Origin of the sequence: Uliginosibacterium sp. 31-12 (genome assembly GCF_030548425.1) — a bacterium.
Taxonomy (GTDB): domain Bacteria; phylum Pseudomonadota; class Gammaproteobacteria; order Burkholderiales; family Rhodocyclaceae; genus Uliginosibacterium; species Uliginosibacterium aquaticum.
Map to the genome: position 1 here is coordinate 1 of NZ_JAUOOA010000009.1, position 110264 is coordinate 110264.

The window sequence follows — 110264 nt, forward strand, 5'->3', positions numbered from 1 at the left end:
GAGCGCGGCCAAGTGCTGTGCAAGCCGGGTTCGATCAAGCCGCACACCCACTTCACGGGCGAAGTGTACGTGCTGTCGAAGGACGAAGGTGGTCGTCACACCCCGTTCTTCAACAACTACCGTCCGCAGTTCTACTTCCGTACCACCGATGTGACGGGCGCAATCTCGCTGCCGGAAGGTGTGGAAATGGTGATGCCGGGTGACAACATCCAGATGACCGTGAAGCTGATTGCTCCGATCGCCATGGAAGAAGGTCTGCGCTTCGCAATCCGCGAAGGTGGCCGTACCGTTGGCGCCGGCGTCGTCGCCAAGATCATCGAGTAATTCATGTTTGAGCGGCGCGCCTGAGTGGCGCGCCGTTTGTTCTTTGTGCTCTTTATCGCTCTTTTGGAAACATCATGGCAAATCAAAAAATCCGCATCCGTCTGAAGGCATTTGACTATCGTCTGATCGATCAGTCCGCCCAGGAAATCGTTGAAACAGCCAAGCGCACTGGCGCTGTGGTTCGTGGCCCGGTTCCCATGCCGACCAAGATTGAGCGCTTTGACATCCTGCGCTCGCCGCACGTGAACAAGTCTTCGCGTGACCAGTTCGAAATCCGTACCCATCTGCGCTTGATGGATATCATCGACCCGACCGACAAGACGGTTGACGCGCTGATGAAGCTGGATCTGCCGGCTGGCGTGGATGTTGAAATCAAGCTGCAATAACACTGCTGCTTGCGTAGTCGATCTGTTCTGAGTTAAACTCCCGCGCTTCGCGTTCAAATGGGCGCGTGAGTTTTCATTGCAGCACCAATTGCGATCCAGTCAATCGAAACTGGATCATAGGAGAAAAAACATGAGTCTAGGCCTTGTCGGTCGCAAGGTCGGCATGACTCGCATTTTTGCTGAGGACGGTGCTTCCGTTCCGGTGACAGTGCTTGACGTGTCGAACAATCGCGTGACCCAGATCAAGACCCCTGAGGTGGATGGTTATTCCGCTATTCAGGTTGCCTTTGGTGAGCGCCGCGCAAGCCGCGTAACCAAGGCGCTCGCCGGTCATATGGCTAAGGCGGGTGTTGAGGCGGGTAGCGTTATGCGCGAATTCCGTCTTTCCGCTGAGCAGATTGCCAGCTACAAGGCGGGTGATGTGATCAGCGTTGAAATCTTTGCTGTGGGTCAAAAGGTCGATGTTGTCGGCACTTCCATTGGTAAGGGTTTTGCTGGCGCCATCAAGCGTCACAACTTCAGCTCCCAGCGTGCGTCGCACGGCAACTCAGTCAGCCACAACGCTCCGGGTTCGATCGGTATGGCGCAAGATCCGGGGCGCGTTTTCCCGGGTAAGCGCATGGCTGGTCATCTGGGTGCGGCTAAGTCGACCGTCCAGAATCTGGAAGTGGTGCGTGTGGATGTCGAGCGTGGTCTGCTGCTCATCAAGGGCGCAGTTCCGGGGCATGATGGCGGAGACGTGATTGTGCGTCCGGCTGTCAAGGCTAACTGATCGGGGGCGTCATGGAACTCAAGCTGGTTAATGATCAGGGCCAGGCTTCCGCTACGGTGCAGGCTTCGGACGCGGTGTTTGCCCGCGAATACAACGAAGCGCTAGTGCATCAGCTGGTTGTGGCCTATCAAGCGAATGCCCGTTCTGGCAATCGCGCTCAAAAGGATCGTGGTGAAGTTAGGCACACTACGCACAAGCCTTTCAAGCAAAAGGGTACGGGTAATGCTCGTGCCGGTATGTCGTCTTCGCCGTTGTGGCGTGGTGGTGGTCGGATTTTCCCGAATCGCCCGGATGAAAACTTTACTCAGAAGGTGAACCGCAAGCAGTTCCGCGCAGGTATCGCATCGATCCTGTCGCAACTGGTTCGCGAGGATCGTTTGGTGGTGGTTGAGAGCTTCTCTGTTGATGCTCCCAAGACGCGTCTGCTGGCCCAGAAGCTCAAGGGCTTCGGTGCTGAGTCTGCGCTGGTCATTACTGACGAAATCGATGAAAACCTGTGGCTGTCTTCGCGCAACCTGCATAACGTGCTGGTGCTCGAAGCTCACGAAGCTGACCCGGTGTCGCTGGTGCGCTATCCGCGCGTTATCGTGACGCGCGCTGCGGTCGCCAAGATCGAGGAGATGTGGCAATGAGCTATAGCCAGGAACGACTCCTGCAGGTGCTGCTCGCCCCGCAGATTTCCGAGAAGGCGACCTCGGTTGCTGAAAAGCACGAGCAAGTGGTTTTCCGTGTGGCATCGGATGCCACCAAGCCGGAAATCAAGGCCGCTGTTGAGCTGCTCTTTAAGGTTCAGGTGGATTCCGTACAGGTTCTGAACGTTAAGGGTAAGGTAAAGCGCTTTGGCCGTTCGATCGGTCAGCGCAAGGGCTGGAAGAAGGCGTTTGTCTGCCTGAAGCCGGGCCAGGAGATCAATTTCGTTGAGGGAGGGGCCGCATAATGTTGGTCAAGGTCAAACCCACCTCTGCGGGTCGCCGCGGTCTGGTCAAGGTGGTGAATCCTGGTCTTCACAAGGGCAAGCCGTTGGCTAGCCTGGTGGAAAGCCAGTCGAAGAACGCCGGTCGCAATAACAATGGTCGCGTTACTGTTCGCCATCAGGGCGGCGGTCACAAGCAACACTACCGTTTGGTTGACTTCAAGCGCAACAAGGACGGCATTCCGGCCAAGGTTGAGCGTATTGAATACGATCCGAACCGTACTGCCAATATTGCTTTGCTGTGTTATGCAGATGGCGAGCGTCGTTACATCATCGCCCCGAAGGGCTTGGTGGTTGGTCAGGAAATCCTGAGCGGCTCCGAGGCTCCGATCAAGGCGGGTAACACTCTGCCGATTCGCAATATCCCGGTTGGTAGCACGATCCACTGCGTTGAAATGCTGCCTGGCAAGGGGGCTCAACTGGCTCGCGCTGCTGGTACTTCGGTTCAGCTGTTGGCTCGCGAAGGTATCTATGCTCAGCTGCGCCTGCGTTCCGGTGAAATCCGCCGCGTGCACATCGAGTGTCGCGCGACCATCGGCGAAGTGGGTAACGAAGAGAACAACCTGCGCAAGATCGGTAAGGCTGGTGCTCAGCGTTGGCGTGGTATTCGCCCGACCGTTCGCGGTACGGCGATGAACCCGGTGGATCACCCGCACGGTGGTGGTGAAGGCAAGACCGGCGAAGGCCGCGTGCCTGTCAGCCCGTGGGGTACTCCTGCCAAGGGCTATCGTACGCGTAACAATAAGCGTACTGACAGCATGATCGTTCAGCGTCGTCACAAGCGATAAGAGGTAGTCATGGCACGTTCCATTAAAAAAGGGCCGTTTGTAGACGACCATCTGATCAAGAAGGTTGAAGCTGCAGCGAATTCCACCGACAAGCGTCCGATCAAGACCTGGTCGCGTCGCTCGACGATTCTGCCCGAGTTCATCGGTCTGACCATCGCGGTGCATAACGGCAAGCAACATATTCCGGTGTTTGTGACTGAAAACATGGTCGGTCACAAACTTGGCGAGTTCGCGCTGACGCGTACCTTCAAGGGTCACGCCGCCAGCAAGAAGGCTAAGAGGTAAGGGGGGATCATGGAAACCAATGCAAGTTTGCGCGGTGTCCGCCTCTCCGCCCAGAAGGGTCGCCTTGTGGCTGACCTGGTTCGCGGCAAGCCGGTGGATCAAGCGCTGAACATTCTGACTTTCTGCCCGAAGAAGGGTGCTGGCATCATCAAAAAGGTGCTCGAGTCCGCTATTGCGAACGCCGAGCACAATGATGGTGCTGACATTGATTCGCTGAAGGTTACGACGATTCACGTGGAAAAAGGTATGTCCCTCAAGCGTTTCACTGCCCGTGCTAAGGGCCGTGGTAACCGCATCGAGAAGCAGACCTGCCACATCTACCTGTCTGTTGGGGAATAAGGGGAGCACATGGGACAGAAAATCCACCCGACCGGTTTCCGCCTTGCGGTAACCCGGAACTGGAGCTCTCGCTGGTTCGCCAACAGCAAGAGTTTCGCGACGATGCTTCACGAAGACATCAAGGTTCGTGAGCATCTGAAGAAGAAGCTGGCGCACGCCTCTGTTGGTCGTGTGTTGATCGAGCGTCCGGCAAAGAATGCCCGCATCACCGTTTACAGCGCCCGTCCGGGTGTTGTGATTGGTAAGAAGGGTGAGGACATTGAGCAGCTGAAGGCTGATCTGCAGAAGATCATGGGCGTGCCTGTGCATGTCAATATCGAAGAGATTCGCAAGCCCGAGACGGATGCTCAGCTGATTGCTGATTCGATTGCTCAACAGCTCGAAAAGCGCATCATGTTCCGCCGCGCCATGAAGCGTGCGATGCAAAACGCCATGCGTCTGGGTGCTCAAGGCATCAAGATCATGAGCTCGGGTCGTCTGAACGGCGCCGAAATTGCCCGTACCGAGTGGTATCGCGAAGGCCGCGTGCCGCTGCATACCCTGCGTGCCGATATCGATTATGGCTTCTCTGAAGCCAGCACGACCTACGGCATTATCGGTATCAAGGTCTGGGTTTATAAGGGTGAAATGGTTGGCAAGGGCGAACAGCCGGCCGTCGTTGAAGCCAATGAAAATGAAGGTCGCAAGGCCCGTCGTCCCGCACGTAACGAAGGTGATGCCAAGCCGGCAGCCCGTCGTCCCGCTGCGCGCAAGACAGGCGCTGTGAAGAACGCAGGAGCTAGCGATGCTGCAGCCGAATAGAAGGAAGTACCGTAAGGAGCAGAAGGGTCGCAACACGGGTGTTGCTACCCGTGGCGCCAAAGTCAGCTTCGGCGAGTACGGCCTGAAGGCCATCGGCCGTGGTCGACTGACGGCTCGTCAAATCGAGTCTGCTCGTCGTGCCATGACCCGTCACATCAAGCGTGGCGGCCGTATCTGGATCCGTATTTTCCCGGACAAACCCATCTCCAAGAAGCCTGCCGAAGTTCGTATGGGTAACGGCAAGGGTAATCCGGAGTATTGGGTTGCCGAGATTCAACCGGGTAAGGTGCTGTACGAGATGGATGGTGTGGACGAGACTCTGGCTCGTGAAGCTTTCCGCCTGGCAGCTGCCAAGCTTCCGATTGAGACCGCGTTTGTTACGCGGCTTGTGGGGTAAGAAGAATGAAAGCCAATGAGTTGCGCTCCAAGGGCGCTACCGAGCTTCAGGATGAGCTGATCGCGCTGCTCAAGGAGCAGTTCTCCCTGCGCATGCAGATCGCTACGCAGCAGCTGAACAACACGTCCCAGTTGGGGCGTGTGCGTCGCGATATCGCTCGCGTTCGTACAATCCTGCGTGAAAAGGCGGTGGCGTAATGAGTGAGCAGAAACAAGTAGTGCGCCGTACGCTGAGCGGCCGTGTCGTGAGCGATAAGATGGACAAGACCGTTACCGTCTTGGTCGAGCGTCGCGTCAAGCATCCGCTCTACGGCAAGGTGATGGTGCAATCCAAGAAGTATCATGCTGACGTTGCTAACGACGTTGCCGCCGAAGGCGACCTGGTTGAGATTGAGGAGTGCGCTCCGATTTCCAAAACTAAAGCATGGCGTGTGACGCGAGTGCTTGAAAAAGCCCAAGGCTAATTCAAGTTTTTTTCGCAAAACACTTGCATCCAGATCTCGAGCTAAGCTAGAATGCTTGGCTCGACTTCCTGCTAACCGCAGGGCCTTTTTCCCGGACGGGATCCAAGACTGAACGCCTTTGGTGTTCAAGTTGGATGGAGTAAAAAAATGATCCAAATGCAGACGATTCTTGACGTCGCCGACAACACGGGTGCGCGCGCAGTTATGTGCATCAAGGTGTTGGGTGGTTCCAAGCGCCGCTATGCCGGCGTTGGCGACATCATCAAGGTGAGTATCAAGGACGCAGCCCCGCGTGGCCGCGTGAAGAAGGGCGACGTCTATAACGCCGTGGTGGTTCGTACTGCCAAGGGTGTTCGTCGCAACGATGGTTCGTTGATTAAGTTTGACAAGAATGCAGCTGTGCTGCTGAACGCCAAGCTCGAGCCGATCGGTACGCGTATTTTCGGGCCGGTGACGCGTGAGTTGCGTACCGAGCGTTTCATGAAGATTGTTTCGCTGGCCCCTGAGGTCCTCTAAGGAGCGAAGATGAACAAGATTCGCAAAGGGGACGAAGTTATCGTCCTGGCGGGCAAAGACAAAGGCAAGCGCGGCACTGTGGTGCGTTGCGTAGATGCTGAGCGGGTGTTGGTTGAGGGTGTGAATCGCGTCAAGAAGCACACCAAGCCGAATCCGGTGAAGGGTCAGGTTGGCGGTATCGTCGAAAAAGAGATGCCGATCCAAATTTCCAATGTGGCGCTGTTTAATCCGGCGACGCAAAAGGCTGACCGTGTTGGCTTTAAGATCGAAGATGGCAAGAAGCTTCGTATCTTCAAGTCCAGCGGTGCTGTGGTCGGAGCGTAAGGAACTGTCATGGCTCGTCTTCAAGAATTCTATAAATCTGAAGTGGTGGCTCAGTTGGGTCAGCGCTTTGGCTACAAGTCCATCATGGAAGTGCCGCGCATCACTAAAATCACTCTGAATATGGGGGTGGGTGAGGCTGTGGGCGACAAGAAGGTTTTGGATCATGCTGTGGGTGATATGACCAAGATTGCTGGTCAGCGTCCGGTGGTGACCAAGGCCAAAAAGTCGATCGCGGGTTTCAAGATTCGTGATGGTTATCCGATTGGCTGCATGGTTACCCTGCGTGGTCCGCGCATGTTCGAATTCCTGGATCGTTTGATTACTGTGGCTATGCCGCGTATTCGTGACTTCCGTGGCATCGTTGGCAAGGGTTTCGATGGTCGTGGCAACTACAATCTTGGTGTGAAAGAGCAGATTATTTTCCCCGAGATCGAGTACGACAAGATCGACGCACTTCGCGGTATGAACATCAGCATTACCACGACCGCCAAGACGGACGAAGAGGCGCGTGCGCTTCTCGTGGCGTTCAAATTCCCGTTCAAGAACTGAGGCTGACATGGCTAAACTGGCTCTTATCAACCGCGAAGACAAGCGTCGCAAGACGGTAGAGAAGTTCGCTGCCAAGCGCGCTGCTCTGCAAGCGGTGATTGAAGACGCGTCGCGTTCCGACGAGGAGCGCATGGAAGCGCGTCTGAAACTGCAGAAGCTGCCGCGTAATGCCAGCCCGAGCCGTCTTCGCAATCGTTGCGAACTGACTGGGCGTCCCCGTGGTGTGTTCCGTAAATTTGGTCTGTGCCGTAATAAGCTGCGTGAAGTGGCTTTCAAGGGCGAAGTGCCCGGCATGACCAAGGCTAGCTGGTAAGGAGATCGAGATGAGTATGTCTGATCCGGTCGCCGATATGCTGACGCGCATTCGTAATGCTCAGCAAGCTCAGAAGGGTGCTGTTTCCATGCCCTCCTCGAAGCTGAAAGTTGCGATCGCCCAAGTGTTGAAGGACGAAGGTTATATCGAGGATTTCGTGGTTCGCGGCGAAGCTGCTTCGCGTGAGCTTACCATTGGACTCAAGTATTACGCTGGTCGCCCTGTTATCGAGCGCATCGAGCGTGTGAGCAAGCCTGGTTTGCGCGTGTACCGCGGTTGCGATGAGCTGCCGAAGGTCATGAACGGTCTGGGTGTGGCTATCGTTTCCACCCCTGCTGGCGTGATGACTGATCGTCGTGCGCGTGCCGGCAAGGTTGGCGGCGAAGTTCTGTGCCTCGTGGCTTAAGGAGGAACGGAAATGTCGCGCGTAGCCAAGAATCCGATCGCATTGCCTGCTGGCGTTGAACTGACGCTGGCCTCCGGCGAAGTGACTGTCAAGGGCCCTCTGGGGTCGCTCAAGCAGCGTCTGCATCCGTCTGTCAGCCTTGTGCGTGATGGTGGTGTGGTCACGGTTGCTGCTGTTGAAGGCGCCGTGAATGCTGGCGCCATGTCGGGTACTACCCGCGCTCTGCTCAACAACATGGTTGTGGGTGTGAGCAAGGGTTTCGAGCGTAAGCTCACTTTGGTTGGCGTGGGCTATCGTGCCCAGGCTCAAGGTGACAAGCTGAACCTGACGCTGGGTTTCTCCCATCCGGTGGTGCATCAGATGCCTGCTGGAGTGAAGGTTGAGACCCCGACCCAGACGGAAATCGTCATTAAGGGTGTCGATAAGCAACAGGTTGGTCAGGTGGCCGCTGAAGTTCGCGCTTACCGCGCTCCTGAGCCCTACAAGGGCAAGGGTGTGCGCTACGCCGACGAGGTGGTAAGCCTGAAGGAAACCAAGAAGAAGTAAAGGCGGACGAATATGAACAAGAAAGAAGCGCGTTTGCGCAGGGCTCGCAAAACTCGGGCCCGCATCGCGGAGCAAAAAGTCGCTCGACTGACTGTGTTCCGTTCGAACTGCCACATTTATGCGCAAATCATCTCCGGTTGCGGTTCGCGCGTGCTGGCTGCTGCTTCCACTGTCGAAGCTTCCGTGAAGGGCGAGCAGCCCAACGGTGGCAACGTGAGTGCAGCCGTGGTCGTCGGCAAGTTGATTGCCGAGCGCGCAGTTGCAGCAGGTATCCAGTCGGTAGCGTTCGATCGCGCCGGCTACCAGTATCACGGTCGCGTCAAGGCTCTTGCCGAGGCTGCCCGTGAAAATGGTCTCCAGTTCTGAGCGAGAGAGTCATGGCTAAGCAACAGACGAAAAAGGTTCAGGCTCAGGAAGAGCGTGACGATGGCCTGCGCGAGAAGATGGTGTCGGTCAATCGCGTGACCAAGGTTGTGAAGGGCGGTCGTATTCTTGGCTTCGCCGCTCTGACCGTGGTTGGCGACGGCGACGGTGGTATCGGCATGGGCAAGGGCAAGTCCCGCGAAGTGCCGGTGGCCGTGCAGAAGGCCATGAACGAAGCCCGCGCCAAGATGGCCAAGGTTTCGCTCCGCAACGGCACTCTACAGCACTCGGTGGTTGGCAAGCACGGCGCAGCTGTTGTGCTGATGCAACCGGCCCCGAGCGGTACGGGCATCATTGCTGGTGGCGCAATGCGCGCTGTCTTCGAGGTGATGGGCGTTACCGACGTGATCTGCAAGTGCCTGGGCTCCACCAATCCGTACAACGTTGTGCGCGCTACGCTGAATGGCCTCTTTGCCACCAGCACTGCCGCTGAAATTGCCGCCAAGCGTGGCAAGCGCGTTGAAGAAATTCTGGGGTAATCATGGCTGACAAGAAAATTCGCGTCACGCTCATCAAGAGCTTGATCGGCACGAAGCAGCCGCACCGCGCCACTGTACGTGGCCTCGGTCTGCGTCGTATCAATCACACCGTGGAACTTGAAGATACGCCCGCTGTACGCGGCATGATCAACAAGGTTTCCTACCTGGTTAAGAGCGAGGGGTAATCATGGAACTCAATAAGTTGCAACCCGCTGAGGGTTCCAAGAAGGCTCGTCGTCGCGTTGGTCGTGGTATAGGTAGCGGCTTGGGCAAAACTTGTGGCCGTGGTCACAAAGGCCAGAAATCTCGCGCGGGCGGTTTTCACAAAGTCGGTTTCGAAGGCGGCCAGATGCCTATGCAGCGTCGCCTGCCGAAGCGTGGCTTCGTGTCGCTGACGGCTTCGCGTAACGTTGAAGTGCGTCTGAGTGAGCTCGCTGCGCTGCCGATTGATGATATCGATTTGCTGTCGCTGAAGCAGGCTGGCATTGTGGCAATCGAAGCATTGTCTGCAAAGGTGATCCTTTCAGGTTCCATCGAGCGCAAGGTTACTCTGCGTGGCGTTGGTGCCACCAAGGGTGCGCGCGCTGCGATTGAAGCTGCTGGCGGTTCGGTCGCTGAGTAATCACGGGACGGGATAGCTACGTGGCCACTCAATCGCCAGTGCTGGGCAAGTCGGGAAAGTTCGCCGATCTGAAGCGTCGTCTGTGGTTCCTTCTGGGGGCTCTGGTGGTGTATCGCGTCGGTGCGCATATTCCCGTCCCCGGAATTGATCCGGTCGAACTCGCCAAGTTGTTTGAAACCCAGAAAAACGGGATTCTTGGTGTCTTCAACCTGTTTTCCGGCGGCGCGTTATCTCGTTTTACGATCTTTGCGCTGGGCATCATGCCTTACATTTCCGCGTCCATCATCATGCAGTTGATGGCGATTGCGTCGCCTCAGCTCGAGGCGCTGAAAAAGGAAGGTGAGGCAGGGCGTCGTAAGATTACGCAGTACACCCGCTACGGAACCGTCGCATTGGCGATTTTCCAGTCCGTCGGTATTTCGATGATGCTGGAGCAGCAGCCGAATCTGGTTATTGATCCAGGTTTGTTGTTCCGTCTCACCGCGGTTTCGACCCTGGTGACTGGCACGATGTTCATGATGTGGCTGGGTGAGCAGATTACTGAGCGTGGTATCGGCAATGGCATCTCGATTCTGATTTTTGCTGGTATAGCGTCGGGCTTGCCGACTTCAATTGGCGGCTTGCTGGAATTGGTTCGCACAGGGGCACTGCATTCGGTCTGGGCGCTGTTCATCTGTGTGCTGGTTGTGCTGGTTACAGCTTTCGTTGTTTATGTCGAACGCGGTCAGCGCAAGATTTTGGTGAATTACGCCAAACGCCAGGTTGGTAACAAGATTTATGGTGGTCAGAGTTCGCATCTCCCGTTGAAGCTGAACATGTCGGGTGTGATACCGCCGATCTTCGCGTCGTCGATCATTCTGTTCCCGGCTACTGCAGCCCAGTGGTTTGGATCTTCTGACAGCATGCGCTGGCTCAAGGATATTGCAGCGACCCTTTCACCGGGGCAGCCTATTTACATCCTGTTGTACTGCGCAGCAATTGTGTTCTTCTGCTTCTTCTATACTGCGCTGGTCTTTAATTCGAAAGAGACTGCCGACAATCTGAAGAAGAGTGGTGCTTTCGTTCCAGGGATTCGTCCTGGTGAGCAGACTGCTCGTTACATTGACAAGATCCTGATGCGTCTGACGCTGATTGGTGCTGCTTATGTGACGCTTGTTTGCTTGCTGCCTGAATTCTTGATTTTGAAGTGGCAGGTGCCGTTCTACTTCGGTGGAACGTCGCTGCTGATCATTGTGGTGGTGACGATGGATTTTATGGCTCAAGTTCAGGCCTACGTCATGTCCCACCAGTACGAAAGCCTCCTTAAAAAGGCGAATTTCAAGGGTAGTCCAGGATTGCCCCGGTAAATAGCGTCATGTCGAAGGAAGATGCCATCGAGTTCCAGGGCGAAGTCATCGAAACTTTGCCCAACGCAACTTTCAGGGTGAAACTGGAAAATGGTCATATCGTCCTGGGCCATATTTCAGGAAAGATGCGGATGCACTATATCCGTATCCTCCCTGGCGACAAGGTCACCGTACAGCTGACGCCGTACGACCTGAGCAAGGGACGTATCACATTCCGCTCGAAGTAAGACGGAACGGTTATTAGGAGTAAGAAATGAGAGTACAAGCTTCTGTTAAGCGGATCTGCCGCAAGTGCAAGATCATCCGTCGCAAGGGCGTGGTTCGCGTTATCTGTGAAGATCCGCGTCACAAACAGCGTCAGGGTTGATTTTGAGCCCCGTTTTCTTTAAACTTATGCGTTTCGCTTTTCCGCGATAAAAGGGTAAGTTCATGGCCCGTATTGCTGGTGTCAATATTCCGAATCACAAGCACGCCGAGATCGCGCTGACTGCCATTTATGGCATCGGCCGTAACCGTGCCCAGAAGATCTGTGATGCTGCAGGTGTTACCCGCAGCGCCAAGATGAAAGACCTTACCGAAGAGCAGATGGATCGTCTGCGCGAAGAGGTAGGCAAGTTCACCGTAGAGGGTGATCTTCGCCGCGAGGTCACCATGAATATCAAGCGTCTTATGGACCTTGGTTGCTATCGTGGTGTTCGTCATCGTCGTGGTTTGCCGGTTCGCGGTCAGCGTACCCGCACCAATGCTCGTACCCGCAAGGGCCCGCGCAAGACGATGGCTGGCAAGAAGTAATCTGGGGTAGATCATGGCAAAGACCGTTGCGAAGATTCGCAAAAAAGTAAAAAAGAACGTTGCTGAAGGGATTGCGCATATCCATGCATCCTTCAACAACACCATCGTGACGATCACTGATCGTCAAGGCAACGCACTGTCGTGGGCGACCTCTGGCGGTGCTGGCTTCAAGGGCTCCCGCAAGAGCACGCCTTTTGCTGCCCAGGTGGCTGCTGAGGCTGCTGGCAAGGCAGCTCAAGAGTGCGGTGTGAAGAATCTGGAAGTGCGCATCAAGGGGCCGGGTCCGGGTCGTGAGTCTGCAGTGCGGGCATTGAACGCGCTGGGCCTCAAGATCACGTCGATTACCGACATTACCCCTGTGCCGCATAACGGTTGCCGTCCGCCGAAGCGTCGCCGCATCTAATTAGGAGCAAAAGAACGTGGCTCGCAATCTCGATCCGAAGTGCCGTCAGTGCCGCCGTGAAGGTGAAAAGCTGTTCCTGAAGGCCGAAAAATGTTTTACCGACAAGTGTGCAATCGAACGTCGTTCGTATGCGCCGGGTCAGCATGGTCAGAAGTCTGGCCAGCGTTTGTCTGGTTATGGCCAGCAACTGCGTGAAAAGCAGAAGATCCGTCGCATCTACGGTGTGCTTGAGCGCCAGTTCCGCAAGGTTTATGCCGAAGCTGATCGCCGCAAGGGACAGACCGGTGAAAACATGCTGCAGTTGCTCGAAGGCCGTCTGGATGCTGTTGCCTACCGCATGGGTTTTGGCGGTTCGCGCGCTGAAGCTCGTCAGGTTGTGCGTCACAACGGTGTGCTGGTTAACGGTAAGCGTGTGAATATCCCGTCCTACACCATGCGTCCCGGTGACGTGGTTCAGCTGACCGATGCCGCCCGTGCCCATCTGCGCACCAAGGCTGCACTCGAGGCTGCTGAAGGCCGTGGCTTCCCGGAGTGGCTCGAAGTGGATGCTAAGGCTGCCAAGGGCACCTTTAAGGCTTTCCCGCAGCGCGCCGAACTGCCTTCGACCATCAATGAAAGCCTGGTTGTCGAACTCTACTCGCGTTAATGCGGGCTCAAGCAGTTCATAACTGACAAGGATAGGACATGCAGAGTAATAGCCTCCTGAAACCCCGCATCATCGATGTGCAGAGCATCTCCCCGGTTCATGCCGTTGTGGTGATGGAGCCCTTCGAGCGTGGTTACGGGCATACCCTTGGTAACGCGCTGCGCCGCATCCTGCTCTCTTCGTTGCCGGGTTACGCCCCGACAGAAGTCTCCATCGATGGCGTGCTCCATGAGTACTCCACGCTGGATGGCGTGCGCGAAGACGTGGTCGACATCCTGCTTAATTTGAAGGGTGTCGTGCTGAAGCTGCATAACCGTGCTGAAGTGACGCTGCGTCTTTCCAAGTCCGGCGAAGGCGTGGTGAAGGCCAGCGATATCGAAGTCAGCCATGACGTCGAAATCATCAACCCGGATCATGTGATTGCTCACTTGGCTCCGGGCGGCAAGCTGGATATGCAGATCAAGGTCGAGCAAGGCCGCGGCTACGTGCCGGGTAATGTGCGTCCGCTCAATGGCGACAACAAGGTGATCGGCCGCATCGTTCTGGACGCATCGTTCAGTCCGGTTCGCCGTGTCAGCTATCAGGTCGAAAGCGCTCGCGTCGAGCAGCGCACCGATCTGGACCGTCTGGTGATCGATATCGAGACCAACGGCGCTGTGGATCCGGAAGAGTCGATCCGGTTTGCTGCTCGCGTGCTGATGGATCAGCTGTCCGTGTTTGCTGATCTGGAAGGTACTCCGGTTGCCAAGGAAGAAGCCAAGGCTCCTCAGATCGATCCGATCCTGATGCGCCCGGTTGATGACCTTGAACTGACGGTTCGTTCCGCCAATTGCCTCAAGGCTGAAAACATTTACTACATCGGCGATCTCATTCAGCGTACTGAAACTGAGCTGCTCAAGACCCCGAATCTGGGTCGCAAGTCGCTCAACGAGATCAAGGATGTGCTCGCTTCGCGTGGTCTCACGCTGGGCATGAAACTGGAAAACTGGCCGCCGGCCGGTCTTGAAAAGACCGCCTGAGCTGCAAGCAATAGGGAATAACGAAAATGCGTCACGGTAACGGCCTCCGCAAGCTCAACCGCACCAGCGCCCACCGCAAGGCTCTGCTGCAAAACCTTTCGAACGCGCTGCTGCGTCACGAAGTGATCAAGACCACTTTGCCCAAAGCAAAGGAACTTCGTCGCGTGGTGGAGCCGCTGATCACCCTCGGCAAGACTCCGTCTCTCGCCAATCACCGCTTGGCGTTTGCCCGCCTGCGTGATCGCGAAATGGTGCTGAAGGTGTTCAACGAACTGGGCCCGCGTTTCGCCAGCCGTAACGGTGGCTATCTGCGCATCCTGAAGTGCGGCTTCCGCGTCGGTGACAATGCACCGATGGCTTACGTCGAACTGCTGGATCGTCCGGAAGGTTCCGAGGCTGTTGCCGCTGAGTAATCAGCTTCGCCAGTTTCATCGAAAAGCCCGCTCTTGAGCGGGCTTTTTGTTTGTGGTGCACTGAATATTCTTTGCGATAGAGCTTGTGCTTGTCTTGGGGGCTGTTGCGTGAGGCGGCTAATTTGCCTGTCTGGCGCTGGCTAGGGAGCAATGCTGGAGCCGCACTTTCGGCAGAAAGCGCGGCTCCCCGTCTCAGCGCAATAATGGGGCCAGATAGTGGCCGGTATGGCTATCTGGGTGAGCGGCGACGATTTCTGGCGTGCCGGAGACCAGGATCCGGCCGCCGCCAGCACCACCTTCCGGGCCCAGGTCGACCAGCCAGTCAGCCGTCTTGATCACATCCAGGTTGTGTTCGATCACGACGATGGTATTGCCTTGCTCGCGCAGGCGGGTAAGTACCTTCAGCAGCAGTTCGATGTCGTGGAAGTGCAGGCCGGTGGTGGGTTCGTCTAGGATGTAGAGCGTGCGCCCGGTGTCGCGCTTGGAGAGCTCGAGTGCGAGTTTTACCCGCTGAGCCTCACCCCCGGAGAGCGTGGTCGCACTCTGACCAAGGCGGATGTAGCCGAGGCCAACTTCCATCAAGGTGTCGAGCTTGCGAGCCACGGTTGGGACGGCATCAAAGAAGCGCTGGGCTTCTTCTACTGTCATTCCGAGGACTTCGGCAATATTGCGCCCCTTGTAGCGGACTTCGAGGGTTTCGCGGTTGTAGCGCTTGCCGTGGCACACGTCGCAGGGCACGAATACGTCTGGCAGGAAGTGCATTTCGACGCGCAACATGCCGTCGCCCTGACAGGCTTCGCAGCGCCCACCCTTGACGTTGAAAGAGAATCGGCCGGCGCCGTAACCGCGCGCGCGGGACTCCGGCACGCCTGCGAAGAGTTCGCGGATCGGGGTGAGCAGACCGGTGTAGGTGGCTGGGTTGGAGCGTGGAGTGCGCCCGATCGGAGCCTGATCCACGCTGATGATCTTGTCGAATTGCTCGAGGCCTTCAATCGATCGATAGGGCGCTGCTTCGATTGAACTGCCGTGAATTTCGCGCGCGACGATTGCGTAGAGTGTGTCGTTGATCAGGGTCGACTTGCCCGAGCCGGATACGCCCGTTACACAGGTCATCAGGCCGACCGGGATTTCCAGTGTGACGTCCTTGAGGTTGTTGCCTGTGGCGCCCTCCAGACGCACAAGGCGTGTGGGGTCTGGCTGGAGTCGCTTCCTCGGAACCTCTATGCCGCGTCGTCCAGAAAGAAAGGCGCCGGTGATCGAGGCTTCAGCTGCGATGATATCGGCCGGGCTGCCGTGGGCGATGACTTCACCACCGTGCTCTCCGGCACCCAGACCCATGTCGACTACATGGTCGGCCATCCGGATGGCGTCTTCGTCGTGTTCGACAACGATGACGGTGTTGCCGATATCACGCAGGCGGCGTAGGGTGCCCAGGAGGCGATCGTTGTCGCGCTGGTGCAGGCCGATCGAGGGCTCATCCAACACATACATGACGCCGGTGAGTCCGGAGCCAATCTGCGAAGCGAGGCGGATACGCTGGGCTTCGCCGCCTGAAAGTGTGTCGGCCGAGCGGTTCAGGCTCAGGTAGTCCAGCCCGACGTCGATGAGGAACTGCAGGCGGGAGGCCACTTCACGCATGACCTTGTCGGCGACCTGGGCCTTGTTGCCTGCGAGTTTGGTTGTGGCGAAGTAGTGCTGACAGTCGCGGATCGAAAGGGCCCCTATTTCCGGCAGTGAACGGGTGCCAATGCGCACATAGCGTGCCTCTTTGCGCAGGCGGCTACCGGCGCAATCCGGGCAGGGGCGGGTCGAGCGGAATTTGCCGAGCTCTTCGCGCACGACGACCGAGTCTGTTTCTCGGAAGCGCCGCTCCAGATTTGGCAGGATGCCCTCGAAGCTGTGCTCCTTGCTGACCATGCGGCCCGATTCCGAGAGGTACTTGAACGGGATCTTGCGACTCCCTGAGCCGTGAAGCACCACTTCGCGGATCTCCGCGGGCAACTCATTGAAAGCGGTGTCCGTATCGAATTCGTAGAATGCCGCGAGGCTTTGCAGCATCTGAAAGTAAAACTGGTTGCGCCGATCCCAGCCGCGAATGGCCCCCGAAGCCAGCGAGAGCTCGGGATGAGCGACAACGCGGGCAGGGTCGAAGAAGTCGTGGTTGCCGAGGCCGTCGCAGCTCGGGCAAGCACCAACCGGATTGTTGAAGGAGAACAGTCGAGGTTCCAGTTCCTGCACCGCGAAGCCGCAGACGGGGCAGGCGTAGCGCGCCGAGAACGGGTGCTCCCGGCCGCTCTCCATCTCAATGGCGATGGCACGTCCTTCGGCATGTGCCAGGGCGGTTTCGAAACTTTCGGCAAGGCGCTGACGCGAATCTGGGCGGATCTTGATGCGATCCACCACCAGATCGATGCTGTGCTTGCTCGTTTTGGAGAGTGGCGGCACCGAGTCGATCTCGCAGATCTGGCCGTTGACGCGCAGGCGTACAAAGCCCTGAGCACGCAGTTCGGCAACCAGCTCTTCGTGGCTGCCCTTGCGTTCGGTGATCAGCGGGGCGGCGATCATCAGCGGCGTGCCTTCAGGCAAGGCCAATACGTGATCAACCATCTGCGACACGGTCTGCGCCTCGAGCGGCAGTTCGTGATCAGGGCAGTGCGGCGTGCCGGCACGGGCGTAGAGCAGGCGCAGGTAGTCGTGGATCTCGGTGACGGTGCCGACCGTCGAGCGCGGGTTATGGCTGGTGGCCTTCTGTTCGATGGAGATGGCTGGCGAAAGGCCTTCGATGAGATCGACGTCCGGCTTTTCCATCAGCTGCAGGAACTGGCGTGCGTAGGCTGACAGGCTTTCCACGTAGCGCCGCTGGCCTTCCGCATAGAGCGTGTCGAAGGCCAGCGAGCTCTTGCCGGAGCCAGACAGGCCGGTAATCACGGTGAGTTTGTTACGCGGGATGTCGAGACTGATGTTCTTCAGGTTGTGGGTACGTGCCCCACGGATCTGGATCCATTCCATAGCCTGTGCCGCCAGCAAGAAAACCAACCAATATACGGGGCGGACCCTGCCCGGCCAAGTGTTTTCGCGCTGTGGCGGGTGAGGATGTGTGGCGGGAGCCTTACGTAAAGTTCTCGCTCAGGGTAGGATCGCTGGCTGTCACGCGCTCAGTGCCGCGCGGCAGAACAGACCCGAATCGGCGCCGAATGAATCGTGAATGCGGCGCCGCAACTTTATCGAAGGAGTAATCGCATGGCCTCAGTCAACAAAGTCATCATCGTCGGCAATCTGGGCAAGGACCCGGAAACGCGTTATGCCCCGAGCGGTGATGCTTTCTGCACCATTACCGTTGCCACGACGGATACCTGGAAGGACAAGCAGACCGGCGAGAAGAAGGAAGCCACCGAGTGGCACCGCGTGGTGTTCAACGGCCGCCTCGCCGAGATCGCCGGCCAGTATCTGAAGAAGGGCCGCCCGGTGTATATCGAAGGTAGCCTGCGCACCCGTAAGTGGACCAACAAGGAAGGTGTGGAGCAATACACCACCGAGATCCGCGCCGACCAGATGCAGATGCTCGGTTCGCGTGAAGATGGCGGTGCTTCCCGTGGCGGAAACGATTATGACCAGCGCGGTGGTGACGACTTCCAGCAGGCGCCACGCGCTCGTCCGGCGGCTGCGCCGGCGGCCCGTCCGGCGCCGGCAGCAGCGCCTGCGGCGGGTGGCTTTGGCGATTTCGACGACGATATCCCGTTCTGAGAACGCCTTTAAGTGAGCCCGAAGCCCCGCCTAAACAATTGTTTAGGCGGGGCTTTTGATTTTCTATGGACATGTTCATGGAACTCTCTTGCGCATTTAGCACTCAATGAGGCAGAGTGCTAACATTGAGTTGGGCGAAATGCCCGCTGAAGATTTGTGGAGGTGACAGGTATGACGCAAGCGCTGGCTTTTCCGGTTCCGAACGCTCTGGGCAACATCGACCAGTACGTGCAGGCCGTCAATCGCTACCCGCTGCTGACCGAGGAGCAGGAACACGCCTTGGCTCTGCGCCTGAAGGAAGAGAACGATCTGGACGCCGCGCGCCAACTGGTGCTGTCGCATCTGCGTTTGGTGGTGTCCATTGCCCGCAATTACCTCGGTTACGGTCTGCCGCATGCGGATCTGATCCAGGAAGGCAACATTGGCCTGATGAAGGCGGTGAAGCGTTTCGATCCGGAGCGTGGGGTGCGGCTGGTGTCTTTTGCCATGCACTGGATCAAGGCCGAGATCCACGAATACATCGTCAAGAACTGGCGTCTGGTGAAGATTGCGACCACCAAGGCCCAGCGCAAGCTGTTCTTCAACCTGCGCAGCATGCGCGGTGACAGTGCTTCACTGAGTCCTGAGGATGTACGCGGTATTGCGAGCAAGCTGGGCGTGAAGCCGGAAGAAGTGATCGAGATGGAAACGCGCTTTGCCGGTGGCGAAGTAGCGATTGATCGCGGTTCGGATGACGACGACGAGCGCATGGCGCCGATCGACTGGCTGGCAGACGAATCGGCCGAGCCGGTGGAAGTGCTGGCTACTGCGCAGAGCGAGCGCCTGGCAGACGAAGGCCTGAAGGGCGCACTGGCAAGCCTGGACGAGCGCAGCCGCGCCATCGTGCAGCGCCGCTGGCTGGTGGAGGATGATCCGGCCACCCTGCATGAGCTGGCCGCTGAGTACGGCGTGTCAGCCGAGCGGATCCGCCAGATCGAGGCCAAAGCCATGCAGAAGATGCGACTGGCCTTGTCGGCATGAAAAACTGACGTCCAGCACAACGCCCGGCTCTTGCGAGACCGGGCGTTTTGTTTTGGGGCTGCGGGTTCAGAGTGGCAGGGTGTCGAAGATCGCGTAGTGGTTACGCAGCCAGGTCTTGACGCGCTGGCGCTCCATCATGCCCAGCACGGCATCGCCCTCACGGTTGTTGATGGCAGCCCAGAAGCTCGCATTCTGCCGATCGATTTTGTTCATGCTGGCTTCGTGCAATTCGCTCAGCGTGATCAGCTTCCCGCCCAGCTCCAGTGCCCGGCTGAGGGCTGCGGACTTTTCCAACAGTGAAAAGTCTGTGCCGCGACCTTCGTTCTTCACCACGAAGTAGTTGGGGCCCTGGCCATAGGTGTCGAGCAGGCGATCGAGCAAGTCCGTGGAGTCCTTGCCCGAATCGGCGAGGTGCCAGAAATTGACCGTCACACCCATCTCGGCCAGCAAGGACAGCAGATCAGAATCCTTGATCCAGCGCGCCAGCGGGGCCGCGGTTTGGGCGGCCAGATCGACGATGACACTGTTTTGTTGTCCGTCGGCCGTTTGTGCTTCCAGGCTGTTGGCGATCAGGTCCAGGCCTGCATAGCTGTCGACGATCACCGGCGCAGCATAGTCCGCATAGAAGCGGGTGAAGGAGGTGTGCGAGCGATCGGTATCGAAGCCAGTAAAGGCTTGGCCGCGATCTATGAAGTATTGGGCCAGCAGGCGGGCGGTGACAGACTTGCCGACGCCGCCTTTTTCGCCGCCGATAAAATTGAGAGAGCTCATGGAGTGATTCCGGGTCGTGTTGAGGTAATCGGAGGCTTGCCCGAATGATTAGCAATAAATACGCCCGGGCTCTACTCACGACATGCTCACTGGGCCACATTGCGTGGCCGTGACTCGCCGGAAGTTTCTTGCAGGCTCAGGAGGAGACTAGTCCCAGCGCGTCTTCCAGGGCGCCGAGAAAGGCCCGGGTGCGTGCCGGCAGCAGGCGGCGCCCGGGCATGACCGCCCAGACTGTCATGCTCGGCAGTTTCCAGTCGGGCAGTACACGCAGCAGCAGGCCATTCGCAACCGCGTCGGCGACGAAGCGTTCGGAGAGTGCAGCGACGCCCAGACCGTGCGAGGCCAGCAAGCGCATCAGGCTCACCGAGTTGGCGGCCAGTGGCCCGCTGGGCAAGTCCTCCCACACCTCCTGGTCGCGTGTGAGTCGCCAGCGCTGGGCTTCACCGTTGCTGCCGACCAGTTGCAGAGCGGTGTGGCGCATCAGCTCGTCTGGCCGGGTGGGGGTGCCGAAGCGCTTCAGATAAGCCGGGCTGGCGTAGAGGCCGCTTTCCAGGGTGCACAGCCGGCGCGCCACCAGGGTGGCGTCATCCGGCAGGCGGGCGGCCACGCGCAGCGCGAGATCGAACTGCTCGCCGATCAGATCGACCCGGCGCGGCGAAAGATCCAGCTCCAGCTTGACCTCGGGATAACTCGCAGCGAACTGCAGGAACAGCGGGCCGAGAATCCATTCGCCGAAGTCGGCTGGCATCGACACGCGCAGGCGCCCGCGAACGGCCGTCTGGCGGTGCAGGGCGTAGGCGCTGACTGCGTCAGCCTCTTCCTGCAGGCGGCGAGCGTGTTCAAGGATGCCCAGGCCGAACTCGGTAATCAGCAGGCGGCGTGTGCTGCGGGTGAGCAGGCGTTCGCCCAGGCGCGTTTCCAGCGCCGCAATCCGGCGCGAGACGGTGGACTTGGGCAGGCCGCTGCGCTCGGCAGCAGCGGAGAAGCTGCCGGCTTCCATGACGCGGGCGAAGAGCAGCAAGTCGTTGGCGTCCAGGTCCATGCAGCCTCCTATTGTTCCAATGGTGGAACAATGCTATCCGTTTTGAAGGCTTCCGGTGCTTGAGCTGCAGGAATAAAGTGGCGTCACTCCCTCCCCCTAACCCCAAGGAGAAACACCATGAACATCCTGCAAATCAACTCCAGCGTCCGCGGCGACGCTTCGGCTTCCACCCGTCTGGCCAACAGCATCGTGAGCCGCCTGCGTGCGCTCGATCCCTCGGCCAGCCTCACCGTGCGCGAAGCCGGCTCCCAGCCGATTCTGGATGAGGCTGCACTGGGCGCCATCTTCACCCCGGCTGAAGCACGTACGCCTGAGCAGGCTGCGCGTGCGGCGATTGATTTTGCGGCGATTGCGGAAGTGCAGGCTGCCGATGTGATCGTGATTGGCGTTCCGATGTACAACTTCGGCGTGCCGGTTCAACTGAAGGCCTGGATCGATGCGATCGCCAAAGCTGGCGTGACTTTCCAGTACACCGCCAACGGCCCGGAAGGCCTGCTCAAGGGCAAGAAGGTGTATCTGGCGCTGGCACGTGGTGGCCTCTACCGCGACACCCCGGCTGATTCGCAGACCCCGTATCTGAAGAGCGTGCTGGGCTTCCTCGGTTTGAACGACGTGAGCCTCATTCACGCCGAAGGCCTGTCGATGGGCGAAGAGGCGGCCGCCAAGGCTTTTGCCGAGGCCGAAGCGGAAATCGCAGCACTGACGGTGTAAGCATGGCGGCCGGTGGCCGCCTGCTCGATTTGCGCAGACCCGCGAGGCTGTGCGGCCAGGCGCCGCATGGCCTCGATTCATCAAGGAGTGCCTCATGAGCCAAGTCCCGCAAGTTTCTGCCCTCACTCCCGCCGCTTCGCGAGGCGTGGAGCGCCTGGTGGCCGGGCGTGCCACCTCGGATGGGGCAGGGGTCAAGCTGACCCGCGTCCTGACCCAGGATCTGCAGCGGCGTCTCGACCCCTTCCTGATGCTCGACGCTTTCCGCAACGAGAATCCGGATGACTACATCGGTGGTTTTCCCGATCATCCGCACCGCGGCTTCGAAACCGTCACCTACATGCTTGCCGGTCGCATGCGTCATCACGACAGTGCCGGCAATGCCGGCCTGCTGGGCCCTGGTGGTGCGCAGTGGATGACGGCGGGTTCCGGCCTGATCCACTCCGAACTTCCCGAGCAGGAAGAGGGCCTCATGGAAGGCTTTCAGCTGTGGGTGAATCTGCCGGCGAAGAACAAGATGATTGCGCCTTATTACCGTGACATCCCGAGCGAAGCCATCCCCGAATTCACCACGCCAGAGGGCGTGACGGTGCGCGTGATTGCTGGCGAGAGCCAGGACACGGCCGGGGCGGTACAGCGTCCGGACACCGCGCCGCTGTACCTGGATGTGCATCTGCCTGCCGGCACGCGCTTTGCGCAGGCCATTCCGGCCGGACACAACGCCTTTCTGTACACCTATCGTGGCGAAGTGACGGTAGCCGGGCGTGCGGTCGCCGATCGGTTCATGGCTATTCTGGCTAATGACGGCGCAGCCGGGGTCGTCATCGAGGCGGCTCAGGATGCGCGTGTGATCCTGGTGGCCGGGGCTCCGCTGAATGAGCCGATCGCGCAGTACGGCCCCTTCGTGATGAACACAGGCGAAGAAATCCAGCAGACCCTGAGGGATTATCGCGACGGCTTTTTCGAGGCGGCGCACGTCAAGTCCATCTGAAACAGGGGCTTGCACGGAGCTTCAAGTTCAGCCGGGGCCACGCCGTTAATTAACGGAGTGGCCTTGGGGTTTCAGGCCGACATGATTTTGATCATGAGTGGATTCTGAACGAGGAGCGCAGCATGAATTTGACGATTTCAAAGCGCCTGTGGGCAATGATCATTGCCTCCGCGCTGGCCTTGCTGGTGGTGGGGGGCGCGGGACTGGTCACGATCTCCCGATTGGTAGCAGCGGTTGACGAGGTCAACAACAATTCGATTCCCAGCTTAGGTGTCATTGATGATGCCGAGCTTTCCTTGCTGCGGGTGCGGCTGGGCATCACTCAGCACGTGATGGCGCTGGACGAGACGCGCCGGGCCGCGATCGAGAAGTCGATTGCCGCAGCGCGCGCCGATTGGAATGCGCATCTGAAAATGTATGCGAATGAGCTTGTCAGCAACGATGAAGATCGCAGGCTGCTGGATGCCGTACAAAACGCTCTGAAGCTCTACGAGACCGAGCTGGACAAAGTCCTCGATTTCTCACGTCAGAACCGGACCGACGAAGCTTTTGCGGCTTTGGGGGGCGTATTGGCTCCCGCAGGCGAAACGGCGATCAAGGCTTTGGAGGATATGGCCAGCTTCAACGAACAGAATGCCAAGGCAGCAGGAGAGGCGGCAGGGCGCTTGGGCCACACGGGGCTGGCGGTGTCGGCGGGGGTGGCCGTGCTGGCGATCATCGTGATCGGAGGCATGGGTTTCATGCTGGTAAAAAGCATCGGCGGTGCTCTGCAGGCTGTACAGGGCACGGTTTCGCGGATCCAGCGTGATCTGGATTTCACCCTGCGGATTCCGGTTCGCAGTCGTGATGAACTGGGCTTGACCTCTGAAGCGCTCAACCAGTTGCTGGTCACCATGCAGACCAATCTCAAGAGCATTGCTCAGGGGGTTCGTTCGGTGGCTGCGGCTTCCAATCGCATGGCCTCAACTTCCGATCAGGTTGCACATGCCTCGCAGGAGCAGAGTTCGGCGGCTTCAGCGATGGCGGCGGCGATGGAGGAAATGACGGTCAGCATCACCCATGTGAGCGATAGGGCCGGCGAAGCGAATGAGCTCTCGAAAGAGTCGGGTCGGCTGGCCTCATCAGGCGAAACGGTGATCACCCAGACCGTGGCGGACATCAACGAGATTGCCGGCAGCGTGGATCAGGCTTCGGGGAGTATTCGCGAACTGGGCGAGCAGACCGACCGGATTTCCTCGGTGGTTGGCGTGATCCGCGAAGTGGCGGACCAGACCAATCTGCTGGCATTGAATGCAGCGATCGAGGCCGCACGTGCCGGTGAGCAGGGGCGTGGCTTTGCGGTGGTGGCTGACGAGGTGCGCAAGCTGGCCGAGCGTACGGCGCAATCAACTCAGGAGATCTCGGCCATGGTCGAATCCGTGCGTCATGGCGCGCGCGCTGCGGTTGAGCGCATGGAGCAGGCCGTGGAGAAGGTCAGCAGTGGCGTAGGCCGGGCTCAGGGCGCCAGCGAATCGATTCGCCATATCGGCGAAGCCAACCGCAATGCGGTACAGATGGTGACGGAGATCAGTGACGCCATCCGTGAGCAGGGGACGACCAGTACCAGCATCGCGCAGCAGGTCGAGCGGATTGCCCAGATGGCAGAGGAGTCCAGCTCTGCGGCCATTGAAGGCGCGGGTTCAGCACGCGAACTGGATCGGCTGGCCGAGTCCATGCAGAGCGTGGTGGCGACTTACCGTTTGTAAGTGGCAGGCGTCGCCCGCATTGTCGGGCGCCAGATGACAAGGGCTGGGTGAGGCGGGATGGCTTGTGCAGCTCGTCATCCCCGCGAAGGCGGGAGGTCAGAGACTTCTCGCCTGTGTCTTGCTATGTCTCTGGATTCCCGCCTTCGCGGGGATGACGAATTTCCTTCTCGTTACTGCGTGATGCGGCCCTTGGCTCGTGCGCTGCAAGTGTTGTGGGCGCGGTGCTACGCGGCCTTTGCGATGTGCGATGCTTGCCTCGCTTCCATGCAAGGCCGCTTGCAGCGGATGCGGCGCCTAGGTTTCGTCGTCTTCGGCGCCGGAGCCGGCCACGGCACGCCCGAGCCGATCGTGCACCGCATCCCAGGCGCTGTCATCCGGCAGGTTTTCGACGAGAATCTCGCGCGCGCCAGCGGCATCCAGGGCACGCAGGTTGGCGTAGAGATCATGGGCGTAGCCCTCTGCGTCAAAGGGCGCGTCGATGCTCATGGCGTAACGGCCGGGGTCGCTCTCACCGGCGTGGCTGAGTATTGCGCAGTCGGCCGATGCTGCGGCGATTTCTTCGCGCGAGGCCAGGCGCATCGGTGTGCGTGGCGCGTAGTGGGCGGCGAGCGCACCGGATACGCGGGGTGCCGTTTCCGTTTCCGACTTCAGCCGCACCGGGCGGCCGATGACCGCAGCCATGGCCGCGCGGCTGATCATGCCGGGTCGCAATATCACCGGCTCGCCGCGTGAGAGATCGAGAATGGTCGATTCGATTCCTACATCACAGGCGCCGCCTTCCAGGATCATCGCCACGGATTCGCCCAGTTCTTCCTGCACGTGTTGCGCAGTGGTCGGGCTGATGCGGCCGAAACGGTTGGCTGAGGGCGCCGCCACGCCGCCGCCGAAGGCGCGCAAAAGCGCCAGTGCCACCGGATGATCCGGCACGCGCAGGCCGACCGTGTCCTGCCCGCCAGTGACCACTTCGGAGACGTCTGCCTCCTTTTTCAGGATCAGGGTCAGCGGGCCCGGCCAGAAGGCGCGCGCCAGCGCGATGGCTTCCCTGGGGATCTCGCGGGCCCAGTCGGTGAGTTGCTCGCGGTCGGCCAGATGCACGATCAGCGGGTGATCGGCCGGGCGGCCCTTGGCAGCGAAGATCTGGCGCACCGCGTCGGGGTTGGCGGCATCGGCCCCGAGGCCGTAGACCGTTTCGGTGGGCAGGGCCACGAGCTTGCCGGCACGCAGCAGTTCGGCGGCGCGGGCGATGTTGTCCGGCGTGTCAGCGCAGATCATTTCAACTCTTGTGCAAAAAAAGCGAGTACGCGCTGCTGGGCGTCTTCGCGGGCTTCGGGGTTCGGCGCGGTGGTGGTGCCCTGGCCGGGATTCACGCCATTCGGCACATCCTTGCGGACGCGTTTCTGCGTCAGTGCCGGGTTGTCGAAGTCGTGATAAGTGTCGGGGTAAGTCACGATCTGCATGGCCTCCCCGCGTGCCGTCACGGCCGCCGCCAATACCTTGCAGGGGGCCGCAGGCGTCCAGTCGTCGGCCTCACCGATGAGCAGCAGCAGTGGAGCATAGGGCTTGAAGGCTTCGGCTTTTTTCGCTTTGCTGCTGCAGCCAGGATAGAAGGACACGGCCGCTGCAAAGCCGCTGCCGGCTCGGGGCGCGTGCGTGATGGTGTCGAGCGTCACGCCCCCGCCGTGAGACCAGCCCAGCAGGCCGATGCGCTGGCCATCCACATCGCTGCGGCCGCGCAGATACGCGAGGGCGGCATAGGCGTCGCCGCGTCGGTCGGCTTCCTTGAGGCTGCGCTCGGAGAATTTCTGCGTGCACAACTCCTTGATGCCGCGCGCGCCCAGGCTGTCCAGCATCAGGGCGAGATAGCCGTGGGCGGCGAGAAACTCGCCCCACATCCGGTGCCGCGCGTTGAGCGTGCCATCCTTGGCGTAGGCGCCACCGCAACCGTGCAGCATGACCACCGCCGGGTGCGGGCCGGGGCTTGCCGGCTGGAACACAAAGCCGGCAAGCGGCGCAGGGGCAGACGATAAGCCAGCCGTGGGCAGGGTGACCGGTACTGGCGCGGTGGCCTGTGCCGGGCTGCTCAGGAGCTCCAGCGTCAGCCACAGGCCTGCCAGCGCCGCGCGCACCTCACTCGTCCTTGATGCCGACGGCGGCGCGGGCGGCCAGCGCGACGGCCAGCGCCTTGGCCGGATCGGCGTCGAGTACCGTGAAGTGGCCCATCTTGCGGCCTGGGCGGGCGTGGTGCTTGCCGTAGAGGTGCAGCTTCAGGTTGGGCACGGCGTAGAGCTTCGACCAGTCCGGCTCGCGATAGGCGCCGTGCGCATCGGGGCCCGGCTGGCTGGCGTCATACCAGATGTCGCCCAAGAGGTTCACCATCACCGCAGCCGAGTGTGCGCGTGCATCGCCCAGTGGCAGGCCGCACAGGGCACGTACCTGTTGCTCGTACTGGCTGGTGACGCAGGCGTCCACCGTGTAGTGGCCGCTGTTGTGCGGGCGTGGCGCCATCTCGTTTACATACAGCTCGCCGTGGGAAACGAAGAACTCCACGCCGAGGGTGCCGATGTAACCGAGCTTGGCGGCGATGTGTTCGGCGATTTCTTGCGCGCTGTCACGTTGGCAGGCCGAGCTGCGCGCCGGCGCGATGGACACGTCGAGAATGCCATTCGTGTGCTGGTTCTCGGCGACCGGAAAACACTTGCTGCGGCCACTCTCGTCGCGCGCCAGCACCACGGAAACCTCGTAATCGAGCTTGAGCATTTGCTCCAGCACGCAAGGCTCGTTCTTGAAACCGTGGAAGGCGGCGATGGCTTCTTCACGGCTCGTAACACGTGCCTGGCCCTTGCCGTCGTAACCGAAGCGGGCGACCTTCAGGATGCCGGGGAAGAGCTCGGCGCCGGCCACTTCCAGATCGGCCACGCTGTTGATCGCGGCGAAGGCTGCGTGCGGAAAGCCGTTGGCGCGCAGAAAGCTCTTCTCGGCAACGCGGTTCTGGCAGATGCCGACGGCATCGGCATTGGGGCGCACCGGGATGAACTTGGCAAGGTATTCGAGGGTGCCGGCTGGCACGTTCTCGAACTCGGTGGTCACCGCAGCGCAGCCGGCGGCGAACTGGTCAAGCGCCGCGAAATCGTCGTACTCCGCGCACAGATGGCGGTCGGCGGCCTTGCCGGCCGGGCTGTTGGGGTCCGGGTCGAGTACCCAGACCTTGTAGCCCAGTTCGTGGGCGGCGAGCACGAAGAAGCGGCCGAGCTGGCCGCCGCCGAGCATGCCCAGGGTGGCGGGGGGCAGGATCATCGTGCTCACGCGATGTCGTCCAGTTTCATGTCCAGCACGCTCTGGGTCTGGCGTGCGCGGAAGGCATCGAGCTGCGCGGCGATTTGCGGATTCTCGTTGGCCAGCATGGCCACTGCGAAGAGGCCGGCATTGGCCGCGCCGGCTTCACCGATGGCGAAGGTGGCCACCGGGATGCCCTTGGGCATCTGCACGATGGAGTGCAGCGAATCGACGCCCGAAAGCGCTTTGCTTTGCACCGGTACGCCCAGCACCGGCACGCTGGTCTTCGCGGCCAGCATGCCGGGCAGGTGGGCAGCGCCGCCGGCACCGGCGATGATGGCCTTGAGACCGCGGCCACGCGCGGCTTCGGCGTACTCGAACATCAGGTCCGGGGTGCGGTGGGCAGACACCACACGGGCTTCATAGGGGATGCCGAATTCCTTGAGGACTTTGGCGGCAGCCTGCATGGTGGGCCAATCGGAGTTGGAGCCCATGACGATGCCGATAACAGGAGTCTGTTCGCTCATTGTGCGTTCTTTGCTTCAAGGGCGCGCTGGGCCGACTCCACGGTGTTGGCCAGCAGCATGGTGATGGTCATCGGACCAACGCCGCCAGGCACCGGGGTGATCAGTGAGGCCACTTCACGAGCTGTGTCGAACTCCACATCGCCGCACAGCTTGCCGGCGTTGGGGCCTTCGGTGAGGCGGTTGATGCCCACGTCGATCACCACCGCGCCGGGCTTGATCATGTCGCCCTTGAGGAAGTTCGGGCGGCCCACGGCGGCGACCACGATGTCGGCACGTTTTGTGTGGAAAGCCAGATCCTTGGTCTGCGAGTGGCACACGGTGACGGTGGCGCCGCGTGAGAGCAGCATCACCGCCATCGGCTTGCCGACGATGTTGGAGCGGCCGATGACGACGGCTTCCGCGCCCTTGATCTGGACGTTTTCGGAGTCCAGCATCTTCATCACGCCCCAGGGCGTGCACGGGTAGAAGCTCTTGCGGCCTTGCAGCAGCAGGCCGAAGTTCTCGGCATGGAAACCATCCACGTCTTTTTCCGGCGAGATGGCTTCGAGCACCTTGTCTTCGTCAAACTGCTTGGGCAGCGGCAGTTGCACCAGGATGCCGTGCACCGAGGCGTCGGCATTGAGTTCGGCAATCTTGGCGAAGACTTCTTCCGGAGCCACGTCGGCCGGGTATTCGAACTTGAGCGAACGGATGCCAGCCTTTTCGCAGCCGGCCACCTTGTTGCGCACATACACGGCCGAGGCCGGGTCGCCGCCGACGAGGATCACGGCGAGGCTGGGCTGCACGCCCTGGGCAGTGAGTTCAGCGGCGCGCTGGGCGATTTCACCGCGCACTTGCGCCGAGAGAGCGACGCCATCGATGTTGCGAGCAGTCATGGTGGGCCTAAGCTTTTGAAAAACCGGCAATTATAGCGCCGAGGTGGAGTTCGCGGAATGTGCCGGGGCGGATCCGGGGCGTGATTTTCTGCAACAAGGCCTTGGCAGGATTCATGCGCTGCTTTGGTGCCATGCAGCATGCCGGGTTGGATGTGTGCCCGTGCTTGGTGCCGGCACTGTGTGCAAAGGCCTGCAATTCCCATGAATAGGGCATTGCACGCTAATTGCTAAGATCTCTCAGCCCCGATCCCAACAGAAAGAAACCGATGTCGATCCATGTTGCGCTGAATCACGTCACGCATTACCGCTACGACAAGCCGATCAGCCTTGGCCCGCAGATCGTGCGTTTGCGCCCGGCGCCGCATTCGCGCACGCGGGTGTTGTCGTATTCGCTGCGGGTGACCCCCGAGGGCCACTTCATCAACTGGCAGCAGGATCCGCAATCGAACTATCTGGCGCGCCTGGTGTTCCCGGAGAAAACCCGTGAGTTCCGCGTCGAGGTGGATCTGGTCGTCGAGATGGCGGTGCTGAACCCCTTTGATTTCTTCCTCGAGCCCGAGGCAATGGCCTATCCCTTTGCCTACAACCCAGGCCTCGAGACCGAGCTGGCGCCCTATCTACTCAAACTGCCACTCGAAAAACGCTTCAAGACGCTGCTGGACTCGGTGCCGCGCGAGAAGACGCCAACCATCGATTTTCTCGTTGCGCTGAACCAGCGTCTGCAGAGTGACATCAAGTATCTGGTGCGCATGGAGCCCGGCGTGCAGACACCGGAAGAGACGCTGGCGAAGGCTTCTGGCTCCTGTCGTGACTCGGCCTGGTTGCTGGTGCAGCTCTTGCGCCACCTGGGCCTTGCCGCGCGTTTTGTGTCCGGCTACCTGATCCAGCTGAAGCCGGATGTGAAGTCGCTCGATGGGCCTTCCGGCACGGAAGTGGACTTCACCGACCTGCATGCCTGGTGCGAGGTTTATCTGCCCGGTGCGGGCTGGATCGGTTTTGACCCGACCTCGGGCCTGCTCGCCGGAGAGGGCCACATCCCGCTGGCCTGCTCGCCGGAGCCTTCGTCCGCCGCGCCGATCGAGGGCGGACTGGAAAAGTGCAAGGTCGAGTTCGAGCACCACATGCGCGTCGATCGCATCTGGGAAGCGCCGCGAGTGACCAAGCCTTATACCGAGGATGAGTGGGCGGCCATCGTTGCGCTGGGCGAGCGCATCGACGACGATCTGCTGGCCCATGACGTGCGCCTCACCCAGGGCGGCGAGCCGACCTTCGTGTCGGTGGATGACCGTGATGGCGCCGAGTGGAATACCGATGCGATGGGCCCGACCAAGCGTGGCCTGTCTGCCGAGCTGCTGGCCAAGCTGAAGGCGAAGTACGCGCCGCATGGGTTGCAGCACTTTGGCCAGGGCAAGTGGTATCCGGGTGAGCAGCTCCCGCGCTGGTCGCTGAACCTTTACTGGCGCAAGGATGGTGAGCCGCTGTGGACCAATCCGGCACTGTTTGCCGATGAGCAGCAAGACCACGCCGTCACTGACGCTCAGGCGGGCGACTTCCTGCGCGGTGTGGCCGAGCGGCTCGGGCTGGCGCCGAAGTTCGCTTTCCCGGCCTTCGAAGATGTCTGGTACTACCTGTGGCGTGAGCGCAAGCTGCCAGCCAACGTCGATCCCTTCGATGCGCGTCTGGAGGATCCGCTCGAGCGTGAGCGCCTGCGCAAGGTATTCAGCCAGGGCCTGGACAAGACGGTGGGTTGGGTGCTGCCGATCGCGCGCAACTCGGCCGGTACACACTGGCAGAGCGGGCCGTGGTTCCTGCGCGATGAGCGCTGCTACCTGATCCCCGGTGATTCACCGCTGGGTTATCGCCTGCCGCTGGATGGCCAGCCGTGGACCCGTGCGGCGGATTATCCCTGGCTGCACCAGTCTGACCCCTTGCAACGCCAGCCTCCCTTGCCCTCGTATGCTGCCCTGCGCCATCAGGAACTGGTGCGGCGCGAGATTGCTCCGGTCGGTCTGGCCGGTGCCGGCGGGCGCGGCAATGGTGACGCGGCCTGCGAGCGCCACCCGGAGGCCTTCGAGTCTGCCGGCTGGGTCACCCGCACCGCCATGTGCGCCCAGCCACGCGAGGGCAAGCTCTATCTCTTCATGCCGCCCACCGCCTTGCTGGAGGATTATCTGGAAGTGGTGGCCGCCATCGAAGCCACTGCCGAGGCGATGCAGTTGCCGGTGGTGCTGGAGGGGTACGAGCCGCCCAGGGATGCCCGTCTGCAGGTGCTGCGGGTGACGCCGGATCCGGGCGTGATCGAGGTCAATGTGCATCCGGTGGCCTCCTGGGGCGAGCTGGTCGAGCAGACCACCCATCTCTATGACGCGGCCCACCACACCCGCCTGTCTACCGAAAAGTTCATGCTTGATGGGCGCCACACCGGCACCGGCGGCGGCAATCACTTTGTGCTGGGCGGTGCCACGCCGGCCGATTCGCCCTTCTTGCGGCGGCCGGATCTGCTCGCCAGCATGGTGAGCTACTGGCACAACCATCCCTCCCTGTCCTACCTGTTCTCGGGCCTGTTCATCGGCCCGACCAGCCAGGCCCCGCGTGTCGATGAGGCACGTAACGATTCGGTCTATGAGATCGAGGTGGCGCTGCAGGAGATGCGTCGCCAGAGTGCGCAATTCGGGAACTGCCCGCCGTGGCTGATCGACCGCTTGATGCGCAATCTGCTCATTGACGTGACGGGCAATACCCACCGGGCTGAGTTCTGCATCGACAAGCTGTACTCGCCAGACGGCTCTGCCGGCCGCCTCGGCCTGCTCGAAATGCGTGGTTTCGAGATGCCGCCGCATGCCGAGATGAGTCTCGCCCAGCAACTTCTGATGCGCGCGCTGCTGTCGCGTTTCTGGCAGCAGCCCTATGAGCCGTCGCGCCTGAAGCGCTGGGGGACCGAGCTGCACGATCGATTCATGCTGCCGCACTTTGTGGAAGACGATTTCCGGGATGTGATCGAAGAGCTGCAGGATTTCGGCTACCCGCTGGAGGCGCATTGGTTTGCGCCCCATCTGGAGTTCCGCTTTCCGAAAATCGGCGATTTCGTCGCCAAGAACGTAGAGGTCGAGCTGCGCCTCGCACTGGAGCCCTGGCATGTGATGGGCGAGGAGGGTGGTGCCGGCGGCACGGTTCGCTTTGTTGATTCCTCGGTCGAGCGTCTGCAGGTGAAGGTGCGCGGCTGGGGGGATGAGCGTCATGTGCTGACTTGTAATGGCCGCGCGGTGCCCTTGCAGCCCACCGGTACGGTTGGCGAGTTCGTGGGCGGGGTGCGCTATCGTGCCTGGCAGCCACCCTCCTGCCTGCACCCGACGATTGCGCCGCATGTGCCGCTCAGCTTCGATCTGGTGGATGGCTGGATGCAGCGCTCGCTGGGAGGCTGTCAGTACCACGTGGCCCATCCGGGCGGACGCAATTACGCCACCTTCCCGGTCAATGCCTACGAGGCCGAGGCGCGGCGCTTGGCACGCTTCTTCCGCTTTGGCCATACTCCGGGGCGGATCGCGCCTGCGCTGGAAGAGCGCAACCCGGACTTCCCCTTCACGCTCGATTTACGCAAATGAGGCATCACTGAGCAGCCCGCCACGGGCATCCGTCAGCGCAGCCGGCACGCGCGCCAGTCGTGTCCGGCCGCCCCTGCTGGTGGCCGTGGCACTCTACAATGCCGGGACGCCCTCAATAACAAGAAATCCTCATGCCCCGACAATTCCTCGCCGAGTATCCGGACGATAGCGCCCGTTTCGACGAAATGTTCTCCGCGCCCGGCGTGCCGCGCGCGCATTACGCTGCGCTCTATCAGCGCCTGCTGGGGCAAACCGCGCCGCAGTTGCGCGAGCTGTTCAACGATACCGATCGCCAGATTCGCGACAACGGGGTGACCTACAACGTCTATGACGACGAGGAAGGTAGCGGTCGCCCTTGGGCTATGGACCCCTTGCCGTTGATCATCCCGGCGGACGAGTGGGCCGGGATCGAGCGTGGCGTACAGCAGCGCGCACGCCTCTTCAACTGCATCCTGGCCGACCTGTATGGCCCGCAGCAGCTGTTCCACGAAGGGCGCCTGCCGCCTGCGCTGGTGCTGGGCCACCCCGGCTTCCAGCGCCCTGCGCATGGCATCCAGCCGCCGGGCGGGGTTTTCCTTCACATTCTGGCGGTGGATCTGGCGCGCTCGCCGGACGGGCAGTGGTGGGTCGTCAATGACCGTAGCCAGTCACCCTCGGGCATGGGCTACGCACTGGAAAACCGCATCATCACCGCGCGCCTGCTCCCCGAATTGTTCCGCGAGCTGCGCGTGACGCGCCTGGCCAGTTTCTTCGCTGCCCTGCGCGACTCCATCGCCAGCTATGCGCCGCATGACAATGGCCTGGTCAATACGGTGGTGCTGACGCCCGGGCCTTACAACGAAACCTATTTTGAACACGCTTACCTTGCGCGCTATCTCGGCTTTCCGCTTGTCGAGGGGCAGGATCTCACCGTGCGCGATGGCTGTGTGTGGCTCAAGACCCTGTCTGGCTTGCGCCGCGTCCACGCCATCATCCGCCGCATGGATGACGATTTCTGTGACCCACTTGAGCTGCGCGCCGATTCAGCCTTGGGTGTGCCGGGGCTGATGGATGTGGTGCGCAGAGGCAATGTGCTGTTGGCCAATGGCATCGGCGCCAGCGTGATCGAAACCGGGGCGCTGGCGGGTTTTCTGCCGGGTCTTAGCCAGCACCTGCTGGGCGAGGAGCTGGCCATGCCTGGGGTGGCCACCTGGTGGTGCGGCGAAACCTCGGCGATGGAAGATGCGCTGGAGAAAGTCGATCACCTTGTCTTCAAGAGCGCTGTGCCGCATCCGCAGGGGCGGCGCATCGAGCCGGTGTTCGGCGAGGATCTGGATGAGGACGGGCGTGCCCGCCTGGCTGCCCGCGTGCGTGCCAATCCGCGCGATTATTACGCCCAGGAACTGGTCTCGATCTCGCGTGCGCCGCTGCTCGATCGCAGCCACGGCCGCAAACTGTTGGCTCGCCCGGTGGGCCTGCGCGTGTTTGCGGTGGCCACGCCAGAGGGCTATATGGTGATGCCGGGTGGCCTGGCCCGTAGCGCCAGTGATCATGACACGCGCATCCTTTCGAACCAGCGTGGCGGCGGCAGCAAGGACGTATGGGTGTGCGGCGAGACGGCCGGTGCGCCCATCTCGCTGCTGCGCCGGCCGGTCGAAGCGGCCGATCTGGTGCGCAGCGGCGCCGGCCTTTCCAGCCGGGTGGTGGAAAATCTATTCTGGTTCGGCCGCTACTCCGAGCGCTGCGACAATCTCGCGCGCTATCTGCGCGTGGCACTTACCCGCGTGACCGACAACGTCGACAACCCCGGTGAGTGGAAGGCGCTCGCCGCGCTGGGCAAATCCATCGGTGTGCTGCCGGCAGACTGCAAGGAGAGCGAAGCCGTGCGCCCCTTGCTGCGCGCCACCTTCGATTCCCAGCACCACGGCGGGCTGGCCTCGCATATCCTGCATCTGTCGCGCACCGGCTTCCAGTTGCGTGAGCGCCTGTCTTCCGACAACTGGCGTACCCTCAATGCGCTGGCCCAGAAGATCGGCACGAAGCCGCATGAGCGGGTTGGAATCTTCGAGGCATTGGCGCAGATCGATGAATACATCACCAGCTTCATGACCCTGGCTGGCTTTGCGCTTGATGGCATGACGCGTGACCATGGCTGGCGCTTTCTCTCGCTGGGCCGGCGTATCGAGCGTTTGCAGTTCCAGACCGAAGCCATCGAGGCGGCGATGAAGATGGGCGTCAAGGGCAACCCGGAATGGCTGCTCGACGTGTCGGATTCCATCGTGACCTATCGCTCGCGCTACATGGCGCGCCCCGAGTGGATTGCGGTGTTGGATCTCCTGATCGCGGACGACACCAACCCGCGCGGCATCGTATTCCAGACCGCCGGCCTGTGCGATTACGTGGAGCGCCTCAACGCCTCGCTTGGCGACATGCCGGATAGCGGCCTGGATGCTCTGCACCGGCGCCTGCTGGCACTGGATCCGGGGTTGGACTTCCATCCCGGCTCACGCGCCCTGGGCGAGGCCATGGTCACCCTGCGCGCGGCCTCGGCCAGCCTCTCCGACCAGATCAGCCAGCACTATTTCAGTCATGCCGAAGAGCAGGCGAGGGTGATCGCATGAGTGAACATGAAGCCGAAGCGCCGATCCGCTACCACGTCATCCACGAAACGCTGTATCGCTATGCCGCGCCGGTGAGCCTGTCGCAGCATTTGCTGCACATGGTGCCGCGCGAATGTGCGTTCCAGCATGTCGAACAGAATCTGCTTGAGGTGACGCCCAGCGCCAATCGCTGTGAGCCGCTGATTGACTGGTTTGGCAATCCCGGCAGCTGGCTGGCGCTGCGCCAGCCGCATAGCATGCTGCGCCTGATTGCGGCCAGCACGGTGGAGGTTTCCCCACGCCCGCAGTGCTGGCGCGAAGTCCCGGGGCGGCCCTGGGACGAAGTAGCGGCGATGCTCTCGGCCTTCCCATCCATTGCGCCGCTGGATGCGCAGGAATGCGCGCTGGCCTCGGTGCAGGTGCCGCTGCTGGAGGAAGTGCGCGAATGGGCGCTGGCCAGTTTTACGCCGGGGCGCCCCTTGCTGGAGGCCTGCCGCCACCTGATGGGGCGTATTCACAAGGAGTTCGAGTTCGACGCCAAGGCCAGCACGGTCGCTACGCCGGTGGCCGAAACCTTCCACAAGCGCCGTGGCGTGTGCCAGGACTTCGCCCAGCTGATGCTCTGTGCATTGCGCTCTCTGGGCCTGTCAGCACGCTACATGAGCGGTTACATCCTGACTCACCCAGCGCCGGGCAAGCCGCGCCTGATCGGAGCCGACGCTTCGCATGCCTGGATTGCGGTGTGGTGCCCCGACAATGACTGGGTGGGCTTTGACCCGACCAACAACCTGCAGCCGCATCTGGAGCATGTGATCCTCGGCTGGGGGCGCGACTTCAACGATGTGAGCCCGATGCGCGGGGTCATTCTCGGTGGCGCCTCCCATGAGGTGGAAGTGCAGGTCACCATGATGCCGGCCGAGACGCGCGATTTCGATGCCTTGCTGGGCGAGGTGCGCGGGCGCTCGCTGAAGAAGAAGGCGGCGGAGTAGGTCAGAAAAGCCGCAGGCGCCTTCCGACTGGGCGGCGTGGTGAGCCGTTATATTGTTGGCGTGCGTTGCGCTTTTCCGACCTACGCAGACCTACGCCGGCTTGCGCAGGCGCGGGTCGAGGTCGAAGCTGGCTGGGTTGCGGTAGTCATTGAGCATTACGCGCACGCCGCCTTGCAATGCCGGCCCTGACCCGGGCCCGGGCGGCGGGGTGGCGGCGAGTTCAGCGGCGAAGCGCGCCGAACTGTCGCGTGGCTGGTAGCCGATGCGTTCGGCATCGTCGCCGCGCCACCAGCACCCTGGGTTGTCGGACACGCCATATACCACGGCGCAGCCTGGTGCATCGGCCAGCAGCGCACAGCGCACCAGTTCGACAAAATCTCCCGGGCTCAGCCAAACCGCCATGCCGCGCATATCGGATGGGCGCTCCCGACAGGCTCCGATCCGCAGGCACACTGATTCGAGCCCATGACGATCGTGGTAGTAGGAGGCCAGCAGCTCGCCGTAGCCCTTGCTCACGGCATACAGGCTATCCGGGCGCATCGGCATGGAGGGGCTCACTGTTTCGCCGCAGGGATAGAAGCCGGTGACGTGATTGGAGCTGGCGAGTATGACTCGACTCAGACCCACTGCCAGCGCTGCATCGTAGAGGTTGTACTGGCCCACGATGTTGGCGGGCAACAGGGTGTCGAAATCGCGTTCGAGCGGAATACCGCCCATATGCACCACCATCTGGGCGCCGTGCAGCAAGCGACCTAGTGCAGCGCGATCAGCGAGATCGCATGGTTGGAGGGTTTCATTGCCCGTGGGGGCCTCAGTCAGGGGAACGATGTCGCTGAGAACCAGCTCGTCGCACAGCGCACGTAGTGGTGCTCGCAGCAGGCGACCTAGGCGCCCGGCAGCGCCGGTGAGCACGATGCGCCCGAAGGGGCGCGGGTTTGCAGCAAGAGTGGCTGTCTTCAGCATGATGGCAGGGGGCGGGACTGGGGCCGCCGCAGGAGGTTGTGTGGAGTTTGTGCTGCAGGGCATGACAATCCGTCCCCGGGCGGGACAGCACCGTGCTGGATGCGCAGTGGCGATAGCCCGGGCACGGCAGGTGTGTTGGTAGACTCTGCAAATGGATGTGGCAGGGCGGGCGAATGTCGGCAGGGTGGACCGCTTGATGCTTGAGATTCATGTGGCCACTCCGGCCCTGCAAGGAGAACATCATGCTGATCGAACGTGACATGAGCGAATTTTCCTGGTCGCACGAAGAGCCGCAGGAAGACGCCAGCCCGGCTGCGCTGGCTGCTGTACCGGAGCCGCTTGCAGCCCTGCTGGCGCTGCAGTTGCTGACGGTGACGCCACCGGCCTGAGTGCTTCGGCCCTACTGCATGTAGCGGGCTTCGAACTCCGCCAGCAGCTTGCCATCCGCGTCCAGCAAACTCAGCTTCTGGCCGCTCACGCGCCAGCTGTTGACCTTGCCGAGGGCGGCAAGGAAGGCCTGTTCGGGGCCACCGTCGGCTACGCAGGCCATCATGGTGGCAGCCACCTTGCTGAATTTCAGCTGCCTGTCTTCAAGGCTGTAGGCACCCATGAAGCGATTGCAACCGGCAAAGCCACTGACGCCGGGCTCGGCCTTGTCGTTCAGCACGAAATAGGCTTCGCGGGTGCCTTCATGGCTCACGACGGCCTCGCCGTTGAGGCTGAGCAGTTTCCAGTAGGTATTGACCAGACTGGCGTCTGAGGGCACGGCTGCAGGCTGGCTGCGGGCCACGCGCTTGAGCAGCAGCTCCACCGTGTCGGCATGGCCACGGGTGAGGACCGGCGCAATCGTGTCGGTGGTGAATAGCAGTTGGCCATCAAGCGTGATGCGCGCGCGCACCGTATAGCTGTGAGCGGGATTGAGGCGGCTCGGGTCGTAACGGATGGAAAAACGGAAAGGGGGCTGGCCAGCGGGGTCCAGCTTGCTGCTGCCCAGCAGTTCAGCGGGTGCGCCGACGCGGGAAATATCTTCCAGCGTGGCTTCAAAGATCGCATTGGGTGGCAGGGCGATGCGCTCGCGGTAGGTGGCGCTGCCGCTGAGGCTGGCTTCCGCCGCATGGGTACTGACGGAAAAAAGGCTGCCAATGAGCAGCAGGGCGCCGGTCAATCGGCGCGAACATGAATTCAGCATGCGAGGACTCCTGTGCGAGGGAATGCAGATTGTATGACTCCCTCTGCCGCAGAAGTTCCATCGCGCCCGTGAGCCTGTAGGGCCCAGCGCGTACGTGCGTTGGTTCAGGCAGCGTGCACCGAGACGCGTACTTCCTCATGGCCGCCGCCGTGGTGAGCCGCACGCATCGGGCAGGCGTCGAGGTAATCGCGGCCCACCGCCAGACGGATCTGGCGACCGCTGGCGAGCTGGGCGCGGCGTGCATCGAAACTGACCCAGCCGCCCTCCTGCTCCAGCCATACATCGGCCCAGGCGTACTCGCCAACGCGCTCGCCGAGCTGGTAACCGCTCACGAAGCGAGCCGGCAGGCCGATCGAGCGGCAGGCGGCAAGGAGGATATGTACCTGGTCCGGCAGGGTGGCGGCGCCGCGCGTGAAACTGCTCTCGGCACCCCGCACCGCTTCGCCGCCGGAGGGGGCCGGCAGGAGTTGCTCGCGCAGGGCCTGCAGCAGGGTCAGCACGTCGTCGATATCCTGCGGTGGCTGGCTGAGGTGTTTGTGAGCCAGTGCGGCCAGGGCCGCTCCGGGAGTCGTGAGCTGGGTGCTGGCAAGATAGATCTGCGGGGCCAACGGGCTTTGCTCGAGGCCGATCAGGGCCGGACTGCTGTCCGGCACGTCGACCACGCCGGTGACGACGATGCGCACGTTTTCATGCGGTTCGGTCAGGGTCAGCAGATGGGTAGTGTTGCCCCAGGCATCGACGCTGCGGCTGCTGCGCACCGGGGTGTTGACCTGCCATTGCGCGACGCGCACACCGGCTTCCTCTCGTGGGGTGATGCGCAACTGGCGGATGCTGTAACTGGCAGGGCTGTCAAAGTGGCAGCGGGTTTCGTGGCGGATGGTGTACTGCATCGTCAAAACCTCCTGTTTTTTGCAGGAGCGGTCTCCGGCCGCTCCTGGTGCGTCACGCTGTCACGGGCATCAGGAAATCGGTCGCGATGCGGTTGCCGACGTCATTGATGCGGGTAATGAATTTCGTCAGGTACTGATGCAGGCCACCTTCGAGTACGTCTTCAATGCGCCCGTAGCGCAGGCTGGCAGCGAGCTCGCCGGCACGGCGCTGCGTTTCCTGCGAGCGGGTGTTGGCCACCTGCTCGAGGAAAACCAGCATTTCGTCAGTGCAATAGGCCAGCGAGCGCGGCATGTCGTTTCTCAAGACGAGCAACTCGGCCACACGCGAGGGCGTGATCTGGTCGCGATAGACCTTGCGGTAGATCTCGAAGGCTGACACCGAGTGCAGCAGCGCGCTCCATTGGTAGTACTCGCCGGCATCGTCGCGGCGCGGGGCTTCTGCAATGAAGTTGTACTTCACGTCGAGAATGCGGGCGGTGTTGTCGGCGCGTTCGATGAAGGTGCCCAGACGCAGGAAGCAGTTGGCTTCGTCGCGCATCATGGTGGCGAAACTCACGCCGCGGAACTGGTGCGAGCGCAGCTTCACCCACTCGAAGAAGGCGTCCAGCTCATCGGCGCCCATCTGGCCGATGTCATAGCTCTGCAGGCTGAGCCAGGTGGCATTGATGGTTTCCCATAGCTCGGAAGTCAGGGTGCCGCGTACGGCATGGGCATTCTCGCGGGCGCTGCGCAGGCAGGAGTAGATGCTGCCGGGATTGTTGCGGTCGAGGGCCATGAAGTGCACGACTTCGGCCGGCACCAGCTTCTCGCCATGGGTGTTGAAGTAGCTCTCCAGCACACCCACGGAATCAAGGGTTTCGCGCCACAGGCGCTCGACTTCGCGTTCGCTCTGCGGCAGCAGTTGCATGCGGTTGTTCACGTCCAGCATGCGGGCGAGGTTTTCGGCGCGCTCGATGTAGCGGGCCATCCAGTACAGGTGATCGGCGGTGCGGCTGAGCATGCTCATTGTTCTCCCTCAGTTTTCCATCACCCAGGTGTCTTTCGTGCCCCCGCCTTGCGAGGAGTTCACGACCAGCGAGCCTTCCTTCAATGCCACGCGGGTGAGGCCGCCGGGCACGAAACGCACTTCGTTGCCAGAGAGCACGAAGGGGCGCAGATCGATGTGGCGCGGCGCAATGCCGGCATCCACGAAGGTTGGGCAGGTGGACAGCGACAGGGTGGGTTGGGCGATGTATTTCTCGGGCGAGGCGAGGATGCGCAGGCGGAAGTCCTCGATCTCGGCCTTGGTGGAGGCCGGGCCGACCAGCATGCCGTAGCCGCCAGCGCCATGGACTTCCTTCACCACCAGTTCGGGCAGGTGTTCGAGGGTGTAGGCGAGATCCTCGGGCTTCCTGAGCATGTAGGTGGGCACATTGTTGAGAATGGGCTCTTCACCGAGGTAGAAGCGCACCATCTCGCCAACATACGGGTAGATCGATTTGTCATCGGCCACGCCGGTGCCGACGGCATTTGAGATCGTTACGTTGCCGGCGCGGTAGGCGGAGAGGATGCCGGGTACGCCAAGCATCGAATCCGGCCGGAAGGCGAGCGGATCGAGGAAGTCGTCATCGATGCGGCGGTAGATCACGTCAACGCGTTGCGGCCCCTGCGTGGTGCGCATGAAAACCTGCTCGTCGCGCACGAAGAGATCCTGCCCCTCGACCAGCTCGACGCCCATCTGCTGGGCGAGGAAGGCGTGCTCGAAGTAGGCGCTGTTGAAGCTGCCCGGGGTGAGTACCACCACCACCGGGTCGAGCACGCCTTTGGGCGCCACGGCACGCAGGGTGTCGAGCAAGAGATCCGGGTAGTGTTCGACCGGGGCGACGCGATTCCTGGCGAAGAGTTCGGGGAAGAGCCGCATCATCATCTTGCGGTTCTCGACCATGTAGGAGACGCCGGAGGGCACGCGCAGATTGTCTTCCAGCACGTAGAACTCACCGGCGCCGGCACGCACGATATCCACCCCGGCAATCGCCGCGTAGATGTTGTTGGGCACGTCCACGCCCTGCATCTCGGGGCGGTACTGGGCATTGGAGATGACCTGCTCGGCCGGGATGCGTCCGGCCTTGAGGATTTCCTGGCCGTGGTAGATGTCGTGAATGAAGGCGTTGAGTGCTTTGACGCGCTGGCGCAGGCCGTCGGCGAGGGCCAGCCATTCGTGCGAAGGGATGATGCGCGGGATCACGTCGAAGGGGATCAGGCGCTCGGCGCCCGCCTCATCGCCATACACTGCAAAGGTGATGCCGGAGCGGCGGAACAGTGCATCGGCTTCCTGGCGCTTGCGCGTCATGCGTTCCGCACTCATCCCGTCGAACCAGTCCACATAGCCCTGGTAGTGCGTGCGCAGCTCTCCACTGGCGCTGTTCATTTCATCGTAAAACCGGGCTTGCGCCGGGCTTGCTTGGGTTTGAGCCTGAATCGGGGCCACGCGTGTCTCCTGCTGGAGCTGTTATGTCGGCACCATTGCCATTGCGAGAAGCGTGCCATGCGTGCAAAGCGCCTGTTTGCGTAAGCAGACATATAGCCATGAGCCAGATTGGTGCATGCAATCCGGGCCGTGTTCAGGCTGGTGCGTTGCAGCATGCCGGAGTGTGCCCAGAGGGTGTTGCGGCGTTGTGAAGCCCGGCCGGTGCTACTGAGCGGGAGCGTGGCGGGTTGATGGCCGCGTTCGCCTGCGGTGTCGTTGCTGCGGTGAGAAAACCGCGCTGCCGGCGAGGCTGTTGTACCCCGTAGGGAGGAGCTTGCCGTCTGGCGCGCGGGGCGGTTCATGCAGGTAAGTCCTGCTTGAAGAGATCTATCACTTTGGATTAGGGTGGCCAGTCGAATTGGCGGGATCCTGCAGCACCCGCATCAACCCTCACGCGAGTCTGAAATGATGCTCAATGCTGCCAGCGACACCGATCTGCGCAAACGCCTGCTCGATGAAGCGCCACGCGCTTTTGCACCCAACCCTGCCGGGGTGCCCAGCTTGCCGGATCGCGAGGCCTTCCTGCGGCGCCTCGACATGTCGATCCGGATGGCCGAGCGCCAGCGCTCCAGTTTCGCCGTCATGCTGCTGGACCTCGGCCCCACCGAAGATCCGCTCTCCGGCCTGGCTGCCGCGGCCGCCGCACTGCGCATCACGGTACGCCTGACAGACACCGTGGCTTGGCTGGAAGGGCGCCAGTTCGCTGTGCTGCTGAATGTGGCCAATGAAGAAGGCGCGACGCGTGTCGGCGGCAAGATTTTCGAGGCCCTGAGCGAGGCGCTGGGCGAGGCCGCCGGGCGCGAGGTGCGCGCCGGCATGGCGCTCTACCCCGGCCATGGCAAGAGCGGCGATCAACTGCTGCGGGTGGTAAATAGCGCTTTGTATCAGGCCAGCCGTGGCCGCAAAGGCATCGTCATGGCGGTGCTGGCCGAGGGGGTGTTACCCGAGGTGCGCGAAACGCTGGGGCAGCGCTTTGGCATGGCCATCGAGCAGAACGAGTTCGTACTGTGCTTCCTGCCGGTGGTGAACCTCGTGAGTGGTTTGCCGGTGGGGGTCGAGGCGCTGGCGCGTTGGCGCCATCCTGATCTGGGTCTGTTGCCGCCGGCAGAATTCATGCATCTGGCCACCAATGAGTCGGCCCTTGAAGGCCTCAGCCTGCGCCTGCTCGATCAGGCCTTGCTGCAGATCCGCAACTGGCGTGAGCGGGGCGTGGCACTCAGTCTGTCCTTGAACTTTGCGCCGGTTCTGCTGGCGCGCGAGGGCCTCGATCAGCTGATTCTGGCCCGCCTGCAGGCGCAGGGTCTGTCGCCGGAATGCCTGACGTTGGAGCTGCGGGACGAAGGCTTGGCGGTGCTACCGGCCAGCGCGCTGCGCGTGCTCTTCAGCCTGGCCTCGGCGGGCGTGTGTCTGACGATCGATGATTTTGGGCGCGGTAACGGCTCCCTGCTGGCGCTGCGGGATCTGCCGGTGCAGGAATTCAAGATCGATGCAGCGTTCGTGAGCAAGGTCTGCCACAGCGAAGCGGATGCCGCCATTGTCGCGACCCTGGTCAGCCTTGGGCGGCGCCTGGGCAAAACGGTGATCGCCAAGGGAATCGAAACCGAAGAGGTACGCCAGAAACTGCGCAGCCTAGGCTGCGAATATGGCCAGGGCTTCTGTTTCGCCCAGGCCTTGCCGGCTCAGGAGCTGGAGGACTGGCGCGATCAGCGCATGGCCGCGGACGGTGCGCGCCAGACCGTGATCTGAGCGGGACGAGCCAGGCTCGACCGCGCTATGCTGCAGGAAATACTTGCGAGGATTGCATGAAATTTCCAGCCCATGGTTCGGCGCATATTCACAGGGAAGGGCAGTTCTTGATCGCCGAAATCGGCGGTCCCTGGAATGCCGAGCTGATTCATTACTACCGCGAGCTGATGGCCGAACAGGTGCCGGCCGTGGCCGCGCAAGGCCCGTGGGGGCTGATCCTCGAAATCCGCGGTGCAGCGCTGTGTCCGCCCGAGGCAGTGGAGGGCATCCGGCGCGGAGTCGTGGAGCATGCCAGCAATTGGCGGCGGATCTGCACGGCCTATGTAATTGCCCCGGATGTTGAAGGCTATGGCGTGACCGATCGCGTCTGGCGTGGCATTTACGCCGGCATCATGCCTTTCGATATTTTTGAACACATGGCGGACGCCCGCGAGTGGACCCAGCGTCATCTGGATGCACCGCCGCCCGCATGAAAAGTCTGCTTGCCTCTGGTGCAAGGGCACGCGGCTGAGGGCCGCCAGGCGACGCTCAGCGCATACCGCCCGACTAGTGCTTGCGTCAGATTGGCGAGATGGCCGGGTCGGATCTCGAGAAGACTGACGACCGTTTCCTGCGCTACGTTGCCTTGCGGCTGGAGTAGTCCGCAAGCGCTAGTCCACGGAGGCCTGCGTGGCTTGCTTGGCTTGGCGGGCACTGAGGATTTCGCCCAGGTTCAGTTCGATCCAGTCGGCCAGCGCCTCGACCCGCTGGCCGACCTCCAGCCCCAGCGGGGTGAGGCGGTATTCCACATGTGGTGGCACCACCGGGTAGGCGATCCGGTCGACGAAGCCATCTCCTTCGAGCGATTGCAGGGTCTGCGCCAGCATCTTTTCGCTGATGCCGCGTACTTTGCGGCGCAGCTCGCTGAAGCGGTGGGTGCCGCCCAGCAGGGCGACCAGCAACAGCACGCCCCAGCGGCTGGTCACATGATTGAGCACTTCGCGCGAAGGACACAGATCGGCGAACACGTCGCCGCGTTGCATGGCCTCGGCGAGCCGGCCGCCCGCGCTGGCTGGCAATGGATCCTGTTGGCGCATCTTGAACTTACCTTTCTGTGCGTACTTACAAATAGTTAGTGTGTTGGCTATTCTGCCGCTTCCCCTCAACAAAAGGAAGTAAAGATCATGATTGCCATTACCGGAGCCTCCGGCCAGCTTGGCCGCCTCGTCATCGAATCCCTGCTGGGCAAGCTGCCGGCCGGCCAGATCGTCGCGCTGGTGCGTGATCCGGCCAAGGTGGCGGATTTCGCTGCGCGCGGCGTGGTGGTACGCCAGGCTGATTACACCCGCCCGGAAAGCTTGCTGCCGGCGCTGAGCGGCGTGGAGCGACTGCTGCTGATTTCCGGCAATGAGATCGGTCAGCGTGTGCCGCAGCACCGCGCCGTGATCGAAGCCGCCAAACAGGCCGGCATCCAGTTGCTGGCCTATACCAGCATCCTGCACGCGGATGTGTCGCCGCTGCCACTGGCCTCCGAGCACAAGGAAACCGAAGCCCTGATCCGCCATTCCGGCCTGCCTTATGCGTTCCTGCGCAATGGTTGGTACACCGAGAACTATCTCGCCAGCGCGCCGGCGGCGATCGAGCATGGGGTGCTGCTGGGCTGCGCCGGTGAGGGCCGGATTGCTTCCGCCGCGCGTGTCGACTATGCAGAGGCGGCAGCGGAAGTGCTGACGCGTGAGCATCAGGCCGGCCGTATCTATGAACTGGCGGGGGATGAGGCTTATACCCTGGGCCAGCTGGCGGCCGAGCTGGCGCGGCAGTCGGACAAGCCGGTGGTGTATCTGAATCAGTCCGAGGCGGATTTCAAGGCTGCGCTGACCGGCTTTGGTTTGCCCGAGGGGCTGGCCCAGTTGCTTGCCGAATCGGATACCGGCGCCTCGCGCAATGGCCTGTTCGATGCGGGCAAGCAGCTGAGTCGGCTGATCGGCCGGCCGACCACGGCCTGGACCGAGCAGGTCAAGGCGCTCGTGCGCTGAAGACCGGACCTCCCCAGCCCTGCCCTCCAGGACGGGGGGCGGAGAAATGGAGAAGGCCGGCCTCAGCCGGCCATGTGACCAGATCCTTTCTTCAGCCATGCCTCGCATGGCCTCCGCCGGGGTTCAGGTGCTGAAGCGCGCTGCCGCCGTGTTCAGCTCGGTGGCGAGCGCGGCGAGCTGGCGGGCTGTATCGCTGGCGCTGCGGACGGCGGAGTCCGAGTCCTCCACCATGCGGGCGATGCGCTCCACATTGGTGGCAATGCTGTTGCTGGCTGCGGTTTGCTCCGAAGTCGCGTGCGCCACATCGTGGATCTTGGCCAAGGTCTCGCCGGTTTCGCGGTTGATGCCGTCGAGTGCCTCGGCTGCTTCAGTTGCAAGCGTCACGCCCTTCTCGACCAGAGGGCGCACGGTGTTCATGCTGTGCACCACAGAGTCAGTGTCAGCCTGCACCGCCGCGATAGTCTGGGTGATTTCGGCTGTGGCCTTGGTGGTGCGCTCGGCCAGTTTGCGCACCTCATCGGCCACTACGGCAAAGCCGCGCCCCTGCTCACCGGCGCGGGCGGCTTCGATGGCGGCATTGAGGGCCAGCAGATTGGTCTGCTCGGCGATTTCCTTGATAGTGTTGGCGATGCCGTCGATCTGCCGCGTGCGATCCGCCAGACCAACGATCTTGTCCGAGGCGTCGGCCACGGTCCCTGACACTGCATGGATCGCTTCGGCGGCGGCCGCTACACGCTGGCTACCGCTCGCCGCCAGCTCGGCCGAGCGGCCGGAGCTGCGTTCGGTTTCGTGAGCGCTGTCTGCGATCTGCCCCACGCTGACGGTCATTTCCTCGATGGCGGCGGCGGTGGCGGCGGTCGCTTCAGAAGAGTGACCGGAGGACTCACGGATCACATCCATGCGTGAAGCGATGTCATTGGCCGCCGAGTTCAGCGACTGGGCGCTGTGCTTGATGCTGGCGATCATGCTTTGCAGATTGGTCTGCATGCTTTTGAGCGCATTGAGCAGGCTGCCCTCATGGCTGTCTGGCAGATGTTGCCCAAGGTGGCCGGTCGCGATCTGGTTGGCCGCGGCGGTAGCCATGTCCGGTTCGCCACCAAGTTGGCGGTAAATGTTGCGCGCCATCACGACGGCCAGGCTGGCACTGACCGCAATGATGACCAGGCCCGCCAGCAGCAGCAGCAGGGCGTAGTGCCGGAAGGCCGCATCAATATCGTCCATGAAGAAGCCGGTGCCCACTGTCCAGCTCCACGGTGCGAAGCGTGTGACGCCATTCAGCTTGGGTAGCTGTGCTGCCTTGCTGTCGCTGCCCGGGCGGGTGGTGTAGATAGTGACGAAAGCGGGGTCTGCTTTGGTGAGCGCATCACGGTAGACCTCTACCGTGGTGCGGCCATCAGGAACCTTGGAGCCGAGATCCACCTTGCCGATCCGGTCTGTTTTGACGTGTGCCACGAGCACATTCTCGTCTGTACGCGCGAACACATAGTCATTTTCGTGCTTGAGACCCTGCAGGGCCTGGCTGGCGCGGGCCTGTGCTTCCTCGCGCGAAAGCTTGCCGCTGGTTTCCATCTCATGAAAGTGCTTGAGGATCCCAACCGACAGGTTGAGCAGGGTGCGTGTCTGGTTCTCGCGCTCTGTAGCCATGGTGCTGCGGATGATCTGCAAGGCGATGCCTGCGATCAGGAGCAACCCGATGAGGGCGCTGCCGATGATCAGTACCAGTCTGCTGGAGAGTTTCATGATGTATTCCTGGGCGACGGTTCGGGGGCGTGGGCCAAAAGTAGACCTCTCTGCCTGTTAGCGTCGCAAACAGCGTGAAACTTAAGCGCTACCACCCTTTTTAGGGTTTTTCCATTACATCCCAAGCATGCGAGCGAGGCTGTTGTCTTCGGCCTCGGGCTGAACGCAGACATTGGCTTCGAGCGTGCGCAGGTGCTCATCCATCAGTTTGACTGCGCGTTCCGCATCGCCCTTTTCGATGTAATCCACCACGCGGGCATGCTCATCGTGCTCGCAGGCGGCGTTGCCCGGCGGTTCGTAGAGCGCCACGATCAGTGAGCAGCGCGAGACGAGTTCCATAAGGTATTGCTGCAGGATGGTGTTGCCGGCCACTTCGGCCAGACGCAGGTGAAAGGCACTCGCCAGCCGGGCCCATTCCGGCTGGGCAAATCGGTGCATGGCTTCGTGCTCCTGCTTGAGCTGGGCACGCAGGCTGGCGATGTCGGCCCGGCTGGCCGTGCTGGCGGCCAGTCGCACGATGCAGGCTTCGAGATAGCGCCGTGCCTCGAAGATCTGGCGGGTTTCCTCGGGGCTCGGTGCGGCCACCACCGCGCCGCGATTCACGCGCAACTCGACGATGTGGTCATGTGCAAGCTTCTGCAGCACCTTGCGCACGGTGGCGCGGCTGACGTCGAAGAGTTCGCACAGCGAGGCCTCGGGCAGCTTGGTGCCGGGCTTGAGGCGCTGGGTCATGACACTCTCGAAAACCGTGTTGTAGATGCGGGTCTCGATATCGTCTCCCGGCTTGAGGCCAGGCAGTTCGGTCACGGGCAGGGCGGTTTTGCTGCGGGAGCTTCGGGTGGCCATATTGAGTGATTGGATTGTCGACAATCCGGCTGTGTCTGATTGAACAAGCATGCCACAGCTCTGTGTCGCAGAGCGTGTGGCGTCTTGCTCAGGCGGCCAGTTGCTGGTGGATCTGGCGTGCCAGGCGGATCAGGGCCAAGTCGCTGCCGGCCGGCCCGAGCAGGGAAATGCCGATCGGCAGGCCGGCCGCACTGCGTAGCGGAATGCTTACCTGGGGCAGCCCGGCGAGGCCGGCGATGCAGCCGATGCGCAGGGTGCGCAGGCGGATTTCGTCGATCTCGGCGCCGCCTGCCGTGCGCAGCGGCGCTACGCTGGCAGCTGAGGGCAGGAGGGCGATGCCGTCTGTGCCGAGGCTGGCGCGCACCCTGGCGCGGATCGCGGCACGCTGGGCGAAGGCTTCCTCGGCCTGATCCTGGCTGACGCTGGCGGCCTGCTGCCAACGTGCGGCGATGGCCGGGGCGAAGTCCGGTGCATGCCGGCTGATCCAGTCTCCATGGCTCATCCAGCCTTCGAAAGCGCCGGCCGTGACATAGGTCTGGCGCCAGTGCTCGAGGCTCTGCGGGGCGGCGATGTCCAGCGTTTCGGTGCTGGTGCAGAAGTCGGCCAGGGCGCTGCGGACGGCCTGCAGGGCCGGCGCGAAGGCGGCGTCGGCCAGACTGCAGGCGTCGCGCAGCACGAGCAGGCGAGCTGCAGAGAAGGTGCTGGGGGGCAGCAGTACCTGGCCGACGCGCTCGAAAGTGCCCGCGTCGTGCGCGAACCAGGTGGCGGTATCGAAACCCGGATGCAGCGGTACCAGGCCGTCGCGCGAGAGCAGGCCGTGGGTGGTGCGCAGGCCCCACACGCCGCAGTAGCTGGCCGGCACGCGGGTGGAGCCGCCGGTGTCGGTGCCCAGCGCGAAGTCCACCAGTTGCGCGGCCACCGCCGCCACCGAGCCGCTCGAAGAGCCGCCGGGGATGCGCTCGGGGGCGGCGCTGTTGACCGGCATGCCGTAGTGGATGTTGTCGCCGTGGATGCTGTAGGCCAGCTCGTCGGTCAATGTCTTGCCATGCAGGGTGGCACCGGCCCCCAGCAACCGGGTGATCAGCGGACTATGCTGTTCGGGTACTGGGTGGGTGGCCAGCCACTGCGGATTGCCGGCGCCGGTGGGATGGCCGGCCACGTCGAAGACATCCTTGGCGGCGAAGCTGAGGCCGTCGAGGGGGCCACTGGCGGTGGGCGGCAGGCTGAACTTGCCGTGCGGCACCCAGGCGCCGATGCTGTCTTCGAAGGGGAGGGGGGCTGGAGTCGTCATGAGTGTTTGCAAGGAAGTTGATGTGAAGACCGTCATGCCTGAGCCGGCAGGAATCCAGCGTCTTTCGACGCGGTTCGCGAGTTCGAAGGAAGTGCAAAGTTCCTGGGCTCCTGCCTGCGCAGGAGCGACGGGTTTGTGGCGGTGGTTGCGCGCATTGGACTCAGGCCGGGAACAACTCATCCACATGGCGGCAGATCGCGCCGGGCGTGGTGAGCCAGATTTCGCCCGCATCGCGGGCGGCGGCGATGCGCTGCAGGGCGCGCCGCAGATGGCGCAGGCGGTAGGGCTGGCCGACGATGTAAGGGTGCAGTGCGATGCCCATCACCAGCGGCTGGCGCTGTGCCTGCGCCTGCATCTCGTCGAAGTTGTCGATGATTAGGTTGGCGAAGTCCTTGCCGTCCATCTGCCGTGCCATGATCATCGGAATGTCATTCACTTCCTGTGGATAGGGGATGGCCCATAGCCTTTTTCCGCTGCGTGTCGTCATCGCCACCGGCTGATCGTCGTGACACCAGTTGAGCGTGTACTGGTAGCCGGTCTCTGTCAGCAGATCGGGCGTGGCGCGGCTCTCCGAAATCCACGGCGAGAGCCAGCCGGCGGGCGCCGCGCCGCTGCACTGCGCCATGCGGGCGCGGCAGGCGGCGAGCAGGGCGGCCTCGCCGACTTCATCGAGTTCGCCCTGGCGCATGGCGTTGCTGTGGCCGTGGCCGATCAGCTCATCGCCGCGTGCGGCGAAGGCCGCCACCAGCTCCGGGCAGTGATCGTAGAGCGCGGTATTGATCAGTGCGCCGGTGGGCAGGGCCAGCGCCTCGAAGAGTTCCAGGCAGCGCCAGGCGCCGACGCGGTTGCCGTATTCGCGCCAGCTGTAGTTGAGTACGTCGGGCTGCGGCGAGACCGGGCCGATGCAGGCGCCCAGCCCCTCGCCGAAGGCGAAGTGCTCGAGGTTGAAGCCGATGTAGACCGCCAGCCTGGCGCCGTTCGGCCAGCGGTAGTCCGGCCGCTGCGTGATTGCCTGATAGCGGAAGCGGCCGCTGTCCGGCAGGGGGGGCAGCATGGGGTGCGTCATGCGCCGGCTCCCATCGGCGAGGGCCAGGCCTGGGCGAGGCCGGCGCGCACCAGCAGCCACTCGGCGCTGTCGTTCCACACCTGCATCTCGACGATCTTGCCCTGGCTCACCACATAGCGATCGACATAGCGATTGCCCTCGAAGGGCGTGCCATCCGGCCAGGCGCCGTAGAGCGTGCCGATGTTGTAGACGATGGCCTCGTCCGCCGTGGCGCCGGCCACCACGTCGGTACGCTCGAAGCGCTTTTTGACCCAAGCGTAGCGGCCCGCATTGAAGGCGCTGCAGTCGGCCGGCTCCTGCATTTCGCGGCCGCCGGTGAAGCGGATGCGCAGGTCCGGCGCGGTGAAGGCGCGCGCGCCCTCCGGGTCCGGAATCATGATGATGCGCAGGAATTCTTCGACCAGCTCGCCGGCCTGACGGCCGATCTCTGCGGAGGGCTGGATGCCCGGTTTTGAAGCGGAATTCATGTTCGATCTCCATTTTTTGCACTGAATCTGTGCAGCTAATCGCCAATCAGGCGCTTGGTGGAGTGTGAGCATGTGTCGTGCCAGATTGTCGACAATCGCGTTTATGTTGTGTTTTCAATGTTTGTTGCTGATTGGCCGCAATGGGCACGCTTCCTGCATTCGATGTCGGCGAGGCCCGCAGGCCTGCCCATGTCCCGATCACAGGAGAATCTTCATGACCCGCATCACCCGACGTAGCGTTCTGACCGCCGCCCTGGCCGCGGCCGGCTGTTTCATGTTGCCGCTGGCCCACGCCGCCGACCCGATCAAGATTGGTCTGGTGACGGCCTTGTCCGGTCAGTCCGCGCTGGCCGGCGAGGCCATCACGCGTGGCATGACGGTCGCCATCGAGGAAATCAACGCCAAGGGCGGCCTGCTCGGCGGGCGCAAGATCGAACTGGTGCGCCGCGATGACGAAGGCAACCCGGCCAAGGGCGTGACCGCGGCGCGCGAGCTGATCTACAAGGAGAAGGTGGCGGTGCTGTTCGGCGGCCTGGATACGCCGGTGTCGGTAGCCATCGTGCAGATGGCCAACCAGGAGAAGGTGCCCTTCATGGGGCCGTGGGCCGCCGGCACGCCGATCACCCAGAACGGCGCCAAGCCGAATTTCGCCTTCCGCGTATCGGCGGTGGACGAGATCGTCGATCGCGGCATGCTGGCCTATGCGCAGAAGACCTTCAAGGCGAGCAAGCCCGGCATGATCCTGGTGAACAACGCCTGGGGCGAATCCAACGAGAAGGGCCTCAATGCCGCCCTGGCGGCCAAGGGCATGAAGGCGGTGGGCAGCGAGAAGTTCGAGGCCAATGATGTGGACGTGGTGCCGCAGCTCACGCGCCTCAAGGCCGCCGGCGCCGACGTGCTGTTCATGGTCGGCAACGTGGGCCCCTCGGCGCAGGTCGTGAAATCGCTCGACCGCATGGGCTGGAAGGTGCCGGTGGTGTCGCACTGGGGCCCGGCCGGTGGCCGCTTCACCGAGCTGGCCGGACCGAACGCCAAGAACGTGCACTTCGTGCAGACCTACAGCTTCTTCGGCAAGCAGAACCCGGTCGGCGAGCGCCTGATCAAGACCCTGATGGCCAAGTACCCGGACATCAAGGGCGTGGATGACATTACCCCGGCAGTGGGCGTAGCGAATGCCTACGACGGCATGCAGCTGGCCGCACAGGCAATCACCAAGGCCGGCTCCACCGAGGGCGACGCGGTACGCCAGGGCTTCTACAAGATCGACCGCTACGAAGGCCTGATCAAGACCTATGTGAAGCCCTTCTCGCCCGAAGTGCATGACGCGCTGACGGAGAACGACTACGTGTGGGCCTATTTCATTGATGACTTCATCCTGCCGGTCGGCATGACGAAAAAATAAGCGTCTGGCCGTCGTTCCTGCCATGGCGGGAACGACGGCTTTTCTGACCGCCCCAACAATCACTTCGCAAGGCAGCCGATGCTTCTCCTCTCCGCCCTCATCTCCGGCCTCGGCCTGGGTGCCATGTATGGCCTCATGGCACTGGGTTTCCATGTCACCTATGCCGTCTCCGGCACGGTCAATTTCGCCCAGGGCAGCTCGATGATGCTGGGCGCGGTGCTGACCTTTGGTTTCGCCCAGGCGCTGGCCTGGCCGATGCCGCTGGCGATCCTGCTGGCGCTGGCCTTGTGTGCGCTGTACGGCCTGCTGGTCGAATTCGTGGCGGTGCGGCCCTTCGCCAGTCGCGGCTCGGATGCCTGGCTGATGTCCACCGTGGCGCTGGGCATCGTGCTGGATAACCTGGTGATGTTCTCCTTCGGCAAGGAGCCGCGTTCCCTGCCTTCGATGCTGGCGCAGACACCGATCGAACTCGGCGGTCTGGGGCTGGGCGTGTATCCCTTGCAGGTCTTGATTCCTGTCATCGGCCTGCTGCTTGCCGCCGTGCTGCATTTCGTGGCCCGCCGCACGCGCTGGGGCATCGCCATGCTGGCGGTGGTGCAGAACCGCGATGCAGCGCGCCTGATGGGTATTCCGATCCGCCGCGTGGTGGCGGCCGCGTTTGCGCTGTCCACCCTGTTCGCTGGCATTGCCGGGGTGTTGATCGCGCCGCTCATGAATGTGCATGCCGACATGGGCACCTTGTTCGGCCTCAAGGCTTTCGCGGTCGCCATCCTCGGTGGCATCTCCAGCGCCTGGGGGGTGATGCTGGCCGGGCTGATCTTCGGCGGCGTGGAGGCCATCGTCACCGCCACCCTGGGCTCCGGCTACACCCAGATCATCAGTTTCTCGCTGGTGATTGCCGCACTGGCTCTGCGTCCCAACGGCCTGTTCGGCCGCGCCGAGGTGCGCAAGGTATGAGCCCACTGAATCCGACCTTTTCCGTGCCCGCCATGTCAATCCACCCGAATGTCATTACCGGCCGCAATGACCGCGGCCTCTCACGTCTCGTGTTCACGCTGCTGTGTGTGATGACGGCGTTGCTGCTGGCCTGCACGCTGAACGGCTACTACGTCTTCGTGCTGGCCAACGTGGCCCTGCTGGCCATCGTCGGCATCGGCCTCAACGTGCTGATGGGCCTCTCCGGTCAGGTGTCCTTTGGCCATGTCGGCTTCTACGCCCTGGGCGCCTATGGCGTGGCGGTGCTAACCACCCGGGCCGGCTGGAGCTTCTGGGCCGCCTGGCCGATGGCGGCCTTGTTGAGCAGCGCCATCGGAGCGCTGCTGGCGCTACCAGCCCTGCGTGCCAAGGGGCCTTATCTGGCGATGATCACGATTGCTTTCGGTTTCATCGTGGAGCACAGCATGGTCGAGATGCGTGGGCTCACCGGTGGCCAGAACGGCATCATGGGCATCGTTGCTCCGGCGCTCGGCGCGGCCCTGCGCGGCGAGCGCGCGGTGGCGGTGCTGGCGGTGATCACGGCGGCGCTGGCGCTTGGCGCCTACCTGCTACTGGCGCGTGGCAGCTGGGGCGCGGCCCTGCGTGCGGTGCGCGACAGCGAGACGGCCGCCGAATCCATCGGTCTCAACCCGCTTGTCATCAAGACCGTGGCCTTTGCCGTGTCGGCCTTGCTGGCCGGGCTGGCTGGCGGTCTGTATGCGCCGCTGTCTGGTTTTGTCACGCCGAGCAGTTTCGGTTTCATCCAGTCCATCCTGTTCGTGCTGGTAGTCATGATCGGCGGCTCGGGTACCCTGGCCGGGCCCATCGTTGGCGCGATCATCGTTGGTGTGCTGCCGGAGCTCCTGTCCAGCCTGGAGGAATACCGCCTGCTGTTCTTCGGCCTGCTCCTGCTGCTGGTGCTGTGGGCCGCTCCCGAGGGCATGGTGGGGCTTTTGCGCCAACTGTCGGCCGCCCTGCTGCGGCGCCTGGGACGTGCCGCAAGCCTGCCCGCAGACGGGCCGGCGCCGGCGCTGGAGATGTCGGCGCGCAGTCGCGGGGTGTTGCGCGCCGAGCAGCTGAGCATGATCTTCGGTGGGGTGTGGGCGGTGAGCGAACTCTCCTTCGAGGTTCAACCGGGCCAGGTCACCAGCCTGATCGGCCCGAACGGCGCTGGCAAGAGCACGGCGCTGAACATGCTGAGTGGTTTCTACACCCCCAGCGCCGGGCGCTTCCTGCTGCATGACGCTGCCCTGCAGGGGCAGGGCGCTTGCCGGGTGGCGCGCGCCGGGGTGGCGCGCAGCTACCAGACCTCGCAGCTCTTCGGCAGCCTCAGCGTGCTCGATAACGTGGCCCTGGCCTTGCCGCGCGGTCGCCTCGGCGCCTTGCTCGGGCGCCAGGCGGTGTGCGGCGCGGCGGCACGCGAGCGGGCCGCCAGCCTGCTGCGCTGGTGCGGTTATCAGGGCGCGCTGAGCCTTAAGGCCGGTGGCTTGGCGCATGTGGACCGGCGCCTGGTGGAGATCGCCCGTGCGCTGGCCAGCGACCCCGAGGTGCTGCTGCTCGACGAGCCGGCGGCCGGCCTGTCGCGCGAGGACAAGGTCTTGCTGGCGGCGCTGTTGCGGCGCATTGCCGCGGCCGGCATCGGCGTGCTGCTGGTCGAGCACGACATGGCGCTGGTCATGGAGATCTCGGATCACATCGTGGTGCTGGATGCCGGCCAGCTGCTGGCGCGCGGCACGCCGGCCGAAATCCAGCAGGACCCGGCGGTGCGCCGCGCCTATCTGGGCGAGGCTGACGCGCTGCAGATCGCGCCGGCCACGGCGCGCCAGATGAGCGCCGAGCGCCCGGAGCTGCTCGGCGTGGGCGGACTCAGCACCGGTTACGGCGCCGAGCCGGTGTTGCACGCGGTGGATCTGCAGGTGCGCGCGGGCGAGATGGTGGCGCTGCTGGGCGCCAACGGGGCGGGCAAGTCCACCCTGATGCGCAGCCTCAGCGGCTTGCACAAACCTCTGCAAGGCGGCATCCATCTGGGCGGCGTGGAGCTCACCGGCCTGCCGGCCGAGCAGGTCGTGCGCCTAGGCCTGGTGCTGGTGCCGGAAGGGCGCCAGGTCTTCCCCGAGCTCTCGGTGCTGGACAACATCCGCCTCGGCGCCTTCCTGCGTCCCGCAGGCCGCGAGCAACGCGTGGAGGAGATGCTGACGCGCTTCCCGCGCCTGCGCGAGCGCCTGCACCAGCGCGCCGGCCTGCTCTCGGGCGGCGAGCAGCAGATGCTGGCGATTGCCCGCGCACTGATGAGTCAGCCGCGCGTGCTGCTGCTGGATGAGCCCTCGCTGGGCCTCGCGCCGAAGGTGATCGCCGAGCTTTTCGCGGCGCTCGATCGCCTGCGCGGCGAGAACATGACCCTGCTGCTGGTCGACCAGATGGCCGCACTCGCCCTGGCCCTGGCTGATCGCGCCTATGTGCTGGAAAACGGCCAGGTCGTGGCGCGCGGTACGGCGGCCGAGATCGCCGCCGACCCGGCGCTGGCCAAAGCCTATCTGGGAGCGCACGGATGACGATGGAGAACGGAGTCATCAACCTGCCGCATGTTCTGGCCGAAGTCCGGGCGGCCTTTGCGCGTTACGAAGCGGCGCTGACCGGCAACGCGGTGGCGGTGCTCGACGAGCTGTTCTGGCGCAGCCCGCACACCGTGCGCTATGGCGCGAGCGAAAACCTCTACGGCTACGCTGCGATCCAGGCCTTCCGCGCCGCGCGCCCGGCCCAGGGCCTCGCGCGCCACCTGCGCAACACCGTGATCACGACGTACGGCGAGGACTTCGCCACCGCCTGTACCGAGTTCACGCGCGAAGGCGTGGCTCGCGTCGGCCGCCAGACCCAGACCTGGCTGCGCCTGCCCGAGGGCTGGCGGGTGGTGGCGGCGCATGTCTCCTGGATGGATTGAGCCGCAAGGCCACACAAACCCGATCAAATCAGACCCATCATGAATCTCGAATTTACCCATATTGCATTGTTCGCCGTTGCGCTGCTGCTTACCGGCTGCGTGTCCGGTTTCCTCGCCGGTTTGCTGGGCGTGGGCGGCGGCATCATCGTGGTGCCGATTCTCTACATGCTGTTCCCGGCCCTCGATGTGCCGGAGGCGATCCGCATGCATCTGGCGGTCGGCACCTCGCTGGCCATCATCATCCCCACTGCCATCACCTCGGCGCGCGCGCATTACGCCAAGGGCGGGCTGGACCCCAAGCTGCTGCGCGCGCTGGCGCCCAGCATCCTGGTCGGCGTGGTGGCCGGCAGCATCTTTGGCGGCAAGGCCAGCGGCACGACCCTGATCCTGATCTTCGCCATCATTGCTTTGCTGGTGTCCATTTACATGGCATTCCGCCGCGACAGCTGGGTGCTGGCATCCGCGCTGCCGGCCTCGCCGCTGCTGCGGGCGCCGATCGGGCTGTTCATCGGCTGGTTCTCGGTGCTGATGGGAATTGGTGGCGGCACCCTGTCGGTGCCCATCCTGAGTGCCTTCAGCGTCGAGATGCGGCGCGCCGTGGGCACCGCTTCGGCGGTGGGCATTTTGATTGGCGTGCCGGGTGCGCTGGGCTTCATTGCGACAGGCTGGGGCAATCCGTTGCTGCCGCCGTTCAGTCTGGGCTATTGCAGCCTGATTGGCTGCGCGCTGATCGTGCCGGCTTCCATGCTTACCGCACCCTGGGGCGTGCGTACTGCGCACGCCATCGCACCGGCGCTGCTGCGGCGTGTCTTCGCGGTGTTTCTGTCGCTCACTTCGCTCAAGATGTTCCTGAGCGCATTCGGAGGCTGAACATGCTGAAAGCAAGCTTGGCGCGCGGTGGTATGGTCTCGGCGCCGCATCATCTCGCAGCGCAGAGTGGCGCGGCGGTGCTGCGCGAGGGCGGCAATGCGGTGGAGGCAATGGTCGCGGCCGCCGCCACGATTGCGGTGAGTTACCCACACATGAATGGCATCGGCGGCGACGGCTTCTGGCTGATTGCCGAGCCGGGCAAGGCGCCCGTCGCGATCCGCGCCTGCGGCCCGGCCGCGCAACTGGCCGAGCGCAGCTTCTACATTCAGGACAAGAGCATTCCCACGCGGGGCCCGCGTGCCGCACTGACGGTGGCCGGCGCCATCGGCGGCTGGGCGCAGGCGCTGGACGTCGCGGCGCGCCTGGGCGGCAGGCTGCCACTGGAACGCCTGCTGGCCGACGCCATTCATCATGCGCAGACTGGCGTACCGGTGACGCGCTCGCAGGCCCAGCTCACCGCCGCCAAATGGCATGAGCTGGAAGTCGTGCCGGGCTTCGCCGAAACCTTTGCCCCCCAGGGGCTGCCAAGGGTCGGCGATACGCAGACCCAGCCGCGCCTCGCCGCCACCCTGGAGCAGCTGGCGCGTGCCGGGCTGGAGGACTTCTATCGCGGTGATGTGGCACGCAGCCTGGCGCGCGATCTGGAGGCGCTGGGCAGCCCGCTGCGCCTGGCCGATCTGGAAAGCTACCGCGCCGAGCAAGTGACGCCGCTGTGCGTGGAGCTGGGCGTGGGGCGCAGCTACAACCTGCCACCACCCACCCAGGGCGTCAGCGCCCTGGCCATCCTCGGCATCTTTGACCAGCTGGGGATCAGGGAGGGCGAGTCCTTCGCCCATGTGCACGGCCTGGTCGAGGCCACCAAGCGCGCCTTCCGCTGGCGCAATGCGCACTGTGGCGACCCACGCTATATGCACGCCGACGCGCAGGCCTTTCTGGCTGCGGATTCACTGCGGCACGAGGCGAGTCAGATCGACCTGCAGCGCGCCGCGCCCTGGCCCGAGTTGGCCAAGCCCGGCGACACCATCTGGATGGGCGCGGCCGACCGCCACGGCAACGTGGTGAGCTACATCCAGAGCGTGTACTGGGAGTTCGGCAGCGGCGTGGTGCTGAACGAAAGCGGCGTGCAATGGCAGAACCGCGGCGCCAGCTTTACCTTGCACGATGGCCCCAATGCGCTCATGCCGGGGCGCCTGCCCTTCCACACCCTGAACCCCTCGCTGGCGCAGTTGAAGGACGGTCGCGTCATCGCCTACGGCACGATGGGCGGCGAAGGCCAGCCGCAGACCCAGGCCGCGGTGTTCTCGCGCCACGTGTTGTTCGGCCAGGACCTGCAGGCCGCGGTGACGGCACCGCGCTGGCTGCTGGGCCGCACCTGGGGCGAAGAGTCGACCAACCTGAAACTGGAGTCGCGTTTTGCGCCGGCGCTGTATGAGGCGTTGAGCGCGGCCGGGCATGACATTCAGATCGTCGGTGACTTCGAGGACATGATGGGCCACGCCGGTGCGGTGTCCGTGCATCCCGGCGGGCTGATCGAGGGGGCGAGCGATCCGCGTGCGGATGGCCTGTGCGCGGCGCTGTGAGCTGCGCCTGAGCCTGGTGCGCCGGAGCGGGGCAGGGCACCGCCGGCGTGCATGTCGCCAGACGTTTTGTATGCAAAAATATCAGCATGTTTTTGTAAGTTACTGAAAGGTAAGAGTTTTTGTTTTTGGCATGCGCCGTGCTTAGTGTTTTCAAGCAGAAAGGGAGCGCATGGCACACAAGGCATCTGAACTCGAGCTGATCAAACTCAGCAAACGCTATGGCCAGGTCACGGCGGTGGATGCCATCGACCTGAGTATTCCTTCCGGCAGCTATTGCTGCCTGTTGGGGCCCTCGGGCTGTGGCAAGACCTCCACCCTGCGCATGATCGCCGGCCACGAAACGGCCAGCGATGGTGACATCCTGCTGGGCGACCGGAACATCACGCTGCTGCCGGCCGCCGAGCGTGGCACGGCCATGATGTTCCAGAGCTACGCCCTGTTCCCGCACCTGTCGGTGCTGGATAACGTGGCCTTCAGTCTCAAGATGAAGGGTGTGGCCACAGCCGAGCGCCATAGCCGTGCCCAGGCCCTGCTCGAGCGCGTGGCGATGGGGCAATACGCCCAGCGCAAACCCTCCGAGCTCTCCGGCGGCCAGCAGCAGCGCGTGGCCTTGGCGCGCGCCCTGATCACCGAGCCGCGCGTGCTGCTGCTCGATGAGCCGTTGTCGGCGCTGGACCCCTTCCTGCGCATCCGCATGCGTGCCGAGCTCAAGCGCTGGCAGAGCGAGCTGGGCTTCAGCTTTGTGCATGTCACCCACTCGCAGGAAGAGGCGATGGCGCTGGCTGATCAGGTGGTGGTCATGAATGCCGGCCGCATTGAGCAGGTGGCCACCCCGCACACCCTTTTCAACGCCCCGGCCAGTGTGTTCGTGGCGCGCTTCATCGGTGGTCACAACGTGCTCGAAGCCGGCGGTCAGAAGATTTCGGTGCGTGCCGACCGCATGCGTCTGGCGCGCAGCGCGCCCACCGAGGGGGCGAGCGTGGCGGCGCAGGTGGCGGCCGTCGAATACCAGGGCACTTATGTGCTGGTTGAGCTTGCTCACGAGGCGATCAGCGAGTTTTCGGTGGTGGTGCCCGAGCAGGAATTCTTTGCCGCGCCCTGGCAGGCCGGGGAGTCGGTACATGTGAGCTGGACGAGCGCTGACGCGCACGCACTGGCCTGAGCTTTTTTCTGCCGGCACCGGCCGGCACCCTTGCGTAGCCTTGAATGGAGAAGATGATGGCGAAGATCGATTCCGGCAGTACCGAGCAAGTATCCAGCACGCCCGACACCCTTGAGGCCGCCGAGGCCGCCAACCCGATGCGCCGCCTGCTGCTCAAGGGCACCGCCGGCATCCTGGCCGCCGGGGTGTTTCCGGCCATTCACGCGCAGGAAAAACTGGTGCTGCGCTACCTCGGCACGGCCGTGAATCAGGACAAGGCGATTGCTGACCGCTTCAAGGCCGATACCGGCATCGAGATCCAGTACATCCCGGTGACGACCGATGAAGTCACCAAGCGCGCGGTGACCGCACCGAACAGTTTCGATCTGATCGACACCGAGTATTTCTCGCTCAAGAAGATCATTCCCACGGGCAATCTGCTCGCCATCGATGCCAAGCGCATCAAGAATGCGGACAAGATCACGCCGCTGTTCACCAAGGGCGAGATCGGTGGCAAGAAGGTGGGTGACCAGGGCACCGCGCCGAAGAAGGTGATGTTCCTCGAGGGGGCAGACTCGAAGAAATTCTCGGCCACCCCGACCCAGTTCATGACCCTGATTCCCACGGTCTATAACGCCGATACCCTGGGCATCCGGCCGGACCTGATCAAGCGCCCGATCGACTCCTGGAAGGAGCTGCTGAACCCCGAGTTCAAGGGCAAGGCGGCGATCCTGAACATCCCCTCGATCGGCATCATGGATGCGGCGATGGTGGTGGAGGCCATGGGCCTGCACAAGTATGCGGACAAGGGCAACATGACCCGCGCCGAGATCGACCTGACCATCAAGACCCTCATCGAAGCCAAGAAGGCCGGCCAGTTCCGCGCCCTGTGGAAGGATTTCAACGAGAGCGTGAACCTCATGGCTTCCGGCGAAGTGGTGATCCAGTCGATGTGGTCGCCGGCCGTCACCGCCGTGCGCACCAAGGGCATCGCCTGTAATTTCCAGCCGCTCAAGGAAGGCTATCGTGCCTGGGCGGCCGGTTTCGGCGTGCCCAAGAGCGTCAAGGGCAGGAAGGCTGATGCGGTGTATGAATTCATCAACTGGTTCCTTGATGGCTGGGCCGGCGCCTACCTCAATCGCCAGGGCTATTACAGCGCCGTGCTGGATACCGCCAAGGCCAAGATGGAAGCCTATGAGTGGGCCTACTGGATGGAAGGCAAGCCGGCCGCGAAGGACATCAAGTCGCCTAACGGCGATGTGCTGGCCAAGGCCGGTGCGCTGCGCGATGGCGGCTCTTACGAGCAGCGCCTGGGCAGCATCGCCTGCTGGAATGCGGTGATGGACGAGAACGAGTACATGGTTCGCAAGTGGAACGAGTTCGTCGCCGCCTGATGTGCGCTCTGCGCCCGGCTTTGGCCGGGCGCCTGCCCGACCTTTAATTCCAGGTATCAAAGATGGAAAACAGCTACATGAAAACCGCTGCCAGTCCGATGCGCGCGCGCTGGCGCACACACGGTCTGCCCGGCTGGGTCCAGGCCACGCCTTACAGTCTGGTCTTCCTGCTGTTCTTCATCCTGCCGCTGGGCCTGATTCTCGCGGTGAGCTTCTGGGATGCCACCGAATACGAAATGATCCCGGCCTTCACGGCCAAGAACTATCTCGCCATCTTCGAAGGCTGCAGCAATACCGCAGAGCTGTGTGTCAGTTTCAAGACCTATCTGTCTACACTGAAGTTCAGCTTCCTGGCCTGGGGCTGCACGCTCGGCATCGGCTTCATCGTGTCCTACTTCCTGGCCTTCCATGTGCGCAGCAGCGCGATGCAGACCCTGTTGTTCGTGCTGTGCACCATTCCGTTCTGGACCTCCAATGTCATCCGCATGATCTCGTGGATGCCTCTGCTGGGGCGCAATGGCCTGGTCAATGATTTTCTGCTCAGCACCGGGCTGGTGTCGCAGCCGGTCGACTGGCTGCTCTACTCGCCCTTCTCGGTGGTGCTGGCCTTCGTGCATCTCTACACCGTGTTCATGATCGTGCCGATCTTCAATTCGATGATGCGCATCGATCGTTCCCTGATCGAGGCCGCGCTGGATGCCGGAGCGAACACCTGGCAGATCCTGTGGAACGTGATCGTGCCGCTCTCGCGTACCGGCATCATCATCGGCTCGATCTTCGTGATCACCATCGTGATGGGGGATTTCGTGACCATCGGCGTGATGGGCGGGCAGCAGATCGCCTCGGTGGGCAAGATCATCCAGGTGCAGACCAGTTATCTGCAGTTCCCGCTCGCTGCCGCCAATGCGGTGATCCTGCTGGCGGTGGTGCTGATGATCATCTGGGGGCTCACGCGCCTCGTCGATATCCGCAAGGAGCTCTGAGATGGACGGCAAACGCAGCCCCGGGTTCTACGCGCTGGCCGCCTTTTTCGGCCTCTTCCTGCTGTTTCTCTACGGGCCGACGATCACCATTTTCGTGCTCAGCTTCCAGGGCCCGGAGGGGGGCCTCACCTTCCCGCTCAATGGCCTGTCGCTGCACTGGTTTCATGAGCTGTTCAAGGGCATCGGCGTGATCGATATCGGCGCAGCCCTGCTGCGTTCCTTCAAGCTGGGTCTGCTGGTGACCTCGCTGACGGTGCTGCTCGCAGTGAGTGCCGCGCTGGCCTTCCGCAAATCGCTGCGCGGCGGCGGGGCGCTGTTCTATGTCACGGTGGCCAGCCTGATCATGCCCTCGATCATCGTGTCGCTGGGCATCGGCCTGTCCTTTCGCCTCTTCGATGGCGCGCTGAAGCATTTCTTCGAGTGGCTGGGCTGGTTCGAAACGCTGGAGGGCTTCAACACCAGCATGGGGCTGTACACCTCGGCGCTGGGCGCCCAGCTGACCTGGACCCTGCCGTTCGGCCTGCTGATCATGTTTGCCGTGTTCAACCGCTTCAACGCCGCCTATGAGGAGGCTGCCCGCGATCTCGGCGCCACGCCCTGGCAAACCCTGCACCATGTGGTGCTGCCCCTGATCGGGCCAGCAGTGGTCGGCGTGGCGATGTTCGGCTTCACCCTGTCGTGGGACGAGATCGCGCGCTCCTCGCAGGCCATCGGCGATCTCAATACCCTGCCGCTGGAGTTGCAGGGCCTCACCACCACGGTGACCACGCCGGTGATCTACGCCCTTGGCACGATCACCACCCTGGTTTCCTTTGTGGTCGTGGCGCTGGCGCTCGGCCTCGCGGCCCTGGGCCGGCGGCGCAGCGGGAGGCGCGGATGAGCACGCCCCAACAGCGCGTTTCGGCGCCCGCTCATCTGAGTGATGCGGACATCTACGAGCAGCTCATCGGGGCGGTGCTCGATCATCGCCTGGCGCCGGGCACGCGCCTGACCGAGGAAAAGCTCGGGCGGGCCTTCGGCGTGTCGCGCACGCGCATCCGCCAGGTGCTGGTGCGCCTGGCGGCCGAGCAGGTGGTGGTGCAGACCCACAATTGTGGCGCAACCGTCGCGAGCCCCACGCCAGCCGATGCGCGTGAAGTGTTCGAGGCGCGGATGCTGATCGAGCCTTCCCTGATCGCGGGCTTCATCCGCCAGGCGCACACGCATGAGCTTGAGTGCCTGATCGCCTTGCTGGCCGAGGAAGAGGCAGCCAACCACCGCGGTGACCGGCGCGCCGCAATCCGTCTGTCCGGCGAGTTCCACATGAAGATCGCGCAGGGCGCAGGCAATGCGACTCTGGAGAAGATCCTGCACGAACTCATCTCGCGCACCTCGCTGATCCTGATGACCTTCGGCCAGCGCCCGCCGGGGCGCCGCGGCAAAGCGCCGCTGCGGGTGCATGAGCACAGCTGCGGCTGCGACGAGCATCAGGCCCTGGTCGAGGCGATCCGGGCCAGAGATGCGCGTGAGGCGGCCAGCCTCATGAAGAAACACCTGAAGCATCTGCTCGAACACATTTCCTTCGAGCGTGAGCCGGTGCCGGGGCCGGACATCGAGTTCATGTTCCGTCAGGGCTGAACATCGTGCGCCTCCTGATCATCAATCCGAATACCAGCGCACACGTCACCCGGGCGCTGGGTGAGCACATCACACCGATGCTGGGGCAGTGTTGGCAGCTCGACTGCGTGACGGCCCGCTTCGGCGCCGCCTACATCGCCTCCGAAGCGGCCTATGCGATTGCCGCGCATGCCGTGCTGGATGCCTGGAGCTGCCAGGAGGGGGCTTATGACGCGATCCTGATCGGTTGCTTTGGAGATCCCGGCCTCGAGGCCCTGCGCGAGCTGGCCGGCTGTCCGGTGATCGGGTTGGCTGAAGCGGCCATGCAGGAGGCGGCCAGGGCCGGGCGTTTTGCCATCGTCACCGGGGGCGCGCGCTGGGCGCCGATCCTGCAGCGGCGGGCGGCGGCGGCGGGGCTGCAGGATCAGCTCGCCGGCCTGCAGGTACTCAGCGAGTCGGGGGCAGAGCTGCTGGCTGATCCGCCGCGTGCGCTTGATCGACTCGAAGCGGCGGCCCGCCAAGTGCGCAGCGCGTCCGGTGCCGAGTCCGTCATCATCGGTGGCGCCGCGCTGGCCGGCATGGGGGAGGCGCTGGCCCGGCGCCTGCCTTTCGCGGTGATCGACAATGTGTCGGCCGCGGCCCGTGCGATTCGCACTGCAACCTCGCGTCCGGCCGCTGCCGGCCCGGACGGGGCCGGTTATCACGGCCTCAGCCCCGAACTGCTGGCCCGCCTGCAAGCCTGATCCTTCCTCTTCGGCCTCACCCGGCACGCCTTCGGGTTGCCTTGACAGGCCTTCCCCGGGGCGACTAGATTCCGCCTTTGTTACCGATTCGTAGCAAATTTGCCTACGACGATAGTCATAGCCCTGCAGCCCCGGCGGCAGACATAAAAAAGACGAGGAGACAGAATGTTCGGCAAATTTCTGATCGGCGCAGCCGCCCTGATGCTGGGGGCCAATGCACATGCTGCGGCGGACTATCCCAGCGGCTACACGAAGTGTGCCCAGGTTGGCAGCAGTTGCAGCATGAGCGGCAGCCACACGGTGGCGCTGGGCAAGTCCGGCAGCTTTGTGTACGCCACGCTGACGGGCAATTTCACCTGTGCCCAGTCGCTGTTCACCGGCGGCAGCGCCTACACCGCCTCGGCCTGGTGCTCGGTGGGGCCGGTGGTAACGGCTGCTTCGTCCTCCTCCGCTTCATCATCTTCTGCCGCGGCTTCGTCGGTCGCCGTCTCCAGTGCGGCCCGTTCCAGCGTGGCAGCCAGTGTGGCCTCGAGCGCGGCTTCGAGCGCTGCGCAGTCCAGCAGTGCCGCAGTCTCCAGCAGCGCCAGCAGCAATCCCTATGTCACTGGCTGTGGCACCGAGACCAGCAATCTGGTGGCCTCCAGGGTCTATTACGTCACGCCGACGGCCGCCAGCACCGGCGCCGGCACCAGCTTCTCGGCGCCGATGAGCTTCACGGCCGCACTGTCGGCGGTCAGCGCCGGGCAGATGATCCTGCTGCAACCCGGCACCTATAGCGTGCCCTATACCGCAGGGGCCAAGAACACCCTCACCCTGGCGAAGTCTGGCAGCGCCAGCGCCCGCATCTACATGGTTGCGGCCAACTGCGGCAAGGCCGTGATCGACTTTTCCTTCCCTGAAAACACCTATGTCCAGGACTCCTACGGTTTCTACCTGACCGGCAGCTACTGGTACTTCAAGGGCATCGAGATCACCCGGGCCGGCTACCAGGGCGTCTATGTGACCGGTGGCTACAACACCTTCGAGAACGTGGCCTTCCACAACAACCGGAACAGTGGTCTCGAAATCAACAAGGGCGGCCATCACACCACCGTGATCAACTCGGATGCCTACCGTAACTACGACCCGAAGAAGAACGGCAGCATGGCCGATGGCTTTGCCTCCAAGCAGACCCAGGGGGCGGGCAATTTCTTCTACGGCTGCCGTGCCTGGGAGAACTCGGATGATGGCTGGGACACCTTTGACAGTGCCGAAACGGTGACCATCGAGAATAGCTGGACCTTCCGCAATGGCGTGGATGTGTGGGGCTATGGCAACTTTGCGGGGAACGGCAACGGCTTCAAGCTGGGTGGCAACTACAAGCTGCAGCGCAACCGGATCATCAACTCGGTTTCCTTTGGCCATCCCAACAAGGGTTTCGACCAGAACAACAATGTTGGCGGCGTCACGGTCATCAACAACACCTCCTTCCAGAACGGCATCAACTACGGCTTTGGCGGTGCGCTGACGGCGGGTGAGCAGAATGTCTTCGCCAACAACGTGTCGCTCTCCGGCAAGGCTGCTGACAGCATCGCCAACGCGACTTCAAAGACCAATACCTGGAACGGTATTGCGGTGAGCAGTGCGGACTTCCTGAGCGTGGACACCAACCTCGCCAGCCGCAGCCGCAACCCGGATGGCTCGCTGGTCTACACCACCCTGTTCCGCCTGGTTGCCGGCAGCAAGCTGATCAATGCCGGCAGCAACGCAGGCCTGCCTTACCTGGGCAGCGCCCCGGATCTGGGGGCTTTCGAACGCGAGTGATCTGCCGGCTCCGGGTGGCGCTCCGCCCGGTAACCGAGAAAAACCCACGGCTCGCGACCGTGGGTTTTTTGTTCTGGCGCCCTCGGGTGTGCCCTGCAGCGCGCTGAAGGCGCGGCGTAGAATCCCTCCGCCTGCTTTCGTGTCGCCCATCCATGCCTTTCAGCATTGCCGCCCCGGTTCATAGCGAACTCCTGATCAAGAAGAGCCGTTTCATCGCCTGCGTGCAGCCGGTGGCTGATCGTGCGGCAGCGCAGAAGATCGTGGCGGCCTTGTGGGCCGAGCATCCGGGCGCTTCGCATGTGTGCTGGGCGTTGATGGCTGGCGGGCAGTCCGCTGCGGTGGATGATGGCGAGCCCAGCGGCACGGCCGGGCGGCCGATGCTCGATGTGTTGCGACATCAGGACCTGGAAGGCGTGCTGGCGACCACCGTGCGCTATTACGGCGGCATCATGCTGGGCGCGGGTGGCCTGGTGCGGGCCTATACCGATAGCGTGGCGCAGGCTCTGCGAGGCGCGCAGAAAACGCCCATCATCCGCGTGCGCACCCTGCGCTGTGTGGCGCCCTATGCGCTGGAAGGCATGGTGCGGCGCGCGATCGAAGCGGGTGGCGCGCAGCTGGGCGAGGTGCGCCATGGCGCGCTGGTGGAGTTCCTGATCAGTTTGCCCGAAGCGCAGGCCGAGGGCTTTGTTGCCGCGCTCGGCGAATCCGGCCAGGGGAAGATCGGCTGGTTCAAGGACGATGCTTCAGAGCTGTGAATCTTTCAGCAGGCGCACGCACTCATCCATGATGGACGCACCGAGTTCGGAGACGTGGCGCGGATCGAGCGATTCCATCAGCTCATGGGCGGTGTATAGCCCGGCCTCGCGCGACAGGCTGTCCCGGATCTGGCTGGCGAGCTGATCGCTCAGATCTGCCAGCAGCTTGCGCTCGGACAGCGGCAGACTCTGCTGTGCACGCGCGAGCCAGTCGCTGCACAGCGCAGCGGCCTGAGCCTGGGTGATCCAGTACTGGTGATCGTAGAAAGCGGCGAGGCGATGGGCGACCAGCGCGTAAATGGCGGCGGCGCGGGCGCCGGTGTCCGGTTCGCGGCGCGAGTCTGTTGCGGTCATGACTGTTCCTGAAATGCCGGGCGCAGCTTCCACCCGGCCGCCAGCATACCGAATCAGGCCGCGCGGCGGGGCAGGCGGATGCAGGCCGTGACGCCCTCGCTGGGCTTCGACTGGAGGCTCAGGCTGCCGCCGTGGGCCTCGGCAATGGCCTTGGCGATCGGCAGGCCCAGACCGGTGCCGCCGGTATGCCGGGCACGCGAGGATTCGAGACGGAAGTAGGGCTCGAAGACTTTCTCCAGCTCGCTCTCGGGAATCCCAGGGCCCTGATCGGTGATGCGGATGCGCACCTCCGTGCCGGTATCTTCCACGCGCACCCGGATGCCGTCACCGCCGTAGAAGCGTGCGTTGTCGAGCAGGTTGGCGATGCAGCGGCGCAGTCCGTGCGGGCGGGCCTTGAGCGGCTGGCTGCAGCGGCCCTCGCGCGTGATGCGGGCTCCCAGCTCTTCCATGTCCTCGATCACGCTGTCGAGCAGGGCATCGAGATTCACTGCTACCAGCGCTTCGGTGTCGGAGCCGGCGCGCAGGAAGTCCAGAGTGTGGCCGATCATGGCGTCCATTTCACCCAGATCGCGCTGCATCTTCTCGCGCAGCTCGGGCGCGACCTCGCCTTCCAGGCGCAGGCGCATCCGTGTGATCGGCAGGCGCAGGTCGTGCGACACGGCGGACAGGGCTTGGGCGCGCGTATCGACGAGTCGCCGGACGTCGCGCTGCATGGTGTTGAAGGCCTGCACTGCCTGGCGCACATCCTGCGGGCCGACTTCCGGCATGGGCGCCTGGTTAAGGTTCTTGGCCAGGCCCGAGGCGGCTTGTGTGAAGCGGGCCAACGGGCGGGTGAGGCGGCGCACGGCCCAGATCGAAAGGCCGGTGGTGGCGCCCCCGAGCAGCACCAGAAGCGCGATCAGGCGATAAGGTAGATCGCCGGAGGGCATCGGCAGCAGGTGATGGAATGTGACTACGACGCCGTCATGCAGCCGGATCTGGGCGACGTAGGTGCGTGCAAAGAACTTGCCGCGGGCGGACTTGCTCTCATCTTTGTCATCGTCATCATGGTCCCGCTTGTCGCGGTGGGCGAGCGGCGGCGGATGCAGGCTTAGCAGCAGCGGGTCGACGCGCTCCAGCGCCAGCATCTGCACCTGCAGGCCTGCCGCCAGCTGGCGCCGGGCCTCGCTGGCAAAGTTCTGCGCATCGATGGAGCCATCGATATTTTCGGTGGCCCAGGGCAGGCTCAGCGTGAGCATGGTGGGCTGCACGCTGAGCGCCTTCACCAGCAGGGGGCGTTCGGCCGGCTCGGCCAGATCCAGCACGGTGGCGATGCCGGCCATGCGCTGGGCGGAATACTCGGCGAGCAGCTTGTAGTTGAGGCGGCCGCGGTCATCCAGCAGCAGCCACAGCCCGAGCAGCTGCACCACGACCAGCACCACGAAGAGCGCCAGCGCGATCTGGCCGAAGAGGGTGCGCGGCAGCCACTTCATGCGCGCGCCTCCACCTTTGTGGCGAGCATGTAGCCTTCGCTGCGTACCGTCTTGATCAGCTGTGGATCGCGCGCATCGTCGTTCAGGCGGCGGCGCAGGCGCGAGATCATCACGTCGATGGTGCGATCAAAGGGGCCGGCATCGCGTCCGGCGATGGCATCGGTGAGCTGATCGCGCGAGAACACGCAGTTGGGCGTTTCGGCCAGCATGTGCAGGAGGCGGAATTCGCCGGTCGACAGGGCAATGACAATGCCATCCTTGTCGAGCAGGTTGTGGGCCGAGAGATCCAGCGTCCAGCCTGCAAAATGCAGGGTGCGGGCCGGGCGTTCCGCCGGGCCGTGCTCCTCGGCGCGGCGCATGATGCTGCGGATGCGGGCGAGCAGCTCACGCGGATTGAAGGGCTTGGGCAGGTAGTCGTCTGCGCCCATTTCGAGCCCGATGATGCGATCCATGTCGTCGCCGCGCGCGGTGAGCATCAGGATCGGCAGGCGCGAGCCGGCGCGCAGGTTGCGGCACAGGCTCAGGCCATCTTCGCCGGGCAGCATCAGATCGAGGATCAGCAGGTCGGGCGAGAATGCCGGAAGCATGGCGTGCATGGCTTTGCCATCATGGGCCGTCTCGACCTGGAAGCCGTTGTTGCCCAGATAGCTGCGTAGAAGTTCGGTGAGTTCCGGGTCGTCGTCGACCACCAGAATTTTCTTGCTCATGTCGGTCTGGATGAAATTCGTGTTTTTCAGCATAGCCCGGAAGCGTGTTTGGGCGTGCGGCTTTTTTGCATACGGAACATGCAGTTACAGGCATTTACACGGCATTTACAAAACCCCGCGAAAAGCCCATATCCGGTTCACACGCCGGTCGTTCAATGCAGGCATTCCCAAACCCTGGATGCTTCGACATGCGCTCCCTGATTCCCTTTCTCACCCAAGCTCACCGCTGGCTGGCCCTGCTGACCGCACCCGTGCTGCTGCTGATCATCCTCTCCGGCCTGGTGCTGGCTTTCAAGCCGGTGGTGGAGTCTGGGGCGCGGCCGCCGGTGGATGTGGCCAGCCTGAGCCGCGCACTCGAGCAGGCCGATCCGGGCCACAAGGCCGGCGTGATGAGTCTCTCCAGCGATGGCACGCGCTTCGTGCTGAGCGCGCGCGGCACCGGCGCCATGGGTGAGTTCGATGCGCAAAGCGGCGCACGGGTGGGCGCGGCTGGTTTCGATCTCTTCGGCCTGGCGCGCAATCTGCACACCAATCTGCTGGTGGGCGCAGGCTGGCTGGTGACGCTGACCACCAGCGTCACGGTGATTCTCTTCCTCTCGGGCTTCCTGCTCGGCTGGCGTCGCCTGCGCAACACCCTCAGTGGCTGGCATGCAGGGCTGGGCTGGCTAGCCTGGCCGCTGGCCGCGCTCACGCCGGTGACCGGCCTGATGATGGCTTTCCATCTGGGTACCGCCTCCCTGCCGCACTACGAAGCGGGCCGCCCCTTGCCGCTGGTGAAGGTGATCGAGATCGCGAGTCAGCAGGTGGATCTCTCCAAGCTCGCGCAAGTGCGCACCTTCCGCGGCGGTGCCGTGATGCTGACCGTGCAGGATGAGCCGCGTGCCGCCCTCTATCTCGTGACCAGTGCTGGCGAGCTGCTGCGTAGCGGCGGGCCGGGCTGGGTGCGCATGCTCCACGAAGGCACCTGGGCCGGCGCTTTCTCCGGGCTGTTCACCTTCATGTCGACGCTGCCGCTGCTGGGCTTGCTGCTCACCGGCCTGCTGACCTGGTGGCGACGCCATCGCCTGCTCAACGCCGCACTGTGAGCCTTTCCAAAGCATGACAGGAGCCTGAGCATGAACGCACGCAGCGAATTTCTGGATCAGCAAGCGCCGACCGCGAGCAGCGAAATCAAGGCCGCAAGCCGCCGTGCGGCATGGCTGAAAGTGTTGATGCAATGGCACTGGATCAGCTCGGCGGTGAGCCTGATCGGCATGCTGTTCTTTGCCGCCAGTGGCATCACGCTCAACAACGCCGATGTGTTCGAAAGCGCCAGCGCCAAAGTCACCCGGCATGCTGCCGTGCTGCCGCCTGCGCTACTCGCGGAGCTCAACGCGCAACCGGGCGCCGCCGGAGACCCACCGCCCGCCGCACTCAAGCGCTGGCTGAGTGAAAACTGGCAACTGGCGATTTATCCGAAGGCCAGCGAATGGTCGGCGGATGAAGTCTTCATCGACCTGAAGAGCCCCGGTGTGGAGGCCTGGCTGAGCGTGGATCGCCACAGCGGCGCCATCCAGTACGAAGCCAGCGATCGCGGTTGGGTGGCCTACTTCAACGATCTGCACAAGGGCAAGAACGCCGGCCGCGTGTGGGGCAGCTTCATCACCGTGTTCGGCGTGGCCTGCGTGATCTTCAGCATCACCGGCCTGCTGATCCTGCAGGTGCATGCCCGCTCGCGCTGGAAGGTGTGGCCGCTGACCTGCCTGGGGCTGGTGATTCCCCTGTTGTTGATGCTGCTCTGCGTGCACTAGAAGCCCTGACCCATTTTGAAAGGAAGCAATATGAAAACCCGTCTCCTCACTTCCGCACTCTCCCTCCTCGGCCTGGGCCTGAGCTTACCGGCCCAGGCCGTGGAGGCCCAGCTCGATATCACCCTGCCGGTTATCCAGGGCGCAAAGGTGCGCCGTCCGTATGTTGCGGTGTGGCTTGAGAAGGCCGCCAGTCATGACTTCGCCGGCAATATCGCGGTCTGGTATGACATGAAGAAACCCAACAACGTGGGCGCCACCAAATGGCTGCCGGATCTGCGCAGCTGGTGGAAGGCCAGCGGCAGCCAGGCGAGCTTCCCGATTGATGGTGTATCGGGGGCAACGCGCCCGGCCGGTGAGCATGTGATCAACCTCGGCGCGAGCGAGGCGGTGAAGAAACTCGCCGCGGGCGAGTATGAGGTGGTGGTTGAGGTGGCGCGCGAGCACGGAGGTCGCGAGCTGTTGCGCCTGCCGCTGCAATGGCCGCCGCGCAGCGCCGCCAAGGCCGAGGCTACAGGGACGAGCGAGCTCGGGCTGGTGCGATTGACGAGCAAACCCTGAGCGTGCGGCCATGAATGCACCTGCCTTCCGTGCCCTGATTCCGGCCCGCATCGATCAGCCCGCAGGCCTGCCTGAGGGTGATGTCTACAAGCTTGCCGGCAACTGCATGGGCACCACCTGGAGCGTGCGCGTGGTGGTGCGCGATTGCCTCTCGCCCCGCCAGCTGAAGACCGATATCGCGGCCCTGCTGGAAGGGCTCGAAGCGCAGATGAGTCACTTTCGCGCCAGCTCGCCGCTGCGCCGCTTTGCCACGCTGCCGCCGGGCAGCTGGATGGATCTGCCGGCGGAGTTTGCGCAGGTTATGCGTAACGCATTGCAAGTGGCGCATCTCAGCGAAGGTGCTTTCGATCCCGCGATGGGCTCGGTCATCGATGCCTGGGGCTTTGGCGCCGCGCGGCGCTTCAGCGAGGCCGGCTTCGAGCCGCCCGCTGCGCCGCTGCTGCCGGGCAGGCGCTGGCAGGCTTTGGAGCTGGACGAAGCCGGTCGCCTGCGCCAGCCGGGCGGTATTGCGCTGAACCTGGCGGCCATCGCCAAGGGCTTTGCGGTGGACGCGGTGGCGGCTTTCCTGACAGGTCGGGGGCTTGACCATCATCTGGTTGAAGTCGGAGGCGAACTGCGCGGCAGTGGCATCAAACCCGATGGCCAGCCCTGGTGGGTGGCGCTGGAGTCTCCGGCGCAGGATTGCCCCTTGCCTGCTACGCGGGTGGCCTTGCATGGGCTGGCGGTGGCGACCTCCGGTAACTACCGGCGCTGCTATCTGCTGGATGAACGCCTGATCCAGCACACCCTCGATCCGCGCAGCGGTGAGCCGGTGGCGCATGGCCTCGCCTCGGTGACGGTGATTCATGATGAATGCATGCTGGCAGATGCCTGGGCTACGGCGCTGATGGTGCTGGGCCCGCATGCCGGCTTGCAACGGGCCGCAGCTCAGGGCCTGCGGGCCTTGCTGCAGTGGCGGGATGAGCGTGGCGAGTGGCACGAGGCGGCGAGCCCGGCATTCGAGGCTTTGCTTGTCTGAAAATGATCTGATCCGGAAATGACAAAATGATGGACAAACTGATCCCGGAAATCTGGCGCCTGCAGGCCGCTGTGGGCCTGATCCTGGCCTATGCACTGATGTGCTGGCGCATGTATCGCAAGGCCGCACTGGCAGGCTTGCCGGCACCTGGGCCACAGCCCGCTGCAGCGCCGGCGGCGGCGCGGGGAAAGCCGGTGTGGATCATTCATGCCAGCCAGACCGGGCAGGCCGAAGCGCTCGCCCGCCAGGCGGCGCGGGCGCTTGAAAAGGAGGGCGTGGCGGTGATCCAGCGGCGTATCGATCAGCCCTGGCTGGAAGAGGTGAGCGCCGCCCGGCATGTGCTGTTCGTGGTCAGTACCTATGGCGAGGGCAATCCGCCCGACCATGCCATCAGCTTTGCGCGGACCCGGCTGGCGGCGGGCCCCTGCGCGGCCTTGCGCGGCCTGAGCTATGGCGTGCTGGCGCTGGGTGATCGCAGCTATCCGCAGTTCTGCGCCTTTGGCCGCCAGCTCGATCAGTGGCTGCAGCAATCCGGCGCCAGCGCCTGCTTTCCGCGCATTGATGCGGATCGCCTCGATGCGCTCAGCCTCAAGCACTGGCAACAGGCCTTGCAGGGGCTCGGCGTGCACACCCCGCTGCTCACGCCGCCGCTGGATGCCGGCTATACCGAATGGCGCTTCATCCGCCGTCGTTGCCTCAACAGCGGCAGCCCCGGTGCGCCCTTGTTCAAGCTTGAATTGCAACCGCAGGCGGGCCTGCCGCCGCACTGGCAGGCGGGTGACCTGATTGATCTGATTCCCCCGGGGGGCGATGGCCGGCCGCGCAGCTATTCGATTGCCAACCTGCCGGAGGACGGTCATCTGGAGCTCATCGTGCGCAGCGTGAGCCGCGCCGATGGGCAGCCCGGCTTAGCCTCCGGCTGGCTCAACGATACGGCCTGGGCCAATGACCGGGTGTCGCTGCGGATCCGCCACAACCCCGGCTTCAATCTGGAGTGTGGCGCGGATACGCCGCTGATCCTGATCGGCGCCGGCAGCGGCCTCGCCGGTTTGCGCAGTCACCTGCAGGCGCGCGCCCGGGCCATTGCCGATTCGGGGCAGCCGGCGCCCGAGCGTAGTGCCTGGCTGATCTTTGGTGAGCGCTCGGAGCGCCATGACCGGCCCTGCCACAGCGAGCTCGAGGCCTGGCGCCGCAGCCGCGTGCTGAGCCGTCTGGACCTGACTTTTTCGCGCGACGATCCGATCCGCGCCTATGTTCAGCACGCCCTGCTGGAAGAAGCCCAGGCTTTCCGGCAGTGGATCGCCGCCGGCGCCCAGATCCTCATTTGCGGCAGTGCGCAAGGCATGGCGCAGGGCGTGGAGCAGGCCATGCGCGAGATCCTGGGAGACGAAGGCCTGGAGCAGCTGAGGGCCGCTGGGCGTATCCGGCGCGATGTGTATTGAGCCATGAGGCCATCACGGCCGGCGTCATGGCTCTGCGGCCGGCGTTTCAGTTCACCGCCCGGATCGACAGCACCTTGATCTTGGAGTAGCCGAGGATCTCGCGGTCGTATTTGCCGGCGATCTCGACGCGGGTCTTGTCGTCGATTTTCAGGCCGAGCGGCCAGCGCTTGTGATCGATCTTCACCAGTACCGTGGCGCTGCCATCGGTGAATTGATAAAGATCGTCATAGGCGACACGGCCGGTGATATGCCCCTGCAGAACGACGTGGTCATGGTCGTAAGCCTGATCAAGCAGTTGTTTGACTGTCGCGGGGGCGCCATTCGGGCCGAGGTACTGGGCCGAGGCGGCCGTGCAGGCAAGGGCAAGGGCGGTGGCGAGAAAGAGGGATTTCATTTTCATTCCTTTGTGATTAAAACGATGAAGGTGTCGCTCGTTTGATGTAGCGAGGAGGAGCGATGGAATGCAGTCTGAACAGGCTTGGGTGAACGGCGGCTGAACGCCCGTGGGCCGGTGCTTCGAAGTGCGCGGCCTTGTTCATCTGGCGTTCAGAAAGGGCTTGCCACACTGCGCAGCGCATTCTCCGCAGCGCCGCTGCAATTGATGTCAGGAAGTGGTTCCGCATGAAAACCAGGTGTGTCCGGCCCATTCTTCTCGCTGCTGCACTGGCCCTTGGCTGGCCGGCCGGGGCCCGTGCGGGCGACAAGTTCGAGCAGGATCGCGCGCGTGCGGCCCTGCAGTCTGGTCAGGCGATATCTTTTGCCGCCGTGCAGGAGCGTTTGCACAAGGTCTGCGACTGCCAGGTGCTGGAGGCCAAGTTGCATCCGGAGAAGGACAGCAGCGGGCTGATCTACGAGATCAAGGCGCTGCGGCCGGACGGACAGATCCTCAAGCTCGAGATGAATGCGGCTTCCGGCGAAATCCTGCGCATGAAGAACAAGGGCTGGAAAGACTGAGCGGAGAGCAGCGATGCGGATCTTGATTGCGGAAGATGAACCCCGGCTGCAACAGCAGCTCGTGAGCCTCGTCGAGGAGGCGGGCTATGTGGCCGAGGCCAGCAGCGACGGGCAGGACGCCCACTATCGCGGCAGCACCGAGGCCTTTGATGCGGTGGTGCTGGATCTGGGCCTGCCCTTGCTGGACGGGCTCAGCGTGCTCAAGCGCTGGCGCGAGGCCGGTCTGAGCCTGCCGGTGCTGGTGCTCACTGCGCGCGGCAACTGGCACGAAAAGGTCATCGGCATTGATGCCGGTGCCGATGATTACCTCGCCAAGCCCTTTCACGGGCCGGAGCTCGTGGCACGCCTGCGCGCCCTGATCCGGCGCAGCGCCGGCCTGGCCTCGGCAATCCTGCGCAGCGGCGCGTTGAGCCTGGATACCCGCAATGCCACAGTCAGTTTCGGGGGCGCGCCGGTCGCGCTGACCAGCCATGAGTACAAGCTGCTCGAATACCTGATGCATCGACAGGGCGTGATCGTTTCGCGGGCCGAACTCACCGAGCATATCTACGCGCAGGACTTCGATCGCGATTCAAACACCATCGAAGTCTTTGTCGGCCGCCTGCGCAAGAAACTCGAACCCAGCGTGATCCAGACCGTGCGTGGCCTCGGCTACAGCATCGCGAGCCATGAGCAAGTCAGCTGAGCACGCCCAACCGCCCACCCGGGCGCCGCGCTCCTTGCGGGTGCGCCTGCTGTGGGGCACCCTGGGCGGACTCACCCTGGCCCTGTTGCTCACCGGGGTTGCGCTGACGACCCTGTTCAAGGATCACGTGGTCAACCAGTTCCAGGCCGCACTGGAGCGCCAGCTCGATCAGTTGATCGTCGAGCTCGAGTTCGGGCCGGATGGCCAGCTCACGGTGGATGACGCGGCCATGCTCGATCCGCGTCTGCAGAAGCCTTACTCCGGTCTCTACTGGCAGATCGACGAACTCGCGGCCGGCAAGCCAATCACCCTCGGGCTGCTGCGCTCACGCTCCCTGTGGGATCAGAACCTGGCGCTGCGCGGCGCCGGGGCGACGAATCCCGGCGCCTTGCAGGTCAGCGAGCTGCGCGGGCCGGCTCAGGAGTCTTTGCTGGTGCTGCAAAGAGTCGTGAGCTCGGCGGATGCGCCCGGGCGCAGCTTCCGCCTCACGGTGGCGGGCGATCTGCGTTTCAATCTCGAAGCCACGCATCGTTTCGGCCGCGCTCTGGCGCTGGCCTTGCTGCTCCTGCTGGGGCTGCTGGCGCTGGCGGCCTGGGCTCAGGTCAGTGTCGGCCTGCGTCCGCTGCGTGATCTGCAGCAGGCGCTCAAGGCTGTGCGCGACGGGCGCAGCGCGCAGCTTGCCGGTGCCTTTCCGCAGGAAGTGCAGCCGCTGGTGGATGACTTCAATCAGGTATTGCTGGCCAATGCCAGCGTCGTGGAGCGGGCACGCACCCAGGCCGGCAACCTGGCCCATGCCCTCAAGACGCCGCTGGCTGTGCTGGAGAACGAGGCCGAGCAGGCGCGTGCGCACGATGCCGCCCTTCCGGTGGCGCTGGTGAAAGAGCAGCTGGCCCAGGTGCGTCGCCATGTGGATTGGCATCTGTTGCGTGCACGCGCCGCGGCCGCCCATCGCCTGCCCGGTCGGCATACTGAGGTGAATGCCGCGGTGGCCGGCCTGCTGCGGGTGATGGCGCGGGTGTTTGCCGATAAGCCGCTGACGACGCACATCGAAGCGCCGGAACAAGCGCTGCTGTTTGCCGGTGAAGAACAGGATCTGCAGGAAATCCTCGGCAATTTGCTGGAGAACGCATTCAAGTGGGCCACCTCCTGTGTGCAGGTGCGGCTGGAGGCGCAGCCGGGCGGCTTGTGCGTGCACATCGAGGATGACGGGCCGGGTATTGCCGCCTCACAGCTCCAGCTGGTTCGCCAGCGCGGTGTGCGCCTCGACGAGAGCACGCCGGGTTCCGGCCTTGGGCTCGCCATTGTGCAGGATCTGGTGCAGCTCTATGGTGGCCACCTGGAGCTGGAAAACCTGCCGCAAGGGCACGGCCTGCGGGCCAGCGTATCCCTGCCGGGAGGCCATGCCGCCGCCTGAGCCCATGCGCGGGCGGGTGCCTTTACCTGCGCAGATATTCCTGTACGAGAACTTACCTTGTAGCCACTTGATGCCGCTGCGCGAGCAGCCAGAATCAGGTCTGTGCAATCAAAAAGGAAATCCCATGCGCAAGCGAGATGCCCTGAGAGTGCTGCTGGCATTGGCAGCCAGTCTTCTGCTGTGCCCCGGCGTGCAGGCCGCTACGCCGGAGGTGGTGAAACCGGTCCAGTCCTGCTCCGGGTTATTGGCAACCGCGCTGAGCGATATCGGTGGCGAGGGCAGTCAGGTGCTCAGCGCCCGTGAAAGCGTGAAGGAGGGTGTGGCGATGTGCGTGCTGGAAGGCCGCCTCGCACCCGCAATCGGGTTCCGGGTCAGCCTGCCCGTTGAGGGCTGGACTCAGCGCTACCTGCAGATCGGTTGTGGCGGCCTGTGTGGCCGTATCCCCGAAGAGGTCGGAGCCGCCGAGGGCTGTGTGCCGCTCAAGGCGGGGGGCTTCGTCATCGCCTCCACCGACATGGGGCATCAGGGCATGGGCGGCGAGTTCGGCCGCGACGAAGCCTTGCGCATAGATTTTGCCCATCGCGCCGTGCATCTGACTGCTGTGGCCGCGAAGAAGCTCATCCGCGCCTATTACGGCCGTGCCGAGGCTTTTGCCTATTTCACCGGTTGCTCGGATGGCGGGCGCGAAGCCCTGATGGAAGCTCAGCGCTACCCGGAGGATTTCGACGGCATCATTGCGGGTGCGGCGGCGATGAATTTCCAGGTTCAGAACGGCCTCTACCATGCCTGGCAAGCCCGTGCGAACACCGGAGCGGATGGCCAGGCCATCTTGCAGGCGGCGCGCCTGCCCTTGTTGCATCAGGCCGTGCTCGCGCAGTGCGATGGACTCGATGGGCTGCAGGACGGCCTGCTCAGCGATCCGCGCCTGTGCCATTTCGATCCGGCCAGCCTGCAGTGCCCGGTCGGAGCCGCATCGCCCCGCAACGATTGCCTGAGTGCTGCCGAAGTCGATGCGGTGCGCAAGCTCTATGCCGGCCCGCGCGATCCGCGCAGCGGCGAGCGGCTGATCATCGGTGGCCCGCAATATGGTTCCGAACTCGCCTGGGTCGGCGTATTCGTGCCGCGTGCAGCGGGGCAGCCGATCTTCAGCGGCCAGATCGCGCTGGATGCGCTGCGCAATCTGAGCTTCGAGCGCAATCCGCCGGAAAGCTTTTCCCTGGCCGACATCCATTTCGATCAGGCCATGCTTGAGCAGCTCAAGCCCCTGCATCCGCTTTACGACGCGACCAACCCTGATCTGCGCGCCTTCGCCGCGGCGGGCGGCAAACTGATCCTGTGGCATGGCTGGGCCGATCCGCATATCTCGCCCCTCAATACCCTCGCCTATCACGAGGCCCTCGAGCAGTTCATGGGCAAACAGGAAGCCGCCGCGTTCGAGCGCCTCTATCTGTTACCCGGCGTCTATCACTGTGCTGACGGAGAAGGCCCGAGTCTGGTCGATTTCCTCACCCCGATGCAGGCCTGGGTAGAGCAGGGGCAGGTGCCGCAGGCTGTCCTGGCCAAGCAGGCCGCCAGTCGCCCGCGTAGCAGCTTTGGCCAGCCCGGCGCACTGTCGCCGGCGGTGGAGGCTTCACCGGCTCCGGCCAAAACCAGGGCCCGACCGCTCTATCCCTACCCGGCGCTGGCTGCACTCAAGCCTGGCGCCGATCCGGATCAGGCTGCCAGTTACGCCGCTGCGCCGGCCCGGTTCACGGCATCGACGCCGGCTTGGAGCGGCAGCAGTTTATTTACGCCTTATCGCGCCAGATAAATCCGCCGAAAGTTTTGCTCCTAAAAAAGCCCACGGAAATCGTGGGCTTTTTGCTGTCTTGCAGCAATTCTGATAAATCCTTGTTTTGATTGTTGATGTTTATAAAAACAAAAAATCTGTCGGCTGGTCGAAGTTCGATTGCGTCTTGTACATGCGGATGATTGCTCCGACGCGCAAAAACGCGGGTCTGGATGGCTACTACTTTAGTGGTGTGTGACAAATTTCTCGGATATCACTAAGTATTTGTCAAAACAAATAAATTGTACGTTTTTGAACTAATTTAGTGTTTTGATTTTAAAGGATTTGTTTGCTCTATTGTGGAAGTGTGTTGGGGTTTACCTAAGTGCCGCATTTCCAGTTTTTGTAGTTTTATTGCCTCGCCGGCTGTGGTTGAGCGTAAAGCTTGTGTCCGACACGATCAGTGGCATTCGTCGTGGTGTGAGTGGAGTGATTTGTCATCTCCGGATAGGACACAATTTTTTACAGACAACGATCCTCGAGCGAGGTCGCTGGCTGGTTGTATATAGGATGTATTTCGGAGACGTAGCCATATTTTTTTATTGTTAAATCAATAAAAAACAAAAAAGGAGTTGTTTATGAACAAGTTCAGCCGGTTGTTTTTGGTTCTTTCCGCAGCAATGGCATTTAGTGCAGGCGCTCAGGCTGCAGGCAGCTGCACCGCAGGCAGCACCATCAGCGACGCAACGGTTGATTGCGGCGGCGCGGAAATCGGTCTTTCGTGCGATGGTGATAGCGACAAGCAGTCGCCGGTGCTGATCCTCAAGAACGCCACCGTCAAGAACGTGACGATCTCCGCAAAGGGCGGCTCTGATGGCATCCATTGCGCGGGCGGCACCTGCAACCTGATCAATGTGACCTGGAAGGAAGTCTGCGAAGACGCCGCTTCGGTCATCGCTGACAACGCCAAGCTGGTGGTTTCCGGTGGTTCGGCCACCAACACCAACTCCAGCACGGCCAGCCTCGGTGGCAAGCCGGACAAGTTCTTCCAGGTGAACAACAAGAACACCTCGCTGACCGTGAAGGACAACTTCACCGCCATCATCGCCAAGGGCAACCTGAGCGCTTCTGCTGGCAAGCTGGCCCGTACCTGCGGCAACTGCACCACCAACATCGGCCCGCGTACCATCGTGGTGAATAACGTCACCACCAAGGGCGCGCTGCTGACCGTTGTCGGCGTGAACTCCAGCTATCTGGATGCCAACAGCAAGACGGTTTCTGGCGTGTATGACACGGCCACCATCACTAACCTGACGGTTGAGGGCTACAAGCTCAGCGGCACCAAGAGCACTCCGGTGATCTGTGAAGAATTCACCGGCCTGCCCAAGAGCCTCGGCAAGGAGAGCCCGAGCCAGGGCCAGAAGTGGGGCACCAAGTCCTGCGTGGTCAGCACGAGCAACGTGAAGGCGCTGTAATTCCTTCCTGTTGCATGCAGTTCAAGACCCCGGGCATGGCCCGGGGTTTTTCATTGTCCTTCCCGATCCGCCGTGTAACTGGAGTCTGAGCATGCGACTGACGCTTTGTCGTGCTGCCGAAAAATGTGTTGGCTTTATTGTCCTGTGTCTTGTCTGTGTGCCGGCGCTGGCTGGCCAGGTTTCCAATCCGGACTGGATTTTCGGTGCGCAATCCTCTGGCCTTGAAATCCTGACGGGGGGCGATGGTCTGCTGCGCTGGCGCAGCAGCGCCGATTCAGGCTGGCACGAGGAGAAGCTGGGCGACGCGACGGTGGACATGGCTGTCGCCGACCCTTCCGGCCAGCGATTTCTGGCACTGAGCAATGGCCGCGCCTGGCACGGCGAACGCAGTGCTGCGGACATGCGCTGGACGCCCGCGCTGGAGGGCTGGAAGCTCAGCAAGATCGGCTTTGATAGCGAGCGCTCGGCCTGGCTCGCCTGGGCCTGCCGCAGCGAACGGAGCAGCGAATGCGCCGTGCTGACGGCAGCGATTTCCGAGCCAGCTGGCCAGGGCTGGCAGGTGGTCGGCCAAGGCGCCACGCCTGAGCTGCGGCTCGTGGGCGTGGATAGTGATAATCGGGCGATTGCTTCGGCCATGGATGGCCGTCTGTGGATCAGTGAAAGCGGGCCGGGGGATTGGCAGTCGGTGCCCGTGCCGAAAAAATTCATGCTCAGCGAAGTCGTCTACTGGAAGCGCGCCGGACCCTGGTGGGCCGGCATGACGCGTGACCAGCGTGTTCTGCTGGTTGACGCTGCCCGCGCCAAGGCTTTTGCGGTGGCGATGCCTACCGGGAAACCAGGTGGCCAGGGCAGTGGCTGGACTGCTGCTGCCTACGACGCGCAGACCGCAACACTGATGCTGGGCGGGGCGGACGGTCGCATCGCCTTGCTGGCCGCTGCCGGGCGCAGCAGCCAACCCGCGTTCAGCCTGCGCGCAGCAAGGCTGCCCTATGTCGAGCAACTGGCTTTCGACGCGCTGCGCCGGCAATGGCTCGCGCTCAGCAATGACGGGCAGCTGTTTGCCTCCCTCAATGCCGGCCTTGAATGGACGCTCGAAAAGCGCTTTGGCCAGGTGCGCTCGAATGGCCTCGCACAGGCCGCAGACGGGCGCCTGCTGATGTGGGGCGATGGCGGCTTCATCGCACACCGCAGCCCCGCCGAGGGCTGGGTGCTCGAACAGCCGGACCTGAGCCGCTACATCAACCATATTCTCGTGAGCCCGGCCGGCAGCCTGTTGGCGGTGGGGGTTCAGGGCCTGATCGCGCGCGCGGCCGCTCCCTCCGGCAGGCCTGCGGACTGGCGTGTGATTGACGCCGGCCTTGGCTACGGCCAATACCTGACGCATGCACTCGCCTATCCCGGCAGCCAGACCCTGCTGGCGGCGGGCTCCAGCGCCACCATCGTCCGCTCCACGGATGACGGCGCCAGCTGGCAAACCGTGTTCAAACATGCGGACGGCGCCCTTGGCAACTTCCAGCGCATCGCCATTCACCCGCAAAGTCGGGTGGCCCTGGTGGTGGCCAATCCGGGCTGGGTGATGCGCTCTGCAGACGAGGGCGCGACCTGGCAAAACGCCGCCGAGGGCGCCGTGCTGCAGCTCAAGGATGTGCTCGCCTTGCCCGGGGCCGGTTTTGTGGCGGTTGGCGAGGGGGGCTCCGTGCTTTTCTTTGATGCCCAGGGCAGGCTCCAGCGCCAGCTAGCGATTGCCGCCAGCCCTGTCTGGTATCAGATCCGCGAAGCGGCGGGCGCCCTGTGGGTCATGGGTGATGGTAACAAGCTGCTGCGGATCAGCCTGGATGGTCAGCAGGTGGAAGAGATCGGGCTCGGCCAGCACTTCCTGGCGCGGGACATCATCAGCCCCGCCCCGGATGTGTTGATCGTTGCCGGCGCCCGGGGCGCCCTGCTGCGCTCGGCCGATGGCGGCCAGCACTGGCAGGTGGTCAATGCCGGCGTGCAGGCCAATCTTCGCCGTCTTCTGCAGGATGAAAAGGGCTACCTGTGGGTGACCGGGCGAGAGGGCGTGCTGCTGCGCTCGCAGGATGCCGGCCTCAGCTGGCAGGCTGTACCTTCCGGCACGATTCGCCATTTCAAGGACGGGCTCCTGCTACCCGGCACACACACCCTGCTGCTCTACGGCGAGCGCCTGCTGGCGCTGCCTGCTGCGCACCGGTGAGGCATCAGAGAATCAGCCGGCGGTCGTTCTGGGCCTGGAAGTGATGCAGGGAAATTTCTGAAACCTGGTATTGGGAGGCCTCGTGCGCATCCAGAGCGAGGTCAAACTCGAGCGTTTCCGGCGGTTTTGCGGCCGTTTTTTTTCCTGCCCTGTCACTGCTTGATCGGGTGCTGCTCTGCAACCCGATCCGGCGTTCGCAATAGCTGTTGTAGGCATCAAACAAGTAGCCGCTCGCAGCAATGATTACCAGCGCAAGGGCTACGGCGATGATGGGCATTTGGGTTCTCCTGGGGAATGGCTCGGAATCAAGCTATGTATGCATCCTGGCTATCTTGAGTTAATAAGTAAAACAACTAATATGTATTAAATTAATCAGTCTTACTGATATGAGAATCACCCTGCGTCAGCTGGATGTTTTCTGTGCGATTGCCCGCCATGGCCAGGTCACCAGGGCTGCGCAGGCCGTGGCGATGACGCAGGCCGCCGCCAGCATGGCGCTGGCGGATCTGGAGCGGCAGCTGGGATGCACCTTGTTTGACCGGGTCGGGCGCCAGCTCGTCCTGAACGCCTCCGGCCGCTTGCTGGCCGGCCGTGCGCGTGAAGTGCTCGATCGGGTTGCTGAAATTGAATACCTGGCGCAGGAGCGCGAGCCGGTATTTGATCTGCATGTCGGAGCCAGCGTCACGATTGGCAATCAGCTGTTGCCCGGGCTGGTCGCGCAGATGCGCAAGCGCTGGCCCAAGGCCCATGTGCAGATCTCGCGCCTCAGCAGCCGGGATCTGATCGCCCATCTCAAAGCCCACCAGATCGACCTGGGTTTCCTTGAAGGTTCATTCAGCGATGACGCGATCCAGCGCTATCCCTGGCGGCAAGACCGACTCTGCGTGTTTGCCGCACCCGATCACCCGCTGGCCGGCCGTGCACTCAGTGCCGAAGATTTTCACGGCGTTCCCTGGGTTGTTCGGGAGCAAGGCTCCGGCACCCGCGACGTGATGACCCAAGCCTGCGAAGAGGCGGGTTTTACGGCACTGATTGATCTCGAGCTGGAGCAGCCCGAAGCGATTCGCCAATGCGTCAAAGCCGGGCTGGGCGTGGGCTGCCTCTCGGAGCTTGAATTGGCTGACGCCTTTCAGGCCGGTTCACTGAAGCGTCTCGACACCCCTTTTCTCGACATGCCCAGCCGGCTGGATATCGTTACCCTCAGGGATCGTTACCTCAGCGCCGGCCCGAGAGCCTTGCTCGAGCTGTGCGGCATCCATCCTGAAGCCTAGGGTCTGTAGCAGTGCGGCGATGGCCGCCGTTGCTTGGCTGAAACCCCCTGAGCGTTGGCCGCCCGACACGGTGTGATCAAGATCACGGCGAGGTCTGGCATATCCGTAGGCTTGCGAGCGGGTCTGGGGTGTTGCTGTGAAGTGCTGGGGCGCTTGGAGGCCAGGAGCGGTCTGTCACTCTCGCCGTAATGCAGTCATCTGAATGGCCGCTGTGCTTTGAAACCGGTCAGGTGAGCAAGCGACGCTATTCGGCCATAGAGGACCGCCAGTGCGTCGCCCCTGTACGGCTGCTCCTGACCAAGAGCAGGCAATCAAAATACCCGTCAAGTGCAGTCTCCCAGAGCGAGAGATGTGGTCAGATGTTCATGAGTGCGGAATCTATAGTCAGTGACTTCCAAGCCTGCGTCTTTCTCCGGTAATTAAGACCAGCAGGACGTTCTCCACAAGATTCTCCAGTCGCGCCAGTTCGCCGGCTCGATCAGCACTGTTTGATACGTAAATCAACAATGCCGCTGTCGTATCTGTCAATGCCGTCAGCTCACATGCAGTAAGCGGGGCGTTCCCATCCTCAACAGCTCGCTGGGCGATCCCCTCAATCTCGTGCTGGAGGAACGCGACAAAGCGAGCACGCAGAACAGCTCCCAGCGCAGGAGAGGATCTTGCCGCTTCCGTCGCCACCCTCAACAAGTGAGGCCGATCTGCGCACGCACTGGCCTGCGTGACTAGGGCGAACAAATCATCTCGTAGTGACGTACCTGGGTAGCTTGGTGAGAGCCCAAACCCGATGGTCGAAACGGCATCCGCCACTAGTTCAGGCTTAGCGGCCCAGCGTCGATAGAGGGTTGCCTTCGAAACCCCGGCGCGAACGGCCACTTCTGACATCGTCAAAGCGTCGTACCCGAGCTCGCCCAGCAGCGCCAGGGTGGCCGCAACGATGAGCTCGTCCCGGCCAACATCCTGCTGCCGGCCACGCTCGGCCCCGGCCTTTCTGTAAAGAGGGGACATCCCCTGCCTATCTGATGCTCCCGCACGCATCTTGGTTGCCATTCATTAGCTCCATGTTTAATACGAAACCATCTGGTTTCGGAACGTGCTAGTATCGTATCTTGTTTTGCTATTGGAGGCCTTATGACTAACACGATTTCAGGACCAATCCTCGTAACAGGAGCGACCGGTACGCAAGGTGGGGCGGTGGTCAGGGCCCTACTGAGTGCGGGGTTTCCCGTGCGCGCATTCGTCCGTGATCCCAGCACTAAGGAGGCCAAGGCACTCGCTAGCCTGGGGGTCGAGTTGATCAAAGGCGACTACGACAACATTCAAAGCCTCGAAGCCGGAATGGACGGGGTTCAGGGCGTTTTTTCCGTACAAATGCCTCCACACCCAGACGATCAGGAGCGCGAGGTTCGCACCGGTCTTCGACTTCTCGAAGCAGCGTACCGAGCCGATGTCAGGATGTATGTCCACAGCTCCGTTGCCAGGGCTGGCGACGAAAAGAACTTCATTGACTGGGATTCGGATCGTTGGTGGAAGCGCTACTGGGAGAGCAAGACAGAGGTCAATAACGGGATCGCTGAGCGGGGCCTGCAAAGCTGGGTGATTTTGAAACCCGCGATGATCATGGAGAACTTCCTGCCGCCCAAAGTGCGGGGGATGTACCCCACGCTCGCGCAAGGCAAGATCGCAACGGCTATCCTTCCTGAAACCCGGCTCGATATGATTGCCGCCGATGACATTGGCGCATTCGCCGTTGCAGCATTTCGCGATCCCGCGCGTTTCAATGGACACTCCATTGATCTAGCTGCCGAATCCTTAACGATGGAAGAGGTCGCATCAGCACTTAGCGCCGGAACAGGACGTTTGGTGTTGGCGCAGTCACTGACCGAAGAAGAAGCCGTGGCGCAAGGGAACAGTCCAGGCTTGGTGTCGAGTCAAGTCTGGGACAATTTGGAAGGGTATAAAGTGGACATCCAAGCGGCCAAAAACTGGGGAATTCCATTGACGCCTTTTTATCAATGGGTTGTCACACATCGCGAAGCGCTCCAAGGAGCGATCGGGGAACCATCCAACTGAGTGTGAGCGTGAAACCGACATCCCCTTGCAGCCGACTAAAAACCGCTTCTGCGGCCTGCGTCGGCTGTAGGGGCGAGCGGCTTGATTGCACGGCATAGCATGCGGGGGCAATTGGGATGATCTCCAGAGCATCCAGGCCGCAGCAGGCATCAGCGAAGCTTGTCCTACGAGGGCTAGCCGCTCTTAATGGCTGTGTCCATCTCTCGCCCAAGTAGATTCCCGCATCCGCTTGATATCGCGATTCGGAGGCTCCCCGAATAATCGACTGTACTCGCGGCTGAACTGGGATGCGCTCTCGTACCCGACACGCGTCGCCGCACTACCCGCATCCAGATTTTCATTGAGCATCAGTTGCCGGGCATCGAGTAGGCGCAGGTTCTTCAGGTACTGCAAGGGACTCACGCCGACTACGGCACGAAAATGCTGCCGAAAAGTTGAAGGGCTCATGTGAGCTTTGGCCGCGAGCTCATCTATCAGCACGTTCTCTGTGTAGTGCTGTTTAAGCCATGTCACCACCTTGGCAATTTGCTGGCTCGGCGAGCCTATCGCAACGAGACGGCGCAGATTGGGACCGTGCCCCCCATGCAGCAGGCGAACAACGATCTCCTGCTGGATCAGGGGCGCGAGGAGAGGAATCAGCGATGGCTCGGCGAGCAGGCGGAGCAGCCGGATCAGAGCATCCTGCAAGCCTGGATCCAGTGCCACAAGGGATATTCCTCGCGTAGTTGAAGCCTGCAGCGGGGTCGTAAACTCCATCTCCGATGCGATCTGGGCCATAAGGCGAGCATCGAGTTCCAACCAAATCCCGAGAAAAGGTTCTGCGGCGCTGGCACGCGTGACGTACGCCACCACAGGCATATCCACGGTCGTTATAAGAGACTGTCCGGCCCCGTAGTCGAAGATCTCGTCGCCCAGTGTGATCCGCTTGCCTCCCTGCACGATCAGCGCAAGACCCAGGCCATAAATGCAGGGCATCGGATCGGTGGTGGAACTGCAGCGACGAAGTTTCAGCGCTGCAATCGGCGTGTCGTAGTCTCCATCGTTTTGTGCAATGCTGCCCACCAGACTGACAAGTTCTCCTGTGCCAGGTTTTGCTTCAATGGCCATTGGGCGACTCCGTTTGGTCAAGGGTTTGCCTTCATGTTTAGTGCTTAAAGCTTAGCATTGCCAAATTCAAAGCAACCCGATCATTGATCGAATCTCATCATTTCAGGCAAGAAGCGCGACGGTTTTGGCAAACGTACCCCAGGTGCTCAGGGACACACTAGGTGCCATGGGAGCGCAACTCGCCGCAGAGCTCCTTTTTCAATAGTGGAGATTCAATTCAATGACCTCAACCAAATCGAGGCTGTTTCAGCCCCTGGCATTCAAGAACGGCCTGACCCTGCGTAACCGCGCCGTGATGGCACCGATGACGACATGGTCGGCAAACCCGGACGGCAGCATCTCCGACCAGGAGGTGGCCTACTATCGCGCTCGTGTGAATGGTGTCGGCATGGTGGTGACAGGTTGCACGCACGTAACGCCGGACGGTATCGGCTTCACGGACGAGTTCGCCAGCGATGATGATCGCTATATTCCCAGCCTGCGTCGCCTCTCGGAAGCGGCCAAGAGCGGCGGAGCTCCGGCCATCTTGCAGATTTTCCACGCCGGCAATAAAGCCCTGCCACACCTCGTGCCGGAGGGGCGCGTTGTCAGTGCCAGTGCGCTCAAGGTGCCGCCCAGCCCGTTCAATAGCGCCGAAGTAACCAGTCACGCGCTGAGCGGGGAAGAAATCGAAAAGATCATCAAGGCGTTCGGCGAAACGACTCGTCGCGCCATTGAGGCGGGTTTCGATGGCGTTGAGCTACATGGCGCTCATGGCTTCCTCATCCAGAACTTCTTTTCGCCCATGTTCAATCAGCGCGACGATGAATGGGGAGGCTCGCTCGAAAACCGCATGCGCTTTCCCATGGCCGTGGTGCGCGAGGCGCAGCGAGTCATCGCCGAACACGCCAAGCGACCATTCCTGCTGGGCTACCGTATCTCCCCGGACGAGCCAGGGGAAGGAGCACTGCGCATCAGCGATAGCTACGTGCTGATTGACCGGCTGATCGAGGCGGGCATCGATTACCTTCATGCATCGCTCTTTAACATTCCGAATGCCAAGCCCACTGATTACACTGGCGAGCATACGACAGCCGAGTTGATCGTTGAGCACGTTGCCGACCGCATCCCCTTGATTGCCGCAGGCCTTATCCGGACGCCCGAGGACGCCGAAAAAGCACTAACGACAGGCCTGGAGTTGGTCGCAATCGGACAAGGTTTGGTGATGAATCCCAAATGGGTTGAACTCGCCACGGAAGGCCGGGAGTCTGAGATTGCCACCGCGCTCGACCCCAAGCACGTACCGCAACTGACGATCCCCGACAAGCTGTGGGGTGTCATTCAAGTGGCCAAGGGTTGGTTCCCACTCGTTGAGACAACACTACCTGCCGCTTGATGATTCCTTAATGCAACCAAGCGCTCAGCCAGCCTGGGGCCAACTGCCTTCGGTTTCCTGCGTCCGACCACCGTAGTTGGTCGGGCTGACTGAGTTCTTCAAGCGCCGTCATCAAATCGGTTCTGCACGCAGTGATGGCCGAGCTGATCAATACACAACGGGAAGGCTCTGCCACAGAGACGCAAAATCGAAAGTCGGCAAGATTCAAGCACGCTTGATTCAGCAAACTTTTGGGGCAATTAATCGCGCCGCCTTTTTTTTGACTTTGACGCATCCGCACGAAGAGCCGCTTCAAATGAACGCCGCGCCCAGATGGCCGCTTCGTTCTGATCCTCGAGAACAATATCCGGGGCTTGGTAGTAGGAAAGAGCGATGAGCCTCCCTTGCCGGGCATACTCGAACTGCTTGAGATTCAAACGCTGAAAATCGATTGCGTTTTCAGCATCGGCTTTCAAATAGAGGGTTTCATCGTACACGAGACCAAACATAATTCCGTCCCGGAACAGTCCGCGCCCGGCAAACATTCGACGCAGGGTAATTCGACCAAATAGTCGAAATAAGTCCAGCATGTATTCCGAAAACTCATCCATGAAGAGCATCCTCTAACTGGGAAGTCGCTGAGTGATTTTTGATACATCCCCTCTGGCTGGGGTATCTAGCCAAGTCTAAGTGAATTCATGGAGCCCTGATGGTTCAAATCAGGCATGACGAGAGTCTGCCTAGCGACAGATAAGAGCTGGATGCGGTCACTGGGAAGTGTCCGCTGACCGACCGATTTGGCCGAGATAGAGACACTCAGACACAGCTATTGCGCAACAGTCTGCGGATAACGCGACAGACACGCCAATTTCATCCGAGCAACGTCTTTAAGGCCACAAGTGCCGAGTCTCGTATATCTGGTGAGGGTTTGGGCTACGCAATCGGGGCCGAGCCTGCCCGCTTTCGAATTTTCGGTGGCGCAAAATGTCCGCCCGGCCTCGATAGTGCGAGGTCCCGCCCGACAAAAGCAAGCAACGGCCAGCAGCAGCGCGGCGGCGCTATTCCTGAGGATGGCCTTCGCTTTTCCCCACGCTGTACGCGTGGCTTCGTATGTTGCTCGTTCGATTTCCAGATCGGCGATTGCTTCTGCCCATGACAGTCCTGAGGCTTCCGCCAGCATTCGTGCGTGGTTGTTGCTCGTTCAGCCTGCACGGCTATCGGCTACATGCAGGCGAGCAGCCGATTTGTGCAACAAAGCCCTTCTGAGCAACGCCGCCTATGCCAACGCCGACGAACAAGCTCAGATGGTGAAGCCCCCCACCGCAGACTTCAACTGTGCAGAAAGCGTACTGACCTGGACGGCCGTGCCCACCACACGTTTCATCGTTGTACCAGACTCCTCCGCGATGCGACTGATGTCTTCTATCTGCTGGGCAACTTCCGTACTAGCGGAGTTCTGCTCCTCGATTGAGCTGACAATTTCGCTCACCGCGCTGGACAACTCCCCGGAACTCTTCGCGATATCCTGAATGGCGCCTTCTGCCTGCCGAGCACAGTCGAGTACCTGCCGTACCAGATCGACACCGCCACGCATGCGCTCCACGCTGGCCAGCACTCCGTTCTGCACCACGCCGATGGTCTCGCCGATTTCCACGGTCGAACGGGTGGTTCGTTCCGCGAGCTTGCGAACCTCGTCCGCAACCACCGCGAAGCCACGCCCCTGATCACCCGCGCGGGCGGCTTCAATCGCTGCATTGAGCGCCAGCAGATTGGTCTGATCGGCGATTTCCTTGATGACACCGATCACCGCACCGATTTTCTCGGATTCTTCGCCCAGGGATTCAACCGTGCGCGACGCATTGACCACGGTGTCACTGACAACACCCATTCCCGCAATCAGCTCAACGATCACCTCACGACCACGCGACGACAACTGCTCGCTGCGTGACGACACCTCGCGCACATCGCCCGAAAAACGGGCAATGTGATTGATGCTCACGGTCATTTCCTCGGTGGCGGCGGCAATGGCCGCGATCGCGTCATTCTCGCGGGCGGTGCGATGCGCCATGTCGTCTGATTCCTCGCTCATGCTGGAGGACGAGGTCTGAAGGTGATGTGCGCCGTCGACCACCTGCCGCACGATGCCTTGCAGGTTTTCGACGAAGCGGTTGAAGAGCATTGCGACTTCGCCGATTTCATCCTCGCGTGACACATGCAGGCGCCGGGTCAGGTCCGCGCGCCCGGTGGCGATTTCGTGCAACGCATCGCGAACCCGGCGCAAGGGCCGCAACACGACCGACCGCAGCATCGTGATCAGCACCAGGATGATTACAGCATTGAGTACCACGACTTCAACCAGCGCGGTGACGATCGCGTTGGCCTGCGCCTTTTCGGCGCGGGCACGCGAAATGTAGATATCGACCGTTCCCGCCGGCTTGCCGGAGTAAGTCAGCTCCGCGCTGTATTTCTCTCCGGCAGGCGTGGCCGTTTCCTTCAGAGGAACGGCTTTGCCTCCGTCATTGCTGCGCGCAACAAGGACTTTGTCACTCTTGCGCACCACAATGGCCGACACGTCGGCAGCGATCACTTCCGAGTCGAGCAGGGCGCCAGCGATTTCGTAATCCATGTTCCACAGGAGCGTGGGCAGCCCTGCCTGCATCCGCACCTGCATGGCATTGGCCAGATCCGCCAGTTGAGCCTCTCCCTGTCTTTGCTCCTCGATCACCACATAGGTGCCGAAGGCGCCCAGCAATACTGTGACGATCAATGCGAAAAGCAGAATGAAACGCAACTCAATACTCTTGGTCAGCTTGCTCATGTGCCCTCCCGGGACAGGATCACGACGGTCGGCGGCCAGGGCCGATCACTTGTATTTCGCCAGGATCTTGCCCATCTCGCCGGAGTCCACCAGCTTCTTGACTGCGGCCTCGAGCTTATCGAATACTGGTTTGCTCACCGCATTGGATACCGAGATGTACTGACCCGTGTCGTCACCTGCCACCGGTACGACCTTGACCTGCTTGGTCACACCGTCCTGCTTGGCTTCGTAGAGACCGGACAGTTCTGATGCGTAGAAGAAGCGGCCCTTGCCGTCGATCAGCTTCTTGAGGTTGTCACTGTTGGTCTTGGCGCCATCATCGACCTTCAGACCGGAAACGGCCTTGGCGGTCGTCGCCTGGACATAGCCATTGTTGGCCAGCACCAGGTTGTCACCAGAGAGCTTGGCGATATCCTCCAGACTGGAGATCTTGACGTCGTCATTGGCTCGGACGAAGACCACGTTTTTCACCGAGTAGATCATCGTGCTGACATAGCGATACTTCTTTTCGCGCTCGGGCGTTTTCGCCATCCCCACGAACAGATCGAGATGCTCCGGTCCACTTGCGACTTCCGCGAGCAGGCCGTTCTCGATGCGCTTCATCGGCCAGAAGCCCTCTTCACCGCTGAACTTCAGATCAGGGTCGATCTTCTCGAGGGCGCGTAGCACGTCCACTGCGATGCCGCCCATCTTGCCGCCCTGGGTAACGAATTTCGGCGAATTGTCCTGTGCCGCGGTGGTCAGCGACGTCGGCGCAGCCTGCACAGCAAAAGCACCGACACTCAGAACGACGGCGCAAAATCGGGTCGAAAAATTCATGCTTGCCTCCTTGGGTTTGGTTATCGACGGAATCCCTTCACGCAGTGCGTCGCTGGATCTACCTTGCGGTAGGTTCGTTAACCTTGCTTATCCACGCGAGGAAACCAAACTGGCTTTACGACGGGGCGGATAAGATCTTGATATGCCTTGTGCAAACAAATGAAACTCGCGGACTCATGGCAAAGATGCTCTCCCCGTCGATATCGAGCATCAGTGCGCATTCCGGGACATTCAAGTCATCCTGTTGCACACAAGGGCAGGCTTGTCGGCGTCGAAATAAACAGCCCGTGTCCCGACCGAGATGTGAGCAGGGGATGGCAAACCAGCTGCCATGCACGGAGCCCATCGGGGTGTGATACCGGGCCTGCGGGACGCCCTGAAGCGCGGCCGGGCCGACCTCCACTTCCTCATGTTCATGGTGCCGTCCATCAACACCAGAAACTCAGCAATGCTGGCTACCCAGAACACAGAACACAGAACACAGAACACAGAACACAGAACACAGAACACAGCGCAGTGGCGCTGAAATCGGAGCCCGGTGAGGTCAGTCTCCGAGTGCGGGCGTGGACTGGGTGGTTTGGCTGCCCGGGGCCGTCATGAAGTACTTTCTTCGACACCGGATATGAAAATCAGATTTCCGTCATCGGTAAATTCGTGGATGCGCTTGGCTGGAGGTCGCCGACGGCGACCTGGGGCGGTAGCTGACGTAAGCACCTACGGCTGGGATAGTCGGTTTTTGCGGCAATCCCACCTGAAGCCTTGGCTTTAAGCGAAACAATTAAGGCAAAGCCAAACGAAAAGCCCTCGGCACAGATGCCGAGGGCTTTTTTTTGGGGGGTAAAGTCCAATGGACTTTATTCCGACCTAACAAATTAAAATAAACAATTGATTTTGTCAGAGGCGTCGCCTGCAATTAATTGATTTATCAGTATTCATGGATTGGCGTTCTTTGCGCAAAGTCTGCCGGGGGCGTCTTCTATTGGGGGCTTGGCGCGGAAAGTTACACAAAAGTCTGTCGGGTTCATAATTAGCAAGCGTTTCGCGGAGTTGGGTGTGTAAGCCGTGATGCCGTCAGGGGGCGCGAACGGAGCGAAAAGCCTTACTAACCGTGCCGTGGTCGTGTGCCTGCCGCCCATGCCCACTCTTTTGAGTGCTCAGAATGGCTTTGGCGCCAAAGGTTGTCTTCAAACGCCATCCAAGATGTTGTAATCTGGGTGGGCGATTTTTATGTATGGACGGGGAATTTGTAAAGTGAGAAACGGCCTGTTTTTATCAACCATTAATCATCTGGCGGCAATGCTCTGACATGATAAAAATTATTCTGAAAAGTATCAGCACAACAAATAATAAGCTCAAGGTTTGCGTGTTTTTGGCTGTCGCTTTAATTGCGATTTGTTTTGTTTTTCTACGCCCTGGCGAAGACGTGGCTGATGAGTTTGCTGATGTAGCCACAATCGCTGCAACCTCAATGGATTTGTATCCCGTCAATAGCAAAGGCTTGCCAAGTGACGAGCTGGCGGCGAAACAGTTGAAAATAAAAGCCGCTCATTTCGAAAATTTGCAGCCAGCCAAGAAGGCGCCATCTCATGAGCAAGCTCAGACGGCTTTGGTGCAATTTACTCAAGGGGAATTAATTGATGTGATCATTAATCAGAAGTTGAATATAAAGGTCGGGAAGTGCTATACAAACCCAAACGCAGACGGCAACTACAGTTGCGTTAGCTGTATGGTTTTGCTGTACAACAGGGATAAAAAAGACTGGCAGGAGGCACCGGAGGGTGAGAATTTCATGAAGAATGCCTATGATTTTTATCAAGCCTCTGAAGGTGGTTTTTGGCAGGCCAAAGACTTGTCGATGATGATTCCTTATGATTATGATCTTTTCGAAAAATACGAATTAAAATAAATTTTTGTTTTGTGGCGAATCGATGGCTGCGCATTTTCGGTTGCACACAATTCGCCCTCACATCGCTTCAGTTGAAGAGCGCAAAACTCCGAGGCTGAGTGGGCGCACCACCCATACCGACGGGCACCATCCAGCGCAAATGAAAACGGGGGGAGAAGACACTCGATTGCTTGAAAGTGGTCGGCGGCTTCAGGAAGGAGCGATTTGCCGAAAGACAAGGGTGTCGAGGGCTGCTTCGTTTCTGTGGCGGCCTAAATCTGTTTAGAGCCTCAAAAAATAGTCCAAGCGATGGTGAGCGGGTAAAAAATTGGGGGCGAGTGGTTTTTCCCGAATACACCCAGCAACGGGGGTATTTTGATCGATCTGATATTCCTGACTCGAAGTCGCCCGGCAAAAGTCGGACAAGTCTGAGCTCATAGTGCTGGATCAGGGAACGGAAGTTTGTCTTGTGAAGTACTTGGCTGCGCGACCCAGCCAGCTCCTTTTCGGTAGAAATCAGCTTGCGTCTCAGACGTGCTGGCCCCCAGCCTCACGGCAATTGTGCAAGCGACTTGCCCAGGATGTTTCGCTTCTATCGCTGGTATGCAAGTACCAAGCTTGACGGAGGCAGATACTTGCATTTGTGCCAGCGTATCTGCCAAATCCATCATTTTTATAATTGAAGCTGTGGCTTCGTTTTCATTTGGTAGCGTCATCCCAGAAGTGGCAATGTCATTTTTTTGTATTTTCTCTGGCGGTTCTGCAGTACATGCCGCGCCTGACGCTGCGAAAAGTAGAGCTAGTATTAAGTTGAATGGCATCAATGTCTCCCAAGGTCTAACAGCAGCCGGAGCGAAGTATAGCCTTGTAAAGCGAGTCATTGGCCCGTGCTGACGACCATGGATCCCCATTCCGCGCGGGTTACGTCTGTGGCTAACCCGCCCTGCGCCCGAACGCCCGATTTTTATTCTCCTGGCCGACTGCAGGGGCCGTATCCGGCCCCGCGCTTGGCGATATTTTCATTGAGGGCGTAAAAAATCCCACGAATAATGCCGTGGGCTTTTTGCTGATCCGGACAGAGGGTCGGCGGGTTTCATTGAAGCGGAACGATCATGAGAAATGAAGTCTGTCGGATTTTTGTGTCGAATTCCTGAGCGTTACATGCATGCGATTTTGAAAAAGATTTCAGGGTCTATCGGATTTGTCCGCGCTAAAAGTGAAAACCGGGCGACCTTATGCAAGTCCCCCGGCTCTCTTTTCGCTGATTGCCTTACGAAACAAGTGCATTTAGAGCACGGAGGGAGTTCTTTTTTTTGGGGGGGCGTTGATCCGGCGGTGAGAGGTTCTTGCTGGGTGCAACGATGCACCCCCGCCAGGGGCCGGGGCGATCGTCTTTAGTTACGCGGACTCAGCTCAGATCACAACCGCTCGGTAGAGCCCAGGTGGTGGTGGGTTTCTGTGCTTTCACCGCTGCTGTTGCCGTGATGCCAACCCGGCTGGCGCCGAGAATGGTTTCGAGTTCCGCGATGCTCACGATGTAGCTGTTAAGCGTAGACAAACCCTCGCGGTTCGGGATGTACCAGCTGATGGCCTTCTTGGCTCCGGTGGAAGGGTCCGTCGTAATGATCGTTTTCCAGAAGTACTCAGGGGTGCGGATGCCGTGCGAGGAAAGGAAGTAGTCGTTGGACGTATCGCTATATACGAGGCCTCCATAGACGGTGAGCGGCGCTACATCGCGGTAGCATTCAGCCACGTTCTCTGCCTGAACCCAGATGCCCTGGTTGAATGTTGAAATCTGGGGAACGATGTTGGTCATGTAATTGGCGCGCTTGATGTACGTACTCGTGGCATCCATGTGATTGGAGGTCACCAGGTGGCCACGGTCGTAGCCTGTTTTCACGCTCGCATACGAAGCCGTCGAGGTCTGCTGCAGGCAGCCGCTCGGCAGATCCGGATCGGTGTAGAACGAAGAGGGTCTTGCGGCGCTGCCGGTGTCCGTCGTCAGCGAATACTCGTAGCGCAGCGCGGTACGGTTGGTGCAGTCGTAGGTCAACTTGAAGCCCCCTTTGTCGAGAGTGACTTCCTCTGCACGAGCAACGCCCACACAAGCGACCAACGCAATAATATAAAGCACGTACTTCATGACTAACTCCTGTGAATTGAGGTTGATAACGCGAACGCATAACAACTCCCGTCAGGTTCAGGCGATCAATGGAAATGAGATCGCCATAGCCGGACGGCACAGGGTAGGGTCTTTCTGGTACTGCTTTTTTGTGTATCTTAATTGTGATTCACTAAGACTAAAGAATTATTGCAACGTCAAATTGTAATAACTGATATCTCGTTTTGATTATGGGTTGAAATTGAACTTCGGGCCCATGAAATCATGGATGGTTAAGTTGAACGGGTTGGGATGATCGCGAGATCGTGAGTCGGTTTAATCAGCCAAGAGATGCGTTTGCGCAAATCGCGTAATAAGCTGTTTGCGATCTGTCGCCTTGTAAGGCGGGTGCGGCTGCGCCTAACCCGCCCTGCGCCTGACGATAGTTTTATTGAGGCCGTAAAAACAAAAAGCCCACGAAGAATGTCGTGGGCTTTTTGTTTGGGACGGCCAGCGGGCCGGCTGACTTCATTTCAAGCTGAATATCACCAGTTGGTTTCGCGTTCCGGTGTGGCTGAAATTTTATGGATGGACAAGTCTGCGCCATTAAATTCTTCTTCGGCGTCCAGGCGCAGGCCGGCGATTTTCTTGATCGTGCCGTACACGATGCCGCCGCCGATCACGGCGATTGCGATACCGGCCAGGGTGCCGATCAGCTGGGCCCAGAAGCTCACGCCGCCCGCACCGCCCAGCGCTTGCTGGCCGAAGATGCCGGCGGCGATGCCGCCCCAGGCGCCACACAGGCCGTGCAGGGGCCATACGCCGAGCACGTCGTCGATCTTCCAGCGGTTCTGAACCTGCGTGAACATGTAGACGAACAACGCACCGGCCACGCCGCCTACGACCAGGGCGCCCAGCGGATGCATGATGTCCGAGCCGGCGCAGACGGCGACCAGGCCAGCGAGCGGGCCGTTATGCACGAAGCCCGGGTCGTTCTTGCCCATCACCAGCGCGGTGAGGGTGCCGCCGACCAGCGCCATCAGCGAGTTCACGGCGACGAGGCCGGTGATGGCTTCGAGCTTCTGGGCGCTCATCACGTTGAAGCCGAACCAGCCCACGGTGAGGATCCAGGCGCCAAGGGCGAGGAAGGGGATGCTTGAAGGCGGGTGGGCGGCGATGGCGCCATCCTTGTTGTAGCGGCCACGGCGTGCGCCGAGCAGCACCACGGCGACGAGGCCGATCCAGCCCCCTACGGCATGCACCACCACGCTGCCGGCGAAGTCGTGGAACTTGGCGCCCAGTGCGGCTTCGATGGCCGGCTGGATACCGAACTTGTCGGCCCACACGATGCCTTCGAAGAAGGGGTAGACGAAGCCCACCAGCAGGAAGGTGGCGGCTAGCTGCGGCGAGAAGCGCGCGCGCTCGGCGATGCCGCCGGAGACGATGGCCGGGATGGCGGCGGCGAAGGTGAGCAGGAAGAAGAACTTCACCAGCTCGTAGCCATTATTGACCATCAGGCTTTGCGCGCCGCTGAAGAAATGCACGCCGTAGGCGATTCCATAGCCGATGAAGAAGTAGGCGATTGTCGAGACACAGAAATCGACCAGGATCTTGACCAGGGCATTGACCTGGTTCTTGCGACGCACGGTGCCAAGCTCAAGAAAGGCGAAGCCAGCGTGCATGGCCAGCACCATGATGGCGCCCAGCAGCACGAAAAGCACGTTGGCGGAAGTTTGAAACTGCTCCATTTTGGACCTCGTATTGCACGGAAGCGCTGCTTAAAGCATGAACTGAGCCAGAGTTTATTTCTTCATTAATCAATGGCTTACTTGAACATGTCGAGCTGTGGATGCGCCATATATGTGCATACACCTTTCGTTTATGCACGCAAGCGGTGCTTGTACATGCACCGCATGAGGCGGTGTCGATGCATTTGGTGCAAAGGGTTTTGCACTGCAGCGGGGCGTCTGCTGGCGGGGGGGGCTGTGCTGGCGTCTGGGCCCCGCCGGCTGAAGCCGGCCCTACGAAAAGCCGCGTGTCTGTGCGCGTAGCCGTGCCTGTGGGGATGGTTTTGAGCTTGTAGGGCCGGCTTCAGCCGGCGAGGCCCGGGGTGGGCATGGGGCTGTGCGGCTGAAGCCGCACCTACGAAACTCTGTGTGCCTGTGGGCGCCGGGCTTGTGGCGGGTGGGATTTTGTAGGGCCGGCTTCATCCGGCGAGGCCCAGGGTGGAGCGGGGCTGTGCGGCAAAGCCGCAGCGACGGCAAGCCGCGTGCCCCTGACTCCGTTACATCCCGATGTATTGCGGGCCGCTGCCGCCTTCGGGCGGGTGCCAGAGCAGGCTGTGCTCTGGGTCGTTGAGCTCGCAGGCCTTGCAGTGCAGGCAGTTCTGGCTGGTGATGCGTACCGTGTCGCCCTCCCGCTCATACACGCCGGCCGGGCAGTAGCGGGCTTCGGGGGCAGCAAAGCGGATCACCCGCACGCTTTCCTGGGCCGGGGTGTTCTGGCGGCGCAGATGGGGCGGCTGGTCGTGCTCATGGCGGATGTTGGCGAGCATCAGGGAACTGTTGCGGTCGAAAGTCAGCACGCCGTCCGGCTTCAGCGGCGGGCGTGCTGGGTAGTCGCCTGCGGCGGCCATCTTGCTGCGCGCCGGGGCTGGGTGGCGTAGCGTCCAGGGCAGGCGCAGGCCGAGGGCTAGTAGCCACATTTCGACGCCGCAGAAGAGCGAACCGAGCACGGTGCCGAAGCGCGACAGCAGTGGCTTCACGTTGCGCGTGTCGCGCTGCTCGCGGCCGATCCAGGAGGCGGCCACGGCGGCCGGGAAATCCGCCAGCTCGTCATGCTCACGCCCGCCCTGCAGGGCGGCGGCGACCGCTTCAGCGGCGAGCATGCCGGACTTCATCGCGGTATGCGTGCCCTTGATGCGCAGCACATTGAGCAGGCCTGCCGCGCAGCCCAGCAGCAGGCCGCCCGGAAAGCTCAGGCGGGGCTGCGACTGCAGGCCGCCTTCGTTGATGCTGCGGGCGCCGTAGCCGAGGCGCTCGCCACCGGCGAGCAGGGCGGCGATGCGCGGGTGAGTCTTGAGGCGCTGGAGTTCGTCAAAGGGCGAGAGCTGCGGGTTGCGGTAGCCGAAGTGGGTGACCAGGCCGAGGGCGACCCGGTCTTCACCGTACTGGTAGAGGAACGCGCCGCCGCCGGCTTCCCCGCCCAGCGGCCAGCCCAGGAAGTGGCTGACGCTGCCGGTGCGGTGGCGCTCGGCCGGGATCCTCCACAGCTCCTTGATGCCCAGACCGTAGTGGCTTTCGCCGACGCCTTCGCGCAGGCCGTAGCGGGCTTCGAGCGCGCGCGTGAGTGAGCCGCCCGCGCCTTCGGCGACCAGGGTGTAGCGGCCGCGGATTTCGATGCCGGGCGCAAAGCGGGTGCTTTCTTCGCCGGCTGCATTGCGGCCCATGTCGCCGCTGAGCACGCCGATCAGCGCGCCGGCCTCGTTGTAGCAGGGCGCGGCGGCGGCGAAGCCCGGGTAGAGCTCGACGCCGAGTGCCTCGGCCTGCGTGCCGAGCCAGCTGCACAGCTCGCCGAGGCTGCCAACGTAAAGGCCGCGATTGTCGATCTGTGGCGGCAGGCTCCAGTGCGGTGCGGGCAGGGCGTGCTGCGCGCTGAGCCAGACGACTTCATCCTCGCTGACCTGGGTCTGAAGCGGCGCGCCGAGCGTGCGCCAGTCCGGCAGGAGTTCATCCAGCGCGATGGGGTCGATCACCGCCCCGGAGAGGATGTGGGCGCCGATCTGGGCTCCTTTTTCGAGCACGCAGACAGAGATTTCCCGCCCGCTGCTGACGGCCAGCTGGCGCAGGCGGATCGCGGCGGCGAGGCCGGCGGGGCCGGCGCCGATGATGAGTACGTCGTATTCGATGAGGTCGCGGGTCATGGTAATTCTTCAGACAAGGGCGCGCGTTTGCAGTGTATTGAGATGGCTTCTCTGCTGAGACAGCCGGTCTATCGGCCGTGCTGATTCAGCAGCAGAGGAGGGGGGCTCCGCTTCGGCGCTTGCTGTGCTCGCTCGCCAAGACTGATTTTTACCGCAGCTTGAATGGTTTATGGGTGCCCCAGCTCAAGCAGGAGCGTACAAGCGGCCAGTTTTGGCCGAATGGATTGGAAACGGTGCTGTGCTTGGGTGGAGGGGGGGCTTCGCAGGCGTCTATGTTGTACGTCTAGCGGTCGGTCTTGAGTTGCAGAGGTTTGTGGATTCAGACCTCGCCTGGGTTCTCAAAGGTCAGGGGCGGGAGCGCCGTGCTTTTGTCGCGTGGAAGGTCTCGGGCTCAGTACGCAACGGGCACAATGACGGCATCCCGAAAGAGAGAAAAATACATGCGCATCCTGATCGCCACGATATTGTTTGGCCTAGCCAGTCTCCTTGTTGCTTGTAAGAGTAAAGCGCCAGAAGCCTTTTCAACCAGCACGGAGGCCGAGGCCCTGATGCAGGTGGCCTTTCCCGGCTGGAAGAAAGACGCGCTGGTCGTTACCCAGGTCACCCAGCCCGACACGGATGCTTCGGGTGTGAAGCAGGAATTGCCGCTATGGGTGCAGGTCACGCCCGCAAAGGTCGCCACGCTGTCGGCCGATCGGGCGCTGCTGATCGTTGCCGGCACGCCCTCGGATGCACAGGGTGCCAGTCAGGCCGGCCACTCCACGCCGGGCAATCTCGGGGCCTACTGGTTCGAGCGCCGTGAGGGCAGGTGGTATCTGGCGGGCTCGCAGCCGTCGTTTGCCTGGTCCGGCTTTTTCGGTGATCCGGGCGAGCTCACGCTGACCTCGCTCGGCAATGGCCAGCAGGCGTTGGGGGTCGTGAATGGCAGTTGCTGGCAGGGCATGTGCGGACGCTGGCTGAGCCTCTATGCGCTGGGCGCGCAGCGCGTGGATGCCCTGCTCGGCAGTGAGGAAGCGCTCATGATCGAATCCGATGCCAGTGGCGCTACCTTGGGCTGCCCGGATCTGGTGGCGGCCAAGCCCGGTTCGCAGCATCGCCTGAGCCTGGAGGATTACTCCACCAACTATGGTTGCTACAGCGTCAGTGGCACCTGGCAGATCCAGCCCGGCAGCAGCCAGCCCGGCAGCAGCCAGCCCGGCGATCTGGTGATCAGTTTCACTGGCAAGCAGACGAGTGCCCAGGTCGTGCCGATCCAGGCGCCGGCAGCGCCTGCGAGTGCCCCGGCCAGCGAGCCGCTGGAGGCGGGGGAGGCCCCGCCCAGCGAAGAGTATCTGGTGCAGGTTCAGGCGGTTCAGGCCCGCCTGATCTACCGCTTCAAGGACGGCCTCTACCTCCATGCGAGCGGTGACAATCCGGCGCCGGGCTTCTGAAGTCATGGCCGCTTTCGACATGAAGGATTGGCCGGCTCCGCAGGTGTTTGCCGCCTCGCTGCGTGAGCAGCTGGCCGCGCAGGCCGAGCCTTCGCGGGCTGGGCCGATGGCCGCCTACATGCAGCAGCGCTTCGCTTTTTTCGGGCTGCCGACACCGGCCCGGCGGGCGGCCGTCAAGCCGCTGCTGGCGAGCCTGGGCAAGGCGCCCGACCCGGACTGGCTGCTTGCCGTGGCGCAAGCCTTGTGGGCTTTTGATGAGCGCGAATGCCAGTATGTGGCGGTCGATCTGCTGGTGAAGTTCGCCGCTCGCCTGGAGGCGCGGCATGAGCCACAGCTGGCGGCTTTGGTGCAGGCCAAGGCCTGGTGGGATTCGGTGGATCTGCTTGCGGCGCATGTGTATGGCGGGCTGTGCCGCCGGGCTCCGGCCTTGCGCGCGCGGCTGGATGGGTATGCCACGCACGAGGATATCTGGCTGCGCCGGGTGGCGATCCTGCATCAGCTGATGTATGCGGGCGATACGGATCGCGTGCGTCTTGCGGCCACGCTGGCGGCCAATCTGGATCAGACGGATTTTTTCATCCGCAAGGCCATGGGCTGGGCCCTGCGCCAGTTTGCGCGCACCGATCCGGCCTGGGTGCGGGCCTGGCTCGAGGCGCATGGCGGGCAGGTTTCCGGCCTCACCCGGCGGGAAGCGCTCAAGCGTCTGGGGTGAGCGCGGCGGCCTGAGCGTTCGTCGAGTTCGGCGGGCCACCGGTCTGATCCAGATCAAATCGAGATGTTTTTAACGAAATTTACATCTAGCCTCGCAGACGTTTTCAGACGGAGTGCGTGGCATGGATCGGATCATCCGCTTGGGCGGGGCCTTGCTGCTGACGACCCTGCTGGCGGCCTGTGGCGGCGGTGGGGGCGGCGGCAGCAGTAGTGGGAGTAGTGGCGCCGGGGGCAGCAGTGGAGGCGCAGCTTCCAGCACAGGCGCGGCCGCAGCTTCCTCTTCCAGCAAGCCCGGTGCGAGTGTGCCGGCACCGGCGCCCCTGGCGGCGGGGGAGGCTGCGCCGAGCGAGGCGGATGCCGTCCGCTTCCTGACCCAGGCGAGCTTCGGCCCCACCGTACGTGATCTCGCCGTGGTGCGCGGCAGCGGCTTCCGCAACTGGCTGGTGGCCCAGATGATGGCTGCCGGTGACAACTATTCGGCCTATTCGACAGCGGTTCATACCACCGGGCTGAAGGATTTCTGCGCCGAGTACGGCGCCTTCCCGAGCGAGTACTACCGCAAGAACTGCTGGCAGGAGTACTACTCGGCCGAACCCTTGTCGCGCGAGTTCTATGTCAGTGCGCTGAGCGGGGCCGACCAGCTGCGCCAGCGCGTGGCGCTCGCCCTGGGGCAGATCTTCGTCGTCTCGAATTCGGAGGTCAGTGGCACCTACGGTCTGCGCGATTATCACCAGATGCTGCTCGATCAGTCCTTCGGCAATGTGCGCGAGCTGCTCGGGGCGGTGAGCCGCAACCCGGCGATGGCGGACTACCTGAACCTGGTCAACAACGAGAAGGCTGCGCCCAACGAGAATTTCGCCCGCGAGCTGATGCAGCTGTTCTCGATCGGCCTGTGCGAGCTGACGGCCGACGGGCGTCTGGCGGGGGGGAGCTGCCGGCCGACTTACGACAACAACATCGTGCGCGAGGTGGCCTTCGCGCTCACCGGCTGGACTTATCCGGCCGGCGGTGTGAGCGCCTGGGGCAGTTCCGGCTGGAAGAACCCGACCTACTACCGCGGCCAGCTGCTGGCGGTGCCGGCCCAGCACGACACGGCCGAGCGCAGCCTGCCCGGCGGCGGCAAACTGGGGGGCGGGCATACGCCGGCCCAGGCCATGGACGCTGTGCTCAATGCCTTGTTCCAGCATCCCAATATCGCGCCCTTCATTGGCAAGCAGCTGATCCAGCATCTGGTGACCAGCAATCCTTCGCCCGCCTATGTCGGCCGGGTATCGCAGGCTTTTGCGAGCGGCACCGCCTTCGGTATCGGCAGCGGCCAGCGTGGTGACATGAAGGCCATCATCGCCGCCATCCTGCTCGACAGCGAGGCGCGCGGCGATAGCAAGAGCGCCACCGACTATGGTCGCCTGCGCGAGCCGGCGCAGTTCATCGCCGGCCTGCTGCGGGCCATGAATACCAGTTCGGATGGCGCCGGTTTCTACTACTGGTGGGGCGAGGAGTTTGGCCAGGCCATCTTCAATGCCAACTCCGTCTTCAACTTCTATCCGCCGGATTTCCCGCTGGCCGGTACCAGTCTCGTCGGCCCCGCTTTTGCCATCGAGAACCCCAACAGCACGCTGGCCCGCTACAACCTCTCTAACCGCATGCTGTACTGGAACGGCCTGGCGGCGGGCGGTTTTCCGGGCGCGAGCGGCAGCACTGCGGACATCAGCAGCTGGCTGCCGCTGGCTGATAACGCCAGCAGCCTGGTCAGCGAGATTGAGCGCCTGCTCGTCACCGGCGGCCTGCCGGCCGATATCCGCAGCGGCATCGTGGATGCCGTGGCCGCCTGGCCGGTCAGCACCACCAGCAGCAGCTGGCGCACCGAGCGGGTGCGCACGGCCTTCTACCTGATCCTTGCCAGCCCCGAATACCAGGTGCAGAGATGAATCGACGCCAGATCCTCAAAACCATGCTCGGCGGCGGTGCCCTGAGCGCCCTTGGTGGCCTTGAGCTGCTGCTTGCCACGCCGGCTCAGGCTCAGACCAGCAGCGGCTATCGTGCGCTGGTGTGCATCGCGCTGTATGGCGGCAACGATGGCGCCAACATGATCGTGCCGCTCGATACGGCAGGCTACAACAGCTATGCCGCGGTGCGTGGCGCCCTGGCCATTCCCAAGGCCAGTCTGGTGCCGGTCGGCAGCAGCTACGGTCTGCATCCGGCGCTGTCGGCGCTGGCGCCGTACTGGACACAAGCCAAGCTGGCGCCGGTGTTCAATGTCGGCCCGCTGGCCAGACCGACGACGCGTGCTCAGCTGGTGGCCAAGACGGCGGTGCTGCCGGACAACCTCTTCTCCCATTCCGACCAGCAGAACCTGTGGGAGTCCGGCGGCGCCTCGGTGCTCGGGCGCACCGGCTGGGGCGGGCGCCTGATGGAGAGCCTGGGCAGCGATCCGGTGTTTGCGTTGGGCGATGCCGGGCGTCTGGGGATCGGCGCGGCGCGCAGCACCCTCGCACTGCCTGGCCCCGGGGCGGCGTTTGCGCCGGATGGAAGCTTCAGTGGCAATCACGCCAAGCGCCGTGCAATGCTCGACACGCTGGCCAATACCGCGCGCAGCAATCAGCTCGTGGCAGCCTTTGCCAATATCCAGAAGACGGCCCTCACGCGCAGCGCCAGCCTCGGCCCGGTGCTCAAGATCACCCCGGCCAACACCCCCTCGGACCCGCTCAACGCAGCCTTCGGCAATCTGCAGGGGATCTACAACAGCAGTATCGCCAAGCAGCTCTACCAGGTTGCCAAGCTCCTGCGCGAGCGCGCCTCGGTGGGTGGTTCGCGGCATGTGTATGTGGTGTCGCAGAGCGGCTATGACACCCACAACAGCCAGCTGGAGCGCCAGAACACCCTCTTCGCGCAACTTGCACCGGCGCTGGTCGCTTTTCAGACGGCGCTGGCCCAGCTGGGGCTGGAGAACAATGTGACGAGTTTCACCCTGTCGGACTTCGGCCGTACCCTCAAGCCCAATTCAAGTGGCGGCACCGATCATGGCTGGGGCAATCATCATCTGGTGCTGGGCGGGGCCGTGAAGGGCGGCCTGAGCTACGGCAGCTTCCCCGATCTGGCGCTGGGCGGGGCCGACGATTACGGCGTGAACAGCTGGGAGTGGCAGGGGCGCTGGATCCCCGGTACCTCGGTGGATCAGTATGTGGCTACGCTGGCGAGCTGGATGGGCCTGAGCACGACGCAGGTGAGCAGCATGCTGCCCAATCTGGCGCAGTTCGCCAGCGGCAACCTGGGGTTCGTCTGAGCCCCCGCCTGCAGCCTGCGAGCAAGGCTTTGCCGAGGGCGCTCAGCCCTCGGCGCGCTCCTGCAGCTGCAGGCGCCACATTCCTGCGTAGGCGCCATCGAGCGCCAGCAACTCGGTGTGGCTGCCGCGCTCGATGACCCGGCCGCCTTCCAGCACAGCGATCTGGTCGGCATTCATCACGGTGGACAGACGGTGCGCGATGATCAGCGCGGTGCGCCCCTGCGCGGCGGCTTCGAGCTGGGTCTGGATGGCCTGTTCGGTGCGTGAATCGAGCGCAGAGGTGGCTTCGTCGAAGATCAGGATCGAGGGGTTCTTGAGGAGCGTACGGGCAATGGCCACGCGCTGCTTTTCGCCGCCGGAGAGCTTGAGGCCGCGCTCGCCCACCTTGGTGTCGTAGCCATCGGGCAGGGCGCTGATGAAGTCGTGCAGCTGGGCCGCACGGGCGGCGGCGATCACCTCTTCGCGGCGGGCGTCGGGGCGGCCGTACTGGATGTTGTAAAGGATGGTGTCATTGAACAGCACCGTATCCTGCGGCACGATGCCGATTGCCTGGCGCAGGCTGGCCTGGCGGATCTGGCGCAGATCCACTCCGTTGATGGTGATGGCACCAGCGGTGACATCGTAGAAGCGGAACAGCAGACGTGCGAGGGTGGATTTGCCGCCGCCGGAGTGGCCAACCACGGCCAGGGTATGACCAGCCGGCACCTCCAGTGAGACTTCATGCAGCACCGGGCGACGCGCATCGTAGGCAAAGCCGACCGCCTCGAATCGCAGCGTGTGCGGCCCGGCCGGCATGTCGATGGCGTCAGTGCGATCACGGATCTCGCGTTCGGTGCCGAGCAGGCCGAACATGCGTTCGATATCGGTGAGCGCCTGGCGGATCTCGCGGTACAGCACGCCAAGGAAGTTCAGCGGGGCATAGAGCTGGATCAGGAAGGCATTGACCAGCACGATGTCGCCGATGCTCATGTGGCCGGCGGCCACGCCACCTGCGGCCCGCCACATCATGGCGGTGACGCCGCTGGCGATGATCGCGGCCTGGCCCATGTTCAGGAATGACAGCGAGATCTGGTTGCGCACTGCCGCGCGGCTCCAGGCCGAGAGCTGGCCGTCGTAGCGGCCGGCCTCCCAGTCTTCATTGTTGAAGTACTTCACCGTCTCGTAGTTGAGCAGGCTGTCGATGGCGCGGGCGCTGGCGGCCGAGTCGAGCTCGTTGGCCTCGCGCCTGAGGGCGGTGCGCCAGTTGGTGACCTTGATGGTGTAGAGGATGTAGGCCGTGAGCGTGGCCGCCGCAATCAGGGCGTAGGCCGCTTCGTACTTGTAGAGCAGGATGCCGATGACGAGCGCCACTTCGACCAGGGTCGGCAGGATGCTGTAGATCGCGAAGTTGATTAGGCTGCTGATCGAACGGTTGCCGCGCTCGATATCGCGCGTGAGTCCGCCGGTCTGGCGTTCCAGATGAAAGCGCAGGGACAGCGCATGGAGATGTCGGAACACCGTCAGCGCCACTGCTTGAACCGCGCCCTGGGTGACCCGCGCGAAGAGGATTTCACGCAGTTCGGTGAACAGCGAGGTCGAGAAGCGCAGCAGGCCGTAGGCCAGCAGCAGGGCCGCGGGAACCACGATGAAGGCTTGTGCGGGCGTGATCGCCAGGCTGTCGATGATGCGTTTGAGCACCAGCGGCACCCATACGTTGGAGAGCTTGGCGGCAATCAGGCAGATCAGGGCCGCCCCCACCCGGTAGCGCCATTGCCACAAGTAGGGCAGGAGCTTGGCAAGGGTGGCGAGGGGGCGGAATTCGCCGGGCCTGGCGGGTTCGGGCAGAGCAGAGTTGGGAGGGCGGCGCATGGGCCGATTGTAGGGCAAAGCTGCGTAAAGCCGTTTCGTCCTGGGCGCCTGCTGCGTCACACTGCTGCTTTTGGCCGGGGCTGTCTGCCGTGTTGCGCATTCCGAAACACATCCTGGTGCCGATGATCGTTGCCTGTGCCCTGTTCATGGAGAACATGGACTCGACGGTGATCGCCACCTGCCTGCCCACCATTGCACGGGATCTGCAGGAGGATCCGATCGCCCTGAAGCTGGCGCTGACCTCCTACCTGCTGAGCCTGGCGGTGTTCATCCCGATCAGTGGCTGGATGGCCGATCGCTTCGGCGCGCGCACGGTGTTCCGGGCGGCCATTGGCGTGTTCATGGGCGGTTCGGTGTGCTGTGCCTTGTCCGCTTCGCTGGAAGGATTTGTGGCCGCGCGCTTCCTGCAGGGCATGGGCGGCGCGATGATGGTGCCGGTGGGGCGGCTGGTGGTGCTGCGCAGCACCAGCAAGGCCGAGCTGGTGCAGGCCATGGCTTATCTGACCATGCCGGCCCTGCTGGGGCCGGTGATCGGCCCGCCGCTGGGCGGCTTCATCGCCACCTACTTTCATTGGCGCTGGATCTTCTTCATCAATATCCCGATCAGCATCTTGGGCCTCTACATGGCCGGGCGGCATATCGAGAACCTGCGCGAAGACGTCCCCCGGCCGCTCGACTGGAGTGGTTTCCTGCTCTCGGCGCTGGGCCTTTCCGCCTTGATGCTGGGCCTGGCCACGGCCGGGCGGCATCTGGTCTCGCTGCCCGTTTCGTTGGCCTGCATGGCTGCCGGAGCTGCGCTGATGGTGATCTATGTATGGCAGGCGCGTGCCAAGGCGTATCCGCTGCTGAGTCTGGACTTGCTGCGCATCGAGACTTTTCGCGCCGGGGTGGTCGGCGGCTTTTTCTTCCGCATCGGTATCGGCGCGATTCCCTTCCTGCTGCCCTTGTTCCTGCAACTGGGTTTCGGCCTGAATTCCTTTGAATCGGGTCTGCTGACCTGTGCTTCGGCGGCCGGGGCGCTGTCGATGAAAACCATTGCGGCGAAGATCCTGCAGCGCTTCGGCTTTCGCCGTGTGCTGATCGTCAACACCGCGCTGGCCTCCGTCTCATTACTCCTGATCGGGGCCTTCACGGCGCATACGCCACATGCCTTGATCATGGTGGTGCTGCTGGTCGGCGGCTGTTTCCGCTCCCTGCAGTTCACCAGCCTGAATGCGCTGTCCTATGCCGATGTGGAGACTGCGCAGATGAGCCAAGCCACCAGCCTCGCCAGCGTGGTGCAGCAACTGGCGGCGGGCATGGGGGTGACGGTGGGGGCATTTGCCCTGCAGGGGGCGATGAGTCTGCAGGGGCATCAGGCCACGCAGGCGGCGGATTTTCCGCCTGCCTTCGCTGTGGTGGCGCTGGTATCGCTGACGGCACTGCTGTGGCTTACGCGTTTGCCGGCCAGCGCCGGGGCGGTGCTGTCGGGGCACCGCCAGGCGGACAACTGAAAACCAGAATGCTTACTCGGTAGCAACCTTGCGCGAGCCGGTCATGATCTTGACCATCAGGGCAGTGGTGCGCTGGCTGGCCACGACCGGGGCGTAGGCATCCTTCATCAGCGAGATGGTGGTAGCCGAACCGCGGAACGGCGCGAACTTCACACCGGCCTTTTCGAGCTTGGACTTGAGCGCAGAGTCGGCCTGGGCACGCACCTTGGCGGCGTAGGCAGCGGACTCGATAGCGGATTGCTGCACGATGCCCTTGTCAGCGGTCGACAGGCTGCTCCAGCGCTGCTTGGAGATCAGCATCACGATCGGCTGCACCAGGTGGTAGCTGAAGGTGTAATAAGGCGCGATCTTGTAGTGCTCGGAGGTGTAGTAGGAGGTGAGGTCGTTCTCGGCCACGTCCAGCTCGCCTGCCTTGAAGGCTGCCGGTACCTTGTCGAAACCGATGGTGGAAGCTTCGGCGCCCAGGGCGGTGGCCATGGCGATCAGGTCCTGGCGCTTGGGCAGGCGGATCTTGAGGCCCTTGAAGTCCGATGCGTAGGAGAGCGACTTCTTGTTCGAGTAGAAGGAGCGGGCACCGCCGTCATACCAGGTCAGCGCGATATAGCCCTTCTCTTCCATCAGCACCTGCAGCTCCTTGCCGACTTCGCCATTGAGCGCATTCATCATGTGCTCGGGGTCACGGAACAGGAAGGGCAGGTTCAGGATGCGCATTTCAGGCACGTCGTCCTGTAGGGCTGAGGAGGTGAACAGCACCACGTCGACTTCGCCCTTGCTGAATTTCGGAATCACATCCTTCTGCTGGCCCATCTCTTCGCAGCAGATCACCTTGCCGCTGTGCTTGCCTTGCGAGTTCAGTTTGAGGCGATCGAAGAAATATTGCAGGCCTTGATGCTGCGGATAGTCGTCAGCTTCGCGCACCCACCCCTTGAGTTCGGCAGCGCCGGCGGCGAGCGAGCTGCAGGCGAGGGCTGCGGCGATCAGGATGCGGCGAAGAGGTGCTGAGGTCATGCGGGACTCCTGGAGTCGTTGTGGTTCAGGCCTGCCCGGATGGGCGGACTCAGATATTCTGGAAGGATGCCGCTGCTAGCGCCGCAGGGCAAGTCCGAGCGTCGTGCGAATGCAACAAAATAGAGCTATTCGCCGCTCTGGAGCTGACGAATGCCATCTTGCAGAAGGCGTGCTGCGATGCTCACCGGGGCTGGCAGCTGGGGCA

General features: G+C 62.5%; 112 protein-coding genes and 2 pseudogenes (1 of these 114 running past the window's edge). 77 read left to right on the forward strand and 37 right to left on the reverse strand.

What is annotated here, in order from left to right; translation table 11 throughout:
• The 30 genes and pseudogenes from tuf to rplQ form a co-directional block, all read left to right on the forward strand.
• Window positions 1-324, forward strand: a pseudogene (tuf, locus tag Q3Y64_RS15770) (elongation factor Tu); the annotation flags it as partial.
• A gap of 74 nt (window positions 325-398) precedes the next feature.
• Complete coding sequence (gene rpsJ, locus Q3Y64_RS15775; RefSeq protein ID WP_101941772.1) at window positions 399-710, forward strand: 30S ribosomal protein S10; 312 nt, start codon at window positions 399-401, stop codon at window positions 708-710.
• Between the two features lie 130 nt (window positions 711-840).
• The gene (gene rplC, locus Q3Y64_RS15780; RefSeq protein ID WP_101941771.1) at window positions 841-1482 is read left to right on the forward strand and encodes a 50S ribosomal protein L3; all 642 of its coding nucleotides are present in this window, start codon (window positions 841-843) and stop codon (window positions 1480-1482) included.
• Window positions 1483-1493: 11 nt separating this feature from the next.
• Complete coding sequence (rplD, locus tag Q3Y64_RS15785) at window positions 1494-2114, forward strand: 50S ribosomal protein L4 (RefSeq protein ID WP_303563286.1); 621 nt, start codon at window positions 1494-1496, stop codon at window positions 2112-2114.
• A complete protein-coding gene (rplW, locus tag Q3Y64_RS15790) occupies window positions 2111-2419 on the forward strand; it encodes a 50S ribosomal protein L23 (protein ID WP_101941769.1) in 309 nt (102 codons plus the stop codon). The genes rplD and rplW overlap by 4 nt, the downstream gene beginning before the upstream one ends.
• Window positions 2416-3243, forward strand: a complete 828-nt coding sequence (gene rplB / locus Q3Y64_RS15795; RefSeq protein ID WP_101941768.1) for a 50S ribosomal protein L2 — start codon at window positions 2416-2418, stop codon at window positions 3241-3243. Before rplW ends, rplB begins: the two co-directional genes overlap by 4 nt.
• Before the next feature lie 9 nt (window positions 3244-3252).
• Window positions 3253-3528: a 30S ribosomal protein S19 gene (gene rpsS, locus Q3Y64_RS15800; RefSeq protein WP_101941767.1), complete on the forward strand. Its 276-nt coding sequence runs from the start codon at window positions 3253-3255 to the stop codon at window positions 3526-3528.
• Window positions 3529-3537: 9 nt separating this feature from the next.
• Window positions 3538-3867: a 50S ribosomal protein L22 gene (gene rplV, locus Q3Y64_RS15805; protein WP_101941766.1), complete on the forward strand. Its 330-nt coding sequence runs from the start codon at window positions 3538-3540 to the stop codon at window positions 3865-3867.
• A gap of 9 nt (window positions 3868-3876) precedes the next feature.
• Complete coding sequence (gene rpsC, locus Q3Y64_RS15810; protein ID WP_101941765.1) at window positions 3877-4668, forward strand: 30S ribosomal protein S3; 792 nt, start codon at window positions 3877-3879, stop codon at window positions 4666-4668.
• Window positions 4652-5065 carry a 50S ribosomal protein L16 gene (gene rplP / locus Q3Y64_RS15815; RefSeq protein WP_095524569.1) on the forward strand — a complete coding sequence of 138 codons (414 nt, stop codon included), beginning with the start codon at window positions 4652-4654 and terminating at the stop codon, window positions 5063-5065. The genes rpsC and rplP overlap by 17 nt, the downstream gene beginning before the upstream one ends.
• A 5-nt stretch (window positions 5066-5070) precedes the next feature.
• The gene (rpmC, locus tag Q3Y64_RS15820) at window positions 5071-5262 is read left to right on the forward strand and encodes a 50S ribosomal protein L29 (RefSeq protein ID WP_101941764.1); all 192 of its coding nucleotides are present in this window, start codon (window positions 5071-5073) and stop codon (window positions 5260-5262) included.
• On the forward strand, window positions 5262-5528 hold the full coding sequence (gene rpsQ / locus Q3Y64_RS15825; RefSeq protein ID WP_101941763.1) for a 30S ribosomal protein S17: 267 nt from the start codon (window positions 5262-5264) through the stop codon (window positions 5526-5528). The genes rpmC and rpsQ overlap by 1 nt, the downstream gene beginning before the upstream one ends.
• A 147-nt stretch (window positions 5529-5675) precedes the next feature.
• Window positions 5676-6044 carry a 50S ribosomal protein L14 gene (gene rplN / locus Q3Y64_RS15830; protein WP_101941762.1) on the forward strand — a complete coding sequence of 123 codons (369 nt, stop codon included), beginning with the start codon at window positions 5676-5678 and terminating at the stop codon, window positions 6042-6044.
• Between the two features lie 9 nt (window positions 6045-6053).
• The gene (gene rplX / locus Q3Y64_RS15835) at window positions 6054-6368 is read left to right on the forward strand and encodes a 50S ribosomal protein L24 (RefSeq protein WP_303563293.1); all 315 of its coding nucleotides are present in this window, start codon (window positions 6054-6056) and stop codon (window positions 6366-6368) included.
• A gap of 9 nt (window positions 6369-6377) precedes the next feature.
• A complete protein-coding gene (gene rplE / locus Q3Y64_RS15840; protein WP_101941760.1) occupies window positions 6378-6917 on the forward strand; it encodes a 50S ribosomal protein L5 in 540 nt (179 codons plus the stop codon).
• Between the two features lie 7 nt (window positions 6918-6924).
• Window positions 6925-7230: a 30S ribosomal protein S14 gene (rpsN, locus tag Q3Y64_RS15845; protein ID WP_101941759.1), complete on the forward strand. Its 306-nt coding sequence runs from the start codon at window positions 6925-6927 to the stop codon at window positions 7228-7230.
• 10 nt (window positions 7231-7240) lie between these two features.
• Window positions 7241-7636, forward strand: a complete 396-nt coding sequence (rpsH, locus tag Q3Y64_RS15850) for a 30S ribosomal protein S8 (RefSeq protein WP_101941758.1) — start codon at window positions 7241-7243, stop codon at window positions 7634-7636.
• Between the two features lie 12 nt (window positions 7637-7648).
• Entirely contained in the window at window positions 7649-8182 is a 534-nt protein-coding gene (rplF, locus tag Q3Y64_RS15855) for a 50S ribosomal protein L6 (protein ID WP_101941757.1), read from the forward strand.
• 12 nt (window positions 8183-8194) lie between these two features.
• Window positions 8195-8548, forward strand: coding sequence for a 50S ribosomal protein L18 (rplR, locus tag Q3Y64_RS15860; protein ID WP_170020174.1), 354 nt, complete (start codon window positions 8195-8197; stop codon window positions 8546-8548).
• Between the two features lie 11 nt (window positions 8549-8559).
• Window positions 8560-9084: a 30S ribosomal protein S5 gene (rpsE, locus tag Q3Y64_RS15865; RefSeq protein WP_101941755.1), complete on the forward strand. Its 525-nt coding sequence runs from the start codon at window positions 8560-8562 to the stop codon at window positions 9082-9084.
• A gap of 2 nt (window positions 9085-9086) precedes the next feature.
• A complete protein-coding gene (gene rpmD / locus Q3Y64_RS15870; RefSeq protein WP_101941754.1) occupies window positions 9087-9269 on the forward strand; it encodes a 50S ribosomal protein L30 in 183 nt (60 codons plus the stop codon).
• Window positions 9270-9271: 2 nt separating this feature from the next.
• On the forward strand, window positions 9272-9706 hold the full coding sequence (gene rplO / locus Q3Y64_RS15875; RefSeq protein ID WP_101941753.1) for a 50S ribosomal protein L15: 435 nt from the start codon (window positions 9272-9274) through the stop codon (window positions 9704-9706).
• A 20-nt stretch (window positions 9707-9726) separates the two neighbouring features.
• Window positions 9727-11052: a preprotein translocase subunit SecY gene (gene secY, locus Q3Y64_RS15880; RefSeq protein ID WP_101941752.1), complete on the forward strand. Its 1326-nt coding sequence runs from the start codon at window positions 9727-9729 to the stop codon at window positions 11050-11052.
• Between the two features lie 8 nt (window positions 11053-11060).
• Entirely contained in the window at window positions 11061-11279 is a 219-nt protein-coding gene (infA, locus tag Q3Y64_RS15885; RefSeq protein ID WP_101941751.1) for a translation initiation factor IF-1, read from the forward strand.
• A gap of 26 nt (window positions 11280-11305) precedes the next feature.
• Window positions 11306-11419, forward strand: a complete 114-nt coding sequence (rpmJ, locus tag Q3Y64_RS15890) for a 50S ribosomal protein L36 (protein ID WP_083917609.1) — start codon at window positions 11306-11308, stop codon at window positions 11417-11419.
• Between the two features lie 62 nt (window positions 11420-11481).
• Window positions 11482-11844, forward strand: coding sequence for a 30S ribosomal protein S13 (gene rpsM, locus Q3Y64_RS15895; protein ID WP_101941750.1), 363 nt, complete (start codon window positions 11482-11484; stop codon window positions 11842-11844).
• 13 nt (window positions 11845-11857) lie between these two features.
• Window positions 11858-12247 carry a 30S ribosomal protein S11 gene (gene rpsK, locus Q3Y64_RS15900; protein WP_101941749.1) on the forward strand — a complete coding sequence of 130 codons (390 nt, stop codon included), beginning with the start codon at window positions 11858-11860 and terminating at the stop codon, window positions 12245-12247.
• A gap of 16 nt (window positions 12248-12263) precedes the next feature.
• Window positions 12264-12893 (forward strand): 30S ribosomal protein S4, encoded by a 630-nt coding sequence (rpsD, locus tag Q3Y64_RS15905; RefSeq protein WP_101941748.1) that lies wholly within the window; start codon window positions 12264-12266, stop codon window positions 12891-12893.
• 38 nt (window positions 12894-12931) lie between these two features.
• On the forward strand, window positions 12932-13912 hold the full coding sequence (gene rpoA, locus Q3Y64_RS15910) for a DNA-directed RNA polymerase subunit alpha (RefSeq protein WP_101941747.1): 981 nt from the start codon (window positions 12932-12934) through the stop codon (window positions 13910-13912).
• 26 nt (window positions 13913-13938) lie between these two features.
• Window positions 13939-14325, forward strand: a complete 387-nt coding sequence (rplQ, locus tag Q3Y64_RS15915; RefSeq protein WP_303563305.1) for a 50S ribosomal protein L17 — start codon at window positions 13939-13941, stop codon at window positions 14323-14325.
• Window positions 14326-14517: 192 nt separating this feature from the next.
• Here rplQ and uvrA read toward each other — a convergent pair whose 3' ends face one another.
• Entirely contained in the window at window positions 14518-17334 is a 2817-nt protein-coding gene (gene uvrA, locus Q3Y64_RS15920) for an excinuclease ABC subunit UvrA (RefSeq protein WP_303563307.1), read from the reverse strand.
• A gap of 231 nt (window positions 17335-17565) precedes the next feature.
• Here uvrA and ssb point away from each other — a divergent pair, with 231 nt between their 5' ends.
• Both ssb and rpoH read left to right on the forward strand, forming a co-directional pair.
• A complete protein-coding gene (ssb, locus tag Q3Y64_RS15925; RefSeq protein ID WP_101941744.1) occupies window positions 17566-18069 on the forward strand; it encodes a single-stranded DNA-binding protein in 504 nt (167 codons plus the stop codon).
• A gap of 171 nt (window positions 18070-18240) precedes the next feature.
• Window positions 18241-19089 carry an RNA polymerase sigma factor RpoH gene (gene rpoH / locus Q3Y64_RS15930; protein WP_101941743.1) on the forward strand — a complete coding sequence of 283 codons (849 nt, stop codon included), beginning with the start codon at window positions 18241-18243 and terminating at the stop codon, window positions 19087-19089.
• 66 nt (window positions 19090-19155) lie between these two features.
• Here the strand turns inward: rpoH and Q3Y64_RS15935 are convergent, their stop codons facing one another.
• Together Q3Y64_RS15935 and Q3Y64_RS15940 are read right to left on the reverse strand one after the other, a co-directional pair.
• Window positions 19156-19860 (reverse strand): mobilization protein, encoded by a 705-nt coding sequence (locus tag Q3Y64_RS15935; protein WP_303563310.1) that lies wholly within the window; start codon window positions 19858-19860, stop codon window positions 19156-19158.
• 136 nt (window positions 19861-19996) lie between these two features.
• On the reverse strand, window positions 19997-20902 hold the full coding sequence (locus tag Q3Y64_RS15940; RefSeq protein WP_101941741.1) for a LysR family transcriptional regulator: 906 nt from the start codon (window positions 20900-20902) through the stop codon (window positions 19997-19999).
• A gap of 117 nt (window positions 20903-21019) precedes the next feature.
• On the opposite strand from Q3Y64_RS15940, the gene Q3Y64_RS15945 reads away from it, so the two are divergent.
• The 3 genes from Q3Y64_RS15945 (at window position 21020) to Q3Y64_RS15955 (ending at window position 24346) form a co-directional block, all read left to right on the forward strand.
• Complete coding sequence (locus Q3Y64_RS15945; protein ID WP_101941740.1) at window positions 21020-21613, forward strand: FMN-dependent NADH-azoreductase; 594 nt, start codon at window positions 21020-21022, stop codon at window positions 21611-21613.
• A gap of 94 nt (window positions 21614-21707) precedes the next feature.
• The gene (locus tag Q3Y64_RS15950; RefSeq protein ID WP_303563314.1) at window positions 21708-22601 is read left to right on the forward strand and encodes a pirin family protein; all 894 of its coding nucleotides are present in this window, start codon (window positions 21708-21710) and stop codon (window positions 22599-22601) included.
• Between the two features lie 122 nt (window positions 22602-22723).
• Window positions 22724-24346, forward strand: a complete 1623-nt coding sequence (locus tag Q3Y64_RS15955; RefSeq protein WP_101941738.1) for a methyl-accepting chemotaxis protein — start codon at window positions 22724-22726, stop codon at window positions 24344-24346.
• 294 nt (window positions 24347-24640) lie between these two features.
• Here the strand turns inward: Q3Y64_RS15955 and Q3Y64_RS15960 are convergent, their stop codons facing one another.
• The 5 genes from Q3Y64_RS15960 to folD are packed head-to-tail and all read right to left on the reverse strand — an operon-like array spanning window position 24641 to window position 29021.
• The gene (locus Q3Y64_RS15960) at window positions 24641-25618 is read right to left on the reverse strand and encodes an L-threonylcarbamoyladenylate synthase (protein ID WP_303563316.1); all 978 of its coding nucleotides are present in this window, start codon (window positions 25616-25618) and stop codon (window positions 24641-24643) included.
• On the reverse strand, window positions 25615-26472 hold the full coding sequence (locus Q3Y64_RS15965) for a dienelactone hydrolase family protein (protein WP_158239172.1): 858 nt from the start codon (window positions 26470-26472) through the stop codon (window positions 25615-25617). Before Q3Y64_RS15965 ends, Q3Y64_RS15960 begins: the two co-directional genes overlap by 4 nt.
• 1 nt (window position 26473) lies before the next feature.
• Window positions 26474-27640 carry a 5-(carboxyamino)imidazole ribonucleotide synthase gene (locus Q3Y64_RS15970; RefSeq protein ID WP_303563574.1) on the reverse strand — a complete coding sequence of 389 codons (1167 nt, stop codon included), beginning with the start codon at window positions 27638-27640 and terminating at the stop codon, window positions 26474-26476.
• Window positions 27641-27645: 5 nt separating this feature from the next.
• Window positions 27646-28146: a 5-(carboxyamino)imidazole ribonucleotide mutase gene (purE, locus tag Q3Y64_RS15975; protein WP_101941735.1), complete on the reverse strand. Its 501-nt coding sequence runs from the start codon at window positions 28144-28146 to the stop codon at window positions 27646-27648.
• Complete coding sequence (gene folD / locus Q3Y64_RS15980) at window positions 28143-29021, reverse strand: bifunctional methylenetetrahydrofolate dehydrogenase/methenyltetrahydrofolate cyclohydrolase FolD (RefSeq protein ID WP_101941734.1); 879 nt, start codon at window positions 29019-29021, stop codon at window positions 28143-28145. The genes purE and folD overlap by 4 nt, the downstream gene beginning before the upstream one ends.
• Window positions 29022-29287: 266 nt before the next feature.
• On the opposite strand from folD, the gene Q3Y64_RS15985 reads away from it, so the two are divergent.
• The 3 genes from Q3Y64_RS15985 to Q3Y64_RS15995 all read left to right on the forward strand — a co-directional run bounded on the left by Q3Y64_RS15985 (window position 29288) and on the right by Q3Y64_RS15995 (window position 36191).
• Window positions 29288-32623: a DUF2126 domain-containing protein gene (locus tag Q3Y64_RS15985; RefSeq protein ID WP_303563320.1), complete on the forward strand. Its 3336-nt coding sequence runs from the start codon at window positions 29288-29290 to the stop codon at window positions 32621-32623.
• A 131-nt stretch (window positions 32624-32754) separates the two neighbouring features.
• Window positions 32755-35223: a circularly permuted type 2 ATP-grasp protein gene (locus Q3Y64_RS15990; protein WP_303563322.1), complete on the forward strand. Its 2469-nt coding sequence runs from the start codon at window positions 32755-32757 to the stop codon at window positions 35221-35223.
• On the forward strand, window positions 35220-36191 hold the full coding sequence (locus tag Q3Y64_RS15995) for a transglutaminase family protein (RefSeq protein ID WP_101941731.1): 972 nt from the start codon (window positions 35220-35222) through the stop codon (window positions 36189-36191). The genes Q3Y64_RS15990 and Q3Y64_RS15995 overlap by 4 nt, the downstream gene beginning before the upstream one ends.
• Before the next feature lie 90 nt (window positions 36192-36281).
• Here Q3Y64_RS15995 and Q3Y64_RS16000 read toward each other — a convergent pair whose 3' ends face one another.
• Window positions 36282-37154, reverse strand: coding sequence for an NAD(P)-dependent oxidoreductase (locus Q3Y64_RS16000; protein WP_303563325.1), 873 nt, complete (start codon window positions 37152-37154; stop codon window positions 36282-36284).
• A 242-nt stretch (window positions 37155-37396) separates the two neighbouring features.
• Here Q3Y64_RS16000 and Q3Y64_RS16005 point away from each other — a divergent pair, with 242 nt between their 5' ends.
• A complete protein-coding gene (locus tag Q3Y64_RS16005; protein WP_303563328.1) occupies window positions 37397-37543 on the forward strand; it encodes a hypothetical protein in 147 nt (48 codons plus the stop codon).
• 11 nt (window positions 37544-37554) lie between these two features.
• Here Q3Y64_RS16005 and Q3Y64_RS16010 read toward each other — a convergent pair whose 3' ends face one another.
• From Q3Y64_RS16010 to Q3Y64_RS16025, 4 genes are all read right to left on the reverse strand, one after another.
• Window positions 37555-38343, reverse strand: coding sequence for a YbaY family lipoprotein (locus tag Q3Y64_RS16010; protein WP_303563330.1), 789 nt, complete (start codon window positions 38341-38343; stop codon window positions 37555-37557).
• Between the two features lie 104 nt (window positions 38344-38447).
• Window positions 38448-39233 carry a transglutaminase family protein gene (locus Q3Y64_RS16015; protein WP_101941728.1) on the reverse strand — a complete coding sequence of 262 codons (786 nt, stop codon included), beginning with the start codon at window positions 39231-39233 and terminating at the stop codon, window positions 38448-38450.
• Window positions 39234-39285: 52 nt separating this feature from the next.
• A complete protein-coding gene (locus tag Q3Y64_RS16020) occupies window positions 39286-40233 on the reverse strand; it encodes an alpha-E domain-containing protein (protein WP_101942221.1) in 948 nt (315 codons plus the stop codon).
• 15 nt (window positions 40234-40248) lie between these two features.
• Window positions 40249-41640, reverse strand: coding sequence for a circularly permuted type 2 ATP-grasp protein (locus tag Q3Y64_RS16025; RefSeq protein ID WP_101942220.1), 1392 nt, complete (start codon window positions 41638-41640; stop codon window positions 40249-40251).
• Between the two features lie 504 nt (window positions 41641-42144).
• On the opposite strand from Q3Y64_RS16025, the gene Q3Y64_RS16030 reads away from it, so the two are divergent.
• Window positions 42145-43485 carry a GGDEF domain-containing phosphodiesterase gene (locus tag Q3Y64_RS16030; RefSeq protein ID WP_101941727.1) on the forward strand — a complete coding sequence of 447 codons (1341 nt, stop codon included), beginning with the start codon at window positions 42145-42147 and terminating at the stop codon, window positions 43483-43485.
• Window positions 43486-43541: 56 nt separating this feature from the next.
• The gene (locus Q3Y64_RS16035; protein ID WP_101941726.1) at window positions 43542-43958 is read left to right on the forward strand and encodes a hypothetical protein; all 417 of its coding nucleotides are present in this window, start codon (window positions 43542-43544) and stop codon (window positions 43956-43958) included.
• A gap of 177 nt (window positions 43959-44135) precedes the next feature.
• Here the strand turns inward: Q3Y64_RS16035 and Q3Y64_RS16040 are convergent, their stop codons facing one another.
• Window positions 44136-44561: a helix-turn-helix domain-containing protein gene (locus Q3Y64_RS16040; protein WP_303563336.1), complete on the reverse strand. Its 426-nt coding sequence runs from the start codon at window positions 44559-44561 to the stop codon at window positions 44136-44138.
• 87 nt (window positions 44562-44648) lie between these two features.
• Between Q3Y64_RS16040 and Q3Y64_RS16045 the strand changes: the two genes are divergently transcribed.
• A complete protein-coding gene (locus Q3Y64_RS16045) occupies window positions 44649-45500 on the forward strand; it encodes an SDR family oxidoreductase (protein ID WP_101941724.1) in 852 nt (283 codons plus the stop codon).
• A gap of 123 nt (window positions 45501-45623) precedes the next feature.
• Here Q3Y64_RS16045 and Q3Y64_RS16050 read toward each other — a convergent pair whose 3' ends face one another.
• From Q3Y64_RS16050 to Q3Y64_RS16070, 5 genes are all read right to left on the reverse strand, one after another.
• Window positions 45624-47240 (reverse strand): methyl-accepting chemotaxis protein, encoded by a 1617-nt coding sequence (locus Q3Y64_RS16050; protein ID WP_303563338.1) that lies wholly within the window; start codon window positions 47238-47240, stop codon window positions 45624-45626.
• 114 nt (window positions 47241-47354) lie between these two features.
• On the reverse strand, window positions 47355-48086 hold the full coding sequence (locus Q3Y64_RS16055) for a GntR family transcriptional regulator (protein ID WP_303563340.1): 732 nt from the start codon (window positions 48084-48086) through the stop codon (window positions 47355-47357).
• A gap of 88 nt (window positions 48087-48174) precedes the next feature.
• Window positions 48175-49377: an amidase gene (locus tag Q3Y64_RS16060; RefSeq protein ID WP_303563342.1), complete on the reverse strand. Its 1203-nt coding sequence runs from the start codon at window positions 49375-49377 to the stop codon at window positions 48175-48177.
• 160 nt (window positions 49378-49537) lie between these two features.
• A complete protein-coding gene (locus Q3Y64_RS16065; RefSeq protein WP_303563344.1) occupies window positions 49538-50443 on the reverse strand; it encodes a polysaccharide deacetylase family protein in 906 nt (301 codons plus the stop codon).
• Complete coding sequence (locus tag Q3Y64_RS16070; protein WP_303563346.1) at window positions 50440-50910, reverse strand: nuclear transport factor 2 family protein; 471 nt, start codon at window positions 50908-50910, stop codon at window positions 50440-50442. Before Q3Y64_RS16070 ends, Q3Y64_RS16065 begins: the two co-directional genes overlap by 4 nt.
• Window positions 50911-51124: 214 nt before the next feature.
• Here Q3Y64_RS16070 and Q3Y64_RS16075 point away from each other — a divergent pair, with 214 nt between their 5' ends.
• From Q3Y64_RS16075 to Q3Y64_RS16140, 15 genes and pseudogenes are all read left to right on the forward strand, one after another.
• On the forward strand, window positions 51125-52312 hold the full coding sequence (locus Q3Y64_RS16075) for an ABC transporter substrate-binding protein (protein ID WP_303563348.1): 1188 nt from the start codon (window positions 51125-51127) through the stop codon (window positions 52310-52312).
• 78 nt (window positions 52313-52390) lie between these two features.
• Window positions 52391-53269: a branched-chain amino acid ABC transporter permease gene (locus Q3Y64_RS16080; RefSeq protein ID WP_303563350.1), complete on the forward strand. Its 879-nt coding sequence runs from the start codon at window positions 52391-52393 to the stop codon at window positions 53267-53269.
• Between the two features lie 110 nt (window positions 53270-53379).
• Window positions 53380-55071 (forward strand): annotated as a pseudogene (locus tag Q3Y64_RS16085) (ATP-binding cassette domain-containing protein); the annotation flags it as partial.
• A gap of 42 nt (window positions 55072-55113) precedes the next feature.
• The gene (locus Q3Y64_RS19525; RefSeq protein WP_368506663.1) at window positions 55114-55839 is read left to right on the forward strand and encodes an ABC transporter ATP-binding protein; all 726 of its coding nucleotides are present in this window, start codon (window positions 55114-55116) and stop codon (window positions 55837-55839) included.
• Window positions 55836-56225 (forward strand): oxalurate catabolism protein HpxZ, encoded by a 390-nt coding sequence (hpxZ, locus tag Q3Y64_RS16090; protein WP_303563354.1) that lies wholly within the window; start codon window positions 55836-55838, stop codon window positions 56223-56225. The genes Q3Y64_RS19525 and hpxZ overlap by 4 nt, the downstream gene beginning before the upstream one ends.
• 39 nt (window positions 56226-56264) lie before the next feature.
• On the forward strand, window positions 56265-57095 hold the full coding sequence (locus Q3Y64_RS16095) for a sulfite exporter TauE/SafE family protein (protein WP_303563356.1): 831 nt from the start codon (window positions 56265-56267) through the stop codon (window positions 57093-57095).
• A gap of 2 nt (window positions 57096-57097) precedes the next feature.
• A complete protein-coding gene (locus Q3Y64_RS16100) occupies window positions 57098-58675 on the forward strand; it encodes a gamma-glutamyltransferase family protein (RefSeq protein WP_303563358.1) in 1578 nt (525 codons plus the stop codon).
• Between the two features lie 169 nt (window positions 58676-58844).
• Window positions 58845-59837 (forward strand): ABC transporter ATP-binding protein, encoded by a 993-nt coding sequence (locus Q3Y64_RS16105; protein ID WP_303563360.1) that lies wholly within the window; start codon window positions 58845-58847, stop codon window positions 59835-59837.
• Window positions 59838-59881: 44 nt separating this feature from the next.
• Complete coding sequence (locus Q3Y64_RS16110; protein WP_303563362.1) at window positions 59882-61210, forward strand: PotD/PotF family extracellular solute-binding protein; 1329 nt, start codon at window positions 59882-59884, stop codon at window positions 61208-61210.
• 77 nt (window positions 61211-61287) lie between these two features.
• Window positions 61288-62193: an ABC transporter permease gene (locus Q3Y64_RS16115; protein WP_303563364.1), complete on the forward strand. Its 906-nt coding sequence runs from the start codon at window positions 61288-61290 to the stop codon at window positions 62191-62193.
• Window position 62194: 1 nt separating this feature from the next.
• On the forward strand, window positions 62195-63073 hold the full coding sequence (locus tag Q3Y64_RS16120) for an ABC transporter permease (protein ID WP_303563366.1): 879 nt from the start codon (window positions 62195-62197) through the stop codon (window positions 63071-63073).
• Window positions 63070-63810 carry a GntR family transcriptional regulator gene (locus tag Q3Y64_RS16125; RefSeq protein WP_303563368.1) on the forward strand — a complete coding sequence of 247 codons (741 nt, stop codon included), beginning with the start codon at window positions 63070-63072 and terminating at the stop codon, window positions 63808-63810. Before Q3Y64_RS16120 ends, Q3Y64_RS16125 begins: the two co-directional genes overlap by 4 nt.
• A gap of 5 nt (window positions 63811-63815) precedes the next feature.
• Window positions 63816-64532 (forward strand): aspartate/glutamate racemase family protein, encoded by a 717-nt coding sequence (locus tag Q3Y64_RS16130; RefSeq protein ID WP_303563369.1) that lies wholly within the window; start codon window positions 63816-63818, stop codon window positions 64530-64532.
• A 165-nt stretch (window positions 64533-64697) separates the two neighbouring features.
• Window positions 64698-66335 (forward strand): right-handed parallel beta-helix repeat-containing protein, encoded by a 1638-nt coding sequence (locus Q3Y64_RS16135; RefSeq protein WP_303563370.1) that lies wholly within the window; start codon window positions 64698-64700, stop codon window positions 66333-66335.
• A 152-nt stretch (window positions 66336-66487) separates the two neighbouring features.
• On the forward strand, window positions 66488-67090 hold the full coding sequence (locus tag Q3Y64_RS16140) for a YigZ family protein (RefSeq protein ID WP_303563373.1): 603 nt from the start codon (window positions 66488-66490) through the stop codon (window positions 67088-67090).
• Here Q3Y64_RS16140 and Q3Y64_RS16145 read toward each other — a convergent pair.
• From Q3Y64_RS16145 to Q3Y64_RS16155, 3 genes are read right to left on the reverse strand one after another with little or no spacing between them, the layout of a single operon-like run.
• Window positions 67079-67444 carry a hypothetical protein gene (locus Q3Y64_RS16145; protein WP_303563375.1) on the reverse strand — a complete coding sequence of 122 codons (366 nt, stop codon included), beginning with the start codon at window positions 67442-67444 and terminating at the stop codon, window positions 67079-67081. The genes Q3Y64_RS16140 and Q3Y64_RS16145 overlap by 12 nt on opposite strands.
• Window positions 67445-67497: 53 nt before the next feature.
• Window positions 67498-68916 (reverse strand): ATP-binding protein, encoded by a 1419-nt coding sequence (locus Q3Y64_RS16150; protein ID WP_303563377.1) that lies wholly within the window; start codon window positions 68914-68916, stop codon window positions 67498-67500.
• On the reverse strand, window positions 68913-69623 hold the full coding sequence (locus Q3Y64_RS16155) for a response regulator (RefSeq protein ID WP_101942218.1): 711 nt from the start codon (window positions 69621-69623) through the stop codon (window positions 68913-68915). Before Q3Y64_RS16155 ends, Q3Y64_RS16150 begins: the two co-directional genes overlap by 4 nt.
• Window positions 69624-69811: 188 nt before the next feature.
• Between Q3Y64_RS16155 and Q3Y64_RS16160 the strand changes: the two genes are divergently transcribed.
• Genes Q3Y64_RS16160 through Q3Y64_RS16180 form a run of 5 tightly spaced genes read left to right on the forward strand, consistent with a single transcriptional unit; the run spans window position 69812 to window position 74431 of the window.
• Complete coding sequence (locus Q3Y64_RS16160; RefSeq protein WP_303563378.1) at window positions 69812-70708, forward strand: PepSY-associated TM helix domain-containing protein; 897 nt, start codon at window positions 69812-69814, stop codon at window positions 70706-70708.
• Between the two features lie 30 nt (window positions 70709-70738).
• Entirely contained in the window at window positions 70739-71413 is a 675-nt protein-coding gene (locus Q3Y64_RS16165) for a PepSY-associated TM helix domain-containing protein (protein WP_303563380.1), read from the forward strand.
• Window positions 71414-71443: 30 nt separating this feature from the next.
• Window positions 71444-71971, forward strand: coding sequence for a DUF2271 domain-containing protein (locus Q3Y64_RS16170; protein ID WP_303563382.1), 528 nt, complete (start codon window positions 71444-71446; stop codon window positions 71969-71971).
• 10 nt (window positions 71972-71981) lie between these two features.
• On the forward strand, window positions 71982-72989 hold the full coding sequence (locus Q3Y64_RS16175; protein ID WP_303563384.1) for an FAD:protein FMN transferase: 1008 nt from the start codon (window positions 71982-71984) through the stop codon (window positions 72987-72989).
• Window positions 72990-73015: 26 nt separating this feature from the next.
• Window positions 73016-74431 carry a sulfite reductase subunit alpha gene (locus Q3Y64_RS16180; protein ID WP_303563386.1) on the forward strand — a complete coding sequence of 472 codons (1416 nt, stop codon included), beginning with the start codon at window positions 73016-73018 and terminating at the stop codon, window positions 74429-74431.
• Window positions 74432-74477: 46 nt separating this feature from the next.
• Here Q3Y64_RS16180 and Q3Y64_RS16185 read toward each other — a convergent pair whose 3' ends face one another.
• Window positions 74478-74825, reverse strand: a complete 348-nt coding sequence (locus tag Q3Y64_RS16185; RefSeq protein WP_303563387.1) for a NirD/YgiW/YdeI family stress tolerance protein — start codon at window positions 74823-74825, stop codon at window positions 74478-74480.
• A gap of 227 nt (window positions 74826-75052) precedes the next feature.
• Here Q3Y64_RS16185 and Q3Y64_RS16190 point away from each other — a divergent pair, with 227 nt between their 5' ends.
• From Q3Y64_RS16190 to Q3Y64_RS16215, 6 genes are all read left to right on the forward strand, one after another.
• Entirely contained in the window at window positions 75053-75385 is a 333-nt protein-coding gene (locus Q3Y64_RS16190) for a PepSY domain-containing protein (protein WP_303563389.1), read from the forward strand.
• A gap of 13 nt (window positions 75386-75398) precedes the next feature.
• On the forward strand, window positions 75399-76070 hold the full coding sequence (locus Q3Y64_RS16195; RefSeq protein ID WP_303563391.1) for a response regulator transcription factor: 672 nt from the start codon (window positions 75399-75401) through the stop codon (window positions 76068-76070).
• Window positions 76054-77484 carry a sensor histidine kinase gene (locus Q3Y64_RS16200; RefSeq protein WP_303563393.1) on the forward strand — a complete coding sequence of 477 codons (1431 nt, stop codon included), beginning with the start codon at window positions 76054-76056 and terminating at the stop codon, window positions 77482-77484. The genes Q3Y64_RS16195 and Q3Y64_RS16200 overlap by 17 nt, the downstream gene beginning before the upstream one ends.
• A gap of 124 nt (window positions 77485-77608) precedes the next feature.
• Entirely contained in the window at window positions 77609-79294 is a 1686-nt protein-coding gene (locus tag Q3Y64_RS16205) for a tannase/feruloyl esterase family alpha/beta hydrolase (RefSeq protein WP_303563396.1), read from the forward strand.
• 638 nt (window positions 79295-79932) lie between these two features.
• Complete coding sequence (locus tag Q3Y64_RS16210; protein WP_158239167.1) at window positions 79933-80727, forward strand: pectate lyase; 795 nt, start codon at window positions 79933-79935, stop codon at window positions 80725-80727.
• A 91-nt stretch (window positions 80728-80818) separates the two neighbouring features.
• Window positions 80819-82939 (forward strand): YCF48-related protein, encoded by a 2121-nt coding sequence (locus Q3Y64_RS16215; protein WP_303563399.1) that lies wholly within the window; start codon window positions 80819-80821, stop codon window positions 82937-82939.
• Window positions 82940-82943: 4 nt separating this feature from the next.
• Here the strand turns inward: Q3Y64_RS16215 and Q3Y64_RS16220 are convergent, their stop codons facing one another.
• Complete coding sequence (locus tag Q3Y64_RS16220) at window positions 82944-83216, reverse strand: hypothetical protein (RefSeq protein WP_303563400.1); 273 nt, start codon at window positions 83214-83216, stop codon at window positions 82944-82946.
• Between the two features lie 109 nt (window positions 83217-83325).
• On the opposite strand from Q3Y64_RS16220, the gene Q3Y64_RS16225 reads away from it, so the two are divergent.
• Window positions 83326-84210, forward strand: a complete 885-nt coding sequence (locus tag Q3Y64_RS16225) for a LysR substrate-binding domain-containing protein (RefSeq protein ID WP_303563402.1) — start codon at window positions 83326-83328, stop codon at window positions 84208-84210.
• Between the two features lie 384 nt (window positions 84211-84594).
• Here the strand turns inward: Q3Y64_RS16225 and Q3Y64_RS16230 are convergent, their stop codons facing one another.
• Window positions 84595-85257: a TetR/AcrR family transcriptional regulator gene (locus Q3Y64_RS16230; protein WP_303563404.1), complete on the reverse strand. Its 663-nt coding sequence runs from the start codon at window positions 85255-85257 to the stop codon at window positions 84595-84597.
• Between the two features lie 81 nt (window positions 85258-85338).
• Here Q3Y64_RS16230 and Q3Y64_RS16235 point away from each other — a divergent pair, with 81 nt between their 5' ends.
• Window positions 85339-86280 (forward strand): NmrA/HSCARG family protein, encoded by a 942-nt coding sequence (locus Q3Y64_RS16235; protein ID WP_303563406.1) that lies wholly within the window; start codon window positions 85339-85341, stop codon window positions 86278-86280.
• A 183-nt stretch (window positions 86281-86463) separates the two neighbouring features.
• Here Q3Y64_RS16235 and Q3Y64_RS16240 read toward each other — a convergent pair whose 3' ends face one another.
• Window positions 86464-87387, reverse strand: coding sequence for an AraC family transcriptional regulator (locus Q3Y64_RS16240; RefSeq protein ID WP_303563407.1), 924 nt, complete (start codon window positions 87385-87387; stop codon window positions 86464-86466).
• Window positions 87388-87607: 220 nt separating this feature from the next.
• Between Q3Y64_RS16240 and Q3Y64_RS16245 the strand changes: the two genes are divergently transcribed.
• The gene (locus Q3Y64_RS16245) at window positions 87608-88762 is read left to right on the forward strand and encodes an NADH-dependent flavin oxidoreductase (RefSeq protein ID WP_303563409.1); all 1155 of its coding nucleotides are present in this window, start codon (window positions 87608-87610) and stop codon (window positions 88760-88762) included.
• 239 nt (window positions 88763-89001) lie between these two features.
• On the opposite strand, the gene Q3Y64_RS16250 is transcribed toward Q3Y64_RS16245, so the two are convergent.
• The 4 genes from Q3Y64_RS16250 to Q3Y64_RS16265 form a co-directional block, all read right to left on the reverse strand.
• Window positions 89002-89352, reverse strand: coding sequence for a TfoX/Sxy family protein (locus tag Q3Y64_RS16250; protein ID WP_303563411.1), 351 nt, complete (start codon window positions 89350-89352; stop codon window positions 89002-89004).
• 689 nt (window positions 89353-90041) lie between these two features.
• Window positions 90042-91559, reverse strand: a complete 1518-nt coding sequence (locus tag Q3Y64_RS16255) for a methyl-accepting chemotaxis protein (RefSeq protein WP_101941701.1) — start codon at window positions 91557-91559, stop codon at window positions 90042-90044.
• Window positions 91560-91604: 45 nt separating this feature from the next.
• Window positions 91605-92378, reverse strand: coding sequence for an ABC transporter substrate-binding protein (locus Q3Y64_RS16260; protein WP_101941700.1), 774 nt, complete (start codon window positions 92376-92378; stop codon window positions 91605-91607).
• A gap of 629 nt (window positions 92379-93007) precedes the next feature.
• Complete coding sequence (locus Q3Y64_RS16265; protein ID WP_303563415.1) at window positions 93008-93226, reverse strand: hypothetical protein; 219 nt, start codon at window positions 93224-93226, stop codon at window positions 93008-93010.
• A gap of 458 nt (window positions 93227-93684) precedes the next feature.
• On the opposite strand from Q3Y64_RS16265, the gene Q3Y64_RS16270 reads away from it, so the two are divergent.
• Complete coding sequence (locus Q3Y64_RS16270) at window positions 93685-94284, forward strand: hypothetical protein (protein WP_303563416.1); 600 nt, start codon at window positions 93685-93687, stop codon at window positions 94282-94284.
• A gap of 413 nt (window positions 94285-94697) precedes the next feature.
• Here Q3Y64_RS16270 and Q3Y64_RS16275 read toward each other — a convergent pair whose 3' ends face one another.
• The 4 genes from Q3Y64_RS16275 to Q3Y64_RS16290 form a co-directional block, all read right to left on the reverse strand.
• Complete coding sequence (locus Q3Y64_RS16275; RefSeq protein ID WP_303563418.1) at window positions 94698-95084, reverse strand: hypothetical protein; 387 nt, start codon at window positions 95082-95084, stop codon at window positions 94698-94700.
• A gap of 587 nt (window positions 95085-95671) precedes the next feature.
• Complete coding sequence (locus Q3Y64_RS16280) at window positions 95672-96397, reverse strand: DNA/RNA non-specific endonuclease (protein ID WP_303563420.1); 726 nt, start codon at window positions 96395-96397, stop codon at window positions 95672-95674.
• 512 nt (window positions 96398-96909) lie between these two features.
• A complete protein-coding gene (locus Q3Y64_RS16285) occupies window positions 96910-98112 on the reverse strand; it encodes an ammonium transporter (RefSeq protein ID WP_303563422.1) in 1203 nt (400 codons plus the stop codon).
• A 536-nt stretch (window positions 98113-98648) separates the two neighbouring features.
• Complete coding sequence (locus tag Q3Y64_RS16290; RefSeq protein WP_303563424.1) at window positions 98649-100286, reverse strand: electron-transfer flavoprotein:ubiquinone oxidoreductase; 1638 nt, start codon at window positions 100284-100286, stop codon at window positions 98649-98651.
• A gap of 440 nt (window positions 100287-100726) precedes the next feature.
• Between Q3Y64_RS16290 and Q3Y64_RS16295 the strand changes: the two genes are divergently transcribed.
• From Q3Y64_RS16295 to Q3Y64_RS16310, 4 genes are all read left to right on the forward strand, one after another.
• Complete coding sequence (locus tag Q3Y64_RS16295) at window positions 100727-101716, forward strand: hypothetical protein (RefSeq protein ID WP_303563426.1); 990 nt, start codon at window positions 100727-100729, stop codon at window positions 101714-101716.
• 4 nt (window positions 101717-101720) lie between these two features.
• Window positions 101721-102428 carry a DNA alkylation repair protein gene (locus Q3Y64_RS16300; RefSeq protein ID WP_303563428.1) on the forward strand — a complete coding sequence of 236 codons (708 nt, stop codon included), beginning with the start codon at window positions 101721-101723 and terminating at the stop codon, window positions 102426-102428.
• Window positions 102429-102549: 121 nt separating this feature from the next.
• Window positions 102550-104355 carry a DUF1800 family protein gene (locus Q3Y64_RS16305; protein WP_303563431.1) on the forward strand — a complete coding sequence of 602 codons (1806 nt, stop codon included), beginning with the start codon at window positions 102550-102552 and terminating at the stop codon, window positions 104353-104355.
• Entirely contained in the window at window positions 104352-105710 is a 1359-nt protein-coding gene (locus tag Q3Y64_RS16310; protein WP_303563432.1) for a DUF1501 domain-containing protein, read from the forward strand. Before Q3Y64_RS16305 ends, Q3Y64_RS16310 begins: the two co-directional genes overlap by 4 nt.
• Window positions 105711-105752: 42 nt before the next feature.
• Here Q3Y64_RS16310 and Q3Y64_RS16315 read toward each other — a convergent pair whose 3' ends face one another.
• Window positions 105753-107558: an ABC transporter ATP-binding protein/permease gene (locus Q3Y64_RS16315; protein ID WP_303563433.1), complete on the reverse strand. Its 1806-nt coding sequence runs from the start codon at window positions 107556-107558 to the stop codon at window positions 105753-105755.
• An 89-nt stretch (window positions 107559-107647) separates the two neighbouring features.
• On the opposite strand from Q3Y64_RS16315, the gene Q3Y64_RS16320 reads away from it, so the two are divergent.
• Window positions 107648-109051, forward strand: coding sequence for an MFS transporter (locus Q3Y64_RS16320; protein ID WP_216821668.1), 1404 nt, complete (start codon window positions 107648-107650; stop codon window positions 109049-109051).
• A gap of 12 nt (window positions 109052-109063) precedes the next feature.
• Here Q3Y64_RS16320 and dctP read toward each other — a convergent pair whose 3' ends face one another.
• Together dctP and nudC are read right to left on the reverse strand one after the other, a co-directional pair.
• Window positions 109064-110059, reverse strand: coding sequence for a TRAP transporter substrate-binding protein DctP (dctP, locus tag Q3Y64_RS16325; protein ID WP_303563435.1), 996 nt, complete (start codon window positions 110057-110059; stop codon window positions 109064-109066).
• 125 nt (window positions 110060-110184) lie between these two features.
• On the reverse strand, window positions 110185-110264 hold the final stretch of the coding sequence (gene nudC / locus Q3Y64_RS16330) for an NAD(+) diphosphatase (RefSeq protein ID WP_303563436.1). The gene runs 745 nt beyond the window's last position; the window shows 80 of its 825 coding nt (coding positions 746-825); the start codon falls outside the window, past its right edge — the gene reads right to left on this strand; its stop codon occupies window positions 110185-110187.

Bases quoted from the DNA above. Each gene is read 5' to 3' on its own strand.
- rpsJ (WP_101941772.1), top strand. From the start codon at position 399: ATGGCAAATCAAAAAATCCGCATCCGTCTGAAGGCATTTGACTATCGT.
- rplC (WP_101941771.1), top strand. From the start codon at position 841: ATGAGTCTAGGCCTTGTCGGTCGCAAGGTCGGCATGACTCGCATTTTT.
- rplD (WP_303563286.1), top strand. From the start codon at position 1,494: ATGGAACTCAAGCTGGTTAATGATCAGGGCCAGGCTTCCGCTACGGTG.
- rplW (WP_101941769.1), top strand. From the start codon at position 2,111: ATGAGCTATAGCCAGGAACGACTCCTGCAGGTGCTGCTCGCCCCGCAG.
- rpsS (WP_101941767.1), top strand. From the start codon at position 3,253: ATGGCACGTTCCATTAAAAAAGGGCCGTTTGTAGACGACCATCTGATC.
- rplV (WP_101941766.1), top strand. From the start codon at position 3,538: ATGGAAACCAATGCAAGTTTGCGCGGTGTCCGCCTCTCCGCCCAGAAG.
- rpsC (WP_101941765.1), top strand. From the start codon at position 3,877: ATGGGACAGAAAATCCACCCGACCGGTTTCCGCCTTGCGGTAACCCGG.
- rplP (WP_095524569.1), top strand. From the start codon at position 4,652: ATGCTGCAGCCGAATAGAAGGAAGTACCGTAAGGAGCAGAAGGGTCGC.
- rpmC (WP_101941764.1), top strand. From the start codon at position 5,071: ATGAAAGCCAATGAGTTGCGCTCCAAGGGCGCTACCGAGCTTCAGGAT.
- rpsQ (WP_101941763.1), top strand. From the start codon at position 5,262: ATGAGTGAGCAGAAACAAGTAGTGCGCCGTACGCTGAGCGGCCGTGTC.
- rplN (WP_101941762.1), top strand. From the start codon at position 5,676: ATGATCCAAATGCAGACGATTCTTGACGTCGCCGACAACACGGGTGCG.
- rplX (WP_303563293.1), top strand. From the start codon at position 6,054: ATGAACAAGATTCGCAAAGGGGACGAAGTTATCGTCCTGGCGGGCAAA.
- rplE (WP_101941760.1), top strand. From the start codon at position 6,378: ATGGCTCGTCTTCAAGAATTCTATAAATCTGAAGTGGTGGCTCAGTTG.
- rpsN (WP_101941759.1), top strand. From the start codon at position 6,925: ATGGCTAAACTGGCTCTTATCAACCGCGAAGACAAGCGTCGCAAGACG.
- rpsH (WP_101941758.1), top strand. From the start codon at position 7,241: ATGAGTATGTCTGATCCGGTCGCCGATATGCTGACGCGCATTCGTAAT.
- rplF (WP_101941757.1), top strand. From the start codon at position 7,649: ATGTCGCGCGTAGCCAAGAATCCGATCGCATTGCCTGCTGGCGTTGAA.
- rplR (WP_170020174.1), top strand. From the start codon at position 8,195: ATGAACAAGAAAGAAGCGCGTTTGCGCAGGGCTCGCAAAACTCGGGCC.
- rpsE (WP_101941755.1), top strand. From the start codon at position 8,560: ATGGCTAAGCAACAGACGAAAAAGGTTCAGGCTCAGGAAGAGCGTGAC.
- rpmD (WP_101941754.1), top strand. From the start codon at position 9,087: ATGGCTGACAAGAAAATTCGCGTCACGCTCATCAAGAGCTTGATCGGC.
- rplO (WP_101941753.1), top strand. From the start codon at position 9,272: ATGGAACTCAATAAGTTGCAACCCGCTGAGGGTTCCAAGAAGGCTCGT.
- infA (WP_101941751.1), top strand. From the start codon at position 11,061: ATGTCGAAGGAAGATGCCATCGAGTTCCAGGGCGAAGTCATCGAAACT.
- rpmJ (WP_083917609.1), top strand. From the start codon at position 11,306: ATGAGAGTACAAGCTTCTGTTAAGCGGATCTGCCGCAAGTGCAAGATC.
- rpsM (WP_101941750.1), top strand. From the start codon at position 11,482: ATGGCCCGTATTGCTGGTGTCAATATTCCGAATCACAAGCACGCCGAG.
- rpsK (WP_101941749.1), top strand. From the start codon at position 11,858: ATGGCAAAGACCGTTGCGAAGATTCGCAAAAAAGTAAAAAAGAACGTT.
- rpoA (WP_101941747.1), top strand. From the start codon at position 12,932: ATGCAGAGTAATAGCCTCCTGAAACCCCGCATCATCGATGTGCAGAGC.
- rplQ (WP_303563305.1), top strand. From the start codon at position 13,939: ATGCGTCACGGTAACGGCCTCCGCAAGCTCAACCGCACCAGCGCCCAC.
- uvrA (WP_303563307.1), bottom strand. From the start codon at position 17,334: ATGGAATGGATCCAGATCCGTGGGGCACGTACCCACAACCTGAAGAAC.
- ssb (WP_101941744.1), top strand. From the start codon at position 17,566: ATGGCCTCAGTCAACAAAGTCATCATCGTCGGCAATCTGGGCAAGGAC.
- rpoH (WP_101941743.1), top strand. From the start codon at position 18,241: ATGACGCAAGCGCTGGCTTTTCCGGTTCCGAACGCTCTGGGCAACATC.
- Q3Y64_RS15935 (WP_303563310.1), bottom strand. From the start codon at position 19,860: ATGAGCTCTCTCAATTTTATCGGCGGCGAAAAAGGCGGCGTCGGCAAG.
- Q3Y64_RS15940 (WP_101941741.1), bottom strand. From the start codon at position 20,902: ATGGACCTGGACGCCAACGACTTGCTGCTCTTCGCCCGCGTCATGGAA.
- Q3Y64_RS15945 (WP_101941740.1), top strand. From the start codon at position 21,020: ATGAACATCCTGCAAATCAACTCCAGCGTCCGCGGCGACGCTTCGGCT.
- Q3Y64_RS15950 (WP_303563314.1), top strand. From the start codon at position 21,708: ATGAGCCAAGTCCCGCAAGTTTCTGCCCTCACTCCCGCCGCTTCGCGA.
- Q3Y64_RS15955 (WP_101941738.1), top strand. From the start codon at position 22,724: ATGAATTTGACGATTTCAAAGCGCCTGTGGGCAATGATCATTGCCTCC.
- Q3Y64_RS15960 (WP_303563316.1), bottom strand. From the start codon at position 25,618: ATGATCTGCGCTGACACGCCGGACAACATCGCCCGCGCCGCCGAACTG.
- Q3Y64_RS15970 (WP_303563574.1), bottom strand. From the start codon at position 27,640: ATGATCCTGCCCCCCGCCACCCTGGGCATGCTCGGCGGCGGCCAGCTC.
- purE (WP_101941735.1), bottom strand. From the start codon at position 28,146: ATGAGCGAACAGACTCCTGTTATCGGCATCGTCATGGGCTCCAACTCC.
- folD (WP_101941734.1), bottom strand. From the start codon at position 29,021: ATGACTGCTCGCAACATCGATGGCGTCGCTCTCTCGGCGCAAGTGCGC.
- Q3Y64_RS15985 (WP_303563320.1), top strand. From the start codon at position 29,288: ATGTCGATCCATGTTGCGCTGAATCACGTCACGCATTACCGCTACGAC.
- Q3Y64_RS15990 (WP_303563322.1), top strand. From the start codon at position 32,755: ATGCCCCGACAATTCCTCGCCGAGTATCCGGACGATAGCGCCCGTTTC.
- Q3Y64_RS15995 (WP_101941731.1), top strand. From the start codon at position 35,220: ATGAGTGAACATGAAGCCGAAGCGCCGATCCGCTACCACGTCATCCAC.
- Q3Y64_RS16000 (WP_303563325.1), bottom strand. From the start codon at position 37,154: ATGCTGAAGACAGCCACTCTTGCTGCAAACCCGCGCCCCTTCGGGCGC.
- Q3Y64_RS16005 (WP_303563328.1), top strand. From the start codon at position 37,397: ATGCTGATCGAACGTGACATGAGCGAATTTTCCTGGTCGCACGAAGAG.
- Q3Y64_RS16010 (WP_303563330.1), bottom strand. From the start codon at position 38,343: ATGCTGAATTCATGTTCGCGCCGATTGACCGGCGCCCTGCTGCTCATT.
- Q3Y64_RS16015 (WP_101941728.1), bottom strand. From the start codon at position 39,233: ATGCAGTACACCATCCGCCACGAAACCCGCTGCCACTTTGACAGCCCT.
- Q3Y64_RS16020 (WP_101942221.1), bottom strand. From the start codon at position 40,233: ATGCTCAGCCGCACCGCCGATCACCTGTACTGGATGGCCCGCTACATC.
- Q3Y64_RS16025 (WP_101942220.1), bottom strand. From the start codon at position 41,640: ATGAACAGCGCCAGTGGAGAGCTGCGCACGCACTACCAGGGCTATGTG.
- Q3Y64_RS16030 (WP_101941727.1), top strand. From the start codon at position 42,145: ATGATGCTCAATGCTGCCAGCGACACCGATCTGCGCAAACGCCTGCTC.
- Q3Y64_RS16035 (WP_101941726.1), top strand. From the start codon at position 43,542: ATGAAATTTCCAGCCCATGGTTCGGCGCATATTCACAGGGAAGGGCAG.
- Q3Y64_RS16040 (WP_303563336.1), bottom strand. From the start codon at position 44,561: ATGCGCCAACAGGATCCATTGCCAGCCAGCGCGGGCGGCCGGCTCGCC.
- Q3Y64_RS16045 (WP_101941724.1), top strand. From the start codon at position 44,649: ATGATTGCCATTACCGGAGCCTCCGGCCAGCTTGGCCGCCTCGTCATC.
- Q3Y64_RS16050 (WP_303563338.1), bottom strand. From the start codon at position 47,240: ATGAAACTCTCCAGCAGACTGGTACTGATCATCGGCAGCGCCCTCATC.
- Q3Y64_RS16055 (WP_303563340.1), bottom strand. From the start codon at position 48,086: ATGGCCACCCGAAGCTCCCGCAGCAAAACCGCCCTGCCCGTGACCGAA.
- Q3Y64_RS16060 (WP_303563342.1), bottom strand. From the start codon at position 49,377: ATGACGACTCCAGCCCCCCTCCCCTTCGAAGACAGCATCGGCGCCTGG.
- Q3Y64_RS16065 (WP_303563344.1), bottom strand. From the start codon at position 50,443: ATGACGCACCCCATGCTGCCCCCCCTGCCGGACAGCGGCCGCTTCCGC.
- Q3Y64_RS16070 (WP_303563346.1), bottom strand. From the start codon at position 50,910: ATGAATTCCGCTTCAAAACCGGGCATCCAGCCCTCCGCAGAGATCGGC.
- Q3Y64_RS16075 (WP_303563348.1), top strand. From the start codon at position 51,125: ATGACCCGCATCACCCGACGTAGCGTTCTGACCGCCGCCCTGGCCGCG.
- Q3Y64_RS16080 (WP_303563350.1), top strand. From the start codon at position 52,391: ATGCTTCTCCTCTCCGCCCTCATCTCCGGCCTCGGCCTGGGTGCCATG.
- Q3Y64_RS19525 (WP_368506663.1), top strand. From the start codon at position 55,114: ATGAGCGCCGAGCGCCCGGAGCTGCTCGGCGTGGGCGGACTCAGCACC.
- hpxZ (WP_303563354.1), top strand. From the start codon at position 55,836: ATGACGATGGAGAACGGAGTCATCAACCTGCCGCATGTTCTGGCCGAA.
- Q3Y64_RS16095 (WP_303563356.1), top strand. From the start codon at position 56,265: ATGAATCTCGAATTTACCCATATTGCATTGTTCGCCGTTGCGCTGCTG.
- Q3Y64_RS16100 (WP_303563358.1), top strand. From the start codon at position 57,098: ATGCTGAAAGCAAGCTTGGCGCGCGGTGGTATGGTCTCGGCGCCGCAT.
- Q3Y64_RS16105 (WP_303563360.1), top strand. From the start codon at position 58,845: ATGGCACACAAGGCATCTGAACTCGAGCTGATCAAACTCAGCAAACGC.
- Q3Y64_RS16110 (WP_303563362.1), top strand. From the start codon at position 59,882: ATGGAGAAGATGATGGCGAAGATCGATTCCGGCAGTACCGAGCAAGTA.
- Q3Y64_RS16115 (WP_303563364.1), top strand. From the start codon at position 61,288: ATGAAAACCGCTGCCAGTCCGATGCGCGCGCGCTGGCGCACACACGGT.
- Q3Y64_RS16120 (WP_303563366.1), top strand. From the start codon at position 62,195: ATGGACGGCAAACGCAGCCCCGGGTTCTACGCGCTGGCCGCCTTTTTC.
- Q3Y64_RS16125 (WP_303563368.1), top strand. From the start codon at position 63,070: ATGAGCACGCCCCAACAGCGCGTTTCGGCGCCCGCTCATCTGAGTGAT.
- Q3Y64_RS16135 (WP_303563370.1), top strand. From the start codon at position 64,698: ATGTTCGGCAAATTTCTGATCGGCGCAGCCGCCCTGATGCTGGGGGCC.
- Q3Y64_RS16140 (WP_303563373.1), top strand. From the start codon at position 66,488: ATGCCTTTCAGCATTGCCGCCCCGGTTCATAGCGAACTCCTGATCAAG.
- Q3Y64_RS16145 (WP_303563375.1), bottom strand. From the start codon at position 67,444: ATGACCGCAACAGACTCGCGCCGCGAACCGGACACCGGCGCCCGCGCC.
- Q3Y64_RS16150 (WP_303563377.1), bottom strand. From the start codon at position 68,916: ATGAAGTGGCTGCCGCGCACCCTCTTCGGCCAGATCGCGCTGGCGCTC.
- Q3Y64_RS16155 (WP_101942218.1), bottom strand. From the start codon at position 69,623: ATGAGCAAGAAAATTCTGGTGGTCGACGACGACCCGGAACTCACCGAA.
- Q3Y64_RS16160 (WP_303563378.1), top strand. From the start codon at position 69,812: ATGCGCTCCCTGATTCCCTTTCTCACCCAAGCTCACCGCTGGCTGGCC.
- Q3Y64_RS16165 (WP_303563380.1), top strand. From the start codon at position 70,739: ATGAACGCACGCAGCGAATTTCTGGATCAGCAAGCGCCGACCGCGAGC.
- Q3Y64_RS16170 (WP_303563382.1), top strand. From the start codon at position 71,444: ATGAAAACCCGTCTCCTCACTTCCGCACTCTCCCTCCTCGGCCTGGGC.
- Q3Y64_RS16175 (WP_303563384.1), top strand. From the start codon at position 71,982: ATGAATGCACCTGCCTTCCGTGCCCTGATTCCGGCCCGCATCGATCAG.
- Q3Y64_RS16180 (WP_303563386.1), top strand. From the start codon at position 73,016: ATGATGGACAAACTGATCCCGGAAATCTGGCGCCTGCAGGCCGCTGTG.
- Q3Y64_RS16185 (WP_303563387.1), bottom strand. From the start codon at position 74,825: ATGAAATCCCTCTTTCTCGCCACCGCCCTTGCCCTTGCCTGCACGGCC.
- Q3Y64_RS16190 (WP_303563389.1), top strand. From the start codon at position 75,053: ATGAAAACCAGGTGTGTCCGGCCCATTCTTCTCGCTGCTGCACTGGCC.
- Q3Y64_RS16195 (WP_303563391.1), top strand. From the start codon at position 75,399: ATGCGGATCTTGATTGCGGAAGATGAACCCCGGCTGCAACAGCAGCTC.
- Q3Y64_RS16200 (WP_303563393.1), top strand. From the start codon at position 76,054: ATGAGCAAGTCAGCTGAGCACGCCCAACCGCCCACCCGGGCGCCGCGC.
- Q3Y64_RS16205 (WP_303563396.1), top strand. From the start codon at position 77,609: ATGCGCAAGCGAGATGCCCTGAGAGTGCTGCTGGCATTGGCAGCCAGT.
- Q3Y64_RS16210 (WP_158239167.1), top strand. From the start codon at position 79,933: ATGGCATTTAGTGCAGGCGCTCAGGCTGCAGGCAGCTGCACCGCAGGC.
- Q3Y64_RS16215 (WP_303563399.1), top strand. From the start codon at position 80,819: ATGCGACTGACGCTTTGTCGTGCTGCCGAAAAATGTGTTGGCTTTATT.
- Q3Y64_RS16220 (WP_303563400.1), bottom strand. From the start codon at position 83,216: ATGCCCATCATCGCCGTAGCCCTTGCGCTGGTAATCATTGCTGCGAGC.
- Q3Y64_RS16225 (WP_303563402.1), top strand. From the start codon at position 83,326: ATGAGAATCACCCTGCGTCAGCTGGATGTTTTCTGTGCGATTGCCCGC.
- Q3Y64_RS16230 (WP_303563404.1), bottom strand. From the start codon at position 85,257: ATGGCAACCAAGATGCGTGCGGGAGCATCAGATAGGCAGGGGATGTCC.
- Q3Y64_RS16235 (WP_303563406.1), top strand. From the start codon at position 85,339: ATGACTAACACGATTTCAGGACCAATCCTCGTAACAGGAGCGACCGGT.
- Q3Y64_RS16240 (WP_303563407.1), bottom strand. From the start codon at position 87,387: ATGGCCATTGAAGCAAAACCTGGCACAGGAGAACTTGTCAGTCTGGTG.
- Q3Y64_RS16245 (WP_303563409.1), top strand. From the start codon at position 87,608: ATGACCTCAACCAAATCGAGGCTGTTTCAGCCCCTGGCATTCAAGAAC.
- Q3Y64_RS16250 (WP_303563411.1), bottom strand. From the start codon at position 89,352: ATGGATGAGTTTTCGGAATACATGCTGGACTTATTTCGACTATTTGGT.
- Q3Y64_RS16255 (WP_101941701.1), bottom strand. From the start codon at position 91,559: ATGAGCAAGCTGACCAAGAGTATTGAGTTGCGTTTCATTCTGCTTTTC.
- Q3Y64_RS16260 (WP_101941700.1), bottom strand. From the start codon at position 92,378: ATGAATTTTTCGACCCGATTTTGCGCCGTCGTTCTGAGTGTCGGTGCT.
- Q3Y64_RS16270 (WP_303563416.1), top strand. From the start codon at position 93,685: ATGATAAAAATTATTCTGAAAAGTATCAGCACAACAAATAATAAGCTC.
- Q3Y64_RS16275 (WP_303563418.1), bottom strand. From the start codon at position 95,084: ATGCCATTCAACTTAATACTAGCTCTACTTTTCGCAGCGTCAGGCGCG.
- Q3Y64_RS16285 (WP_303563422.1), bottom strand. From the start codon at position 98,112: ATGGAGCAGTTTCAAACTTCCGCCAACGTGCTTTTCGTGCTGCTGGGC.
- Q3Y64_RS16290 (WP_303563424.1), bottom strand. From the start codon at position 100,286: ATGACCCGCGACCTCATCGAATACGACGTACTCATCATCGGCGCCGGC.
- Q3Y64_RS16295 (WP_303563426.1), top strand. From the start codon at position 100,727: ATGCGCATCCTGATCGCCACGATATTGTTTGGCCTAGCCAGTCTCCTT.
- Q3Y64_RS16300 (WP_303563428.1), top strand. From the start codon at position 101,721: ATGGCCGCTTTCGACATGAAGGATTGGCCGGCTCCGCAGGTGTTTGCC.
- Q3Y64_RS16305 (WP_303563431.1), top strand. From the start codon at position 102,550: ATGGATCGGATCATCCGCTTGGGCGGGGCCTTGCTGCTGACGACCCTG.
- Q3Y64_RS16310 (WP_303563432.1), top strand. From the start codon at position 104,352: ATGAATCGACGCCAGATCCTCAAAACCATGCTCGGCGGCGGTGCCCTG.
- Q3Y64_RS16315 (WP_303563433.1), bottom strand. From the start codon at position 107,558: ATGCGCCGCCCTCCCAACTCTGCTCTGCCCGAACCCGCCAGGCCCGGC.
- dctP (WP_303563435.1), bottom strand. From the start codon at position 110,059: ATGACCTCAGCACCTCTTCGCCGCATCCTGATCGCCGCAGCCCTCGCC.